Annotated in this window: 96 protein-coding genes, 1 tRNA gene and 1 pseudogene; 43 read left to right on the forward strand and 55 right to left on the reverse strand. The window is 71.2% G+C overall.

The window, feature by feature from the left end; all coding sequences use genetic code 11:
* Nucleotides 1–55 precede the first annotated feature (55 nt).
* The 4 genes from ACZ44S_RS32310 to ACZ44S_RS32325 are packed head-to-tail and all read right to left on the reverse strand — an operon-like array spanning nt 56 to nt 4,830.
* Nucleotides 56–1,189, reverse strand: coding sequence for an AAA family ATPase (locus ACZ44S_RS32310; RefSeq protein ID WP_466935451.1), 1,134 nt, complete (start codon nt 1,187–1,189; stop codon nt 56–58).
* The gene (locus ACZ44S_RS32315) at nt 1,186–2,787 is read right to left on the reverse strand and encodes a hypothetical protein (RefSeq protein WP_466935454.1); all 1,602 of its coding nucleotides are present in this window, start codon (nt 2,785–2,787) and stop codon (nt 1,186–1,188) included. Before ACZ44S_RS32315 ends, ACZ44S_RS32310 begins: the two co-directional genes overlap by 4 nt.
* Nucleotides 2,778–3,920: a hypothetical protein gene (locus ACZ44S_RS32320; protein WP_466935667.1), complete on the reverse strand. Its 1,143-nt coding sequence runs from the start codon at nt 3,918–3,920 to the stop codon at nt 2,778–2,780. The genes ACZ44S_RS32315 and ACZ44S_RS32320 overlap by 10 nt, the downstream gene beginning before the upstream one ends.
* Nucleotides 3,871–4,830: a phosphatase PAP2 family protein gene (locus tag ACZ44S_RS32325; RefSeq protein ID WP_466935457.1), complete on the reverse strand. Its 960-nt coding sequence runs from the start codon at nt 4,828–4,830 to the stop codon at nt 3,871–3,873. The genes ACZ44S_RS32320 and ACZ44S_RS32325 overlap by 50 nt, the downstream gene beginning before the upstream one ends.
* Before the next feature lie 184 nt (nt 4,831–5,014).
* On the opposite strand from ACZ44S_RS32325, the gene ACZ44S_RS32330 reads away from it, so the two are divergent.
* Entirely contained in the window at nt 5,015–5,611 is a 597-nt protein-coding gene (locus ACZ44S_RS32330; protein ID WP_466935459.1) for a histidine phosphatase family protein, read from the forward strand.
* Nucleotides 5,612–5,797: 186 nt separating this feature from the next.
* On the opposite strand, the gene ACZ44S_RS32335 is transcribed toward ACZ44S_RS32330, so the two are convergent.
* Nucleotides 5,798–7,246: a hypothetical protein gene (locus ACZ44S_RS32335; protein ID WP_466935462.1), complete on the reverse strand. Its 1,449-nt coding sequence runs from the start codon at nt 7,244–7,246 to the stop codon at nt 5,798–5,800.
* A 288-nt stretch (nt 7,247–7,534) separates the two neighbouring features.
* On the opposite strand from ACZ44S_RS32335, the gene ACZ44S_RS32340 reads away from it, so the two are divergent.
* On the forward strand, nt 7,535–7,921 hold the full coding sequence (locus ACZ44S_RS32340; protein ID WP_466935669.1) for a hypothetical protein: 387 nt from the start codon (nt 7,535–7,537) through the stop codon (nt 7,919–7,921).
* Between the two features lie 207 nt (nt 7,922–8,128).
* Nucleotides 8,129–9,001: a spermidine synthase gene (locus ACZ44S_RS32345; RefSeq protein ID WP_466935465.1), complete on the forward strand. Its 873-nt coding sequence runs from the start codon at nt 8,129–8,131 to the stop codon at nt 8,999–9,001.
* A 29-nt stretch (nt 9,002–9,030) separates the two neighbouring features.
* Here the strand turns inward: ACZ44S_RS32345 and ACZ44S_RS32350 are convergent, their stop codons facing one another.
* Nucleotides 9,031–9,573, reverse strand: coding sequence for a hypothetical protein (locus tag ACZ44S_RS32350; protein WP_466935467.1), 543 nt, complete (start codon nt 9,571–9,573; stop codon nt 9,031–9,033).
* 110 nt (nt 9,574–9,683) lie between these two features.
* Here ACZ44S_RS32350 and ACZ44S_RS32355 point away from each other — a divergent pair, with 110 nt between their 5' ends.
* The 3 genes from ACZ44S_RS32355 (at nt 9,684) to ACZ44S_RS32365 (ending at nt 13,372) form a co-directional block, all read left to right on the forward strand.
* Nucleotides 9,684–10,403, forward strand: coding sequence for a response regulator transcription factor (locus ACZ44S_RS32355; protein WP_361030415.1), 720 nt, complete (start codon nt 9,684–9,686; stop codon nt 10,401–10,403).
* Nucleotides 10,400–11,809, forward strand: coding sequence for a sensor histidine kinase (locus ACZ44S_RS32360; protein ID WP_466935472.1), 1,410 nt, complete (start codon nt 10,400–10,402; stop codon nt 11,807–11,809). The genes ACZ44S_RS32355 and ACZ44S_RS32360 overlap by 4 nt, the downstream gene beginning before the upstream one ends.
* Before the next feature lie 108 nt (nt 11,810–11,917).
* Nucleotides 11,918–13,372, forward strand: a complete 1,455-nt coding sequence (locus ACZ44S_RS32365; RefSeq protein ID WP_466935474.1) for a glycoside hydrolase family 18 protein — start codon at nt 11,918–11,920, stop codon at nt 13,370–13,372.
* A gap of 251 nt (nt 13,373–13,623) precedes the next feature.
* On the opposite strand, the gene ACZ44S_RS32370 is transcribed toward ACZ44S_RS32365, so the two are convergent.
* The 4 genes from ACZ44S_RS32370 to ACZ44S_RS32385 all read right to left on the reverse strand — a co-directional run bounded on the left by ACZ44S_RS32370 (nt 13,624) and on the right by ACZ44S_RS32385 (nt 18,466).
* On the reverse strand, nt 13,624–15,063 hold the full coding sequence (locus ACZ44S_RS32370) for a GH1 family beta-glucosidase (protein ID WP_466935477.1): 1,440 nt from the start codon (nt 15,061–15,063) through the stop codon (nt 13,624–13,626).
* Nucleotides 15,064–15,176: 113 nt separating this feature from the next.
* Entirely contained in the window at nt 15,177–16,079 is a 903-nt protein-coding gene (locus ACZ44S_RS32375; RefSeq protein WP_466935480.1) for a carbohydrate ABC transporter permease, read from the reverse strand.
* Between the two features lie 12 nt (nt 16,080–16,091).
* Entirely contained in the window at nt 16,092–17,102 is a 1,011-nt protein-coding gene (locus tag ACZ44S_RS32380) for a carbohydrate ABC transporter permease (protein ID WP_466935671.1), read from the reverse strand.
* Between the two features lie 5 nt (nt 17,103–17,107).
* Entirely contained in the window at nt 17,108–18,466 is a 1,359-nt protein-coding gene (locus ACZ44S_RS32385) for an ABC transporter substrate-binding protein (RefSeq protein WP_466935483.1), read from the reverse strand.
* Nucleotides 18,467–18,809: 343 nt separating this feature from the next.
* Between ACZ44S_RS32385 and ACZ44S_RS32390 the strand changes: the two genes are divergently transcribed.
* Nucleotides 18,810–19,865 (forward strand): LacI family DNA-binding transcriptional regulator, encoded by a 1,056-nt coding sequence (locus ACZ44S_RS32390; RefSeq protein WP_466935485.1) that lies wholly within the window; start codon nt 18,810–18,812, stop codon nt 19,863–19,865.
* 130 nt (nt 19,866–19,995) lie between these two features.
* Here ACZ44S_RS32390 and ACZ44S_RS32395 read toward each other — a convergent pair.
* The 4 genes from ACZ44S_RS32395 to ACZ44S_RS32410 all read right to left on the reverse strand — a co-directional run bounded on the left by ACZ44S_RS32395 (nt 19,996) and on the right by ACZ44S_RS32410 (nt 22,798).
* Nucleotides 19,996–20,068: transfer RNA gene (locus tag ACZ44S_RS32395), tRNA-His, on the reverse strand.
* A 119-nt stretch (nt 20,069–20,187) separates the two neighbouring features.
* Complete coding sequence (orn, locus tag ACZ44S_RS32400) at nt 20,188–20,790, reverse strand: oligoribonuclease (protein WP_466935488.1); 603 nt, start codon at nt 20,788–20,790, stop codon at nt 20,188–20,190.
* A 134-nt stretch (nt 20,791–20,924) separates the two neighbouring features.
* Entirely contained in the window at nt 20,925–22,157 is a 1,233-nt protein-coding gene (locus tag ACZ44S_RS32405) for a helix-turn-helix domain-containing protein (RefSeq protein WP_466935491.1), read from the reverse strand.
* 377 nt (nt 22,158–22,534) lie between these two features.
* Nucleotides 22,535–22,798 (reverse strand): hypothetical protein, encoded by a 264-nt coding sequence (locus ACZ44S_RS32410; RefSeq protein ID WP_466935493.1) that lies wholly within the window; start codon nt 22,796–22,798, stop codon nt 22,535–22,537.
* A 325-nt stretch (nt 22,799–23,123) separates the two neighbouring features.
* Between ACZ44S_RS32410 and ACZ44S_RS32415 the strand changes: the two genes are divergently transcribed.
* Nucleotides 23,124–23,651 (forward strand): universal stress protein, encoded by a 528-nt coding sequence (locus ACZ44S_RS32415; RefSeq protein WP_190164273.1) that lies wholly within the window; start codon nt 23,124–23,126, stop codon nt 23,649–23,651.
* Nucleotides 23,652–23,767: 116 nt separating this feature from the next.
* Here the strand turns inward: ACZ44S_RS32415 and glmS are convergent, their stop codons facing one another.
* The 3 genes from glmS to ACZ44S_RS32430 form a co-directional block, all read right to left on the reverse strand.
* Nucleotides 23,768–25,585: a glutamine--fructose-6-phosphate transaminase (isomerizing) gene (gene glmS / locus ACZ44S_RS32420; protein WP_466935496.1), complete on the reverse strand. Its 1,818-nt coding sequence runs from the start codon at nt 25,583–25,585 to the stop codon at nt 23,768–23,770.
* 12 nt (nt 25,586–25,597) lie between these two features.
* Nucleotides 25,598–25,855 carry a hypothetical protein gene (locus tag ACZ44S_RS32425; RefSeq protein ID WP_030217181.1) on the reverse strand — a complete coding sequence of 86 codons (258 nt, stop codon included), beginning with the start codon at nt 25,853–25,855 and terminating at the stop codon, nt 25,598–25,600.
* A 75-nt stretch (nt 25,856–25,930) separates the two neighbouring features.
* Nucleotides 25,931–26,812 (reverse strand): DUF4429 domain-containing protein, encoded by an 882-nt coding sequence (locus ACZ44S_RS32430; RefSeq protein ID WP_466935499.1) that lies wholly within the window; start codon nt 26,810–26,812, stop codon nt 25,931–25,933.
* Between the two features lie 123 nt (nt 26,813–26,935).
* Between ACZ44S_RS32430 and ACZ44S_RS32435 the strand changes: the two genes are divergently transcribed.
* A complete protein-coding gene (locus ACZ44S_RS32435; RefSeq protein WP_466935502.1) occupies nt 26,936–28,555 on the forward strand; it encodes a beta-N-acetylhexosaminidase in 1,620 nt (539 codons plus the stop codon).
* Between the two features lie 70 nt (nt 28,556–28,625).
* Here the strand turns inward: ACZ44S_RS32435 and ACZ44S_RS32440 are convergent, their stop codons facing one another.
* From ACZ44S_RS32440 to ACZ44S_RS32465, 6 genes are all read right to left on the reverse strand, one after another.
* Nucleotides 28,626–30,398 (reverse strand): IucA/IucC family protein, encoded by a 1,773-nt coding sequence (locus tag ACZ44S_RS32440; protein ID WP_466935505.1) that lies wholly within the window; start codon nt 30,396–30,398, stop codon nt 28,626–28,628.
* Nucleotides 30,395–30,943 (reverse strand): GNAT family N-acetyltransferase, encoded by a 549-nt coding sequence (locus ACZ44S_RS32445; protein ID WP_466935673.1) that lies wholly within the window; start codon nt 30,941–30,943, stop codon nt 30,395–30,397. Before ACZ44S_RS32445 ends, ACZ44S_RS32440 begins: the two co-directional genes overlap by 4 nt.
* Nucleotides 30,944–30,948: 5 nt before the next feature.
* Nucleotides 30,949–32,241 (reverse strand): lysine N(6)-hydroxylase/L-ornithine N(5)-oxygenase family protein, encoded by a 1,293-nt coding sequence (locus ACZ44S_RS32450; RefSeq protein ID WP_466935507.1) that lies wholly within the window; start codon nt 32,239–32,241, stop codon nt 30,949–30,951.
* Nucleotides 32,225–33,667: a lysine decarboxylase DesA gene (desA, locus tag ACZ44S_RS32455; protein ID WP_466935509.1), complete on the reverse strand. Its 1,443-nt coding sequence runs from the start codon at nt 33,665–33,667 to the stop codon at nt 32,225–32,227. The genes ACZ44S_RS32450 and desA overlap by 17 nt, the downstream gene beginning before the upstream one ends.
* Nucleotides 33,668–33,824: 157 nt before the next feature.
* A complete protein-coding gene (locus ACZ44S_RS32460) occupies nt 33,825–34,703 on the reverse strand; it encodes a siderophore-interacting protein (protein ID WP_466935512.1) in 879 nt (292 codons plus the stop codon).
* A 37-nt stretch (nt 34,704–34,740) separates the two neighbouring features.
* On the reverse strand, nt 34,741–35,784 hold the full coding sequence (locus ACZ44S_RS32465; protein WP_466935515.1) for an ABC transporter substrate-binding protein: 1,044 nt from the start codon (nt 35,782–35,784) through the stop codon (nt 34,741–34,743).
* Between the two features lie 161 nt (nt 35,785–35,945).
* Here ACZ44S_RS32465 and ACZ44S_RS32470 point away from each other — a divergent pair, with 161 nt between their 5' ends.
* On the forward strand, nt 35,946–36,287 hold the full coding sequence (locus tag ACZ44S_RS32470; RefSeq protein ID WP_466935517.1) for a hypothetical protein: 342 nt from the start codon (nt 35,946–35,948) through the stop codon (nt 36,285–36,287).
* A 51-nt stretch (nt 36,288–36,338) separates the two neighbouring features.
* Here ACZ44S_RS32470 and ACZ44S_RS32475 read toward each other — a convergent pair whose 3' ends face one another.
* From ACZ44S_RS32475 to ACZ44S_RS32490, 4 genes are read right to left on the reverse strand one after another with little or no spacing between them, the layout of a single operon-like run.
* On the reverse strand, nt 36,339–37,499 hold the full coding sequence (locus tag ACZ44S_RS32475) for an acyl-CoA dehydrogenase family protein (RefSeq protein WP_466935520.1): 1,161 nt from the start codon (nt 37,497–37,499) through the stop codon (nt 36,339–36,341).
* Nucleotides 37,500–37,505: 6 nt separating this feature from the next.
* A complete protein-coding gene (locus tag ACZ44S_RS32480; protein ID WP_466935522.1) occupies nt 37,506–38,453 on the reverse strand; it encodes a hydroxymethylglutaryl-CoA lyase in 948 nt (315 codons plus the stop codon).
* Nucleotides 38,450–40,459: an acetyl/propionyl/methylcrotonyl-CoA carboxylase subunit alpha gene (locus ACZ44S_RS32485; RefSeq protein WP_466935676.1), complete on the reverse strand. Its 2,010-nt coding sequence runs from the start codon at nt 40,457–40,459 to the stop codon at nt 38,450–38,452. The genes ACZ44S_RS32480 and ACZ44S_RS32485 overlap by 4 nt, the downstream gene beginning before the upstream one ends.
* A gap of 26 nt (nt 40,460–40,485) precedes the next feature.
* Nucleotides 40,486–42,102: a carboxyl transferase domain-containing protein gene (locus tag ACZ44S_RS32490; protein ID WP_466935525.1), complete on the reverse strand. Its 1,617-nt coding sequence runs from the start codon at nt 42,100–42,102 to the stop codon at nt 40,486–40,488.
* A gap of 87 nt (nt 42,103–42,189) precedes the next feature.
* On the opposite strand from ACZ44S_RS32490, the gene ACZ44S_RS32495 reads away from it, so the two are divergent.
* The 4 genes from ACZ44S_RS32495 (at nt 42,190) to ACZ44S_RS32510 (ending at nt 45,442) form a co-directional block, all read left to right on the forward strand.
* Nucleotides 42,190–42,786, forward strand: a complete 597-nt coding sequence (locus ACZ44S_RS32495; RefSeq protein ID WP_466935527.1) for an SACE_7040 family transcriptional regulator — start codon at nt 42,190–42,192, stop codon at nt 42,784–42,786.
* Nucleotides 42,787–42,914: 128 nt separating this feature from the next.
* Nucleotides 42,915–44,072: an acyl-CoA dehydrogenase family protein gene (locus ACZ44S_RS32500; RefSeq protein WP_466935530.1), complete on the forward strand. Its 1,158-nt coding sequence runs from the start codon at nt 42,915–42,917 to the stop codon at nt 44,070–44,072.
* 35 nt (nt 44,073–44,107) lie between these two features.
* Nucleotides 44,108–44,980, forward strand: a complete 873-nt coding sequence (gene tesB / locus ACZ44S_RS32505) for an acyl-CoA thioesterase II (protein ID WP_466935532.1) — start codon at nt 44,108–44,110, stop codon at nt 44,978–44,980.
* Between the two features lie 57 nt (nt 44,981–45,037).
* The gene (locus ACZ44S_RS32510; protein ID WP_466935535.1) at nt 45,038–45,442 is read left to right on the forward strand and encodes a hypothetical protein; all 405 of its coding nucleotides are present in this window, start codon (nt 45,038–45,040) and stop codon (nt 45,440–45,442) included.
* On the opposite strand, the gene ACZ44S_RS32515 is transcribed toward ACZ44S_RS32510, so the two are convergent.
* Entirely contained in the window at nt 45,385–46,200 is an 816-nt protein-coding gene (locus ACZ44S_RS32515) for a phosphatase (RefSeq protein ID WP_466935538.1), read from the reverse strand. The two genes, ACZ44S_RS32510 and ACZ44S_RS32515, sit on opposite strands and share 58 nt — an antisense overlap.
* Before the next feature lie 100 nt (nt 46,201–46,300).
* Nucleotides 46,301–47,821, reverse strand: coding sequence for a PucR family transcriptional regulator (locus ACZ44S_RS32520; RefSeq protein WP_466935540.1), 1,521 nt, complete (start codon nt 47,819–47,821; stop codon nt 46,301–46,303).
* A 125-nt stretch (nt 47,822–47,946) separates the two neighbouring features.
* On the opposite strand from ACZ44S_RS32520, the gene ACZ44S_RS32525 reads away from it, so the two are divergent.
* The 3 genes from ACZ44S_RS32525 to ACZ44S_RS32535 are packed head-to-tail and all read left to right on the forward strand — an operon-like array spanning nt 47,947 to nt 52,118.
* Complete coding sequence (locus ACZ44S_RS32525) at nt 47,947–49,413, forward strand: sodium:solute symporter family protein (protein ID WP_466935543.1); 1,467 nt, start codon at nt 47,947–47,949, stop codon at nt 49,411–49,413.
* 57 nt (nt 49,414–49,470) lie between these two features.
* The gene (speB, locus tag ACZ44S_RS32530) at nt 49,471–50,436 is read left to right on the forward strand and encodes an agmatinase (RefSeq protein ID WP_466935545.1); all 966 of its coding nucleotides are present in this window, start codon (nt 49,471–49,473) and stop codon (nt 50,434–50,436) included.
* A complete protein-coding gene (locus tag ACZ44S_RS32535) occupies nt 50,433–52,118 on the forward strand; it encodes a thiamine pyrophosphate-binding protein (protein WP_466935548.1) in 1,686 nt (561 codons plus the stop codon). The genes speB and ACZ44S_RS32535 overlap by 4 nt, the downstream gene beginning before the upstream one ends.
* Nucleotides 52,119–52,140: 22 nt before the next feature.
* On the opposite strand, the gene ACZ44S_RS32540 is transcribed toward ACZ44S_RS32535, so the two are convergent.
* Entirely contained in the window at nt 52,141–52,980 is an 840-nt protein-coding gene (locus ACZ44S_RS32540) for a helix-turn-helix transcriptional regulator (protein ID WP_466935550.1), read from the reverse strand.
* A 114-nt stretch (nt 52,981–53,094) separates the two neighbouring features.
* Between ACZ44S_RS32540 and ACZ44S_RS32545 the strand changes: the two genes are divergently transcribed.
* The 5 genes from ACZ44S_RS32545 to ACZ44S_RS32565 all read left to right on the forward strand — a co-directional run bounded on the left by ACZ44S_RS32545 (nt 53,095) and on the right by ACZ44S_RS32565 (nt 59,925).
* Entirely contained in the window at nt 53,095–53,691 is a 597-nt protein-coding gene (locus ACZ44S_RS32545) for an NADPH-dependent FMN reductase (RefSeq protein ID WP_167741829.1), read from the forward strand.
* Nucleotides 53,692–54,054: 363 nt separating this feature from the next.
* Nucleotides 54,055–55,332: an AAA family ATPase gene (locus ACZ44S_RS32550; RefSeq protein WP_466935554.1), complete on the forward strand. Its 1,278-nt coding sequence runs from the start codon at nt 54,055–54,057 to the stop codon at nt 55,330–55,332.
* A complete protein-coding gene (locus tag ACZ44S_RS32555; RefSeq protein WP_466935556.1) occupies nt 55,332–56,012 on the forward strand; it encodes an RloB family protein in 681 nt (226 codons plus the stop codon). The genes ACZ44S_RS32550 and ACZ44S_RS32555 overlap by 1 nt, the downstream gene beginning before the upstream one ends.
* Before the next feature lie 96 nt (nt 56,013–56,108).
* Entirely contained in the window at nt 56,109–58,727 is a 2,619-nt protein-coding gene (locus ACZ44S_RS32560) for a type I restriction-modification system subunit M (RefSeq protein ID WP_466935557.1), read from the forward strand.
* A complete protein-coding gene (locus ACZ44S_RS32565) occupies nt 58,720–59,925 on the forward strand; it encodes a restriction endonuclease subunit S (protein ID WP_466935560.1) in 1,206 nt (401 codons plus the stop codon). The genes ACZ44S_RS32560 and ACZ44S_RS32565 overlap by 8 nt, the downstream gene beginning before the upstream one ends.
* Before the next feature lie 61 nt (nt 59,926–59,986).
* On the opposite strand, the gene ACZ44S_RS32570 is transcribed toward ACZ44S_RS32565, so the two are convergent.
* Together ACZ44S_RS32570 and ACZ44S_RS32575 are read right to left on the reverse strand one after the other, a co-directional pair.
* The gene (locus tag ACZ44S_RS32570) at nt 59,987–60,208 is read right to left on the reverse strand and encodes a DUF397 domain-containing protein (protein WP_466935563.1); all 222 of its coding nucleotides are present in this window, start codon (nt 60,206–60,208) and stop codon (nt 59,987–59,989) included.
* Nucleotides 60,201–60,995: a helix-turn-helix domain-containing protein gene (locus ACZ44S_RS32575; RefSeq protein ID WP_466935565.1), complete on the reverse strand. Its 795-nt coding sequence runs from the start codon at nt 60,993–60,995 to the stop codon at nt 60,201–60,203. Before ACZ44S_RS32575 ends, ACZ44S_RS32570 begins: the two co-directional genes overlap by 8 nt.
* 194 nt (nt 60,996–61,189) lie before the next feature.
* Here ACZ44S_RS32575 and ACZ44S_RS32580 point away from each other — a divergent pair, with 194 nt between their 5' ends.
* The 4 genes from ACZ44S_RS32580 to ACZ44S_RS32595 all read left to right on the forward strand — a co-directional run bounded on the left by ACZ44S_RS32580 (nt 61,190) and on the right by ACZ44S_RS32595 (nt 66,439).
* Nucleotides 61,190–61,555, forward strand: a complete 366-nt coding sequence (locus ACZ44S_RS32580) for a hypothetical protein (protein WP_466935568.1) — start codon at nt 61,190–61,192, stop codon at nt 61,553–61,555.
* A complete protein-coding gene (locus tag ACZ44S_RS32585; RefSeq protein ID WP_466935570.1) occupies nt 61,552–61,920 on the forward strand; it encodes a hypothetical protein in 369 nt (122 codons plus the stop codon). The genes ACZ44S_RS32580 and ACZ44S_RS32585 overlap by 4 nt, the downstream gene beginning before the upstream one ends.
* 162 nt (nt 61,921–62,082) lie before the next feature.
* Nucleotides 62,083–65,655 carry a type I restriction endonuclease subunit R gene (locus ACZ44S_RS32590; RefSeq protein WP_466935572.1) on the forward strand — a complete coding sequence of 1,191 codons (3,573 nt, stop codon included), beginning with the start codon at nt 62,083–62,085 and terminating at the stop codon, nt 65,653–65,655.
* Between the two features lie 4 nt (nt 65,656–65,659).
* Complete coding sequence (locus tag ACZ44S_RS32595; protein ID WP_466935575.1) at nt 65,660–66,439, forward strand: M48 family metallopeptidase; 780 nt, start codon at nt 65,660–65,662, stop codon at nt 66,437–66,439.
* 51 nt (nt 66,440–66,490) lie between these two features.
* Here ACZ44S_RS32595 and ACZ44S_RS32600 read toward each other — a convergent pair whose 3' ends face one another.
* Entirely contained in the window at nt 66,491–67,300 is an 810-nt protein-coding gene (locus ACZ44S_RS32600) for an endonuclease I family protein (protein ID WP_466935578.1), read from the reverse strand.
* Nucleotides 67,301–67,514: 214 nt separating this feature from the next.
* On the opposite strand from ACZ44S_RS32600, the gene ACZ44S_RS32605 reads away from it, so the two are divergent.
* The 3 genes from ACZ44S_RS32605 to ACZ44S_RS32615 all read left to right on the forward strand — a co-directional run bounded on the left by ACZ44S_RS32605 (nt 67,515) and on the right by ACZ44S_RS32615 (nt 73,261).
* On the forward strand, nt 67,515–71,222 hold the full coding sequence (locus ACZ44S_RS32605; RefSeq protein WP_466935580.1) for an ABC transporter ATP-binding protein: 3,708 nt from the start codon (nt 67,515–67,517) through the stop codon (nt 71,220–71,222).
* Between the two features lie 121 nt (nt 71,223–71,343).
* Nucleotides 71,344–71,730 carry a hypothetical protein gene (locus ACZ44S_RS32610; RefSeq protein ID WP_466935583.1) on the forward strand — a complete coding sequence of 129 codons (387 nt, stop codon included), beginning with the start codon at nt 71,344–71,346 and terminating at the stop codon, nt 71,728–71,730.
* A 97-nt stretch (nt 71,731–71,827) separates the two neighbouring features.
* Nucleotides 71,828–73,261: a S28 family serine protease gene (locus tag ACZ44S_RS32615; protein ID WP_466935585.1), complete on the forward strand. Its 1,434-nt coding sequence runs from the start codon at nt 71,828–71,830 to the stop codon at nt 73,259–73,261.
* Nucleotides 73,262–73,274: 13 nt separating this feature from the next.
* On the opposite strand, the gene ACZ44S_RS32620 is transcribed toward ACZ44S_RS32615, so the two are convergent.
* From ACZ44S_RS32620 to ACZ44S_RS32630, 3 genes are all read right to left on the reverse strand, one after another.
* A complete protein-coding gene (locus ACZ44S_RS32620) occupies nt 73,275–73,907 on the reverse strand; it encodes a hypothetical protein (protein ID WP_466935678.1) in 633 nt (210 codons plus the stop codon).
* A gap of 158 nt (nt 73,908–74,065) precedes the next feature.
* On the reverse strand, nt 74,066–75,916 hold the full coding sequence (locus ACZ44S_RS32625) for a glycoside hydrolase family 3 protein (RefSeq protein ID WP_466935588.1): 1,851 nt from the start codon (nt 75,914–75,916) through the stop codon (nt 74,066–74,068).
* A gap of 618 nt (nt 75,917–76,534) precedes the next feature.
* Complete coding sequence (locus ACZ44S_RS32630) at nt 76,535–77,452, reverse strand: LysR family transcriptional regulator (protein ID WP_466935590.1); 918 nt, start codon at nt 77,450–77,452, stop codon at nt 76,535–76,537.
* Between the two features lie 93 nt (nt 77,453–77,545).
* Here ACZ44S_RS32630 and ACZ44S_RS32635 point away from each other — a divergent pair, with 93 nt between their 5' ends.
* Nucleotides 77,546–78,457: an EamA family transporter gene (locus ACZ44S_RS32635; RefSeq protein ID WP_466935592.1), complete on the forward strand. Its 912-nt coding sequence runs from the start codon at nt 77,546–77,548 to the stop codon at nt 78,455–78,457.
* An 81-nt stretch (nt 78,458–78,538) separates the two neighbouring features.
* Here the strand turns inward: ACZ44S_RS32635 and ACZ44S_RS32640 are convergent, their stop codons facing one another.
* Complete coding sequence (locus ACZ44S_RS32640; RefSeq protein WP_466935595.1) at nt 78,539–79,339, reverse strand: sugar phosphate isomerase/epimerase family protein; 801 nt, start codon at nt 79,337–79,339, stop codon at nt 78,539–78,541.
* Between the two features lie 413 nt (nt 79,340–79,752).
* Nucleotides 79,753–80,799, reverse strand: coding sequence for a LacI family DNA-binding transcriptional regulator (locus ACZ44S_RS32645; protein WP_190164305.1), 1,047 nt, complete (start codon nt 80,797–80,799; stop codon nt 79,753–79,755).
* A gap of 230 nt (nt 80,800–81,029) precedes the next feature.
* Here ACZ44S_RS32645 and ACZ44S_RS32650 point away from each other — a divergent pair, with 230 nt between their 5' ends.
* The 3 genes from ACZ44S_RS32650 to ACZ44S_RS32660 are packed head-to-tail and all read left to right on the forward strand — an operon-like array spanning nt 81,030 to nt 84,165.
* Complete coding sequence (locus ACZ44S_RS32650; RefSeq protein WP_466935597.1) at nt 81,030–82,181, forward strand: Gfo/Idh/MocA family protein; 1,152 nt, start codon at nt 81,030–81,032, stop codon at nt 82,179–82,181.
* Entirely contained in the window at nt 82,178–83,335 is a 1,158-nt protein-coding gene (locus tag ACZ44S_RS32655) for a dihydrodipicolinate synthase family protein (protein ID WP_466935600.1), read from the forward strand. The genes ACZ44S_RS32650 and ACZ44S_RS32655 overlap by 4 nt, the downstream gene beginning before the upstream one ends.
* Nucleotides 83,332–84,165, forward strand: a complete 834-nt coding sequence (locus ACZ44S_RS32660; RefSeq protein WP_466935602.1) for a sugar phosphate isomerase/epimerase family protein — start codon at nt 83,332–83,334, stop codon at nt 84,163–84,165. The genes ACZ44S_RS32655 and ACZ44S_RS32660 overlap by 4 nt, the downstream gene beginning before the upstream one ends.
* A 222-nt stretch (nt 84,166–84,387) precedes the next feature.
* Here ACZ44S_RS32660 and ACZ44S_RS32665 read toward each other — a convergent pair whose 3' ends face one another.
* The 8 genes from ACZ44S_RS32665 to ACZ44S_RS32700 form a co-directional block, all read right to left on the reverse strand.
* Nucleotides 84,388–85,359 (reverse strand): AraC-like ligand-binding domain-containing protein, encoded by a 972-nt coding sequence (locus ACZ44S_RS32665; RefSeq protein ID WP_466935681.1) that lies wholly within the window; start codon nt 85,357–85,359, stop codon nt 84,388–84,390.
* A gap of 261 nt (nt 85,360–85,620) precedes the next feature.
* On the reverse strand, nt 85,621–86,010 hold the full coding sequence (gene rbsD / locus ACZ44S_RS32670) for a D-ribose pyranase (RefSeq protein ID WP_466935604.1): 390 nt from the start codon (nt 86,008–86,010) through the stop codon (nt 85,621–85,623).
* A complete protein-coding gene (locus ACZ44S_RS32675; protein ID WP_466935606.1) occupies nt 86,007–86,912 on the reverse strand; it encodes a ribokinase in 906 nt (301 codons plus the stop codon). The genes rbsD and ACZ44S_RS32675 overlap by 4 nt, the downstream gene beginning before the upstream one ends.
* 29 nt (nt 86,913–86,941) lie before the next feature.
* Nucleotides 86,942–88,900, reverse strand: coding sequence for an ABC transporter permease/substrate-binding protein (locus tag ACZ44S_RS32680; RefSeq protein WP_466935609.1), 1,959 nt, complete (start codon nt 88,898–88,900; stop codon nt 86,942–86,944).
* Nucleotides 88,890–90,419, reverse strand: coding sequence for a sugar ABC transporter ATP-binding protein (locus ACZ44S_RS32685; RefSeq protein ID WP_466935612.1), 1,530 nt, complete (start codon nt 90,417–90,419; stop codon nt 88,890–88,892). Before ACZ44S_RS32685 ends, ACZ44S_RS32680 begins: the two co-directional genes overlap by 11 nt.
* Nucleotides 90,416–91,450: a LacI family DNA-binding transcriptional regulator gene (locus tag ACZ44S_RS32690; protein ID WP_466935614.1), complete on the reverse strand. Its 1,035-nt coding sequence runs from the start codon at nt 91,448–91,450 to the stop codon at nt 90,416–90,418. The genes ACZ44S_RS32685 and ACZ44S_RS32690 overlap by 4 nt, the downstream gene beginning before the upstream one ends.
* Before the next feature lie 119 nt (nt 91,451–91,569).
* Entirely contained in the window at nt 91,570–92,361 is a 792-nt protein-coding gene (locus tag ACZ44S_RS32695) for an N-acyl homoserine lactonase family protein (protein ID WP_466935617.1), read from the reverse strand.
* Between the two features lie 91 nt (nt 92,362–92,452).
* Entirely contained in the window at nt 92,453–92,863 is a 411-nt protein-coding gene (locus ACZ44S_RS32700) for an ATP-binding protein (protein ID WP_466935619.1), read from the reverse strand.
* Between the two features lie 222 nt (nt 92,864–93,085).
* On the opposite strand from ACZ44S_RS32700, the gene ACZ44S_RS32705 reads away from it, so the two are divergent.
* Both ACZ44S_RS32705 and ACZ44S_RS32710 read left to right on the forward strand, forming a co-directional pair.
* Nucleotides 93,086–93,922, forward strand: coding sequence for a helix-turn-helix domain-containing protein (locus ACZ44S_RS32705; RefSeq protein WP_466935622.1), 837 nt, complete (start codon nt 93,086–93,088; stop codon nt 93,920–93,922).
* A gap of 7 nt (nt 93,923–93,929) precedes the next feature.
* The gene (locus ACZ44S_RS32710; protein ID WP_466935625.1) at nt 93,930–94,118 is read left to right on the forward strand and encodes a DUF397 domain-containing protein; all 189 of its coding nucleotides are present in this window, start codon (nt 93,930–93,932) and stop codon (nt 94,116–94,118) included.
* A 33-nt stretch (nt 94,119–94,151) separates the two neighbouring features.
* On the opposite strand, the gene ACZ44S_RS32715 is transcribed toward ACZ44S_RS32710, so the two are convergent.
* From ACZ44S_RS32715 to ACZ44S_RS32725, 3 genes are all read right to left on the reverse strand, one after another.
* Nucleotides 94,152–95,510 (reverse strand): ankyrin repeat domain-containing protein, encoded by a 1,359-nt coding sequence (locus ACZ44S_RS32715; protein ID WP_466935627.1) that lies wholly within the window; start codon nt 95,508–95,510, stop codon nt 94,152–94,154.
* Nucleotides 95,497–96,117, reverse strand: coding sequence for a hypothetical protein (locus ACZ44S_RS32720; protein WP_466935630.1), 621 nt, complete (start codon nt 96,115–96,117; stop codon nt 95,497–95,499). The genes ACZ44S_RS32715 and ACZ44S_RS32720 overlap by 14 nt, the downstream gene beginning before the upstream one ends.
* Before the next feature lie 155 nt (nt 96,118–96,272).
* Nucleotides 96,273–97,325, reverse strand: a complete 1,053-nt coding sequence (locus ACZ44S_RS32725) for an aldo/keto reductase (protein WP_466935633.1) — start codon at nt 97,323–97,325, stop codon at nt 96,273–96,275.
* Between the two features lie 105 nt (nt 97,326–97,430).
* Between ACZ44S_RS32725 and ACZ44S_RS32730 the strand changes: the two genes are divergently transcribed.
* Both ACZ44S_RS32730 and ACZ44S_RS32735 read left to right on the forward strand, forming a co-directional pair.
* A complete protein-coding gene (locus tag ACZ44S_RS32730) occupies nt 97,431–98,054 on the forward strand; it encodes a TetR/AcrR family transcriptional regulator (RefSeq protein ID WP_466935636.1) in 624 nt (207 codons plus the stop codon).
* 95 nt (nt 98,055–98,149) lie between these two features.
* Complete coding sequence (locus ACZ44S_RS32735) at nt 98,150–98,692, forward strand: DapH/DapD/GlmU-related protein (protein WP_466935638.1); 543 nt, start codon at nt 98,150–98,152, stop codon at nt 98,690–98,692.
* A gap of 195 nt (nt 98,693–98,887) precedes the next feature.
* Here ACZ44S_RS32735 and ACZ44S_RS32740 read toward each other — a convergent pair whose 3' ends face one another.
* Nucleotides 98,888–99,460, reverse strand: a complete 573-nt coding sequence (locus ACZ44S_RS32740) for a Uma2 family endonuclease (RefSeq protein WP_466935641.1) — start codon at nt 99,458–99,460, stop codon at nt 98,888–98,890.
* Between the two features lie 67 nt (nt 99,461–99,527).
* On the opposite strand from ACZ44S_RS32740, the gene recD2 reads away from it, so the two are divergent.
* Both recD2 and ACZ44S_RS32750 read left to right on the forward strand, forming a co-directional pair.
* Nucleotides 99,528–101,852, forward strand: coding sequence for an SF1B family DNA helicase RecD2 (gene recD2 / locus ACZ44S_RS32745; RefSeq protein ID WP_466935644.1), 2,325 nt, complete (start codon nt 99,528–99,530; stop codon nt 101,850–101,852).
* Between the two features lie 178 nt (nt 101,853–102,030).
* Complete coding sequence (locus ACZ44S_RS32750; protein ID WP_466935646.1) at nt 102,031–103,320, forward strand: citrate synthase; 1,290 nt, start codon at nt 102,031–102,033, stop codon at nt 103,318–103,320.
* Between the two features lie 671 nt (nt 103,321–103,991).
* Here the strand turns inward: ACZ44S_RS32750 and ACZ44S_RS32755 are convergent.
* The 3 genes from ACZ44S_RS32755 to ACZ44S_RS32765 all read right to left on the reverse strand — a co-directional run bounded on the left by ACZ44S_RS32755 (nt 103,992) and on the right by ACZ44S_RS32765 (nt 107,334).
* The gene (locus ACZ44S_RS32755) at nt 103,992–106,244 is read right to left on the reverse strand and encodes a heavy metal translocating P-type ATPase (RefSeq protein ID WP_466935648.1); all 2,253 of its coding nucleotides are present in this window, start codon (nt 106,242–106,244) and stop codon (nt 103,992–103,994) included.
* Nucleotides 106,245–106,356: 112 nt separating this feature from the next.
* Entirely contained in the window at nt 106,357–106,596 is a 240-nt protein-coding gene (locus tag ACZ44S_RS32760; RefSeq protein ID WP_466935651.1) for a heavy-metal-associated domain-containing protein, read from the reverse strand.
* Nucleotides 106,597–106,668: 72 nt separating this feature from the next.
* The gene (locus ACZ44S_RS32765; protein WP_466935653.1) at nt 106,669–107,334 is read right to left on the reverse strand and encodes a TetR/AcrR family transcriptional regulator; all 666 of its coding nucleotides are present in this window, start codon (nt 107,332–107,334) and stop codon (nt 106,669–106,671) included.
* A 221-nt stretch (nt 107,335–107,555) separates the two neighbouring features.
* On the opposite strand from ACZ44S_RS32765, the gene ACZ44S_RS32770 reads away from it, so the two are divergent.
* Nucleotides 107,556–109,832: an MMPL family transporter gene (locus ACZ44S_RS32770; RefSeq protein ID WP_466935655.1), complete on the forward strand. Its 2,277-nt coding sequence runs from the start codon at nt 107,556–107,558 to the stop codon at nt 109,830–109,832.
* A 43-nt stretch (nt 109,833–109,875) separates the two neighbouring features.
* Nucleotides 109,876–110,919 carry a zinc-dependent alcohol dehydrogenase family protein gene (locus ACZ44S_RS32775; protein WP_466935658.1) on the forward strand — a complete coding sequence of 348 codons (1,044 nt, stop codon included), beginning with the start codon at nt 109,876–109,878 and terminating at the stop codon, nt 110,917–110,919.
* A 175-nt stretch (nt 110,920–111,094) separates the two neighbouring features.
* Here the strand turns inward: ACZ44S_RS32775 and ACZ44S_RS32780 are convergent, their stop codons facing one another.
* A complete protein-coding gene (locus ACZ44S_RS32780) occupies nt 111,095–111,295 on the reverse strand; it encodes a helix-turn-helix transcriptional regulator (RefSeq protein ID WP_190164332.1) in 201 nt (66 codons plus the stop codon).
* A gap of 297 nt (nt 111,296–111,592) precedes the next feature.
* Nucleotides 111,593–112,129 carry a hypothetical protein gene (locus ACZ44S_RS32785; RefSeq protein ID WP_466935660.1) on the reverse strand — a complete coding sequence of 179 codons (537 nt, stop codon included), beginning with the start codon at nt 112,127–112,129 and terminating at the stop codon, nt 111,593–111,595.
* Nucleotides 112,130–112,396: 267 nt separating this feature from the next.
* Between ACZ44S_RS32785 and ACZ44S_RS32790 the strand changes: the two are divergent.
* Both ACZ44S_RS32790 and mmsA read left to right on the forward strand, forming a co-directional pair.
* Nucleotides 112,397–112,489 (forward strand): annotated as a pseudogene (locus ACZ44S_RS32790) (5-deoxy-glucuronate isomerase); the annotation flags it as partial.
* Nucleotides 112,490–112,686: 197 nt separating this feature from the next.
* A complete protein-coding gene (mmsA, locus tag ACZ44S_RS32795) occupies nt 112,687–114,189 on the forward strand; it encodes a CoA-acylating methylmalonate-semialdehyde dehydrogenase (RefSeq protein ID WP_466935662.1) in 1,503 nt (500 codons plus the stop codon).
* Nucleotides 114,190–114,316 lie beyond the last annotated feature (127 nt).

A 114,316-nucleotide genomic window follows, 5' to 3' on the forward strand; every position in this document is an offset into this window, starting at 1 on the left:
CGTCGAACCGGCGCCACCGTGACAGCCATACCCAGAGCCCCTGGGCCCTCTGATCTTACGAATGACCAGAGCAACCACCCTTGAAAGGTAGGACCACCGTGACGTCGTACTCGCGGCCCTGGAGGCGGTTGGCCGTGTCTACCGTCACGTCGGTCACGCCGAGGTCCGCCAGCGCCGCGCGGATCGCGGACGCCTGGTCCCGGTGGGCCGTGCCCACGGCGATGCGGTCCGCGGTGAGGGGGGTGGGGTCGGGGGAGCGTTCGGAGGTTGACTCGCCGCCTCGGTCCAGGAGGCGGCGGACGGTCAGGGCCACCGCCCCGACCGCCTCCGGGTCCGTGCGCGGGGTGTGGCGGGCGGGCAGTTCCAGCAGGCCCCAGCCGGATGCCGCCGCCTCGTCGATCACGCGGTCGGGGCCCGAGCCGTCGGAGGGGACGGAGAGGGTGAGGCCGCGGTCGCCGTGGGCCGTGCCGCTGCGGAACGGGGTGTACGGGTAGAAGGCGTCCGAGACCAGGGGCGCGGCGGAGGCGGGGAGGCGCCAGGACACCGGCAGGCGGTGCTGGGGGAGGTCGGGGTTGTGGGCGAGCAGGGTGGTCACCGCCGAACCCGAGGGGTCGTACGACAGGCCCGCCCACTGTTCCGCGCCCACGATGGAGAACGGGTCGAGCTGGCCCGGGTCGCCCACGAACAACGCCCGATCGAAGAGGCCGGCCACCGCCAGGAGTGCGTCCGAGCGCATCTGGTACGCCTCGTCCACGATGGCGTGCTGCCACGGTTCCACGCCCTTGACGTGCGCCCACTTCGCCGCCGTGGAGATCACCACCGGCAGTCCGGCCAGATCGGCCGCCTTCGCCGATTTGCGTACGTGGTCCAGCGCGTCGAGCGCCTTGTCGTACGGGTCGGTGTCGCTGCTGTGCAGACGGCCGACAGGGAGGTCCGGGTTCTTCTCGGCCAGGCGCAGGACCAGGTCGTCGACCTGCGCGTTCGTCTGCGCCACCACCATCAGCGGGCGGCCCGCCTCCGCCAGTTCCAGCGCCGCACGGACGACGAGGGTGGACTTGCCGGCGCCGGGCGGGGAGTCGACGACGACGCCGCGCGCGGTGCCGTGCAGGGTGTCGTGGAGGATCGCGTCGGTGGCCCGGGTCGCTGCCGCGCCGGGGTCGAAGACGGCCTGCGGGGCAGGGGTGGTCACAGGATGTCCTCCTCGGTCACCTGGTCGGCGGGCTCCGGTGCGGGCTCCTCGCCGGGCGGGCCGCCGTGGGTCCACGGGGTCTCCTCCGGGTCGGGGAGTTTCGCCCCGCCGCGCGGTTCGTGCTCGAAGAGGGTGAAGCAGACGCGGTCGCCCTTCTCGGGGACCGAGCCCACCTCCGGCTCCTTGCCCCGGCCCATCTTGTCCAGGACGCGGAGCACCAGCAGAGTGCCCTCCGGTCCGTCCTCGTGGCCCACGAACTCCGCGGTCTGCGGCTTGCCGGCCAGTGAGCGGTACACCTTCACGCGCTCGCCGAGGTACGGGCTGTCCTCCGTGCGCACGGTGACCAGAGGACGCGGGCTCGGACGCTTGCTCTCGCTGTACGCCATCACCACGTCCACCACCTCGCCCGCGAACGCCTCCCCGGACAACCGCCGGGCCGCCATCACCAGCGGGTCGTCGAGGGCTTCCTGCGCCTCCAGGCGGGACTGTTCGCGCTCGCGCGCGGCGAGCTTGTTCGCCGCCGTCACCGCGTCGTCGCGGCGCGGCTGGGGCGGTTCGCCGGACACCACACGGTCCCTGTGGCTGGTGAAGGACCAGCGGTCGCGCGTCCAGCGTTCCTCGACGCGCGATCCCTCCGGGAGCCGGCGGAGGAGGTCGAGGCCTTGCCACACCGCCTCCCACGTGGGCAGCGTGCGGCTTTCCACCAGCTCGCGGATCTGCCGCTCGGCTGTGGTCAGGGCGGTCAGGCGGTCCTCTGCCTCCAGACCGTCCTCCGCCGCCGCCAGCGCCGTACGGGCGCGGTCGTAGCGTTCGACGGCCGGGGCGAGGAGCTTGTTGTCGAAGGCCGGGTCGGTCGCCGGGCCCGCGGGCGGGCACAGCAGCTGGCCGTCGGAGTCGCGCGCGAGCTCCGCCTCCTGCGCGGCCTCGGCGCCCGAGCGGCCCTCGGGCGGGGCGATCCACGCGAGCAGCGCGCCCAGGTGCTGGTCCTCCAGCGTGGACTGGCCCGTCGCCCAGTGCCGGCCCAGGACGTCCGTCATGGCCAGCATGAGCGACGAGCCGGGGACGCGGGCCCGCTCGCCGAAGTGCGTCAGCCACCGGCCGAGCAGGGGGACCCGGGGTGGCGCGGGGAACGGGGCCTCCGGGTCCTGCTCCGCCGTCCGCCGGAAGCGCATCGAGCGGCCGAGCAGCCGTACGAGGTCGATGCCCGCCCGGCTCGGCACGATCAGCTGGGGCGCGTCCGCGCACAGCTCGACCTCGACCTTCACCCGCTTTCCCGTCTCCGGGTCGGTCTCGGAGCGCTCGGCGGCCTCCACGGCGTCCGCGAACGAGTCCACGTACGGCAGCACCACATCGGCCAGCTCGGCCAGGAACGCGAACCTCAGCTCGCGGTCGCGCGGCTGCGGGACGACCAGGAGGCGGGGGGCGTCCCGGTCCGTGCCCACCAGTGCGCCGAGCGGGGCGCCCGCCTCACCCGCGGTGATGAGCGGGACGAGCACCAGGGGGCGGTCGGAGAGGTGCCGGTGCCGGACGGTGGCGGCGGGCTGGGCGCGGCCGGTGCTGACGGCCTCGAGGCGGGCGAGGGTGGCGATCAGGGACAAGGGGCCACCTCCGGGGTGGCGGTCGTGCCCAGCGCCTCCGCGCGCAGGGCCGCCGCCCTGCGCAGTGCCGCCACCGCCGGATCGTCCGGGTCACCGGCTTCCCCGCGCGCCGCGGTCAGCACGTCCTCGACCGTCGTCAGACCGCCCAGCTCCGCCCGCACCGGACGGCCCAGGGAGGTCACCGCGCCCTCCGCGCGGGAGCGGTCCCGGCAGTGGAAGGCCAGCTCGCACGCGGACAGGCACTCGGGCGCATACGTCGCGGGGACCGACTCGACGGCCTCCGTCAGCCGCTCGGCGGGCAGCTCCGGCGAGAAGCACGTGCCCTCGGGAAGCGCGTCGGCGATCTCCTCGATACGGGTGAGCCGCGCCAGCTGGCGGGCGGTCACCGCGCGCTGCTTGCGCACGTCCACGCCGGACGCGGTCGGCAGGTTGGAGAAGTCCTTCGGGCACACCAGCAGGATGCGGTGCCGCACGCGCGGGGCGGGGTCGAGCCGGGCGGCGACCTGCTCCAGGGCCAGCACGTACACCGCCGCCTGGCGCGCCGCCGCGCCGACCTTCGCCGGGTCCGCGGCGCCGTCCAGCATCGGGAAGGACTTGATCTCCACGACCGTCCAGCTGCCGTCCGGGTGCACCACCACCGCGTCCGGCTCCAGGAAGGCGGGGGAGCCGGCGACGTCCAGGGCGAGCATCGGGTGGTCGAGCAGCGTCCAGGTGCCGGGCGCCTCGGCGGCCTCGCGCAGCGCCAGCTCCGTACGGGCCGTGCGGCCCTGGGGGCCCTGCGCGGTCAGATCGGGCACGCGCGCGCCGGCGGGCGGTTCGGCCGCGCGGTCCAGCTTCTCGTGGGCGAGGCGCAGCAGCTCCGTACCGCCGTCCGCCTTGACCTTCGCCTCGAACGCGTTGCCCCGGACGAACGCGAACTGCGACTGGCCGAAGACCGACGGGGAGCCCAGCGCGCTCGCCAGCGCCGCCTTGTTCACCCCGGCGCCGTCGAGGATGGCGCGCCGTCTGCAGCCCGGGTTGGCGGCGAGGGCGGCCAGGGCGCGCGCGTCCAGCGCCTTGGCCGGGATCTCCGGGCCGCGCAGCTCAGCGAGCCGGTGCCGGAGCGCTTTCTCCCGCCTCCGAGGGGGAGGCACCCGGTTCGGCTTCTGCTCCGTACCGCGACTCGGGGTGCCGCTGCCGTGGAATTCGCTCACCCGCGGAAGTCTGGCATCCGGCACTGACAATCGGGGAATGTGCGGCGGAGGTGTCCGCCGGGGCGGGTGCGACGCGGGGCAGGAAACGGGCCTTCGCCACGTCCGCGTACCGCATGACGAGGGGGGCGAGCAGCAGGCCCGCGCCCATGACGGCGGCGCCCGCGGCCGCGTCGAGGAAGTAGTGGTTGGCGGTGCCCATCACCACGATCGTGGTCACCAGCGGATAGATGACCGCGGCCGCCTTCGTCCAGCGCGTGCGGCCGTACTTCCACAGCATCACGCCGCACCACAGCGCCCAGCCCACGTGCAGGCTCGGCATCGCCGCGTACTGGTTGGTCATGCCGCCGAGCCCGCGCGGGGCGCTGGCCTCGCCGCCCCACCAGCCCCACGAGCTGTAGTACGCCATCGTGTCCACGAAGCCGTGGCTCGCGTCGAGCAGCCGGGGCGGGCAGGTGGGCAGCAGGGTGAAACCGATCAGGCCGATGAACGTCGACGCCATCAGCCAGGTGCGGGCCGCGCGGTAGTGCACCGCGCGGGACCGGAACAGCCAGACGAGGATCGCCGGGGTCACCAGGTAGTGCAGCGACGCGTACCAGAAGTCGGCGGGTATGCCTATCCACGGTTCCCGGGTGAAGAGACGGTTCAGCGGATGCTCGGCGTTGAGGAACAGCGCCTTCTCGATGCGCAGGATCGCCAGGCCGTGGTCGACGGCGTCGGTGACGTCACCCCGGACGACCAGCCGCCCCGCCGAGTAGCAGGCGTACACCAGGAGGATGAGCGGCAGCTCCGTCCACCAGCGCAGCCGGGTCGCCGGGACCGCCTCGGTGCCCGGTGTCTCGGTGTGCGGCATCCGATCGCTCCCCCTTCGTCCTCGCGCGCCGCTTGTCGGCGGCCAGTCACTCTACGGTGTGTGCGCGTCCCCCCGTGAGACGCCCTCGGCCCAGATAGACGCAAAGATCTCCCACCGGGTTGCCCACGACCAGGGTGAGCGATGATGGGGACCTCTCGCCTGCGAATTTCACGGAAGGTACTCCATGGCACCGCGCATCCTGCTGGCCCGGCACGGACAGACGGCGTGGTCGCTGTCCGGCAAGCACACCGGCAGGACGGACGTGCCGCTCCTCGAGGAGGGGCGGCGGGGCGCCAAGCTGCTGGGCGAGCGGCTGCACCGGGCGCCGTACGACGGGCTGGAGGGTGTCGAGGTGCGCACCAGTCCGCTGGTGCGGGCGCGGGAGACCTGTGAGCTGGCGGGGTTCGGGGAGCGGGCCGTGATCTGGGACACGCTCATGGAGTGGGACTACGGGGCGTACGAGGGGATGACGCCGGCGGAGATACAGGCGGCCCGGCCCGGGTGGCTGATCTGGCGGGACGGGGTGCCCGGGGGCGAGAGCCTGGGTGAGGTGGCGGCGCGGGCGGACGAGGTCGTGGAGTGGGCGCGCTCCGGGGACCGTGACGTGCTGGTCTTCGCCCACGGGCACATACTGCGGTCGATCGGGGCCCGGTGGCTGGGGCTGCCGCTGGAGTTCGCGGCGCGTATCCGTTTGAACCCGACGTCGCTGTCGGTGCTGGGGTGGGCCTACGGCGAGCCGGCGATCGAGTCCTGGAACGAGCAGGGGCACCTGGCTGCGTGACGCCGGCGCCGGGGCTCGGTACTCGGTGCTGGGGTTGGGCGGGTGGTGTTGCGCAGCCCGGCGATGGCGGGGTGCCTCCCCCACTCTCGGCTTCGCTCGAGCGGGGGGACCCCCATCGCCCACCCGTGCCGCCCCAGCGGCACGACTGCCCGCAGCTGCGCGGCAGGACTTCCCGCGGCTGCGCGGTCAGACTGATCGGGGGAGGGAGGCGTGGCGGTCCAGGAAGGCTGAGACGCCCGATGCGTGGCGGTGGGGGAGGAGGACGCGGGACGTGCCCGCCAGCATCGTGCGGACCCGGGAGGACTGGACCTCGTTCAGCAGGTCCAGCACCCGCATCCCGGCCGCCGCCGCCTCGTCCGGGCGGCCGCCGCGGGCCAGGTCGTCCGCCAGCTCCGCCGTGTACAGCGCGATGTTGCGCGTGAAGTGCGGGTCCTGAAGTTCCGCCGCGCGCCGCGCGTGCCGCGCCGCCCGCGGCCAGTCGCCCAGCGTCGACCAGCACTGGGCCTCAAGGCCCTCCAGCTCCGCCTCCCCGTAGAAGGTCATCCACTCGGGGTCCGCCTCCGAGGACCCGCGCTCGAAGTACGCCCCCGCGCGGGCCAGCGCCTGCTCGCACCCCGTGCGGTCGGCGAGCCCCGCCCAGCCGCCCGCCTCGCGCAGTGCCAGCAGCGACATCAGCCGGGGCGAGCCCAGCGTCCGCGCCACCCGCTGGGCCGCCTGCGCCGCCCGCACCGCCTCCCGGGGCCTGCCCGCGTCCCGCGCGAGGAACGCCGTGTTGCAGAAGGCGTGCGCCTCAAGACCCGGATCCCCGGTCACCCGCGCGGTCGCCAGAGCCTCCGCGTAGTGCGAGCGCGCGTCGTCGAAGCGGCCCGAGTCGTGCGCCAGCCAGCCCACCGAGATGGCCAGTTCCCCGGCGCCCGAGTACAGGCGGTCCGCGGTCCGCTGCCGGATCGCCCCCGCGTCCAGCAGCGCGTACGCGGCACGCAGGGGCGCCGCCGCGCGGCGGTAGAGCCCGTCCGCCCCGTGCCGGTCGTCCAGCAGCCGGATCCGGCGGACGGCCTCCTCCAGGGCGCCCGCGTCGCTCGCCCCCGCGCGGCGCACGGCGCGCTGCGCCGCCGAGGCGTCGGTGGCGAACCCGTAAGGGCTCAGCGAGGCGGCGGCCACCGTGGCGCCCCCGCCGGTCATGAATGCGCGACGCAGCACGTCGCTCTCCTCGTGGTCGTGCGGGTCGTACGTGTCGTACCTGTCCTGCGTCTCATACGGCTCGTACGCCCCGCTGTTCTCACCCGTGGCGTTCGCCGGGTTGCCGGTCCGGGCCGATGGTGCGTCCCCCGCGGCCCGCGCCCGGCGCCCGCGGACCGACGAGCGGGGCGCGAAGCCCAGGTCGGTCAGCGTGCGGCCGGGAAACATGTGCAGGAACACCCGTTCATAGGCGTAGTTGGGGCAGCGGATCTCGCCCGCTTCCACCCGGTGCACATACCGCGCGTCACAGCTGACCCGCTCACCGATCTCGCGGGCGGCCCGCCGTACCGCCGCGGCGAACTCGGCCGGCGAGCGCGCTCCGCGCAGTTGCCGGAAGACGAGATTCGGCCGCGGTGGCCGAGGGGGCGTGGACGAGGGCACCGTTGACGACGCCATGGCCGGGTCCTCTCTGCGAACCGTCGAACCATGCCGGAACCGGGCGAGTTGTCCGTGTGCCGCCCTGTTTCCGGCGGGCATGAACGTACCCGCTGTGACGGAGTCACCACGCGGAGTTTGGCTACAAAACGGATATGTCATGCGCGATCTGCCATGAAGTGCCATCCTTTGCGGCGGACTTCCGCCGTAGCCGTTGACGGACCGGCTCGTTGAGCTCTGTGGACCGGGAGCCCCCCGACTCCCGACCCGCTCGTCCAAACGGGGATTCGTGTGGTGGAGGCCGGGATGATGACGACCAGCCGGAGCGACGATCCGTTAGAACCGCCGTGCGCGGACTGTGATGTGGTCACGGTGCCCGCCCGGCAGGGTCTCGAGGCGGTCGACATTCTCCGGCGCGGAGCAGGCGACGCGGTGGGCCCGGTGCTGCACGACGGCGGCGGCGCCACGCTCGGCTTCCTGGTGCCGCCGGGGACGGCCGCCGCCTGGGACGTACCGGGCAGCACCTGCACGGAGACCGACGGCCGCGGGCTGCGGCTGACCCCCGAGCCGCCGGTGGAGGGCTCGGACTGGCTGCTGCCCCCCGGAGAGGCGGACCTGGCGACGGACCCCGCCGTCCTGCGCGAAGCACTCGGCGAGGCCCAGCGGCTGATCGAGGCGGCGGACGGCTGCAGCTGACTCCCGCAGGGGCTTTGCCGCCCTCTCCCGCGAGGACTCCGCGCCGCCCTCTCCTGCGAGGGCTCCGTGCCGCCCTGTCCTGCGGGTGCTCCGCGCCGCCCTCTCCCGCGGGGGCTCCGCCGCCCCCCCCGCGAGGGCTCCGCGCCGCCCTCGTCCGTCGGGAGGCCGGGAGAGCGGTCGGTCGCGCGTGCCTGGGAGAATGGCGGCATGGGCAGGGCCAGGAGCGGTGGACGTGGACAGGGTGGCGGCGCGGAAGCCGTCACCGAGAACGTCGACGGCGGACTCGCCCAGCTCATCCCCGACCGGGACCGGTCGCGGGCCTGGACGCTGCTGATCGACGGTGCCCCGCAGTCGCACGTCGACCTCGACGACCCGTCGTATCTCTCCTTCGAGTACCAGCGCCGGTTCGGGCACGTCGTCGATCTCGCGGCCCCGCCCGGCAAGCCCCTGCAGGCCGTGCACCTCGGCGGGGGCGCCTTCACCCTGGCCCGGTACGTCGCGGCCACCCGCCCCCGCTCCACCCAGCAGGTCGTCGAACGGGACGCGGCCCTGGTGCAACTGGTCCGGCGGGAGCTGCCGTTGGACACCAGGGCCCGGATCCGGGTGCGTTCCGTGGACGCCCGGGAAGGGCTTGCCAAGGTGCCGGACGGCTGGGCCGGTCTCGTCGTCGCCGATGTGTTCAGCGGGGCCCGCACCCCGGCCCATCTGACCTCGACCGAGTTCCTCGACGACGTCCGCAGGGCCCTCGCCCCCGGCGGGGTCTACGCCGCCAACCTCGCCGACGGGCCCCCGCTCGCGCATCTGCGCGGTCAGATCGCCACCGCCGCCGCCCGGTTCGCCGAGCTCGCGCTGATCGCCGACCCCGCCGTGCTGCGCGGCAAACGCTTCGGCAACGCCGTCCTGGTCGCCTCCGACGCGCCCCTGCCGGTCGCCGAGCTGACCCGGCGGGCCGCCTCCGACCCGCACCCGGGCCGGGTCCAGCACGGCAGGGAACTGCTCGACTTCACCGGCGGGGCCGTACCCGTCACGGACCTCGCGGCGGTCGCGTCACCGACGCCACCCGCGTCCGTCTTCCGCTGAACCCTGCCGAACCCGGCGGCGGCAACGGCTCAGTACGTGCCGATCTCCACCCGCGGCGGGCCGTCGTGCCAGGTGCAGAACACCGACACCCGGTCCGCGCCCGCGGTGAACTCCACCCGGATCCACGACTCCGTCTTCCACACCTGCATCGACCAGCCGGCCCCCGGGGTCGCCGACACCAGCGAGGCGGACGCCTCACCGAGGTCGAAGACCGCCCGGCCGCCCTTGGTGTCATAGGCCTTGACCTCGCCCGAGGCGGCCGGAGGGGAAGGGGCGGGGGACGTCGCGGGCGGGCCGCTGCGGGACGGTTTCGGATCCGGCTTCCGGCTCGTCCTGTCGGGCCCGTCCGACGGCTCCGGCGAGGTGCCGGGGTCCTTCGAGGGCTTCGAGGACGGCCGCTGCGTCGACGACGACAGCGCCTCCGACCGCTCCTCGGCCGCCGCGATCGGCAGGGCCCGGGGCGGGTCGTAGGCGGTGCCCTCCATCACCGTGCTGACGCCCCACCACGACAGCGTGACCGCCGCGCCCGTGGCGAGCAGCCAGGCCAGTACGTGTACGAGTCCTCTGCGCATCGTCGGCCCATCTTGCCCCAGGAGCCCCACCGGTGTCGCGCCCGCGGAGGTATCCGGAGTTGTCCACAGGCCCCGGCGAGGCCCTCCCGGCATGGCGTACGGTGCCGCCCATGGCAAGTGTTCTCGTGGTCGAGGACGACCAGTTCGTCCGCTCGGCGCTGATCCGGCAGCTGACCGACGCCTCGCACACCGTGCGCAGCGTGGGCACGGCGCTGGAGGCGCTGCGCGAGGTCGCCCATTTCCGCTTCGACGTGGTCGTACTGGACCTCGGACTGCCCGATCTCGACGGCTCCGAGGCCCTGAAGATGCTGCGCGGCATCACCGACGTCCCCGTGATCGTCGCCACCGCCCGGGACGACGAGGCGGAGGTCGTCCGGCTGCTCAACGCCGGCGCGGACGACTACCTGACCAAGCCCTTCTCGGTGGAGCATCTCTCGGCCCGGATGGCGGCCGTGCTGCGCCGGGCCCGCTCCGGCGGCGGCGAGGCCGCGCCCTCACCCGTGATCAGGGTCGGCGGGCTCACCGTCGACCCGCTGCGCCGCCAGGCCGAACTGGACGGCGTACGACTCGACCTGACGCGGCGCGAGTTCGACCTGCTCGCCTTCCTCGCCGGCCGGCCCGGCGTGGTCGTCCCCCGCAAGGAACTGCTCGCCGAGGTGTGGCAGCAGTCCTACGGTGACGACCAGACCATCGACGTCCATCTGTCCTGGCTGCGCCGGAAGCTGGGGGAGACGGCCGCCCGGCCGCGGTATCTGCACACCCTGCGGGGCGTCGGCGTGAAACTGGAGCCGCCCGCCGCGCACCTGCCCGGAGCGGAGCCGCCGCGATGAGATGGGCCCTGGTGAAGGTGTCGCTGGCGGTGACCACGATGGTCGTGGTCGCCTTCGCGGTGCCGCTCGGTCTGGTCATCCGGGAGATGGCCCGCGACCGCGCCTTCTCCAACGCCGAGCGGGAGGCGGCCGCCGTCGCCCCCGCCCTGTCCATCACCACCGACCGCGACCAGCTCGAACGCGTCGTCGCCTCCGCCGGCTCCGACGCCGCGATGGCCGTGCACATCCCGGCGAGCGACGGCGGCGAGGCCCTCGACCTCGGCGAGCGGCGGGCCTCCGCGGAGGACATCGCCGCGGTGCGGACGCTGGGGCGCGCCTCCACCTCCCCCGTGTCCGGCGGCTCGACGCTGCTTCAGCCGGTGGCGCTGAGCACCGGTGAGATCGCCGTGGTCGAGGTGTTCGTCCCCGAGTCCGAGGTCACCAACGGCGTCGGCACGGCCTGGGCGGTGCTCGCCGGGGTCGGCGTCGCGCTGATCCTCGGCTCGGTCGCCGTCGCCGACCGGCTGGGCGTACGGATGGTGCGGCCCGCACAGCGGCTGGTCGAAGGGGCGCACGAGCTGGGGGAGGGCAAGCTGGGCGCCCGGGTCCGGGAGGAGGGGCCGACCGAACTGCGGCTGGCGGCCGTGGCGTTCAACTCCATGGCGGACCAGGTCGTCCAGCTCCTGGCCAACGAGAGGGAGCTGGCCGCCGACCTGTCCCACCGGCTGCGTACGCCGCTGACCGTGCTGCGGCTCAACGCCGCCTCCCTCGGCGACGGCCCGGCCGCCGAGCAGACCCGGGCGGCGGTCGAGCAGCTGGAGCGCGAGGTGGACACCATCATCCGCACCGCCCGGGACGCCAAACCGCAGACCGCCGCCGCCGGTCCCGGCGCCGGCTGCGACGCGGCCGAAGTGGTGCGGGAACGCATGGCGTTCTGGTCGGCGCTGGCCGAGGACGAGGGCCGCAAGTGGCGGATGGCCGGGGCCGACCGGCCGGTGCGCATACCCGTGGCCCGCGCCGATCTGGCCGCCGCCCTCGACGCGCTGCTCGGCAACGTCTTCCGGCACACCGCCGAGGGCACCGCGTTCGCGGTCGACGTGCACAACGGCGAGGACGCGGTGATCGTGCTCGTCTCCGACGCGGGCCCCGGCATAGCCGACCCCGAGGCGGCGATGGCCCGCGGCCGGGGCTCCGGCAGTGACGGCTCCACCGGGCTCGGCCTGGACATCGTGCGCCGGCTCGCGGAGGGCACCGGCGGGGACGTACGGATCGGCTCGTCGGTGCTCGGCGGCACGGAGGTGCGGATCTGGATCCAGCTCGACGGACGCGAGCGCGCACCCCGCAGACGCGGGCACCGGGGGGCCGTACGACGGCGCAGACCGGGCCGCCAGGGCGCCTCCTTTAACCGGTCCCGATCCCTTCCTTAAGCGCACCCTAAGATCACCGACGGCCTCCCGGAACAGGAACTTTGTCCGAATCCGGATCGCTAGCGTGCTGCCGCACACCCCCCGAACGGCAACGAAGGCAGGCACGCGATGAGCACGCACCGGCGCAGGATCAGCGGCAGGAACAAGGCGATCGGCGCGGTGGTCGCGGCGGCCGTGGCCGGCGGCGGCGCGTTCCTGTTCACCAGCACCGCCCAGGCGGCCGGCGTCGGCGCGGCGTACACGAGGACCAGCGACTGGTCGACCGGCTACACCGCCCAGTACGTGGTGACCAACAACAGCGGCGAGCGGAACCAGGACTGGAAACTGGAGTTCGACCTGCCCGCCGGCACCGAACTCGGCTCGCTGTGGAACGCCGAGGCCGGCGTGAGCGGCCGGCGCGTGACCGTGACGCCCGCCAAGTGGGACACCGACGGCCTGGCCGCCGGCGAGTCCGTCACCGTCGGCTTCGTCGCCAAGGGGATCGGCGACCCGACCGGCTGTCTGGTCGACGGCGCCGCGTGCGGCACGGACAGCGCCCCCACGCCCGAACCCAGCGGCCGTCCCACCGACGCCCCCACCCCCACCACCCAGCCGTCCCCCACCGAGGAGCCGACGGAGAGCGAGGAGCCGACCGCCGAGCCCACCGAGAGCACCGGCACCGGGACGGGCACCAACGCCGGGTTCGCGCCGTACGTCGACACCTCCCTCTTCCCCGCCTTCGACCTGGTGGCGAGCGCCGAGGCGACCGGCGTGAAGAACTACAACCTCGCCTTCATCACCGACGGCGGCGGCTGCACCCCCAAGTGGGGCGGCGTCAGCGACCTCGGCGGCAACGCCGTGGCCGGGCAGATCGGCGCGCTGCGCGCCCAGGGCGGTGACGTCCGTGTCTCCTTCGGCGGCGCGGCCGGCTCGGAACTGGGCACCACCTGCACCTCGGTCGACGCGCTCGCCGCCGCTTACACCAAGGTCGTCGACACCTACGAGCTCACCAAGGTCGACTTCGACGTCGAGGGCGGCGCCCTGCCCAACGCGGCCGCCAACACCCGCCGTGCGCAGGCCATCGCCAAGCTGCAGAAGGCCAACCCGGATCTGGACGTCTCGTTCACCCTCCCGGTGATGCCGGAAGGCCTCACGCAGGACGGCGTCAGCCTCCTCGCCGACGCCAAGAAGAACGGCGTGCGGATCGACGCCGTCAACATCATGGCCATGGACTACGGCCCCGCCTACAGCGACGACATGGGCACCTACGCCGAACAGGCCGCCACCGCCACCCAGGCCCAGATCAAGGGCGTCCTCGGACTGAGCGACAGCGAGGCGTGGAAGACGGTCGCCGTCACCCCGATGATCGGCGTCAACGACGTCGTCACCGAGATCTTCAAGGTCGAGGACGCCACCCAGCTGGTGAACTTCGCCAAGTCCAAGGGCCTGGGCCGGCTGTCGATGTGGTCCGGGACCCGGGACCAGCAGTGCCCCGGCGGCACCAAGCCGTCCGCAGACGCCACGTGCAGCTCGATCCTCCAGGACAAGTTCGCCTTCTCCAAGGCGTTCGCCGCCTACAACTGAGCGTCCGTCACGACTGAGCGGTCCCGCCACCACCGAGCGGCCCGACAACAAGTCCTCACGGACCAACGGGGAAGCGCGTGCCCCGGCCGGCTCACCCCCCACCCGGCCGGGGCACCCGCACGTCCGGTGGCAGCCGGACACACGAACGGGGCGCGGCACTCCCCTAGGGCACCGCGCCCCGCCCCCCGTACCCCGCGTCCCCCGTTCCCCGGGCCCGTGAGCAGGTCAGGTGCTCCGGACCCGGGAGCAGGTCAGATGCCCTCGGGCTCCGGGAGCACTCCCGACGTGGCCGCACGCGCGTACCACAGGGCGCTGGACTTCGGCGTGCGCTGCTGGGTGACGTAGTCGACGTACACCGCGCCGAAGCGCTTCTCGTAGCCGTACGCCCACTCGAAGTTGTCCAGCAGCGACCACAGGAAGTAGCCGCGCACGTCCGCGCCGTCCGCGATGGCCCGGCGCACCGCCGAGAGGTGGCCGTGCAGATAGGCGACGCGCTCCGGGTCGTGCACCTTGCCGTCGGCGTCGGGCTTGTCGTCGTAGGCGGCGCCGTTCTCGGTGATGTACAGCGGCAGTCCGGGCGCCTCCCGGTGGTAGCGCATGATCAGCTCGTGCAGGCCGGTCGGGTCGACGGACCAGCCCATCTCGGTCTGCTCGCCCGGCGACTGGTGGAAGGCGACGTCGTCCGCGGCGGGCCACGGCGAGTGCGCGCTCGCCCCGTGACCGTCGGCCCGCGGGCCCTTGGCCCTCGGGTCGGCCGCCGACACCAGCGTGGGCGTGTAGTAGTTGAGGCCGAGCGCGTCCAGCGGCTGGTGGATCAGATCCAGGTCGCCGTCCTCGATGCACGACCAGTCCGTGACCGAGGAGGTCGCCTCCAGCAGCGTCTCCGGGTAGGCGCCGTGCAGGATCGGGCCGTGGAAGACACCGCCCGACAGGTCGTCGATCTTGCGCGCCGCCGCCACGTCCGCCGGGTCGCTCGGCGAAAGGGGACGGATCACGCCCGTGTTGAGGCTGAGCGACACCTGGTTGCGGGCCGGCATCACCGAGCGCAGCGCCTTGGTGCCCAGACCGTGGGCCAGGTTCAGGTGGTGGGCGGCCCTCAGCGCGGCCGCCGGGTCGGTACGGCCGGGCGCGTGCACGCCGGACGCGTAGCCCAGGAAGGCGCTGCACCAGGGCTCGTTGAGCGTGATCCACTGCTCCACGCGGTCGCCGAGCGCCTCGGCCACGATCTGCGCGTACTCCGCGAAGCGGTACGCGGTGTCCCGCTCCGGCCAGCCGCCCGCGTCCTCCAGCTCCTGCGGCAGGTCCCAGTGGTAGAGGGTGACGGCCGGCTTGATGCCCTTCGCCAGCAGCTCGTCGACCAGCCGGCGGTAGAAGTCCAGGCCGCGCTGCACGGCCGGGCCGCGGCCGGTCGGCTGCACCCGCGACCAGGAGACGGAGAAGCGGTAGGCGCCCAGGCCCAGGTCCGCCATCAGCGCCACGTCGTCGCGGTAGCGGTGGTAGTGGTCGACAGCGATGTCACCGTGGTCGCCGCCGGCCGTCTTGCCCGGTGTGTGGCTGAAGGTGTCCCAGATGGAAGGGGTACGTCCGTCCTCCCGCACCGCCCCCTCGATCTGGTACGCGGAGGTCGCGGCGCCCCAGAGGAAGGCGGGAGGAAAGGTCACCGGGGTCGCCGGCGTTGCGGAGTCAGACATGGAAGCGCTCCCATTGGAGGTCGTGGAAGACCGACGAGTACGGAAAGACAGGGGAGAGTGCAGGGGCCGAGGCGGCGGTGACCCGGCCCCCAGGAGTACGAGACGGACGGGCGTCAGCCCTTGACGGCGCCCTGCATGATGCCGCCCACGATCTGCTTGCCGAAGATCGCGAAGACCAGCAGCAGGGGGAGCGTCCCCAGCAGCGCACCCGCCATGATCAAGGACTGGTCCGGGGTGAAACCGCGCCCCAGGCCCGCGACCGCGACCTGCACGGTCGGGTTACCGGTCTGGGTGAGCACCAGGAACGGCCACAGGAAGTCGTTCCAGGCCTGCACGAACATCAGCATGCCGAGCACGGCCATCGCCGGCCGCGCGGCGGGGAACACCACGTGCCACACCACGCGCCAGCTGCCCGCGCCGTCGACCCGGGCGGCCTCGATCACCTCGTCCGGCAGTGCTTGGAGCAGGTACTGCCGCATGAAGAACACGCCGAACGCGCTCACCAGCGACGGGAAGATGACCGCCTGCAACTGGTCGGTCCAGTCCAGCTTGGCGACCATCATGTACAGCGGGATGATGCTGAGCTGCGGCGGGATCATCATCGTGCCGATGACCAGCAGCATCAGCGCGTTACGGCCCTTGAAGCGCAGCTTGGCGAAGGCGAACCCGGCGACCGTCGACAGCACCACGATGGTCACCGCGGAGACGCCCGCCACGATCGTGGTGTTGAGGAAGGCCTCGCCGAGGTTGGCGTCGGTCCAGGCGATCTCCAGGTTCTTGAACAGGTTGGAGCCGAACCAGAACGGCGGCGGCGTCTGCGCCAGGCGCTGGTTGTCCCGGGAGGCGGCGATCGCCGTCCAGACCAGCGGGAAGAGCGACACCAGCGTGAACACGATCAGGATCGCGTACGCGATCGGACCGCCGTGCAGCGTGCCGCCCGCCCGCGCGGACTTCGGCAGTCGCGAGCGCTTCTGCTTGGCGGGCGGTGTCTCGGGGGGCGTCACAGTCGTCGTCACGGCCACCACTCCTTAACTGCTGGCGCGCAGCCGGCGCGAGATGACGTGGTTGATGATGCCGATGACGATCAGGATCGCGAACATCGTCCAGGCGATCGCCGAGGCCCGGCCCAGGTGCTGGTTCACCCAGCCCTGCTCGTACAGGTACAGGCCGAGCGTCTGGAACTGGTGCTCCCCGCCGCCCGACGCGCTCTTGTTGGGGTCGAACAGCAGCGGCTCGCCGAAGACCTGGCTGGCGCCGATCGTCGAGACGACGACGGTGAACAGGATCGTCGGACGCAGCGAGGGCAGCGTCACATGGAGGAACTGCTTCCAGCGGCTGGCGCCGTCCAGCGCCGCCGACTCGTACAGGTCCTGCGGGATCGCCTGCATCGCGGCCAGGTAGATCAGCGCGTTGTAGCCGGTCCAGCGCCAGATGATGATCGTGGAGACGGCGAACTGACCGGCCCACTTGTCGTCCTGCCAGGCGATCGGGTCGACCCCGACGAAGTCCAGCGCCCAGTTGATCATGCCGTAGTCACGGCCGTAGAGCAGCACGAACACCAGCGTGGCGGCGGCGATCGAGGTGGCGTACGGAGCGAGCATCGCGACCCGGTAGAAGGTCGAACCGCGCAGCTTGTAGTTGAGGATGTGGGCGATGCCCATCGCCATCATGAGCTGCGGAACGGTCGAGATGATGCCGATCGTGAGGGTGTTCTGCGCCGCGTTCCAGAAGAAGTCGTCGTCGAAGATCCGGGTGTAGTTCCGCAGTCCGACCCAGTTCATGTCGGTCGGCGCGGTCAGCTCCACCTGGTGCAGCGAGGCCCAGCCGGTGTAGAGCAGCGGGAACAGTCCGAAGGCGGCGAACAGCAGGAAGAACGGCGAGACGAACGCGTACGGGCTCCAGCGCGCGTCGCGCTGCCAGCGGCGGGACAGCTTGGCCCGGCGCCGCTCGTCCTTGTCCGCCGAGGAGCCTGCGGGCGGACGGCCCGGGGCCGCGCCCCCCTTGACGGGGAGCGCGGCGGTGTCGTGACGGGTGGCCATTCGGGTCACTTGTCCAGGTTGTTGTCGATGGTCTTGGTGGCCGTCTCCCAGGCCTCCGCGGGCGACTTGCCCTTGGCCACCAGGATCACGCCGTTGTCACCCAGGCCCTGTCCGATGATCTGGTCCTTCGGGCCGATGATCTGGACCGGGATCTGCTTGGCGGCCTCGGCGAAGATCTCGCCGATCGGGGCGTCACCGGTCATGTCGTTCTTCGCCCCGGTGACCGCCTTGTCCTCGTACGCGGCCTGCGCGCTCGGGAAGCTGCCCTGCACCTCGAACAGCTTGACCTGCTGCTCCGGCGCGGTCAGCCAGGCCACCAGCTTCTTGGCCTCTTCGACGTTCTTGCCGCTCTTCGGCACGGTCAGGAACGAACCGCCCCAGTTGCCGGCCTTGGGCGGCACCGCGACGTCCCACTTGCCGGCGGCGTCCGGCTGCGACTTGCCCTTGATGTAGCCGAGCATCCACGGCGGGCAGGACATCGCGGCGAACTTGTTGTTGGCGATCGTCTGGTCCCAGGCGGGCTGGAACTGCGTCTGGGCGCCGACCAGTCCGTCCTCGGCGGCCTTCGCGGCCAGGTCGAAGGCGTTCTTGACCGCGGGGTTGGTCTTGTAGACGACCTCGCCGTCGGCGTCGTAGAAGCGCTCCTCCTCACTGCTCAGGATGGCGTTGAGCAGACCGCCGGGGGAGTCCATGAAGGTGGTGCCCTTGGGGGCCTTCTTCTTGTACTGCTCGCCGACCTCGACCAGCTTGGCCCAGTCGCCGGCCCACAGCTTGGCGACCTCTTCACGGTCGGTGGGCAGGCCCGCCTTCTCGAACAGGTCCTTGCGGTAGCAGATGGCCATCGGACCGATGTCGGTGCCCAGGCCGATGGTCTGGCCGTCCTTGGTGGTGGCCTGCTGCCACTTCCACTCGAGCCAGTCCGCCTTGTTCACGCCCGGCGCCTTGGAGAGGTCCTCCAGCTTGGCGGACTGGGTGGCGACGATCTCGGCGATGTTGCCGACTTCGACGGCCTGGACGTCCTGCAGACCGCTGTTGGTGGTCAGGTGGTTGAGCAGAGCGGGGTAGTAGTTCTCGTTCCGCTCGACGACGTTCTCTTCGATGTTGATGTCGGGGTTGAGCTTCTCGTACTCGTCGTAGAGTCCGGCTTCCTTGAAGCCCATGGTGCCGAAGAGACCCAAAGTGATCGTCGTCTTGCCCTCGCCGCCGCCCGACGAGGAATCGGAGTCGTCTCCGCCGTCGTCGGCACAGCCGGCCAGCAGCCCGGTGCCCAGCGACACCACGGCCGCGATGGCCAGCGCCTTGTGGGCGATGGGCTTCCCCCCGCCCGAGCGCTGCCGGGAGAGGGGGAGGGTACGTGCTCGCATTGCGTCCTCCTGTTGCCCTGACGTGCCGACCCCCCGGCCAACGGCGTTGTTGACCCGTATTCTGCGCGTTGCGGCTCGGGCGGGGAACGTGCGGGTTGTGTATGTGTCAGGTACTGTGGGAGCGCTCCCACATGTGATGTGTTGAAGAGTCCCGGCTCCGGGCGGGGGTGTCAAGGGAACAGACGCGGCAAAGTGCGTTCAGTTATCTGCCTGTTAACTTGCCGCCGGGGTCACGCCTTACGGAATCACGGAGTCCGCCCGCTGTCCTCCTGGCGGTGGTCAACGCCACTGAAGGGGCTGTTACATTCCAGGCCAGCGTGACACACGAAGGAAGGCGGAGCCGATGGCAAGCCACGGAGCGCGGGGCCGCAGCGGCGGCCGGCCCACCCTCGAAGAGGTGGCCGCGCGCGCCGGTGTCGGCCGCGGCACCGTCTCCCGGGTGATCAACGGATCGCCCCGGGTGAGCGACGCCACACGCGCCGCCGTGGAGGCGGCGGTCGCCGAGCTGGGGTACGTCCCCAACACGGCAGCCCGCGCGCTGGCCGCCAACCGCACGGACGCCATCGCCCTGGTCGTTCCCGAGCCGGAGACCCGGTTCTTCTCCGAGCCCTACTTCTCCGACATGCTCCGGGGTGTCGGCGCGGCGCTCTCCGACACCGAGATGCAGCTGCTGCTGATCTTCGCGGGCAGTGACCGGGAGCGGCAGCGGCTCGCCCAGTACCTCGCCGCCCACCGCGTGGACGGCGTCCTGCTGGTCTCCGTGCACGCCGACGACCCGCTGCCCGACATGCTGTCCCAGCTGGAGATCCCGGCGGTGATCAGCGGTCCCCGTTCGGCCGGGGAGACGCTCACCTCGGTGGACTCCGACAACTACGGCGGCGCCCGGCAGGCCGTCGAGCACCTCATCGGCCGCGGTCGGCGCACCATCGCCCACATCACCGGCCGCCTCGACGTCTACGGTGCCCAGCGGCGTATAGACGGCTACCGCGACGCCCTGCGGGACGCCGGCCACGAGGCGGACGACCTGCTGATCGAGCCGGGTGACTTCTCCGAGGACGGCGGCCGGCGCGCGATGGCGGCCCTGCTGGAGCGCCGTCCCGACCTGGACGCCGTCTTCGCCGCCTCCGACGTCACCGCGGCGGGTGCCCGTCAGGCCCTGCGTGAGGCGGGCCGCCGCATCCCCGACGACGTGGCGCTGGTCGGCTACGACGACTCCGCCATCGCCCGCCACATGGAACCGCCGCTGACCAGCGTGCGCCAGCCGATCGAGGAGATGGGCCGCGCGATGATCGACCTCCTTCTCGCCGAGGTCGCCGACCGCCGCCCGTCCGTCTCACGGGGCCTGGACCGGCGCCAGATGGTGCTGGCCACGGAGCTGGTGACCCGCGCCTCGTCGTGACACCGCGCGGGACCGGCCCGGTCCCGCGCGCCGGCCGCGGCTTCGCGGCTTTCGGGCTTTCGGGCTTTCGGGCTTTCGGGAAAGAGTTCAGCCGGTGACCTCCGTGCGAGGTCACCGGCTGACTGGTGAGGGTGAGTGACGGGACTTGAACCCGCGACTTCCTGGACCACAACCAGGTGCTCTACCAGCTGAGCTACACCCACCATGGCCTTGTCGGTTGAGGTCAGTGACTTCCCCGACCGGCCGAGAAAAAGTGTACATGCTCCGAAGGGGTGCTCGCGCACGCCTTTCCCCGGGGGCCTTCCCGGCCCCCTCGGCGCCCCTACTCAGCAGGCAGGACGTGCTTGGCGGCGATCTTCTTCGCGGTCTCCGAGTCGGGCCCCGGCTGCGGTACGAACACGGCCTCGCGGTAGTAGCGCAGTTCCGCGATGGACTCGCGGATGTCGGCGAGGGCCCGGTGGTTGCCGTTCTTCTCCGGGCTGTTGAAGTACGCCCTCGGGTACCAGCGGCGGGCCAGTTCCTTGACGCTGGACACGTCCACGATGCGGTAGTGCAGGTAGTCCTCCAGGGTCGGCATGTCCCGCAGCAGGAAGCCACGGTCGGTGCCGACGGAGTTGCCGCACAGGGGGGCCTTGCCCGGCTCCTTGACGTGCTCGCGCACATAGTCGAGGACCCGCTGCTCGGCGTCCTCGAGCGTCGTGCCGCCCTCCAGCTCGGCGAGCAGCCCGGACGCGGTGTGCATCTCGCGCACCACCTCCGGCATCGTCTCCAGGGCCCGCTCCGGCGGGCGGATGACGATGTCCACGCCCTCGCCGAGCACGTTCAGCTCGGAGTCGGTGACGAGGGCGGCCACTTCGATGAGCGCGTCGTCCGACAGCGAGAGGCCGGTCATCTCGCAGTCGATCCACACCATGCGATCGTTCATATGTCTAACCTTACGGCCCGGTAGGCCGTGCGGACCCCGATGGTCGTACCGACGGTGTCGCTGTGAACATCACAGGGCCCGGGCATGCCGACGGGCCGGGAGCCGGGCCCGGCCCGTCGAGTGCGGGTGTCACCTCAGTGCCCGCTGCGCTGCCCCGGTACGCCCGGTGCCGAGGCCGTCAGGGACGGGCCCAGCGCTCCGGCCGCCGCCGTGCGGCGGGACTGGTGCGGCAGCGGGGTGTCCGGGTGCAGCGCGGGCGGCATCGAGTGGCCCGGGTGCCCCGGCGGGCCGGACGGGATGGTCCCCTGCGTGGCCGGAGCGGTGTCGCCGTCCTGGTTCCGGTCGGCCTGCGGGCGCCGCGCGCGGTACGCGGCCCGGTAGGCGGCCGGGGACGAGCCCAGCTGGCGCCGGAAGTGGCCGCGCAGGGCGACCGGCGAGCGGAAGCCGCAACGGCCGGCGACCTCGTCCACCGAGTAGTCCGACGTCTCCAGCAGGCGCTGCGCCTGGAGCACCCGCTGCGTGATCAGCCACTGCAGCGGCGCACTGCCGGTCAGCGAGCGGAACCGGCGGTCGAACGTACGACGGCTCATGTACGCGCGTGCCGCCAGCGTCTCCACGTCGAACTGTTCGTGGAGGTGCTCCAGCGCCCAGGCGACGACCTCCGCGAGCGGGTCGGCGCCGATCTCCTCCGGTAAAGACCGGTCGAGGTAGCGCTCCTGACCGCCGCTGCGGCGCGGCGGGACCACCAGGCGCCGGGCGAGCGCGCCGGCCGCCTCGTTGCCGTGGTCCGTGCGCACGATGTGCAGGCACAGGTCGATCCCGGCCGCGGTGCCGGCCGAGGTCAGCACGTCGCCGTCGTCCACGAAGAGTTCCCGCGGGTCGACGTGCACCGACGGATAGCGTTTGGCCAGCGTCGGCGCGTACATCCAGTGCGTGGTCGCGGGCCGGCCGTCCAGCAGTCCCGCCGCCGCGAGCACGAAGGCGCCGGTGCACAGTCCGACGATGCGGGCGCCCTCCTCATGGGCCCGGCGCAGTGCGTCGAGCGCCTCCTCCGGTGGCGGGGAGGTGATCGAACGCCAGGCCGGCACGACGACGGTGCCCGCCCGGGATATGGCCTCCAGGCCATGTGGTGCGGTGAGTTCCAGGCCCCCTGTGGTCCGCAGCGGGCCGTCCTCGCCTCCGCACACCAGCAGGCGGTAGCGCGGTACGCCGGCGTCCTGGCGGTCAACCCCGAACACCGACAGCGGTATGGAACTCTCGAAGATGGGGCCGCCGCTGAACAGCAGCACCGCGACGATCTCCTTGCGGCGTCGCCCGGAGAGTTTCCGGGCCGCGGTCTCCGGCGCGGCAGTGGAGTCGTGGCTCATACTGCTAAGCCCCCCTCGGTGGTCGCGGCTCCTCGGTTGTGTCGCTCCTGCACGTTTCCCCTCGGTCCTGCACGAGTCCCCCGCCGTACGACGTCAAGATCGAATCTACTGTGTCCCGTTGCGCGCGGGTGGCCAGTTCGTCACCCGGCACATTGTCGACTTGGCAACTTGGCGTGAAGCATTCGATCACGAAGGGTTGCACTCGTGGGGCGTGCAGGGAAGTGCGCCTTGTCGCAGTGGCCAATCCCCGTAGGGTGCGCAGGGCCCGCTGGACCCTTTCCGTGCAGGTCGAACGGGGATTGGGGGGTGGTCACGGCAGGGGAAGCACACCGGCCGGAAGTTGGCTGAAAAGATACGGGCCGGGGCGCGGAAACCGGTCAACCGACCGGTGTATCCCCGCCGTCGTGCGGCGGCCGTGCGGCGAGCCGCTGGGAACGGCGCATCAGCAGCCGGCAGACGCCGGTGACGGCCGCCAGGCCGAACGCGGCACCGGCGGCCCCCGCGAGCGAGGAGCCGCACCACACCAGGATCACCGGGACGAGCAGACAGCTGAACGCCGCCCAGCGGACCACGTCGGTCACCGGGTCCCGGGAGGGCGGTGCCGAACGGTCCCGCTCGGGGGTGGGACCCGGTCCGGACATGAGGTGCTCCCTGTGGCGTGGCTCACGGGGTTCAACGCACGGCCGGCCCCTCGGTCACTGCGAGCCCGGGGCGGACGACCCGGAAGGCCCCACCCCTGCCGTCCGGTGAATCCCGCGCAAACCACCTGTACAGGGCAGCAACCGTTGCGTGACGGGCGGCCCCTCGTGCATGCTCCGGGGAACCCGCCTGCCGGTACGCGCCGGGTCTGGGCTCAGGAGGCGTGCCGCCGTACCCTTGGGGGTATGGGGTTGGGAAGACCATTCCCGGACACAGCTCCGCCGCACACTGTCGTCCCCATAGAAGGATCACCACCCCGAGACAGCCATGGCCGGTCATGAATTCTTCGAACCCGCGGACCGCAAGCGGCCGGTCGCCGATCCCACGGCGGCCGAACCCCTGGCGGCGGAGGAGTCACGTCATCCCTGCGACCCCGCGTTCCGGCACGGCGTGGTGGTCGGTTTCGACGGCTCCACCTCCAGCGAGCGGGCCCTCGCCTACGCCATCGGCATGGCGCGGCGCTTCGGCTCGGGCCTGATCATCGTCCACGTCGCCAACCGGCTGCCCACCACGGTGTGGGCGGGCTGCGAGCCCCCTGTCTTCGTCGACGTCCCGGACCACCGCACGGAGGTGCTCGGACTCGAGCTCGCCTGTGCGGACTATCTGGCCGAGGTGCCGTGGATCCTGGTCGAGCGTGGCGGGGACATCTGCCATGAACTCGAAGAGGTGGGGCGGGAGTACGAAGCCGACGCGATTGTCGTGGGTTCCACCCACGGGCTCGTGGGGCGGCTTTTCGGGTCCGTCGCCGGGAGGTTGGCGAAGCGGGCGCAGCGGCCGGTCGTGGTCATTCCGTGAGTTGGGAACGGGCCCCCGCGTGTTGACTGGCAACATGTGGGGGCCCGTTCCGTTTCGCCGGCCTGTGCGAGTGAGTGGGGGCTTGTCGCGCAGTTCCCCGCGCCCCTTTGCGTGTCCTACTCCACCGTCACCGACTTGGCGAGGTTGCGGGGCTTGTCGATGTCCCGGCCGAGGGCCAGGGCCGTGTGGTAGGCGAGGAGTTGGAGGGGGATGCCCATCAGGATGGGGTCCAGCTCGTCCTCGTTCTTGGGGACGACCAGCGTGTGGTCGGCCTTCTCCTGCTCCTGGTGGGCGACCGCGACGATCCGGCCGCTGCGGGCCTTGATCTCCTCCATGGCCGCGCGGTTCTTCTCCAGCAGGTCGTCGTCCGGGACGATCGCGACCGTGGGGAGGGCCGGCTCGATCAGGGCCAGCGGACCGTGCTTGAGCTCGGAGGCCGGGTAGGCCTCGGCGTGGATGTACGAGACCTCCTTGAGCTTCAGGGAGGCCTCACGGGCCACCGGGTAGCCCCGGACGCGGCCGATGAAGAGCATCGAGCGGGCCTCGGCGTACTCCAGGGCCAGCTTCTTGATCTCCTCCTCCTGCTCCATGATCTCGGCGATCTGGGCGGGGAGGCGGCGCAGGCCCTCGATGATCCGCTTGCCGTCGCGCACCGACAGGTCACGGGTGCGGCCCAGGTGCAGGGCGAGCAGGGCGAAGGCGACCGTGGTGTTGGTGAAGCACTTGGTGGACACCACGCACACCTCGGGGCCGGCGTGCACGTAGACGCCGCCGTCCGCCTCGCGGGCGATCGCGGAGCCGACGACGTTGACCACGCCCAGCACCCGCGCGCCCTTGCGCTTCAGCTCCTGCACGGCGGCCAGTACGTCGTACGTCTCACCGGACTGGGAGACCGCGATGTACAGGGTGTCGGGGTCCACGACCGCGTTGCGGTAGCGGAACTCGGAGGCCGGCTCGGCGTCGGCGGGGATGCGGGCCAGCTCCTCGATCATCTGCGCGCCGATCATGCCGGCGTGGTACGAGGTGCCGCAGCCGAGGATCTTCACCCGGCGGATCCGGCGCGCCTCACGGGCGTCCAGGTTGAGGCCGCCGAGGTGCACGGTGGAGAAGCGGTCGTCGATCCGGCCGCGCAGCACGCGGTCCACGGCCTCGGCCTGCTCGTGGATCTCCTTGTGCATGTACGTGTCGTGGCCGCCCATGTCGTAGGAGGCGGCCTCCCACTCCACGGTGGTGGGCTCGGCGGTGGTGCGCGTGCCCTCCGTGGTGTAGGTGCGGAAGTCGTCGGCCTTCAGCGTCGCCATCTCGCCGTCGTCCAGCGTCACGATCTGCCGGGTGTGGGCGACCAGCGCGGCGATGTCGGAGGCGACGAACATCTCCTTCTCGCCGATGCCGAGGACGACCGGGGAGCCGTTGCGGGCGACGACGATGCGGTCCGGGAAGTCGGCGTGCAGCACGGCGATGCCGTAGGTGCCCTCGATGAGGCGCACGGTCTCGCGGACCTTGTCCTCCAGCTTCTCGGCCGTCGAGCGGGCGATCAGGTGGACGAGGACCTCGGTGTCCGTCTCGGAGAGGAACTCGACGCCGTCGGCCTCCAGCTTGCGGCGCAGGTCGGCGGCGTTGTCGATGATGCCGTTGTGGACGACGGCGACCTTGCCCTCGGCGTCCAGGTGCGGGTGGGCGTTCACGTCGGAGGGGGCGCCGTGGGTGGCCCAGCGGGTGTGGGCTATGCCGGTGGTGCCCTTGAAGCGCGCCGGGACCTTCGCCTCCAGGTCGCGCACCCGGCCCTTGGCCTTGACCATCTTCAGGCCGGCCGTCTTCGGGGACGTGACGACGATGCCCGCCGAGTCGTAGCCGCGGTACTCCAGGCGCTGCAGGCCCTCGAGCAGCAGGGGAGCGACCTCACGCCTGCCGATGTATCCGACGATTCCGCACATGTACGTAGGTTCCTAGCCGTAGACGATGCGGCGCAGCTGCCGGAGCGAGAGCTCCGGTGGTGCCACCGCTCGGTATCTGAGGTCCGCCTCGATCCGTTCGAAGATCGTCGCGTTCACCAGGCCCTGGGCCTGGAGCTCGCGGTGGCGACGACGGACGTACTCCTCGGTCGTCTCGTCGAAGTAGGCGAGCACGTCCTGGACCACACGCAGCGCCTCGCCCCGGCTGAGGGGCGTGGACCGCGTCAAGTGATCAACAAGTTCGTCGTGCACCCGATGATCCTGAAGTACCGGAGGCGGTTTCGCAAGAATCGTGCCCGATATCGGGCAGGCGGCCGTGGGTGGACGTTACATGCGCTTGAGGATCGCCTGTTTGGCGAGGGTGAACTCCTCGTCGGTGAGCACCCCTGACCGGTGCAGCTCGCCCAGCTCCCGCAGCCGGCGCAGCAGGGCGTCGTGGTCGTCCTCGGCCGTGGTGGGCGCCGGCTGCCGGTCGGCCTCGGGCTCCCGCGGCCGGTCGTCGGCGGGCGCCGCGGGATGCGGCAGACGGGCCTGGACGGCGGCGGCGACGAGCGCCATCAGGGGGTCCTTCTTGAAACCCCACAGCTCCACCGAGTTGGGGTCGTACTTGGCCGGGGCCTTGGTGGGGGCGTTCCGCACGAGGAACCGCAGATGTCCGTTCTCCAGACCGGCGGCCGGCTGCCACTCCACGCCCGTCAGGTCCGTCACCGCGAGGGTGCGGGTGCCGGCGGCGGCCTTGGCGTCCTCCGTCTTCCAGTTCCACTCCAGCCGGATCCGCTCGCCGTCGAAGCTCACCGTCCCGTCCCCGGCGGACACCGACAGCGGCACCGGCGGACCGGGCAGCAGATACTCGGTGACCGGGTCGGAGGGGACCTGGTCCAGCAGCAGGGCGGTGCGGACCTCCTCCGTGAAGTACTCGGCGACGCCGTAACGGTCGGAGTCGACGATCAGCTGGTAGGGGTCGTGCGGCTCGGTGAGCCGGCCGCCGGACGCGTGCAGCAGCGGGTCGGCGCCGTCCCGCAGCCGCAGCCTGAGCCGCCCCGCCTTCTTGCCCTGCTCGAACGATATCCCCGCCAACGCGTGCAGGGGCAGCACCAGTTCACCCAGGGTCCTGCGCAGCAGACCGACGTTCTTGTCCCGTCCGGGAGTCAGTCGCAGGGCCTCCCCGTCGAACGTCCACGTACCGTCCTTCTGGATGATTTCCGCCATGGGGTGATTGTTTCACCGGATCTGCGGGAGAGTGGTCTATACCCTGTCCGGCTTCCCTTGCGGAGCCCCGGAGTTGAGTCACGGCTCCACCCGCGGAGCCACGAGGTTGAGAAGGGAGCGCGTGTGAGACGGCAACGACGGCACCACGGAACGACTCCCCGTACCACCCGACTGCTCGGATCCCTGCTGCTGGTCGTGGCGGCCGGGGCCGTCATGGTGGGAGCGGCCCCCGCGCAGAACGACCGGCCCGCCCGGGGCACGACCCCCGTCCCGCTGGACCGGGTGATCCCGGCGCCCGTCTCGGTGGCGCCGGGCGGCGCGCCGTACCGCATCACCGGGAGCACCCGGATCCGGGTCGACGGCTCCCGCGAGGCCCGCCGCGTCGGCGAGTACCTCGCGCAGGTGCTGCGGCCCTCCACCGGCTACCCGCTGCCGGTCAGCGACCACGGCAAGGCCGGCATCCACCTGCGGATCGCCGAGGGCCCCTACGGCAGCGAGGGCTACCGGCTGCACAGCGGCCGCTCGGGCGTCACCCTCACCGCCGCCGGGCCGGCCGGGCTCTTCCACGGCGTGCAGACCCTGCGTCAGCTGCTCCCCGCGGCCGTCGAGAAGGACACCGAACAGCCCGGACCCTGGCTGGTGGCGGGCGGCACCGTCACCGACACCCCGCGCTTCGGCTGGCGCGGCGCCATGCTCGACGTCTCCCGGCACTTCTTCTCCGTCGACGAGGTCAAGCGCTACATCGACCAGATCGTCCTGTACAAGATCAACAAACTGCATCTGCACCTCAGCGACGACCAGGGCTGGCGCATCGCCGTCGACTCCTGGCCGCGGCTGGCCACCTACGGCGGCTTCACCGAGGTCGGCGGCGGCCCCGGCGGCTTCTACACCAAGGACGACTACCGGGAGATCGTCCGCCACGCCGCCTCCCGTCACCTCGAGGTGATCCCCGAGATCGACATGCCGGGCCACACCAACGCGGCCCTCGCCTCCTACGCCGACCTGAACTGCGACGGCGTGGCGCCCCCGCTCTACACCGGGACCGAGGTCGGCTTCAGCTCGCTGTGCGTCGGCAAGGAGATCACGTACGACTTCGTCGACGACGTGGTGCGCGAGATCGCCGCCCTCACGCCCGGCCGCTACCTCCACATCGGCGGTGACGAGGCGCACTCCACCCCGCACGAGGACTTCGTGGCGTTCATGAAGCGGGTGCAGCCGATCGTCGCCCAGTACGGCAAGACCGTGATCGGCTGGCACCAGCTGACCGCGGCGGACCCGGCGAAGGGGGCGCTCGCCCAGTACTGGGGCCTGGACCGCACGAGCGGTGAGGAGAAGGAGCAGGTCGCCGAGGCCGCGCGGAACGGCACCGGGCTGATCCTCTCCCCGGCCGACCGGGCGTATCTCGACATGAAGTACGACAAGAACACACCGCTCGGGCTGTCCTGGGCCGGATACGTCGAGGTGCAGCGGTCCTACGACTGGGACCCGGGGGCGTATCTGCCGGGTGTCCCGGAGTCCGCGGTGCGCGGCGTCGAGGCGCCGCTGTGGACGGAGACACTGTCCGAGCCCGGCCACCTGGAGTACATGGCCTTCCCGCGCCTGCCCGGCATCGCCGAACTCGGCTGGTCCCCGGCGGCCACCCACGACTGGGAGGACTACCGGCAACGGCTCGCCGCGCAGGCCCCGCGCTGGGAGGCGCTGGGCATGGGCTACTACAGGTCGCCGCAGGTGCCGTGGTCGTGAGCCCCTGACCCGCGCATGCTGACGAGCGCCCCGGAGGACCGTACTCCGGGGCGCTCGTCCGTTCGGGGCGTCAGAAGGCCGCGAGGGGGTTCTTCAGGGTGCCGATCAGCTGGAGGGCGCCGGACGGGTCCGCCAGGTCGACCATCTGCCTGTTGTTGCGGAGCTGGAGACGGTTGAGGCAGGACAGGGCGAACTCGGGGACGAACATGTCGTACCGGGCGAACTTGTCGGCGAGTTCCGGCACCGACGCCTGGTACGCGCGGGTGACCTCCGCGACCGTGCGCCAGAAGGCGTCCTCGTCGAGGATCCCCTCCTCGGCGAGGTTCGCGGCGAGGAAGCGGAAGAAGCAGTCGAAGACGTCCGTGAAGACCGACAGGAGTCTGGTGTCGTCCGGGACCTCGACCCGGATGCGGGAGACCTCCGGCGGCAGCACCGCGTCCGGGTCCATCACCGCGATCTCCTCGGCGATGTCCTTGTAGATCGCGCGCTGCACCACCCCGTCCGCCAGCACCAGGATCACGTTCTCCCCGTGCGGCATGTACACCAGGTCGTAGGCGTAGAAGCTGTGCAGCAGCGGGACGTAGTAGGCGCGCAGGTAGCGGCGCAGCCACTCGGCCGGGTCGAGGCCCGAGCGTGCGATCAGCGCCCCCGCGAAGGACTTCCCCTCGTGGTCGACGTGGACGAGCGAGGCCATGGTGGCGAGGGACTCGCCGTCCTCGAGGGACGGCACCGGACTCTCCCGCCAGAGCGCGGCCAGCATCTTGCGGTACGGCGAGTGGCGGTCCGTGGCCTGCTCGTACTCCAGGTGCCGGTAGCCCACGGCGGCCCGCTCCCGGATGATCGACAGTCCCGTCGCCCGCAGCACCGGGTCGTTGTCGATCAGGCGGGCCAGCCAGTCGTTGATCGCCGGGGTCGCCTCCATGTAGGCGGCGGACAGCCCGCGCATGAAGCCCATGTTGAGGACGGACAGCGCCGTCTTCACGTAGTGCTTCTCCGGGTGCGACCGGTTGAAGAAGGTGCGGATGGACTGCTGGGCGAGGTACTCGTCGTCGCCCTCGCCCAGGCAGACCAGGTGCCGGCGGGCGACCTCGGCGGCGAAGGTGACGGACAGCTTGTTCCACCACTGCCAGGGGTGGACGGGGATCAGCAGGTAGTCGGCGGGGTCCAGGTCCTGTGCGCGCAGGACGGCGTGGAAGCCCTCGACGGTCTCCTCGCCCAGCTCCTGGCGGACGAACGACTCGTACTCGATGCCGACGCCCGCCGTGAACGCGGCGCGCGAGCGGTGCGCGGCCAGCCACACCAGCCGGACCGGGTTCGCCGTCTCCGGCGCGTAGGACCGGTACTCGTGGACGCCGAAGCCGAGCCGTCCGTTGTTGGCGACGAAGCAGGGGTGCCCCTCGATCATACCGGTCTCGACCGCCTGGAAGCCGGCGTCGGCCAGCTCCGCGACGGGGACCTGAGGCTTGGTGAGCTTGTAGCAGGTGCCGGAGAGGGTGGAGGAGATCTCCTCCAGGTACACCGGCAGGATCTCGTCGCTCAGGCCCAGGGACTTCTGCAGTTCGATGAAGAAGTCCAGAGCCGCGAGGTCGAGTTCGGCGTCGTCCCGGTGGCGGGTGATCGAGTCGGCGTCGATCACCCAGTGGTCCAGGGCGCGGCGCGTCGCCGTGAAGGTGTACCGGGTCAGGCCGTCGTCGCTGCGGACGACGTACACACCGTCGCCGGTGGCCTCCGGTGTGATGAGCCGCTCGTGGGCGAACTCGGCGAGTGCCTTGCGGATCAGCAGGCGGTTGGCCCGCGCCCAGCGGTGGGGGGACAGATGCGCCACGGCGTCGGACAGGGTCATACGGTCACTCCTCGGGCGGCCTCGAACTGCGCGCGTGTGCAGAAACTCAGCAGCGCGCGCTTCTCCGGCTTGTCGATCTCCCGCTCGGGCACGAAGCCCACGGCCTCGTTGAGCGCGTGCACGGCCTTGTTGCTCACATCCGGCTCGACCACCACCCGCCGGGTGTCCGGGTCGGCGAACAGCTCCCCCATCACGGCGGTGATGACGGCCCGGGTGAAGCCGTGGATCGGCCGGTCGGTCGGCGCGACCAGGAAGTGCATGCCGACGTCGCCGGGCTCGGGGTCGTACAGGCCGGTCAGCTCGACGTACCGGGGGTCGTACTGCTCCATCAGGAAGGCCGGTTCGCCGTCGTGCAGGCCCAGGAAGGCGTGGTGGTGCTCGTGCGCGGCGATGCGCATGTACTCGCGTTCGACGTCCTGGAGCTTCGCGTCCTGCATCATCCAGAACGCCGCCTTGGGGTGGGTGACCCAGCGGTGCAGCAGCTCGGCGTCGTCGAGCGGGTCCAGGGGGCGGACGGTGAAGGTGCCGATGTCCGTGTTGTCCATGCTGCTCATACCGCGAACTCCTGGAACGCGACGGTCTTCTCGACCGGGTAGTACTCGGTGCCGAGCAGCTCACGGATGATGGACGCGTTCCGGTACGGGCCCATGCCCAGGTCCGGGCTGGTGATGCTGTGGGTGTGGACGCCGGCGTTCTGCAGGAAGATGCCGCGGCCGGTGACGTCGATCGCGTAGTTGCGGGCGACGTCGAAACGGCCGTGTCCGTCGAAGCGGATCCGGTCGCGCACCGGGTCGAGAAAGGCCGGGGGCTCGTAGTGGTAGCCGGTGGCCAGCACCAGGCCCTCGGTGCGGATCTCGAAGTCCTTGTCCTGCTCGTCCTGGTGGAAGCCGAGCGTGTAGCCGCCGTCCTCGTACCGGGCGGCGGTGAGCGAGGAGTTGGTGAGCAGCCGGGTGGGGACGCCGCGGCCGCCGCTCTCGACGTTCTTCTGGTACAGCAGGTCGAAGATCGCGTCGATCAGCTCCGAGTTGATGCCCTTGAACAGGCCCTTCTGCTGCTTCTCCAGCCGGTAGCGGGTGTCCTCGGGCAGCGCGCGGAAGTAGTCGATGTAGTCCGGGGAGGTCATCTCCAGCGTCAACTTGGTGTACTCCAGCGGGAAGAACCGCGGGGAGCGCGTGACCCAGTTCAGCTGATAGCCGTGGACGTCGATCTCGGAGAGCAGCTCGTAGTAGATCTCGGCGGCGCTCTGCCCGCTGCCGACGACCGTGACCGACTTCTTCCGCGCCAGCTCCGCCTTGCGGTGCATGTACTGCGCGTTGTGGAAGAGGTCCCCGTCCAGCCCGCGGCACGGCTCCGGCAGATACGGCACGGTGCCGGTGCCGAGCACCAGGTGCCGGGCGCGGTACGTCCCGCCGGCCTCGGTCGCCACGGTGTACAGCCCGGCGCCCTCGTCGTACGTCACCTCGGTGACCGTGGTGCCGAAGCGGATGCTGCTCAGCTTCTCCGCGGCCCAGCGGCAGTAGTCGTCGTACTCCACTCGCAGCGGGTAGAAGTTCTCCCGTATGTAGAACGAGTACAGCCGTCCCTTCTCCTTCAGGTAGTTGAGGAAGGAGTACGGGGAGGTCGGGTCGGCGAGGGTGACCAGGTCCGACATGAACGGGGTCTGCAGGTGGGCGCCGTCGAGGAACATCCCGGCGTGCCAGGCGAAGTCCGGCTTGGACTCCAGGAAGACGCCGGTCAGTTCGTCGATGGGCTCGGTGAGGCAGGCCAGGCCGAGGTTGAAGGGGCCCAGTCCGATCCCCACGAAGTCGTAGGTGGTTTCCGGGGCTTCAGGAAGCGCGGTCAAGGGACTCTCCCAGGTACTGCTCGGCGTGGCCGGCGATCAGGTCGAGGACGGCGGTGATGTCGGCCGTCGTGGTCTCGGGGTTCAGCAGGGTGAACTTCAGGTAGTGGCGACCCGCCACCTTGGTGCCCGCGACCACCGCGTCACCGGAGGCGAACAGGGCCTTGCGGGCGTAGAGGTTGGCCCGGTCGATCTCCGCGGGGTCGGTGACGGCGGCCGGGATGCAGCGGAAGACCAGGGTGGACAGGCTCGGCTCGACCACCACGTCGAAGCGGGGGTCGGCGGCCAGCAGCTTCCAGCCCTCCGCGGCCAGGTCGCACACCTCGTCGAAGAGCCGGCCGATGCCGTCGGCGCCCATCACGCGCAGCGTCATCCACAGCTTCAGGGCGTCGAAGCGGCGCGTGGTCTGCAGGGACTTGTCCACCTGGTTGGGGATGCGCTCGGTCACCATGCGCCGCGGGTTGAGGTACTCGGCGTGGTAGGTGGCGTGCCGCAGCGTCGCCGCGTCGCGGACCAGCAGGGCCGAGGAACTGACGGGCTGGAAGAAGGACTTGTGGTAGTCGACGGTGACGGAGTCGGCGCGTTCGATGCCGTCGATCCGGTCCCGGTGCTTCAGCGAGGCGAGCAGTCCGCAGCCGTAGGCGGCGTCGACGTGCATCCAGGTGCCGTACTGCTCGCACAGCCGGGCGATCCCGGGCAGCGGGTCGATGGAGCCGAAGTCGGTGGTGCCGGCGGTGGCGACGACGGCCATGGGGACCAGGCCCGCCTCGGCGGCGCGCGCCAGCTCGTGGGCGAGGGCGACGGTCTGCATCCGCTTGTCGTGGTCGACGGGTATGGGCACCACGGCGTCCGGGCCGAGGCCGAGCAGTTTCGCGGACTTCTGCACGCTGAAGTGGCTGACCTCGGAGGCGAAGACGCGCAGTCGCGCCAGGTCGTCGGTCTTGGCCTCCTCGCGGGCCAGCAGCAGCGCCTGGAGGTTGGACTGGGTGCCGCCGGAGGTGAACACGCCGTCGGCGGCCGGGCCGAGGCCGATGCGGCCGGTCGTCCAGTCGATGAGTTTCCGCTCGATGAGGGTGCCGCCGGCCGACTGGTCCCAGGTGTCCAGGGAGGAGTTGACGGCGGAGAGGACCGCCTCGCCGAGCACGGCCGGGATGACGACCGGGCAGTTGAGGTGGGCGAGGTAGCGGGGGTGGTGGAAGTAGACCGCGTCCCGGAGGTAGACGTCCTCCAGTTCGTCCAGCACCGCGGTGGTGTCGTGCAGCGGCCGGTCCAGGTCGATCGCGTCGATGCGCGGGGCGAGGGCGTCGACCGTGATGCCGGTGAACGGCCGCTCGGTGGTGGCGAGTTTGGCGGCCACCCGCTCGACTCCTTGGGTCACGGAGCGTCGGTAGTGCTCCGCGGTGGTGTCGTTGAGCAGGTGCGAGCGCATGTGGGGGTCCTCCGGTGGGGACGGTCCGGTGCGGAGAGCGGGTTCCGCGGTGCGTTACTTAGGTCAGCCTAACCTAAGTAACGGGGGTCTCGGTCGTGACTGTGATCACTCCTGCATCGGGAGTGATCAGGCGTCAACTGTGGTGCCGGGCCAGGGTTTACGCCTCGTCGCGCAGCTGCTCCTCCGTCAGCCCGCGGCGCCAGTAGCCCACGAACGTCACTCGCCGGCGGTCGATGCCGCGCTCGCCGACGAAGTGCCGCCGCAACTGCTTCACCCGGCCCGCCTCTCCGGCGATCCAGACGTACGGCCGCCGGGCGGTGGGAAGTTCGACGGCGCGCAGCTCGTCCAGTGCCATGGGGGAGTCCCGGCCCGGTGCGGCGGACCGCTCCCGGACGAACCAGGTGATCTCCGCGTCGGCGTCGGTCGCCAGGTCCTGGACGTCCCCGGCGTGCGGCACCTCCAGCCACACCCGGACCCTGGTGCCGGCCGGGAGGGCCTCCAGGACGGCGGCGGTGGCGGGCAGGGCCGTCTCGTCGGCCCAGAGCAGCACCAGGTCGGTGTCCTCGGGCGGACGGAAGCGGATGGCGCGGTTGTCGGCGATCGCCGGGCCGAGCAGCAGCACCCGGTCACCGGCGGCGGCGCGGGCGGCCCACCGGGAGGCCGGGCCCGCCTCGGCAAGGACGCCGGCCTCCTCGGAAACACCGTGCAGGACGAAGTCGATGTCGATCTCGGTGGTGCGCCCCTCGGCGTCCGCGCGAAGTCCCCGCAGCGTGTACGAGCGCATCACCGCCCGCACGTCGTCGGGCAGTTCGCGCCAGCCCTGCCACCAGCCGTCGCCGAGCTCAAGAGGGACGACGGGCGCGTCCTGTCCCGGGTGCGGCAGGAACAGCGACAGGGACTGGTCGCGTCCGTCGGAGCGGAAGTGGCGCAGCTCGGGACCGGCGAAGGTGACCCGGACCAGGGAAGGGCCGAGCCGCCTCGTCGTCACGACCTGAAGGGCGAAGAAACGGAACGGGGCGGCTACGGCGGTGGTCACGTACGGCTCCGGGACGGGAGGGTGCTGTCGGGGACGGTCAGCCGACCTTCTTGGCCTTCTCGATGGCCTCGGCCAGGTTCTCCACCAGCGGGGCGCACTTGTCGTAGGACAGGATCGGCTCGGCGGAACGCGGGATGACCTGGCCGGCCTTGACCGCGGGGAGCTTCTTCCAGGTCCCCTCGGTGATGTCCGCGGGCTGGATGGCCGAGGAGCGGTCGTCCATCATGATGATGTCGGCCTTGTACTTGTCGACGTTCTCCCAGCTGAGGCTCTCGAACCAGCCGCCGCCCTGGCTCTTGGCCTCCTCGGGCGGCTCGACGAAGTTCACGCCGAGAGCCTTGAAGTACTCCAGGTCCACCGAGAGGTTGGTGCCGGAGACGTAGAACAGCTCCGGGCTCGCGGAACCGGCCATCACCTTGATGCCGGGGTTGGCCTTGACGGCTTTGCGCAGCCGCTCCGAGGCCTCCTCGAACCGCTTCTTGGCCTCGGTGGCCTTGGCCGCCTTCATGTCGCCGCCGAGGGACTCGGCCAGCTCCCACATCCGCTGCAGCGGGGCGGTGAGCTGACGGTCGTACACGGAGATGCCGACGCTCGGGGCGAGCTTGGCGATCTTGTCCTTGGACGCCTCGGGGACGTACCAGAGGGTGCCGGCGTCGTCGAACATCGTGGAGATCAGGACGTCCGGCGCGAGCGTCGCGTACTTCTCGACGTTGAACTGGTCCCAGACGTTGCCGAGGATGGTCACCTTGCTGATGTCCATGTCGCCGGCCTGGACATCGGCCTTGCCGTCCTTGGTCTCCGTCGGACCGAAGACGCCCTTGACCTGGACGCCGTAGTCGTACAGCGCGGCGGCCACACCGGTGAACGCCACGATGTTCGCCGGCTTCTTGTCGAGCTTCACCGTGGTGCCCCGGTCGTCCTTGAAGGACCACGGACCGGACGTGGCGTCGCCACCGCCCTTCGAGCCGCCGCTCTTCGCGTCCTCGTCCCCGCAGGCGGCGAGCACGGCGCCGAGTCCGAGGGCGCCGCCGGCGGCGAGCAGTCCCCGACGGGAGAAGCGGGCGGTTCTGGCGTTCGACATGGGTGGGTCTGCTTTCGTGCGTGCGGAGCCGGCCTTGGCTGAATGAGGCTTAGGTTAGCCTAACCTCATGATCTGTCCAGGGGGTGCCCGGTGTGCATCCCCTCACGGACCGCCGGATTGCGACCCTGTACCGTGATCACCTTCACGCAAGGGGGCGCACCATGGACGCGGTCCGACGCTGGGGCCCGTCCGTGGCCGTCAACCTGATCCTCGGCATCGTGGCCGTCGTGCCGCTCTGGCTGTCGATGATGTTCCTGTCGAACTACCCGCTGGCGGCACTGGGACTGACCTCCCGAGAGCCCACCGACAATGACGGCGTGCTCCCCTGGGCGGTGATCCTCGGCGGCGCATGGGCGGTGTTCCTGGCCCTGTGGCTTCCCCTCGGCGGCCTCGCGCGCCCGGGGGCGGGGGTGGCGGGCCGCCGCTACTGGACCGTCAGCTCGGCACTGGTGCTGACGCCCTTCGCCGCCCTGACGGTGCTGTTCGTCCTCGTCGACGGATGAGCGCGGCGGCACACCGGTCCGCGCCCCGACGGCGCGGACCGGCGCGGGCGTTCAGCCCGCCAGTCCCAACTCGCGGGCGATCAGCATGCGCTGCACCTCGCTCGTGCCCTCGCCGATCTCCAGGATCTTCGAGTCGCGCCACATACGGGCCACCGGGTACTCGTTCATGAAACCGTAGCCGCCGTGGATCTGGGTGGCCTCACGGGCGTTGTCCACCGCGACCGTGGAGGAGTACAGCTTCGCCAGCGCCGCCTCCTTCTTGAACGGCTCGCCCGCCACCAGACGGCTCGCCGCGTCCCGCCACGCGAGACGGGCCGTGTGCGCCTTCATCTCCATGTCGGCGATCTTGAACTGGATCGCCTGGTTGGCGCCGATCGGACGCCCGAAGGCGTGCCGCTCCTTGGCGTACTTCACCGACTCGTCCACACAGCCCTGCGCAAGACCCGTGCCCAGCGCCGCGATGGCGATGCGGCCCTCGTCCAGGATCCGCAGGAACTGGGCGTAGCCGCGGCCCTCCTCGCCCAGGAGGTTGGCGGCCGGGACCCGCACGTCCTGGAAGGACAGCTCACGCGTGTCCGAGGCGTTCCAGCCGACCTTCGAGTACGGCGCCGCCACCGTGAAGCCCGGCGTGCCGGACGGGACGATGATCGACGAGATCAGCGGCTTGCCGTCCGGCTTGCGCCCGGTGACCGCGGTCACCGTGACCAGGCCCGTGATGTCCGTGCCCGAGTTGGTGATGAAGCACTTGGTGCCGTTGATCACCCACTCGTTCGCCGACTCGTCCAGCCGGGCCGTCGTACGGGTCGCGCCCGCGTCGCTGCCGCCGTCCGGCTCCGTCAGACCGAACGCGCCCAGCATCTCGCCGGAGCAGAGACGGGGCAGCCACTGGCGCTTCTGCTCCTCGGTGCCGAAGAGGTGCAGCGGCATCGCGCCGAGCGAGACGCCCGCCTCCAGGGTGATGGCCACCGAGGAGTCCACCCGGGCCAGTTCCTCCAGGGCGACGCCGAGCGCGAAGTAGTCGCCGCCCATGCCGCCGTACTCCTCCGGGAACGGCAGGCCGAACAGGCCCATGCGGCCCATCTCCCGCACGATCTCGTACGGGAACTCGTGCCGCTCGTAGAAGTCACCGATCTTCGGCGCCACCACGTCGTGCGCGAACTCCTCGACCGTACGGCGGAGTTCTTCCAGTTCGGGGGAGAGCTTGTGGTCCATGGTCGTTCACTGCTCCTGGTGGGAGAGGGCTCGTACGGTGCGGGACGGGCTGGGTCGGCCCAGGTGGGCGGCCATCCAGACGCTTGTGGCGACGAGACGGCCGAGGTCGACCCCGGTGTCGATGCCGAGACCCTGCAGCATCCACACGAGGTCTTCGGTGGCGAGATTGCCGGTGGCGGACTTCGCGTACGGGCAGCCGCCCAGTCCGCCGGCGGACGCGTCGACCGTGGCGACGCCCCGCTGGAGCGCGGCCAGCGTGTTGGACAGCGCCTGGCCGTAGGTGTCGTGGAAGTGCACGGCCAGCGCGGACACCGGGACGTCCGCCTCGCCGAGCGCGGTGAGCAGGGCCGTCACATGGCCCGGGGTCGCCACGCCGATGGTGTCGCCCAGGCTCAGCTCGTCGCAGCCCATGTCCAGCAGGGCCCGGCACACCCGCACCACCTGGGCGAGGGGGACCGCGCCCTCCCACGGATCCCCGAAGCACATCGAGAGATAGCCGCGGACGTGCACGTCCTGCGCCTTCGCCCGCCGCACCACCGGCTCGAACATGGCCAGCGACTCGTCCACCGTGCGGTTGAGGTTGGCCTTGGCGAAGGACTCCGTGGCGCTGGCGAACACCGCCACCCGCCGGGCGCCCAGCGCCAGCGCGCGGTCCAGGCCGCGCTCGTTCGGCACCAGGACCGGCAGCGACACCGGCAGATCGGACACCGCCGGGTACAGCTCCTCGGCGTCCGCCAGCTGGGGCACCCAGGTCGGGTGGACGAAGCTGGTCGCCTCGATCGTGGTCAGACCGGTACCGGCCAGGCGGCGGACGAACTCCGCCTTGACGGCCGTCGGGACGGTCGCCTTCTCGTTCTGCAGGCCGTCGCGTGCGCCCACCTCGTGGATCCGCACCCGCGCGGGCAGCCCCTCGGCCGGTACGGCCATGGGCAGGCCCAGTTCCGAGGCGTTCATTCCGTCTCCTCCTCCACGGGGGCGATCACGGCCAGCACCTGGTCCATGGCGACCGTCGTGCCCGGGGACACGTCCAGCTCGGTCACCGTGCCGGCGTGCGGGGCGGAGATGACGTGCTCCATCTTCATCGCCTCCACCACCAGCAGGCTCTGGCCCGCGCTCACCTCGTCGCCGACGGCGACCTTCACCACCGTCACCGTGCCCGGCATCGGCGCGGTCAGCGAGTCGGCGCCCGCCTGACCCGCCCGGGTGAGGGACGCGGCGACCGGGTCGTGGTCGCGCACGTGCCAGGCGTCGCCGTCCCGGCCCAGCCAGGTGCCGTCCGGCAGGGCGGCGAAGGTGTGGGCGACGCCGTCGAGCGTGCAGGTGAGCCGGTGCCCGTCCACCGGGCCCGCGGACCCCCGCACCGGGGTGCCGGCGCCCGGCAGCAGCAGTTCCGTCCCGCCGTCCGCCGTGCCGCGCACGCGCACGGTCACCGGGTCGTGGCCCGGCACCCGCAGGTGGTGCACCGTCCACGCCCGCTCGCCGCCCATCCGCCAGCCGTCGGCGGCGGCGAACGGGTCGGCCCAGCCGGATCCGTCGGCGCTCCGACGGAGGGAGGCCTGGCGCAGCAGTGCCGCCGCCGCGTACGCCGCCGCCGGCACCTCGTCCGCCACGAGCCCGGCCACGTCGCGCTCGACCAGCCCCGTGTCCAGCTCCCCCGAGACCACCGCCGGATGGGCCAGCAGCCGCCGCAGGAACCCCGCGTTGGTCTGCACGCCCAGCGTCACCGTCTCCGCCAGCGCCGCGCGGAGCCTGCGCAGCGCGGTCGCGCGGTCGGGGCCGTACGCGATCACCTTGGACAGCATCGGGTCGTAGAGGCTGCCGACCTCCGTGCCCTCGCTCAGCCCGGAGTCGGTACGCACCCCGTCGCCCTGCGGCTCGCGCAGCCCGAGCACCGTGCCGCCGGAGGGGAGGAAGCCGCGCGCCGGGTCCTCCGCGCAGATACGGGCCTCGACCGCGTGGCCGGTGAGCCGGATGTCGTCCTGCCCGAACGGCAGCGGCTCGCCCGCCGCCACCCGCAGCTGCCACTCCACCAGGTCGAGCCCCGTGATCAGCTCGGTGACCGGGTGCTCCACCTGGAGGCGGGTGTTCATCTCCATGAAGTAGTACGACGACGGGTCGTCGCCCGGGACGATGAACTCCACCGTGCCCGCGCCCCGGTAGCCGCAGGAGCGGGCCGCCTGGACGGCCGCCTCACCCATCGCCGCCCGGGTCTCCTCGTCGAGGAGCACACTGGGCGCCTCCTCGATGATCTTCTGGTGGCGGCGCTGGAGGGAGCACTCGCGCTCACCCAGATGGACCACGCCCCCGTGGCCGTCGGCCAGGACCTGGATCTCGATGTGCCGGGGGCGGTCGATCCACCGCTCGACCAGCAGCGTGTCGTCCCCGAAGGACGCGCGGGCCTCGCGCCGCGCGGCGGCGATCTCGTCGGCCAGCACCGAGACGTCCCGCACCAGCCGCATGCCCTTGCCGCCGCCGCCCGCCGACGGCTTCAGCAGCACCGGCACGCCGATCTCCCGGGCCGCGTCCGCGAGCTGCTCGTCCGTCAGCCCGCTGCCGCTGGAGCCGGGCACGACCGGCACTCCGGCCGCCCGCACCGTCTCCTTCGCGCGGATCTTGTCCCCCATGAGGGAGATCGCGTCCGCCGGGGGTCCGATGAACACCAGCCCCGCCGCCTCGCACGCCCGCGCGAAGCCGGCGTTCTCGGCGAGGAAGCCGTATCCCGGGTGCACCGCCTGGGCGCCGGTGCGGGCGGCCGCCTCCAGCAGCCGCTCCACCGACAGATAGCTCTCCGCGGCCGGCGCCGGCCCGATCCGCACCGCCGTGTCGGCCTCCCGGACGTGCCGGGCGTCGGCGTCCGCGTCGGAGTACACCGCCACCGAGCGCACGCCCAGGGACCGCAGCGTGCGGATGACGCGGACCGCGATCTCCCCCCGGTTGGCCACCAGCACCGTCTCGAACATCTGCTCAGTCATCGTCAGGGGTCCCCTCACATCCGGAAGACGCCGAACTGAGGGTCACTCAGTGGCGCGTTGGCGCACGCGGTCAGGGCCAGGCCCAGGACCTGCCGGGTCTCCATCGGGTCGATCACGCCGTCGTCCCAGAGGCGGGCCGTCGCGTAGTAGGCGTTCCCCTGGTGCTCGTACTGCGCACGGATCGGGGCCTTGAAGGCGTCCTCGTCCTTTGCCGGCCACTCCTCGCCGCGCGCCTGAAGCTGGTCCCGCTTGACGGTCGCGAGGACGGAGGCCGCCTGCTCGCCGCCCATCACCGAGATCTTGGCGCCCGGCCACATCCACAGGAAGCGGGGGGAGTACGCCCTGCCGCACATCGAGTAGTTGCCCGCCCCGTACGACCCGCCGACCACCACGGTCAGCTTCGGCACGCGCGTGCAGGCGACCGCGGTGACCATCTTGGCGCCGTGCTTGGCGATGCCGCCCGCCTCGTAGTCCCGGCCCACCATGAAGCCCGAGATGTTCTGCAGGAACACCAGCGGGATGCCGCGCTGGTCGCACAGCTCGATGAAGTGGGCGCCCTTCTGGGCGGACTCGGAGAACAGGATGCCGTTGTTGGCGACGATGCCCACCGGGTGGCCGTGGATCCGGGCGAAGCCGGTGACCAGGGTCTGCCCGAACTCCGACTTGAACTCCTGGAAACGGGAGCTGTCGGTGATCCGCGCGATGATCTCCCGGACGTCGTACGGGGTGCGCGAGTCGACCGGCACCGCCCCGTACAGCCCGGCGGGGTCCACCTTGGGCTCGACCGCCTGCTCCACCTTCCAGGGCAGGGCTCCCCGCGCGGGGAGCGTGGAGACGATGTTCCGCACGATCCGCAGCGCGTGCGCGTCGTCCTCCGCGAGGTGGTCGGTCACGCCGGACACCCGCGCATGGACCTCGCCGCCGCCCAGCTCCTCCGCCGTGACCACCTCACCGGTGGCCGCCTTCACCAGCGGCGGGCCGCCGAGGAAGATCGTGCCCTGGTTCCTGACGATCACCGCCTCGTCGCTCATCGCCGGGACGTAGGCCCCGCCCGCCGTGCAGGAGCCGAGCACCGCCGCGATCTGCGGGATGCCGGCGCCGGACATCCGGGCCTGGTTGTAGAAGATCCGCCCGAAGTGGTCCCGGTCCGGGAACACCTCGTCCTGCATCGGCAGGAAGGCGCCGCCGGAGTCCACCAGGTAGACGCAGGGGAGCCGGTTGTCGAGGGCCACCTCCTGCGCGCGCAGGTGCTTCTTCACCGTCATCGGGTAGTACGTGCCGCCCTTGACGGTGGCGTCGTTGGCCACGACCACGCACTCCCGGCCGCTCACCCGCCCGATCCCGGCGATCACGCCGGCCGCCGGGGCCTGCCCCTCGTACATCCCGTCGGCCGCCAGCGGGGCCAGCTCCAGGAAGGGCGAGCCGGGGTCGAGGAGCGTGTCCACGCGCTCGCGCGGGAGCAGCTTCCCGCGCGCGGTGTGCCGTGCCCGCGCCCGCTCGCCGCCGCCGAGCGCCACCGCGGCCAGCTTGCCGCGCAGCTCCCCGACGAGCGCGCGGTGCGCCTCCTCGTTGGCCCGAAAGGCCTCCGACGCGGGATCGGCCGCGCTGTGAAGCTCCGGTGCCTCATGCATCCTGCGGGTCCCCTCACCTTGTTAATGAGCGTTAACGCATTTCCTTCAGGTTAACGAGCGCTAACGTCCCTGTCTAGAATCGTCTTCATGGCCACCAGAACCGACGCCCCCACCCGCCGTGAGCAGATCCTCAAGGAGGCCGCCCGGCTCTTCGCCGAACGCGGCTTCCACGGTGTCGGGGTCGACGAGATAGGTGCCGCGGTCGGCATCAGCGGACCCGGGCTCTACCGGCACTTCGCGGGCAAGGACGCGATGCTCGCGGAGCTGCTGGTCGGGATCAGCGGCTCGCTGCTGACCGGCGCGAAGCAGCGCCTGAAGGAGGCCGACGGCGTGGCCCCCGAGGCGGTCCTCGACTCGCTGATCGAGGGGCACATCGACTTCGCGCTCGACGACCGCCCCCTCATCACCCTGCACGACCGGGAGCTGGACCGCCTCCGGGACACCGACCGCAAGCTGGTCCGCCAGCTCCAGCGGCAGTACGTCGAGCTGTGGGTGGAGGTGGTGCGCCGGCTCTACCCGGAGCTGGCCGAACCGGCCGCCCGCTCGGCCGTCCACTCGGTGTTCGGCCTGCTCAACTCCACCCCGCACCTGGCCCGCCCGGGCTCGCTCCCGGGGCGCGCGACGACGGCCGCGCTGCTGCACCGGATGGCGCGGGGGGCGTTCGAGGCGGCGGGCGCGCGATGACCCCGGCGGAGCGACCTGCGGAGTGACGAGCATTACGGACCGTCCGGTCTGGACGGCTGTGGATACTCGCCGGTACCTTTGATCTGAGCAAGCGCTTAGACATGCCCTGGTACTGGAGGTGGCGGACAGTGCGCCGTACGGTTTTCAACGAGGATCACGAGGCGTTCCGGGAGACCATCCGCGCCTTCATCGAGGCCGAGGTCGTGCCCGTCTACGACGAGTGGTTCGCGGCGGGCCAGGCGCCCCGCGACTTCTACTACAAGCTCGGTGAGCTGGGCATCTTCGGGATCAGCGTGCCCGAGGAGTTCGGCGGCGCCGGCATGGACACCCACAAGTTCGAGGCCGTCCTCTACGAGGAGACCGCCCGCGCGGGCGTCCAGTTCGGCGGCTCCGGCGTGCACGTGCTGCTCGCCCTGCCCTACCTCAAGATGCTCGCCACCGACGAGCAGAAGAAGCGTTTCCTGCCGAAGTTCGTCACCGGCGAGGAGATGTGGGCCATCGCGATGACCGAGCCGGGCACCGGCTCCGACCTCGCGGGCATGAAGACCACCGCCAAGCTGAGCGAGGACGGCTCGCACTACGTCCTCAACGGCGCCAAGACCTTCATCACCGGCGGCGTCCACGCCGACAAGGTGATCGTCTGCGCCCGCACCGCCGCCCCGACGGCCGAGGACCGCCGCCACGGCATCTCCCTGTTCGCCGTCGACACCAAGTCCGAGGGCTACTCCGTCGGCCGCAAGCTCGACAAGCTCGGCCTGAAGACCTCCGACACCGCCGAGCTGGCGTTCGTCGACGTCAAGGTCCCCGTCGAGGACCTCCTCGGCGAGGAGAACAAGGGCTTCTCCTACCTCGGCCACAACCTGGCCTCCGAGCGCTGGGGCATCGCCTTCGGCGCCTACGCCCAGGCCAAGGCCGCCGTCCGGTTCGCCAAGCAGTACGTGCAGGAGCGCACCGTCTTCGGCAAGCCGGTCGCCCACTTCCAGAACACCAAGTTCGAGCTGGCCGCCTGCCAGGCCGAGGTGGACGCCGCCGAGGCCGTCGCCGACCGCGCCACCGAGGCCCTGGACGCCGGCGAGCTCACCCCCGCCGAGGCCGCCAGCGCCAAGCTGTTCTGCACCGAGGTCGCCCACCGCGTCATCGACCGCTGCCTCCAGCTCCACGGCGGCTACGGCTACATGAACGAGTACCCGATCGCCCGCCTGTACGCGGACAACCGGGTCAACCGCATCTACGGCGGCACCAGCGAGATCATGAAGTCGATCATCGCCAAGGACATGGGTCTGTAAGGCCCCGGACATCCCTGCCGTATACAACTGACCCCATGAGTCAGGCACTTCAGGAGCTCCTCGATCTGCTCGACCTCGAGCAGATCGAGGAGAACATCTTCCGCGGCCACTCCCGCCCCGCCGTCGTCCCCCGCGTCTTCGGCGGGCAGGTCGCCGCGCAGGCGCTCGTCGCCGCGGGGCGGACCGTCCCCGAGGACCGGCCCGCGCACTCCCTGCACGCGTACTTCCTGCGCCCCGGCGACCCCGGCGCGCCGATCGTCTACACCGTCGACCGGATCCGCGACGGCCGCTCCTTCACCACCCGGCGGGTGGTCGCGGTCCAGCACGGCAAGCCGATCTTCCACCTCTCGGCGTCCTTCCAGACCCACGAGGAGGGCCTGGACCACCAGGAGCCGATGCCGCCGTCCCCCGACCCGGACGCGCTGCCCACCTCGGAGGAACGCCTGCGCGGCTACGCCCACCTCTCCCCCGAGGTCGTGGACCGCTTCCTCGAGGCACGCGCCGCCGTCGACCTGCGCTACGTGGACGAGCCGCCCTACGGCCGCTTCGGCGAGCCCCGCGCACCGCACTCCCAGGTGTGGTTCCGCACCAACGGCAAGCTCGCCGACGACCCCCTGCTGCACGTCGTCCTGGCCACCTACGTCTCCGACATGACGCTGCTCGACTCCGTCCTCCTCGCCCACGGGCGCGGCGGCTGGGCCGTCGGCGACGTCGTGGGCGCGTCCCTGGACCACGCCATGTGGTTCCACCGCCCGTTCCGCGCCGACGAGTGGCTGCTGTACGACCAGCAGTCCCCCTCGGCCCACGGCGGCCGGGGCCTCGGCCAGGCCCGCATCTACACCCAGGACGGCCGACTCGCGGTCTCGGTCATCCAGGAGGGCGTGGTCCGCGTCCCGCGCGAGGACTGACCGGCCCCGGCGGCGAAAACCCCGGTGACCTCACCGGCTGCGGCCTACGCTGCCCCGGTGAGGAGACACCTGCGTCTGCGCCGTCTCGTCGTCGACGGCACCGTCCTGCACTGGACCGTCCGGCAGCGGGTGCGGCCCGCGTACGACGACTGCCGCCTGACGCTGTCCTTCTTCACCGAGGGGTGGCGCGCCGGGACCGGGCGCAGACTGTCCCTGGTCTTCGCCCCGGGCGAGCACCGCATCGTCTCGAACAGCTACTTCGAGGCCGGCACCGTGATGCGCCTCCCGGACCGCGCCGATCTCAACCTCCACGAGCCGGGCGCGGCCCGCCGCCTCCTGGACGCCGCGGCGCCGTCCCTGGACCCGCGGCCGGCCGCCCGGGACGTCGAGGTCGACGGCTGGCCCTACTTCGACGCGGTCGTGGACTCCCCGGCTCCCAGCCCCGCCTCCGCCAGCAGATAGGCCGTCATCGGGTCGTAGTGGCGGGGGCTGGTCACATGGTCGTCGAGGGGGACGGTCACCTGGACCGTGCCCTCGGACTCGGCGAGGAACAGGGCCGGGTCGTTGCAGTCGGCGTACCCGACGGAGTCGACGCCGTACTGCCCGGCCGCGCCCGCCCAGCCGTGGTCGGCGACGACCAGGTCGGGCAGCGGGCGGCCCCCGCGCTCCAGCGCGGTCAGGATGGCCTTCATCGGCTCACCGGAATGCGTGTGCCACAGCGTGGCGCCGTGCTCCAGCATCGCCACGTCCGCGAACTGCATCACATAGCCCTCGTCCGTCGTCAGCCCGTCCGGGATGACGACGATCTCGCAGCCCGCCGCCCGCAGCGCCGCGGCCGTCGCGCGGTGCACGTCGAGCAGTCCGCCCGGGTGGCCGGTGGCGAACAGCACCCGCTGCTGCCCGTCCGCCGCCTTGCGCAGCCGTCCCGCCATCCGCTCCAGGCCGGCGACCGTCAGCTCCGGGTCGATGGTGTCCTGCCCGTAGCGGTATTCGGGATCGTCGTTGACGCCGACCCGTTCGGCCATCACCGCGAGCACGTCCTGCTCGTCGGTCCAGCGGTCACCGAGCTCCAGGCCGAGCCAGTAGTGGCGGTCGCCGTTCGCCAGTTTGCGGTAGTGGGAGAGGTTGTTCTCGCGCGGCGTGGCGACATCGCCCGCGATGCGGGTGGCGACCAGGTGTTCGACGAGTTCGGCGCGGCTGGGTGTCCCGGGTATCGGCATGCCCCCCATTGTGGAGCAGGGCCCCGTGGGCGTCTTTGGCGTATCGCGCGCTGGGATGTGCGTCACGTACTCAGACGGCTGCGCGCGGATACTCAGACCCTCAGGAGCGGCGCAGCGCGAACCACAGCTCCATCCGTACGTCCGGATCGTCCAGGTCCATCTCCAGCAGCGCCGCGCACCGCGCGATGCGCTGCCGCACGGTGTTGCGGTGCACGGAGAGCGCCACCGCCGTGCGGTCCCAGCTGCCGTGCAGCGAGATCCAGGTGCGCAGGGTGTCCGTGAGGGCAGGGGTCGCCGCTATCGGCGCGAGCAGCGCCCGCGCGTGGGCGTCCGCGTCCTGCGGCGGGACCAGGTCGGTGAGGGCGGGGCGGTCGTGGTGCCGGACCAGCGGGGTGCGGGTGGCGCGGGCGCGGGCCAGGGCGCGGGCGGCCTGGGTGTCGGCGGCGGGCCAGTCGGGCGGGGCGGCGGCCGCGCTGACGCCGAGGGTCCAGCCGGGGGGCGGGTCGACGGGGCGGTCGGCGGGGACGAGTACGCGGACGGTCCTGTCGGGCGACAGGTCCACCAGGGCCGATCCGAGGGCCGTGCCGAGGGCGGAGGCGGCCAGGGCGTCGGGGGCGGTGGGGGTGTCGGGTTGTGCGTGCACCACGCGGTGGCGCGTTCCGCCCAGGAGCGGTGCGACGTCCTCGGGCCGCGCGCCCAGCAGGAGACGCACCAGGGCGGAGGAGCGGTCGGTGGCGGTGCGGCTGTGCTGTTCTCCGGTGAGGAGGGAGAGGAGGACGGCGGCGACGGAGGCGATGGCGTGGTCGCCGGGGTCGCGGTGGGGCGCTGCCACGCCGAGGACGAAGCCGTGGCCGGCGGCGAGGGCGTAGGCGGCGAGATGGGTGCCGTCGACTGTGTCGCTGGCGGAGGCGGGGGCCGGGCGGGGGGTACCTCCCAGGTCCTTTCGGGCACTGGAGGAGGCGCGATCCCCCGCAGCCACGGCCGGCCGGACCAGTGCTGAGAGGTTGGTCAGGGCTTCTCTCGCGGCCGGGGGCGGGGGTGTGCCCGCGGCGGCGGTTTCGGTGGTGTCCGGGGCGTGGAGGACGGCCCAGCCGCCGATGCGCTGGGCCAGTTGATGGAGCACCGGCCGGACCGGGTCCGGCCGGGCCGCCGCCGTGGCGAGGCTCTGCTGGGCCTCCGTGACCCGGCGCAGCTCCGCCAGACGGGCCTGCGCCATCAACTGCCAGACCGCCCGCGCCACCCCCGAGAACGTGGTCCGCGGCGGCACCTCGAGCAGCGGCAGCCCGTGCATCTCGCAGGCCTCCACCAGCGCCCCCGGCACCGTGTCGTGCACCGGAGCCACGCCGAAGCCGAGCGCCGCCCCGCCCGCCGCCACGATCCGCGAGACGTACGCGTCGAAGTACCCCGCGCCCGCCCCCTCCGGGATGTGCACGCCCGCCGACAGCAGCAGCTCCCCGCCCAGCAGATAGGGGTAGGGGTCCGCCATCTCCGAGGTGTGCACCCAGTGGACGACGGCACCGGGGTCCTCGGGCCCCGCGATACGGCGCAGCCCGAGGTCCGCGCGAGCCAGCAGCGCGTCCAGGAACACCGGGGGCGTGGGCGGAACCGTAGGGTCTGGCATGGTGGACGTTTCCTCCATCGTGCGCAGCCAGTATGGATGAAACGTACACTTCGCAGTCGCTTTTCGGCCACCTAGGGTCGGGTCGACCAGGACACGCCACCGACAGTGCGCGAAGGAGGCCCCGCATGGCCGTCGACTATCTGGTCATCGTCGTCTATCTGGCCGGCATGCTGGCCATGGGCTGGTGGGGCATGCGCCGCGCCAAGTCCAAGAGCGAGTTCCTGGTGGCCGGCCGCCGCCTCGGCCCCGCGATGTACTCCGGCACCATGGCCGCCATCGTCCTCGGCGGCGCCTCCACCATCGGCGGCGTCGGCCTCGGCTACCAGTACGGCCTCTCCGGCGCCTGGATGGTCTTCACCATCGGCCTCGGACTGCTCGCCCTGAGCGTCTTCTTCTCCGCCCGCATCGCCCGGCTGAAGGTCTACACCGTCTCCGAGATGCTCGACCTGCGCTACGGCGGCCGGGCGGGTGTCATCTCCGGCGTCGTCATGTGGGCGTACACCCTGATGCTCGCCGTCACCTCGACCATCGCCTACGCCACGATCTTCGACGTCCTCTTCGACATCAACCGCACCCTGGCGATCATCCTCGGCGGCTCCATCGTCGTCGCGTACTCCACGCTCGGCGGCATGTGGTCCATCACGCTCACCGACATGGTGCAGTTCGTCGTGAAGACGATCGGCGTGCTGCTCCTGCTGCTGCCCATCGCCGTGGTCAAGGCCGGCGGCTTCGGCGAGATGAAGGCGCAGCTGCCCACCGAGTACTTCGACCCGCTGGGCATCGGCGGCGAGACCATCTTCACGTACGTGCTCATCTACACCTTCGGCATGCTGATCGGCCAGGACATCTGGCAGCGCGTGTTCACCGCCCGCAGCGACCGCACCGCTCGGTGGGGCGGCACCGTCGCCGGCACCTACTGCCTCGCCTACGCCCTCGCCGGCGCCGTCATCGGCACGGCCGCCAAGGTGCTCTACCCCGAGCTCGGCAGCCCCGACGACGCCTTCGCCACCATCGTCAAGGACGAACTGCCCATGGGTGTGCGCGGCCTCGTCCTGGCCGCCGCCCTCGCCGCCGTGATGTCGACCTCCTCCGGCGCGCTCATCGCCTGCGCCACCGTCGCCAACAACGACATCTGGTCCCGGCTGCGCGGCGTCGTGCGCCCCGAGGGCGAGCAGCGCGACGAGGTCAGGGGCAACCGCGCCTTCATCCTCCTCATGGGCCTCGCCGTGATCGGCACCGCCATCGCGCTGAACGACGTCGTCCAGGCGCTGACCGTCGCGTACAACCTGCTCGTCGGCGGGCTCCTCGTGCCCATCCTCGGCGGACTGCTGTGGAAGCGCGGCACCGCGCAGGGCGCCCTCGCCGCCGTCGCCGCGGGCGGTCTCGCCGTCGTCGGCCTCATGGCGGGCTACGGCATCCTCGCCAACGAGCCCGTCTACTACGGCCTGCTGTCCTCCCTCGCCGCCTACGTCGCCGTCTCCCTGGCGACCCGGCCCACCGACGCGGCCGTACTCGCCGCCTGGCGCGAACGCCTCGCCGGCCGCACCCCCGCACCCGAATCCGTGTCCGAACAGGTCCCCGCCGCCCAGTAGCATCATCAGGGCAGTCAGTACATACGCGACGAAGCGCAGAAAAGAGAGCAGTTCCCCATGAGCAACGAGACGCCGCGCGGCCCCGTCGACTCCTCCCGCGTCCCGCGGTACGCCGGCCCCGCGACCTTCGCCCGGCTGCCCCGCCTCGACGAGGTCGGCCGCGCCGACGTCGCCGTGGTGGGCGTGCCGTTCGACTCGGGCGTCTCCTACCGGCCGGGCGCCCGCTTCGGCGGCAACGCCATCCGCGAGGCGTCCCGGCTGCTGCGCCCCTACAACCCGGCCCAGGACGCCTCCCCCTTCGCCCTCGCCCAGGTCGCGGACGGCGGTGACATCGCCGTGAACCCGTTCAACATCAATGAGGCCGTGGAGACGGTCGAGGCGGCGGCCGACGACCTGCTCGGCACCGGCGCGCGCCTGATGACCCTCGGCGGCGACCACACCATCGCCCTGCCGCTGCTCCGCTCCGTCGCCAAGAAGCACGGCCCGGTCGCCCTGCTCCACTTCGACGCCCACCTGGACACCTGGGACACCTACTTCGGCGCCGAGTACACCCACGGCACCCCGTTCCGCCGCGCGGTGGAGGAGGGCATCCTCGACACCTCCGCCCTCTCCCACGTCGGCACCCGCGGCCCCCTCTACGGCAAGCAGGACCTCACCGACGACGAGAAGATGGGCTTCGGCATCGTCACCTCCGCCGACGTCTACCGCCGGGGCGCCGACGAGGTCGCCGACCAGTTGCGCCAGCGCATAGGCGCCCGCCCGCTGTACATCTCCATCGACATCGACTGCCTCGACCCCGCCCACGCGCCCGGCACCGGCACTCCCGAGGCAGGCGGCATGACCTCCCGCGAGCTGCTGGAGATCCTGCGGGGCCTGGCCTCCTGCAACCTGGTCTCGGCGGACGTCGTCGAGGTGGCGCCCGCGTACGACCACGCGGAGATCACCTCGGTCGCCGCGTCGCACACCGCCTACGAGCTGACCACGATCATGTCCCGCCAGATTGCAGAGGCCCGCGCGAAGTGACTCACGACCACGACCTGGTGCTCCGCCCGACGCCGGCCCAGACGGAGGCCGCGCTGAACCCGCCCCCCGGCCGCAACGGCGGAGACCTCGTCGTGGAGACCCTGGCCGGGCTCGGCGCGACCACCGTCTTCGGCCTGCCCGGCCAGCACGCCCTCGGCATGTTCGACGCCCTGCGCCGCTCCGACCTGCGGTACATCGGCCTGCGGGTGGAGAACAACGCCGGGTTCGCGGCGGACGCCTACGGCCGGATCACCGGCGAGGCGGCCCCGCTGCTGCTGTCGACCGGCCCGGGGGCACTGACCTCGCTGGCCGCGCTCCAGGAGGCGGCGGCCGCGTCCGCTCCCGTGCTGGCGATCAGCAGCCAGATCCCGACGGCCGGGCTCGGCGGCGGCCGCCACGGCTATCTGCACGAGCTCCCCGACCAGTCGGCCTCGTTCCGGGGCGTGGTCAAGTCCGTCCACACGGTGCGTACCGCGTCCCAGATCCCGTCGGCGGTCGCGGAGGCCTGGAAGTCGGCGCTGACGGTCCCGCACGGACCGGTGTGGGTGGAGATCCCGCAGGACGTCCTGCTCGCGGAGACGGCCCTGCCGGTGGTGACGGCGATGGACGCCACCCCGGACGAGCTGCCCCCGCGTCCCGAGCTGACCGCCCTCGCCGCCCATCTGCTGGCCACCGCGGAACGCCCCGCGATCATCGCGGGTGGGGGAGTGGTCCGCTCGGACGCCTCCGGCAAGCTGAAGCAGCTCGCCGAGCGGATCCAGGCCCCGGTCGTCACCACACCCGGCGGCAAGGGCGCCTTTCCCTGGACGCACCCGCTGTCGCTCCAGTCCTGGATGGAGGACCGCCACACCACCGACTTCCTTCAGGACGCGGACGTCCTGCTCGTCGTCGGCTCGGGCCTGGGAGAACTCTCCTCCAACTACCACACGTTCCGGCCGCGTGGCCGTGTCGTCCAGATCGAGGCCGACCTCGGCAAGCTGGAGTCCAACCATCCGGGCATCGGCATCCACGCGGACGCCCGCCTCGCCCTCCAGGCGCTGCTGGAAACGGTGGAACCGCGCGAGGACGCGACCGCTGCGGAGCGGGTGCGGGACCTGCTGGACCGGGTGCGCGCACGCATCGCCGCCCAGGAACTCACCCTGGAGCAGCAGGTGCTCGCGGCGGTCCGCCGAGCCCTTCCCACCAGTTCACCGTCGTTCTGGGACATGACCATCCTGGCCTACTGGGCCTGGTCCGCCTTCGACGCCATGGGCCCCAACCACCTGCACTCGGCGCAGGGCGCGGGCGGCCTCGGCTACGGCTTCCCGGCAGCTCTCGGCGCGGCGGTCGCCGACCCCACCCGCCCGGTGCTGGCGGTCTCCGGGGACGGCGGCGCCCTGTACTCCGTCGCCGAACTGGCCACGGCCCGCCAGTACGACCTGGACGTCACCTGGCTGATCGTCGACGACGGCGGCTACGGCATCCTGCGCGAGTACATGACCGACACCTTCGGCGAGCCCACGGCGACGGAACTGACCCGCCCCGACTACGTGGCCCTGGCCGAGTCCTTCGGCGTCCCGGGACTGCGCACCACCCCCGAGACCCTGGAGCAGGACCTCGCGAAGGCCCTGGCGACCCCGGGCCCCTCGGTCGTCGTCCTCCCGGCGGTCCTGCGCATGTTCGCGCCCACCCACCTGGACTGAGGCTGGACTGAGGCGCGAGCGCCTACGAGATCGCCCGCAGCCGTCCGCGCCCCTTCCGCTCGCCGAGGCGAGCCAGCGCCTGAGACGTCGCCTCGTCGTCAGGCAGGAGGACCAGCAGCAGCTGGGAGTCCGACGGGAGTTCGAGGAACTCGCGGCGCAGGCGCAGGTCACTCGCGTCGGGGTGGCGGAGGCGCAGCACGCCTCGCTCCGGGACCTTGTGGCGGTTCATCCGGCGGGTGAACTCCGGGCCGGCCGCGGGCGCTAGCTCCGCCGCCAGCCACTCCGCGTTCTCCGCCTTCGGACCCAGCCACAGGTCGAAGACCTGCTCGTCGGCGACCTCGTCCCAGTCGGGGAAGAACGACCGGGCGCGCGGGTCGGTGAACACGTACCGCGTGAGGTTCGGCCCGTCCCCGTCCAGCAGCCCCGTGCCGGCCGTGAGCGCCTCGTAGGCCGGGGTCCAGGCGAGGAGGTCGCCCAGCCGGTTGGTGACCACCGCGACGCCCGGCTCCAGCAGCCGCAGCGTCTCCCGCACCGACGCCCGCACGTCACGGCGGGCGGGCTCGCGTCCGAGGTGACCGGTGCACTCGTCACCGCTGATCTTCGCCAGGTACCGCACGTGCTCACGCTCCGCCGGGGTCAGCGCGAGCGCGTCGCACAGCGCGTGCAGCACGGCCACCGAGGGGTGGCGGTCGCGGCCCTGCTCGATCCGGGTCAGGTACTCGACGCTGACCCCGGCCCGCGTCGCCACGTCCGAGCGGCGCAGCCCGGGGGAGCGGCGGCGGCCGTGCTCCGGGAGCCCCAGCTGCTCAGGCTGGGTGCTGTCACGCTTGAGCCGCAGGAAGTCGCCCAGTGGTGTCCCCATGACCGCGAGGATAGGACGGTCGGCGCGCCCGCGCGGAGTGCTCAGCATGGCCCTGCGGGGGCCAGCCTGAGCGCGGTCTGGCTGCCGTCCCGGGCCGGTTCCAGGGTGGACGGCATGGACATCAACACGCACAAGCTCGTGGTCGTCGTCGGCAGCGTCCGTGAGGGACGGTTCGGTCCCGTGGTGGGCTCGTGGGTCGCGGAGCAGGCACGCGAGCACGGCGGATTCGACGTCGAGGTCGTCGACCTGGCCGAGCACGACATCCCCCTGGCCCTGCCGGACGCCTACCCGTCGGTGGCTGGCGCCTCCTACCCGCGCCCCGCCGCGATGGCCCCGCTCACGGCGGCGCTGGAGGGCGCGGACGCCTTCATCATGGTCACGCCGGAGTACAACCACAGCTACCCGGCCTCCCTCAAGGCCGCGATCGACTGGCACTACACCCAGTGGGCGGCCAAGCCCGTCGCGTTCGTCAGCTACGGCGGCGGGGCGGGCGGCCGGCACGCCGTCCTGCACCTGGAGAACGTCATGAGCGAACTGCACGCGGTGACCATCCGCGACGGTCTCGCCTTCCCGCTGAACCGGGTGGCGTGGGCGGACGGCCGCCCCCAGGACACCGAGTCCGCGGGCTACGCGAAGAAGCTGCTGGACCAGCTCTCCTGGTGGGCGGGCGCCCTCCGCACGGCCCGGGAGACGGTGCCGTACCCGGCGTGACGGTTCCTGAGGGTGGTGTGCGGGGCGTACGAAGCCCTGGCCCACCCCGTTGATCCGTCCGCTGAGGTCGTCCAGGACGCCCCGGCAGTGGTGTCGGGGCGGTTCCGTGCTCGCGACGGGTTGGCCGGACCCGCTTGGCTCGGCGGTGCGCTCCGTTGAACACCCTTCCCGCACGCGCGGAGCGCACGCCCACAGCACCGGCGCCCGGCCCTCAGCCTGCCCTTTCCGTTCCGGGGAGCGGCTTGTACACGATGTTGATCACACGATCGGCTGCGGAAGCGATATGTTCCAAGAGATCGCAGGCGTCCCGGCCAGGACGATGTCAGACGCGGCCATTAACGTGAGCCCGGAGAGGAGGACAGCGTGCTGCTGAGGTTCCGCGTCGCGAACGTACGGTCCATGCGAGACGAGCAGGAGCTGTCCTTCGTCACGCCCGGCGGCGAACCGCGCGGATCGGCGAACCCGGTGGATCTCGCAGGCGGCGGATCCGTCTCCGTCTTCCCGCTGATCGGCATCTTCGGAGCCAACGCCTCAGGCAAGTCGAACGTGCTGACCGCGATGACGGACATGCGTAACGCGGTGCTCAACTCCTATGCGCAGTGGGCCTCTTACGACGGCATCCCGCGTCAGGTCTTCTCCCTGGACCCCAAGAGCGAGAGTGAACCCTCCTTCTTCGAAGTTGACGTCGTCATCCAAGGGGTCCGCTGGACGTACGGCTTCGAGCTCGGAGCCACCCGCGTCGAGTCCGAATGGCTGCACAGCTACCCGCGCGGCCGCCGTCAGGAATGGCTCGACCGTGACGCCTCCCGTCCTGACGTCTTCAAGTGGCCCGGCGGACGCGTCAAGGACCGGGCTCAGCTCGTACGGCGTACGCGGCCGAACGCACTGCTGCTCTCCACGGCCGGCACGGACAATCACCCGCAGCTCTCCCCGCTGTTCCACTGGTTCCGCCGTAACTTCTGGATGATCAACCCGGAGGTCGAGCGGGACGAGCGCGCGCGCTACACCACGAAGGAACTGTCCGGCCCGAGGGCCACCAGGATCCAGGAGCTGCTGCGGGTCGCGGACCTCGGCATCACCGGAGCGACGGTCGTTAAGGAGAGCCCGGGCCGGGACACGGTGAAACTGACGCACCACTCGGCTGCCGGTGAGGTGTCCTTCGACTGGCAGGAGGAGTCCTACGGCACCCGGTCCTGGTTCGCCCTCCTCGGCCCTCTCCTCCTCGCCCTCGACGAAGGCGCGGTCCTCCTCGTCGACGAACTCGACGCCAGCTTGCACTCCCGCTTCGCGGCTGAGGTCGTCCGGCTCTTCCACGACCCGTACGCGAACCCCAAGGGCGCCCAGCTGGTCTTCACGTCGCACGACGCGACGGTGCTCACCACCCCGAGCGGCGAGCGACTCCTCGACCCGGCGCAGGTGTGGCTGACGGAGAAGGACAAGAACGGGGCGACCGAGCTGTATCCGCTCACCGACGCGGAGCCGGGCGAGGACGAGGACCTTACGCAGTCCTATCTCGCGGGGGCCTTCGGCGGGGTTCCGGCCCTCCTGGAGGGGCAGATCGCGCGGCGGCTGCTGGTGGCCCGCGAATCCGGCGTGTACGACGAGACAGGCGAGCAAGCGGACGGGGCGGGGCGCGACTGATGGGGCGGGCGCAGAAGGGCAAGGACTCGTGGGAGCGTCCGGCCCGGCGGGGCGGACAGCGCAAGCGCCAGGTGTACATCTTCACCGAGGGCAAGGTGACCGAGCCCTCGTATCTCGACATCCTCAAGGACCAGGGCGTCCCCCTCGCCGGCGAGGTTCCGGTGGAGATGCACATCGCAAACCGCAGAGCGGACAGTGGACGCAAGCCGCTCGACCTTGTCGAGCAGGCGATCAGGCTGAAGCGCGAAGAGGACCGCAAGGCGAAGCGGGCCAGGCTGGAAAAGAAGTACCTGCCGCAGGTCTGGTGCCTCTTCGACCACGACAACTACGCGTACGTCCGCGACGCTCTTGATCAGGCGGAGAAGGCGGGCATCGGTGTCGCCTTCTCGCATCCGTGCTTCGAGGTATGGCGGCTCGCCCACTACAAGCCGGTCAGTGGCTCGTTCGCCGGGGTGTGTGACGGGGCGGCCGTGCGGCTCCCGTTCCAGCGAGGTTCCCAGGACGCCAAGACTCCCAAGGTCGTCCTGCCGCACCAGATCCTGGGTCGCTACAAGACGGCGCGGAAGAACGCTGAGCGGATGAACAGCCAGCACCCGGCCCATGTGGGCGAGTGGGACAAGGACCCTTACACGGACGTGCACGAGTTCGTGGAGAAGGCGCTGCACATCGACAGCTACTGACCCTTCTCGGCCATGATCACGCGTTGATTTCGGGATGGCCCCGGCGGAGTCATAAGGTCTCTCCGTCATCTCAGGTCGGGTCATAGGGAGTCGTACGTGGCCAAGCTCACGCTCGCTCAGCTGGAACGGCATCTGTGGGCCGCCGCTGACATTCTGCGCGGCACGATGGACGCCTCCGAGTACAAGGACTACATCTTCGGGCTGCTCTTCCTGAAGCGGGCCAACGACGAGTTCGAGGCGGCCAGGGACAGGCTCAGGCAGTACGCCGTCGAGGAGCTGAAGCTCAGCGACGAGGACCTTCCCGGTTACCTGGAGCAGCCGGGCCCCTACCGCAAGCGCGATGTGCTGTATGTGCCGGAGGAGGCTCGCTGGGCCAAGGTCTCCGCCGCCACCCACAACATCAACGAGATGACCCTGCGTCCCGCCCTCCAAGCGCTTGAGGGGCAGAACAGCAAGCTCAAGGGTCTCTTCGACCACCTGGACTTCAACCGCATCGGCGGGTCGGGCGCCGCATCGGGCGCGGCCAAGCTCGCCGACCAGCGCCTGAAGCTCCTCATCGCGCACTTCGGGCGGATCCGGCTGCGTACGGAGGACTTCGAGTTCCCCGATCTGATCGGTGCCGCGTACGAGTACCTGATCAAGGAGTTCGCAGACTCGGCCGGGCGTAAGGGCGGCGAGTTCTACACCCCGCGTGCCGTGGTCCGCATGATGGTCGAACTCCTCGCCCCCACTGAGAACATGAGGATCTACGACCCGTGCGTCGGCTCGGGCGGCATGCTCATCCACGCGGCGGAGTACGTGGAGGAGCACGGCGGCGACACGTCGTCGATGTTCTTCGCCGGGCAGGACGCCAACTCCGGCTCCTGGATCATGTCGACGATGAACATGGTCCTGCACGGGGTGCGTCGCTTCGACCTGGCCACCGGGGACACGCTCTCCCAGCCGGCGCACGTGCCGCGCTCGGACGAGGACCGCTTCGACGGGGTGCTGAGCAATCCGCCGTTCTCCCTGGACTACTCCCTCGCGGACCTGGCGCACCCGGCCGAGCGTGCCCAGTACGGGGCGACGAGCGAGCGCGGCAAGGCCGACCTGATGTTCCTCCAGCACATGCTGTGGGAGGCGAAGCGGGAGGGTCCTCGCGGCGGCATGGTCATCACGGTCATGCCGCACGGGGTGCTGTTCCGCGGGGGTGGTGAGAAGGCCATCCGTACGGAGTTGTTGGAGAAGGATGCCATCGAGGCGGTCATCGGCCTCGCTCCGAACCTCTTCTACGGGACGGGTATCCCGGCCTGCATCCTGGTTCTGCGCCCGCCGAAGCGGAAGGACAAGGACCGGGAGCGGAAGGTGCTGTTCATCAACGCCGACCGCGAGTTCCACGCGGAGCGCGCGCAGAACATCCTGCTCCCCGAGCACGCCGAGAAGATCGTCTCCACGTTCCACGCGTACGAGGAGGTACCCGGCTTCTCGCGGATCGTGACTCGCGAGCAACTCGCCGCCAATGACGACAACCTCAACATCCGCCGCTACGTGGACAACACGCCGCCGCCTGAGCCGCAGGACGTGCGGGCGCACCTGGTGGGCGGGATGCCGCGCGCCGAGATCGAGGCGAAGAAGCCGCTGCTCGACTCGTACGGCATCGGGGTGACCGACCTGTTCGTGGAGCGGGAGCCGGCGGACCCGGCGTACGTCGACTTCCGGGACGAGGCGGCGGGCGGCCGTCCCGATCTGGGCGAGCTGGCCCGGCCCCGGGAGGAGGAGCTGCGGGCGGAGTTCGGCAAATGGTGGGAGGAGGAGGCCGCGCAACGGCTGGAGTCGGTGGCGGCCACGCCCGAAGCCCTCGCTTCGTCCACGTCCTCCGAGCGCAAGGCCGCGCTGATGGCGGTGCGGGGGCAGCTGATGAGGTCCTTCGGAGAACGGCTGGGGCGGGTCGGGCTGCTGGACCGGTACGCGTTGGCGGGGGCGGTCGCGGGCTGGTGGTGGGACGCCAAGTACGACCTGCTCGCGTTGTCGGAGAACGGGTTCGGAGGTGTCGTCGACGGGTGGGTCGAGAACGTCGACACGATGCTCTCGCCCGAACAGGACGCGCGGACGAAAAAGCTGCGTACGAGGACGGCTGCGGAGCGACGTCAGGCGTACGACCACAAGGTGGTCGCCGCGATCGCTCCGCGGTTCCTGGAGGAACTGGCGGAGGCGGACGCGCGCAAGGCGGAGGCGGACGCACGGTTCAAGGAACTGAGCGCGCGGCTCTCCGGGGGCGGGGAGGAATCGGAGGCCGACGGTGACCCGATCGACGGTGAGGCCGACTCGGAAAAAGTCGCTCTGAGCGTCGAGGAGTTGGCTCAGCTTACGACTGAGCTGGCGAAGGTGAAGAAGGCACGCACGAAGGCGGGCGCGGACATCAAACGCCTTGAGACGGACTTCCACCGGTATCCGTATCCGGGTGACTCGCCCACGCTGGGGGAGGAGCCGCCACGGTTGTTCCGGGCACGGGCGGAGCTTGACACGGAGGGGGAACGCCGGGTGGTGCTCAACCTGCTGCGGGACGACCTGGCGGCGAAGCTGGACGGGCATGTGGTGCGGTGGCAGCGGGAGCTGGCGGCTTCCTATGAGACGTGGGAGCAGAAGTACGCCGTCTCGTTGAGGGAGATTCGGGCGGGGCGGGAGCGGGCCGCGGACGCGCTGGATGGGTTCCTGAAGGAGCTGGGGTATGCGTGAGTTGCCCCCTGGGTGGACTTTGGGCAAGGTCGGCGACCTTTTTGACATGCAGCTTGGCAAAATGCTGAGTAAGGATGCATCGGCGGGACCTGAGCAGCGGCGGTATCTGACCAACAAGAACGTTCAGTGGAACAAAATCGATTTTGGAGCACTGAACTACATGAGCTTCAGTTCGACTGAGCGCGAAAGATTTCGATTGGTTCCAGGTGACCTGCTTGTTACTGAAGGGGGTGAGGTCGGGCGGACGGCGATTTGGGAGGGAGAGCGTGAAGATTGCTATTTTCAAAAGTCCCTGCATCGTTTGCGATCTCGCGGCCAGATCGACCCCCGGTACATGCTGCATTACATGAACTATGCAGCGCGCTGGCAGATGTTCACGGATTCGGTGGGGCAGACAAGCATCGCACACCTGCCGCAGGACAAGTTTGCTGAACATCTTGTCGCGCACCCAGTCGACTTGGCGGTGCAGCGGCGGATAGTGGCGGTAATCGATAGTCTGGCTGAGCTGGAGAGGGGAATCGAGAAATCGATCGCCAAACATCGTGCTAAACGATCGGGTATGCGGGAGAGTTTGCTGGCCCAGATGGATTGGGACTGCCCATTGTCAGAAGCCATTTCCGGGCCTCTTCGGAACGGGTTTTCGCCAGTGGAGAGTGTCCGATGGACTGGGGTGCAGATGCTCGGACTTGGATGCCTCACGCCGTGGGGGTTTTCCCCAGCTCAGTTGAAGAATGCCCCTTCGTCTGTATCATCTTCACATACGGCTATCCTGTCTGACGGTGACGTTCTGATGAGTCGCGCTAATACGCGCGAGTTGGTCGGTCTCGTGGGTGTCTATCAAGATGTGGGGACGCCGTGTATATATCCGGACCTCATGATGAGGATGCGGCCATCGAGCCGATGCTCTTCGCAATTCCTGGCTATCGCCTTGATGTCGGATCGGGCGCGACGAACGATTCGCTCGATGGCCCAAGGAACTTCGGACAGCATGGTTAAGATTTCGGCGGGCGCTGTGCGTGAACTCCGAATCCCCCTCCCGGATCTAAAGGATCAGGAGTATCTGCTCTCGACTCTCGACAGCGTGACCCACCAGTTGAGAAAAGAGAGTGCTGAGCTTGTCAAGCTTCGCCGTCTTAAACACGGGCTTGTGGACGACCTGCTGTCGGGGCGGGTTGCAGTATCTTCCATGACGGCTTGAACCAACGACGTCCGGCCCGCGCAAGCGCGGCGTGGGCCGGACAAATCATGGCGGGGAGCGGTCAGGCGGAGAAGCTTCTGTCCTTGACCGCTGCGACGAACGACGTCCAACCGACTGACGGGAAGACCAGTGCGGGTCCCTCAGGGGCCTTGGAGTCGCGGACGGGAACACCCGTGGGGTGGCCGTCCAGGACCTCAAGGCAGCTGCCGCCCTGATCATTGCTGTAGGAGGACTTCCGCCAGCCCTTCAGTGCCCCTGCGTTCGGTATCGTTCGGTCAGCCATGATGTTCGTAGTCCCTTGCTGTTGCCCTGAGTAGATCCAATGATTCCTTGAGCGGCAGCGCGTTGCCCAGTGCGAAATCGTAGCGATGTTGCAGCTCCTGAACCACGGACGGGCTGTCATGGATCTTCCCCATGTACAGGCCTTCGCCGTAGGCCACGGGTGGCTGATCCTCGAACCACATCAGCGTGAGCATGTTGCTCATGAGGGGATGCATGCCCAACGTGAACGGTAGAAGGTGCAGTTGGACTCGTTCGGCCTCGGCGAGTCTGATGAGGTGGTTGATCTGCTCCGCCATGACGTCCGGACCGCCGATCCGGCGTCGCAACACCGCCTCGTCCAGTAGCGCCCACACTACGGGTGACACTGGGTCGGCAAGGATCTTTGCGCGTTCCAGGCGTGTGACAAGGCGCCTGTCACGTTCCTGTTCACTCGCCGGAGGGAACGGCATGCTCAGAACCGCCCGTGCGTACCTTTCCGTCTGGAGGATGCCGGGGACGAACGACAGGGCGAACTCCCTGATCATCGTCGCCTGCTGTTCGAGCTGAAGGGCCGCCTCGAAGTAGCCCGCGACAGCGGTGTCGTCGTCCGGCAGGAAGCTGCTGAGTACATCGCCCGTGTTCAGCGCCCTGTCGAGGCGTCGCGCGTCCTCCTTCGACGGGGTGCGCCGGCCCGCTTCGATGTGTGCGATGTGCGAACGCGTCATGACGGCGGCCGTCGCCAGCTCCTGTTGCGTCAGCCCGGCCGCCTCTCGCTGCGCCTTCAACCACTCCCCATAGATGTTGCTCATCGTCAACTCCCGTGTGACAGATGCGTTGTCACATCCGACCCTCTGGCGAGCCTAGCCCGACCCGTCTCACTCTGTGAGTGGATCGCTACACAGCGACGTCCATGCATGTTGACCTGCCCTCGGGCACGGAAGACCCCCGCGACCGCTACCGACGGCCCGGGGGCATGGCCCTCAACCACACTGGAGTTGAAGACGTGTTGCACCGTATCGCCTACCTCCTCGAGCCGTTGTTCCGGCTCCTGTGGCCGGCCTCCGGGCGCCACCGGCACCAGAACCGGCACCGCGCCGGGGGAGCGGCCCGGCCCATCCCCGCGCCGGCGGCCCCCGTCACACCCGACCGTCGCCGCTCCCCGCACGAGGCATTCCTCCACGGCGAGGACTCCCGGCTCGTCCGCCCCTATCTCCTCGCCCACGAACGACGTGCGCAGGCCAGGCAGCAGCGCGCCCGGCGCCGGACCCTCTGGCTCGCCGTGCACGGCATCGACGTGGGGCCACGGCGCATCCACGGTGTCGATGTCGGCTCACGCCGAGTCCGGGGCGCCGAGGTGGCCGCCGCATGATCTACGAGAGCCACGACTCCGCCAGTCCCACAGCCACCCGGCCCCGCCTCCTCCCCTGGTCCACCCTCGACGGAAACCCCTGCTACCTCGTCACCGACGACACCGGAACCGGTCGCCTCTCGCGCCTCGCCGACGAGATCGAAGCCGTCCAGCTCGGCATGGCCGTCGTCCTTCTCGGCCACGCCGTCGACCTGCTGGGCGACACCAACGCCACCGCGCCCCAACTTCGTTATCTCGCGGCTCGCTTGACCGAGGCGCTCCACGACGTGCACCGCATTGCCCGCAGCAGGGGCGCGCGTCTCCCCGTGCCCCACGGCAATGAGGAGACCCCCGACTCCGTCCCCAAGGAGAGCCCCGGCGCCTGACCCGCCCGCCTCCGCCGCCGAGCGTGCGGATGTACTGGCTTGAAACTCCCGTACGTCCGCACGATCGGGCATCTCCCGCCCCTGCATCCCTTTCCTTCACCCCACCCCCGGGGCACAGAATGGATCTCCGGGTAACGGTGGATGTACGGAGAGGCGCGGGCTGTGGTGGTGCACGTCGAGCGGGACGAGGTGGAGCGGCCGTTAGTCGCGCAGTTGGAGGCCATGGGGTGGACGCACGTCCCGGGCGTGGAACTGGACACGCTCGACGCGGCCGTGCCGTTGCTCGTCGACCAGCTCGGACCGGCGCTGCGGCGGATCAACCTCCGGGGCGGTGACGGCCGGCCCTGGATGGGGGAGGACGACATCCGGCGGGCGGTCGGCGAGCTCGCCTCCCTCTCCCTCGGCCAGGGCGTCGTGCAGGCGAACCTCGCCGCCACCGACATGCTGCTTCACGGCTGGACGCTTCCCTCGCCCTCCGCCGCGCACGGCGGTCCGTCCGCCACCGTCCAGTACGTCGAGTGGCATCCGGACCTCGTCACGCGCAACACCTTCACCGTCGTCGACCAGCTCCGCGTGCGCAGCCGCTCCGGCGAGCTGTCGATACTCGATGTCGTCCTCTTCGTGAACGGCATCCCGCTCGTCGCCGTCGAGTGCAAGAGCCCCGATCTCGCCGAGCCCGTCCGCAGTGCCGTGCTCGATCTCCGGCATTACGCCGGGAACCCAGTTCCGGACCTCGACGCCACCGGTACTCCGGTCCCCGCCGGTGTGCCGGAACTGTTCCGGACCGTGCAGCTCTTTGTCGCCGCGACCGGCGAGACCGCCCACCTGGGCACCGTCACCTCCGAGCCCGAGCACTTCCACCCGTGGCGCAGCGTCGAACCGGAGGAAGAGAGCACGCTGCGGCGGGAGCTGCGTACCGCCGGCCTGCTCGCGGACGGCGCCGACCCGGACGCGCCCCCGCCGCTCGGCGAGCAGCAGAAGCTCGTCGGTGTGGTGCTGCGGCCGGCCGCCCTGCTCAACGTCGTGCGGCACTACGTGATCCCGATGGCCGTCGAGTCGGGGGCGGACGGCGGGGCCGTGCGGACCGTGAAGGCCGTCGCCCGGCACCAGCAGTACCGGGCCGCCGAGAAGGCCGTCCGCAGACTGCTGACCGGGCGGGCTCGTGCCGGGCGGGACACCGAGGACGAGCGCGGCGGTGTCATCTGGCACACGCAAGGCTCCGGCAAGTCGCTGACCATGACGTTCCTGGTGCGACGGGTGCACCTGCACCCTCGGCTCAGTGAGTTCATGGTGGTCGTGGTCACCGACCGCACCCAGTTGCAGACTCAGCTCTCGCGGACGCTGAAGCTCAGCGAGTCCGACGTTGAGACGGCGGAGACCCGGACGCAGATGGAGGGGCTGCTGCGGGACGGCGGGCGGCGCGTCGTCTTCGGGATGATCCAGAAGTACGGGACCGGGTTCACCTTCGCCGGGGACGCCGAAGGCAGTGGGGACGACCGGGACCTAACGGGAGAGGGAACAGACGGGAGCGAGGACGAAGGCCCCGGCCCCGTACCGGACTTCCCCGAGTGCAACACCTCACCGAACATCCTCGTCCTCGTCGACGAGGCACACCGTTCCCATACCAGCGTCCTGCACGCCGCCCTGCGCAAGGCGATCCCGAACGCCGCCAAGATCGGGTTCACGGGTACGCCGATCATCACCGGGCGTGAGGAGGATACGCGCCGGATCTTCGGGCGGGGCGACTCGCCGCGGGGCTTCCTCGACGAGTATCGGATGGAGGACGCCGAGCACGACGGTGTCGTCGTCCGTATCCGCTACGAGGGGCGGACGGGGGAGGGCGAGGTCCGTGACGGGGAGGTCCTCGACAAGGGTTTCGACGACCTCGTCCGGGACCGCACCCCCGAGGAGCGGGCCGCGCTGCTCAAGCGGTGGCCCACCGAGCGGGACGTCGCCGAGTCCGTTCCCATGATCGAGGCGAAGGCCGAGGACATGCTGGAGCACTGGGTGACCACCGTGCTCCCCGGCGGTTTCAAGGCACAGGTCGCTGCCGTTAGCCGGAAGGCGGCCGTGCAGTACCACCACGCCCTGCGCAAGGCCCGTGACGAACTGCTGGCGCAGCTGGCCGGGTTCGACCCGGAGTCGGTGACGGGGACACCGCTGGAGAAGCTTTCCCTCAGGCAGCGTTACCTCTACCAGGCCTACCAGTTCCGGGCGCTGCTGCGGCGGATCGACTTCGTTCCCGTCATCTCTCCGGGTTCCGGCCACAAGCGTGGGGAATGGAGGGAGTGGACCGACGCCGGTCGTCAGGCGGCGTACATCGAACGCTTCCAGAAGGCCTTCCCCGAGCTGCCGCCCGACTCGGAGTGGAGCGCCGTCACTTCTTTCAACCCACCGCAGGCACCGAAGCCCGGCAGTGATTCCACCGGCGGTCTGAACACCCCGTGGTCCGGGGCCGCGAACAGCGAACCGCCGCCGCTCCCCACCTCGGTGCCCGACCCCGTGCACCCCGACAGCCCTATCGCGTTCCTGATCGTGAAGTCCATGCTGCTCACGGGATTCGACGCGCCGCGTGAACAGGTCCTCTATCTGGACCGGCCGATCCGGGACGCCGAGCTGCTCCAAGCCGTGGCGCGTGTCAACCGCACCTCGCCCGGCAAGGAGGTCGGCTACGTCGTCGACTATTACGGCGTCTTCGAGCATCTCTCCAGTGCACTCGCCGGGTACCGGAACGCCGACGTCACCGACACCATGCGCGAGCTGTCCTACGAGGTGGGCAAGCTTGGCCCCGCTGCCCAGAAGGTCCGCGACTTCCTGCGGCACAACGGCATCGACGACGCGCAGCTCGACCAGCTCGCCAAGCTGGGCCCTGCGGCCCTCGCGCTGGAGCCCGAAGACCTGCGGTTCGACTTCGACGAGGTGCTGCACGCGTTTCTCGCCACCCTCGAACGCGTGCTCCCGCACGAGGATGCCCTGGACTACGTGGCGGACGCCCGGCGCTGGAGTTTGCTCCAGAAGCGGGTGCGGCGGCTGTGCCGGGACGCCGAGGGCGGCACCTTCACGCTGCGCCGGTACGGGCGCAAGGTCCGGGCGATGATCGCAGACCACCTCGAAGGGCCGGAGATCGACCAGGTCATCCCTCCGGTTTCACTCACGGCCCTCACCTTCGACGACGCCGTGCGACGGCTGCCGCCGCAGGAGGCGGCGGCGGAGATGGGCCACGCGCTCCGCTTCCATCTGGAGGAGCGGACGAAGCGGGAGGACCCCGCCAAGTATGAGCGGCTCTCCAAGCGCCTGGAGGAGATCCTGCGCACCATGCCGGGTCGCTTCGAGGAGCAGATCGAGGAGTTCGGCCCGCTGATCGAGGAGGCCAGGCAGGAGCAGGAGGAGTCCCCGGAACTCGCTGGTCTCACGCCGCTCGAACAGCGGGCGTACCGGCTCGTGGAACAGATCCTGGAGGACACACCCGGGATCAGCCTCGCCGACGGCGGGGACATCAGGCGACTCACGGGCAAGGTGTGTGACGTGGCCACCAGCGTCATGGCCAGGGCGTCGTACCAGGGGCAGCACCAGGACATCAACGCGCTGGCCGGAGACCTTCAGGACGTCCTGCTCAGTGGTCACGTCCGGCCCGTGAAGGGGGACTGGGAGTCGTTGGAGAACGCGGCTCAGCGCCTGGCGTCCTTCGCGCAGGACAACCTGCGGCAGTTCCGGAGCAGGGCGAGGGGAGAATAGGCGGGTGACCGCGCCGGCCGATCCTTCGACGTACCCCGCCCCCGACGCACTCCTCACCGTGGACGGGCTGTCCCTGCGGGTGCGTGCCAGCGCCCGAAGGAAACGGTTCGCGCTGACCGTCGAGACCGACGCGACCTTTACCCTGCACACCCCGGCCGGGCGCTCGACGGCCGAGGCGGAGCAGTTCGTCCGCGCGCACCGGGACTGGCTGCTGACCAAACGACGGGAGCGGGAGCGCACGCGCCCGCTCAGCCCCGTGAAGCGGCTCGTCGACGGAGAGGTCTTCCGCTATCTGGGGAGGACGTACCGGCTGGCCGTGTCCGGTGAGGAGAGGACGGGCGGAGGAGTCCGGCTGATCGCGGGGCGCCTCGTCATGGGCCCGGATCTGGCGGCGGATTCGCAGGCGGGCCGGGCGGCGCTGGTCGACTGGTACTGCCGGGCCGGCCGGAACTGGACGGGACAGCGGCTTCAGCCCTGGGCGGCTCGCATGGGGGTGACCGAGCCGGAACTCGACGTGCGGGACCTGGGGGACCGATGGGGTTCGTACCAGCCGCCGCGAGCCGGGGCGGGCGCCAGGGGTCTGATGAGTCTCGGGTGGCCGCTTTTCCAGCTGCCCATGCATCTGATCGACTACGTCATCGCCCATGAGCTGGCCCACGTGAAGGTGTCCGGGCACCGGGAGGACTTCTGGCGGCTGCTGCGGACCGCGCTGCCCGAGTACGAGGAGCGGCGCGCGGACCTCGACGAGCTGGGGCGGCGGCTCTGGATGGGCGATGTCCGGTAAGGCTGGCTGAACTCCCCCTGGCTGGCCGGAGGAGTTCAGCCAAGGGAACGCCTACCAGATCGCCTCGACCCACTCCGGGTGGTCGATGAACGGGTTGCGGTTGTGCTGGTAGGAGTCGTAGATGACCTGGTTGCGGCGCTGTTCGAAGGCATCCGGCGGGTCCTCGTCGTGCCAGGCCTTGAGGACGGCGAGCTTGCCGATGTACGGCGCGCTGCCGTTGTCCACCTGACCGTTGGGCTCCAGGTCGGGCCAGCCGTCGTTGCCCTCGTAGCGGACCGCCATGTAGAGGATCATGCGGGCCACGTCGCCCTTGACGGCGTCGCGGGGCTCGAAGGAGTCGGAGTCGGTGAGGCTGCCGCCGCTGTCGGTGAAGCCGCTGCCGCCGTTGTCGAAGTCCTTGTTGCCGCGGATCGAGTTGACCCGGACGTCCTCGGGGCGCAGATGGTGGATGTCGGTGCCGGGACCGGTGGAGGTGCCGAAGTCGCCGTGCGACTTGGCCCAGACGTGCTCGCGGTTCCAGTCGCCGGTGTCGCCGCCGTTGAGGGACTTGCTGCGGGAGATTCCCGAGTAGAGAAGGACCACGTTGCCGCTGTTGCCGGGGTCCTGGTCGGTGTCCTTCAGGGCGTCCCAGACGGCCGAGTAGGAGAGCTTCGTCTGGTCGCTGATGATCGTGTGCAGCGCGGCCTTGAGGTCGTCGCCGGTCTTGCCGACCGCGTCCTGGTAGTACGTGTCGTCGTAGGCGGTGGCCGCGGCGGTCGTGGCGGTTGCCGTGGGGGTGAGAGCGGGGGCGACGAGGCCGACGAGGGCCGCCGCCGTGGCGAGGGCCACCGCATTGCGGCGGCGTATGCGTATCGCGAGCATGTGAGGTGTCCGATCTACGCGGGTTGCACAGTGGGGATACCCGAGAGAGTGGCATGCACATGCAGTCAGGTGAGTGGAGGGAAGGTGGCGATTACGTGACGAGACCCCGTCCGTCCGCTCTCGGCGTACGCCGCCGATCGGCGCGGAGGGATGAAATCCGCCGCTCACCGCGTTGGTGCCTTGCGGAAGATCAGGACGATCGGAGGGCACCCGCGTGACACCGCAACGGGGATGGGCACGGCGACTGGCCGCATACGCGTGGCGGCACCCCAAGGACGTCGTGCTCGCCCTGGGCTCCTCCCTGGGCGGCATGGCGGTGATGGCGCTGGTCCCGCTGATCACCAAGGTGATCATCGACGACGTCATCGGCGACGAGACCAGGGACATGGCCACCTGGGCCGGGCTGCTCGTCGGCGCCGCGCTCGTCGTCTACGTCCTCACCTACATCCGCCGCTACTACGGCGGCCGGCTCGCGCTCGACGTCCAGCACGACCTGCGGACCGACATGTACGACACGATCACCCGGCTCGACGGCAGACGCCAGGACGAGCTGTCCACCGGGCAGGTCGTCGGACGCGCCACCAGCGACCTGCAGCTGATCCAGGGCCTGCTCTTCATGCTGCCGATGACCATCGGCAACCTGCTGCTGTTCCTGATCTCCCTCGTCATCATGACGTCGCTGTCCCTGCCGCTCACCGCCGTCGCGCTCGCCGTCGCCCCCGCCCTGTGGTGGATCGCCAAGCGCAGCCGCACCCGGCTGCACCCCTCCACCTGGTACGCGCAGGCGCAGGCCGGAGCGGTCGCCGGGGTCGTCGACGGCGCGGTCAGCGGCGTCCGCGTGGTGAAGGGCTTCGGGCAGGAGGAGCAGGAGACCGGCAAACTGCGCGAGGTCGGTCGGCGGCTGTACGCCGGGCGGCTGCGCACCATCCGGCTGAACTCCCGGTACACCCCGGCGCTCCAGGCCGTCCCCGCCCTCGGCCAGGTCGCGATGCTCGCCCTCGGCGGCTGGCTCGCGGTGGACGGGCGCATCACGCTGGGCACCTTCGTCGCCTTCTCCACCTACCTCGCCCAGCTCGTCGGCCCGGTCCGGATGCTCGCCGTGGTCCTCACCGTCGGCCAGCAGGCCCGCGCCGGCACCGAACGCGTCCTGGAGCTGATCGACACCGAGCCCTCCCTGACCGACGGCACCAGGGAACTTCCCGGCGACGCGCCCGCGACCGTCGAGTTCGACGACGTCTCCTTCGGCTACGACCCCGACCGGCCGGTGCTCGACGGGCTCTCCTTCGAGATCCGCCCCGGTGAGACCCTCGCCGTCGTCGGCGCCTCCGGCTCCGGCAAGTCGACCGTCTCCCTCCTCCTGCCGCGCTTCTACGACGTCACACGCGGCGCCGTCCTCGTCGGCGGGCACGATGTGCGGGAGCTGACCGCCGAGTCGCTGCGCGCCGCGATCGGACTGGTCCCGGAGGACTCCTTCCTCTTCTCCGACACCGTCCGCAACAACATCGCCTACGGCCGCCCCGACGCCACCGACGAGGAGATCACCGCCGCCGCCCGCGCCGCCCAGGCCGACGGCTTCATCCGCGAGCTGCCCGACGGCTACGACACCACCGTCGGCGAGCACGGTCTGACCCTCTCCGGCGGCCAGCGCCAGCGCGTCGCCCTGGCCCGCGCGATCCTCACCGACCCGCGCCTGCTGGTCCTGGACGACGCGACGTCCGCCGTGGACGCCCGCGTCGAGCACGAGATCCACGAGGCGCTCAAGAACGTCATGCGGGGCCGCACCACCCTGCTGATCGCCCACCGCCGCTCCACCCTCAACCTCGCCCACCGCATCGCCGTCCTCGACGGCGGCCGGCTCGCCGACATCGGTACCCACGACGAGCTCCAGCGGCGTTCCGCCCTCTACCGCCGGCTGCTCACCGACCCCGACGAGCTCGGCGCCGTCTCCCCGGGCCACACCCCGCCCGCCGGACCGCAGGAGGAGGACACCTCCGTCCGCGCGGAGCTGGACGCGGAGTTCGACGCCGAGCGCGGCGTCACCCCGCGGCTGTGGACGGGCGACCGGGAGCCCAAGGACACCGCCCTCGTCGAGGCCTCCGCCACCCCGGAGCTCCTCGCCCAGGTCGACGCGCTGCCCCCGGCGAACGACGTCCCCGACGTCGACGAGGCGCGCGCGGTCCGCGCGGAGGACTCCTACGGACTGCGTCGCCTGCTGCGCGGTTTCCGCACGCCCCTGCTCATCAGCCTCGGCCTGGTCGCCGTCGACGCCGGGATGGGCCTGCTGCTGCCGGTGCTGATCCGGCACGGCATCGACCAGGGCGTGACCCAGGCCGCCCTCGGCGCGGTCTGGGCGGCCTCCCTGCTCGCCCTGCTCACCGTGGCCGTCCAGTGGTCGGCGCAGATCGGCGAGACCCGGATGACCGGACGCACCGGCGAACGCGTCCTGTACACGCTGCGGCTGAAGATCTTCGCCCAGCTGCAGCGGCTCGGCCTCGACTACTACGAGCGCGAGCTCACCGGCCGGATCATGACCCGGATGACCACGGACGTCGACGCGCTGTCGACGTTCCTGCAGACGGGCCTGGTCACGGCGTTCGTCTCGGTGGTCACCTTCTTCGGCATCATGGTCGCCCTGCTGGTGCTCGACGTCGAGCTGGCCCTGGTCGTCTTCGCCACCCTGCCCCCGCTGATCGTCGGCACGTACTTCTTCCGCCGGGCCAGCGTGAAGGCGTACGAACTGGCCCGTGAACGGGTGTCGGCGGTCAACGCCGATCTGCAGGAGTCGGTGTCGGGGCTGCGGATCGTGCAGGCCTTCCGCCGCGAGCGGGACGGCGGCCGCCGGTTCGCGGAGCGCAGCGCGAGCTACCGCGCGGCACGCATCCGGGGCCAGTGGCTGATCTCGGTGTACTTCCCGTTCGTGCAATTCCTGTCGTCGGTCGCGGCCGTGGCCGTGCTGGTCGTGGGCGGCGCCCGGGTCCACGACGGGACGCTGGCGATCGGCTCGCTGGTGGCGTACCTGCTCTACATCGACCTGTTCTTCGCGCCGGTGCAGCAGCTCTCCCAGGTCTTCGACGGCTACCAGCAGGCGTCCGTCTCGCTGGGCCGCATCCAGGAACTGCTGCGGGAGCCGACCTCCACGCGGCAGCCGGACAAGCCGCTCGACGTGCCGTCCCTGCGCGGCGAGATCGCCTTCGAGAACGTGCACTTCGCCTACGGCGACGGCGAGGAGGCCCTCGACGGCATCGACCTCACCATCCCCGCCGGACAGACCGTCGCCTTCGTGGGCGAGACCGGCGCCGGAAAATCCACCCTGGTCAAACTGGTCGCCCGGTTCTACGACCCGACGGGCGGCCGGGTCACCGCCGACGGCACCGACCTCAGGGACCTCGACCTCACGGCCTACCGGCACCGGCTCGGCGTCGTACCGCAGGAGGCGTACCTCTTCCCGGGCACCGTCCGCGACGCGATCGCCTACGGCCGCCCGGACGCCACCGACGCCGAGGTCGAGGCCGCGGCCCGCGCGGTCGGCGCGCACGAGATGATCGCCACACTGGACGGCGGCTACCTCCACGAGGTCGCGGAGCGGGGCCGCAACCTCTCCGCCGGGCAGCGCCAGCTGATCGCCCTGGCCCGCGCCGAACTCGTCGACCCGGACGTGCTGTTGCTCGACGAGGCCACGGCCGCGCTCGACCTGGCCACCGAGGCACAGGTCAGCCAGGCGACGGACCGCCTGGCGGGACGCCGTACCACCCTCGTGGTGGCCCACCGTCTCACCACGGCCGCCCGGGCCGACCGGGTGATCGTCATGGACCACGGCCGGGTCGCGGAGGACGGCACGCACGAGGAACTGCTGCGGCTCGGCGGCACGTACGCCGCGCTGTGGCGGACGTTCGTCGGGGAGGACGTGCCGGCGCCGGCGTGAGGAGGGCGGTCGCCGGCCTGAGGAGGACGGCCTCCCGCACGCAACCATCCGGCGTACGTCATGCGTCCGTACACGCGTACGCCGCCTGACGCGGCAGGCGCGGTACGGGAGGACGACGACTGTGGGCAGTGGAGCCATACGCCGGCGCATCGCGCTGGGCCTTGCGGTGCTGACCGCCTCGGGGCTGCTCGCCGTGGCCGTGCCGGCCGAGGCACAGGCCGCCGCGCACTGCCCCGGACGCAAGGCACGCACCCTGCCGTTCTCGACGGGATCGGTGCTCGTGTACAAACGCGGCGGTTACGTCTGCGCCGTCACCGTCGCCAAGAAGCCGGGCACCAAGCGCAGGATGACGGTGAGCGTCCGGGCGCGCGGCGGCCGGCCGGTGGTCGACGAGGGCCGTTACAAGTACCACGCGGGGCCGGTGACGGTGCACGCCGGCCGCCGCTGCGTGTGGGTGAAGGGCACGGTCGGCGGCAAATCCGTCAGCTCCGGCTGGATCCTCTGCTGACCCGGCATCCGACCGAGGGATAACCCTATGTCCCCTGGTGCTGGGGGGAGTTGGTCGAGTAGCTTCCGGCGCACATCTGTCTCACAGGGGAGTGCGCATGCGCAAGGCGCTCAGATGGCTGCTGGCGCTCACGGTGCTCATAGGCACACTGAGTACGGCCGGGGCGGCCACCGCCGCCGAGCCGGAGGCCACCGGCACCACTGACATCAAGGAGAGGCTGCTCTCCATTCCGGGCATGAGCCTGATCGAGGAGAAGCCGTCCCCCGGGTACCGCTTCTTCGTCCTCAACTACACCCAGCCGGTCGACCACCGCAGGCCCTCCAAGGGCACGTTCCAGCAGCGGATCACCGTGCTGCACAAGGACACCGCGCGGCCGACGGTCTTCTACACGGGTGGCTACAGCGTCTCCACGACGCCCCGGCGCGCCGAGCCGACGCAGATCGTGGACGGCAACCAGGTCTCCATGGAGTACCGCTTCTTCACCCCGTCCCGTCCCGAGCCCGCGGACTGGTCGAAGCTGGACATCTGGCAGGCCGCCAGTGACCAGCACCGCATCTTCAAGGCGCTGAAGAAGATCTACTCCGAGAACTGGATCTCCACCGGCGGCTCCAAGGGCGGCATGACCGCCACCTACTACGAGCGCTTCTACCCGCGTGACATGGACGGCGTGGTCGCCTACGTCGCTCCCAACGACGTGGTGAACAAGGAGGACTCGGCCTACGACCGCTTCTTCCGCACCGTGGGCACCAAGGAGTGCCGTGACCGGCTGAACGCCGTGCAGCGCGAGGCGCTGGTGCGCCGGGCGCCGCTGACGGAGAAGTACCAGGCTGCTGCCGCCGAGAACGGCTACACCTTCGACACGATCGGCAGCCTGGACCGGGCGTTCGAGGCCGTCGTCCTCGACTACGTGTGGGGCTTCTGGCAGTACAGCACCGTCGCCGACTGCGAGGAGATCCCGGCGGACGCCAAGAACGCCACCGACGACGAGATCTGGACCTCGATCGACACGATCTCCGGGTTCTCGTTCTACACGGACCAGGGCCTGAGCCCGTACACGCCGTACTACTACCAGGCCGGTACGCAGCTGGGCGCGCCGACCATCCACTTCCCGCACATCGAGAAGAAGTACATCCGCTACGGCTACCAGCCGCCGCGCAACTTCGTGCCCCGTGCGATCGACATGAAGTTCGAGCCGTGGGCGATGCGCGACGTCGACAGCTGGGTCCGCCACAACGCCCGGCACATGCTGTTCGTGTACGGCGAGAACGACCCGTGGGGTGCCGAGCCGTTCCGGCTGGGCCGCGGCGCACGTGACGCGTACGTCTTCACCGCGCCCGGCATGAACCACGGCGCGAACGTGGCCGGACTGGTCGCGAAGGAGAAGGCGTTCGCCACGGCCCGCATTCTCGACTGGGCGGACGTCGCCCCGAACGCGGTGCAGGAGAACCCGGCGGCGGCGAAGCCGCTGGCGAAGTTCGACGCCAAGCTGGACAAGCGGGACGTCGAGCAGCGTCACACGCTGCGACCGTAAGGTCCCGGCGGGACTACACCGGGCGGGCACAGCCCACCGGTGTGGTCCCGCCGAGCCGGACGTAGAGGGCCGTGGACGCCGGGCAGTCGGACCGGGTGTCCACGGCCTTCGTCACCTCGAACTCCGGCTCGCGCTCGCCACCGCCGTCGCAGGCCGTCTCCCGGACCTTGCCGTCGCCCAGGTCGTAGACGCAGTCGCCGACGATGGTGCGCGGCCCGCCCCCGCCGCCCGGATCTCCGGGGTGCGGCGGCTGGAGGTTGCGCATACAGGCGTAGCCGCGCGGCACCGCCCCGTCGCCGTCCTCGTCGGAGGAGGGGCGCTGCTCGCTGATGTGCAGCACGAAGTCCGTGGTCGCCGGGCAGCGTGGACCGTCGCGCGCGGTGCCGTCGTGGCGGGCGACGACCCGCGCCGCCGCCCGCTCGCTCCTGCACGACACCTCGGTGAAGCTGGTGCGGCCGAAGGAGCTGCACTCGTCGACCGCGAGGAACACCGCCCCGTACCCGGACGGCCGGGCCGGTGCCGGTGACACCGTGGCCGCCTGCTCGCCCGGCCGGTCCTGCCCTCCGGCCCCGTCGCAGCCGGTGAGCAGCACCGCGCACACCGCCGTGAACGCGGCCGGCGCCCGCCACCTGTTTCCCACGTGCATCGCCATCCCCCGGACACCCCCGTCCAGCGTGACCCGGCGGGCCGGGTCACGCCAGCCATGTGGGCCGGTTTGCGCACGTTGGGTGCGGTGCGTCGGGTGTGTGACGTACGCGCGCTACGTCCGACGAGGTAGGAGGACCGCCCTGGGTCAGACACCCCCTAGTAGCGCAGCCCGTGCCCGACCGGGTAGAGCACCGTCGCCGGGTCGTCGGCCCGTTGCACCGGGACCGGCAGCGTCCCGCGCGGGTCGGCCTTGCCCGCGATGACCCGTGCCGCCGCCCGCAGTTCGACGTCGGTCCAGGAGTAGGCGGCCAGATACGCCGGCACGCCGGGCAGATGGGCCACGTCGTAGGGGTTGCGGATCGCGACCGCGACGAGCGGCTTCCCCGTCGCCAGCAGCTGCTCGACGAGCGTCTTCTGACTGCTGGTCGCGCTGACGTTGTACGTCCCGACGACCACCGCGTCCACGTCCTGGGCCGCCGCCACCGCCTTGGCGACGGTCGCGGCCGAGGGTGCCGTGCCCGTGGACAGGGCGGTGGCCGTGAAGCCCAGCTCGTTCAGCGCGCCGGCGAGCACCCCGGTCGGCGGTCCCGTCGTACCGGACGGGGACGCCGGGTCGGCGCCGACCACCAGCAGCTTCGGCCGGCTGCGCCGGGACAGCGGCAGCAGGCCGCCCTCGTTGACCAGCAGGGTCGTGGTGCGCTCGGCGATCCGGTCGGCGGCGGCCAGGTGCGCACGCGTGCCGACGGTGCGGTCGACACCGGCGTGGGAGACGTACGGGTCGTCGAACAGGCCCAGTTTCGCCTTCATCCGCAGCACCCGCAGGATCGACTCGTCGAGCCGGGACTCGGTCAGCTCCCCGTCCCGCACGGCGTTCAGGACCGCGTTCCAGGCCACCTCCAGGGAGGGCGGGTTGAGCAGCTGGTCCACGCCCGCCTTCAACGCCAGCACCGGCACCCGGTCGTCGCCGTACTTCGTGCGTACGCCCTCCATGCCGAGGGAGTCGGTGACCACCACCCCGTCGTAGCCCAGCTCCTCGCGCAGGATGCCGGTGAGGATCGGGCGGGAGAGGGTGGCCGGGTCCTCTGCGGGGTCGAGGGCCGGGACGACGATGTGCGCGGTCATGATCGAGTCGATGCCCGCGGCGACCGCCGCCCGGAACGGCGGCGCGTCGAGCTGCTCCCACTGCTCGCGGGTGTGGTGGATGTACGGCAGTTTGGCGTGGCTGTCGTCGACCGTGTCGCCGTGTCCCGGGAAGTGCTTGGCCGTGGCGGCGATGTGCGACGACTCGTAGCCCTTGACCTCCGCCGCGACGAGACCGGCGACGGCCTCCGGGTCGGAGCCGAAGGAGCGCACGCCGATGACGGGGTTGGCCGGGTTGACGTTGACGTCGGCCACCGGGGAGTAGTTCTGACGGATGCCCAGGGCGCGCAGTTCGCGGCCCGCGATCCGGCCGAGGCTGCGGGCGTCGGCGCGGGAGCCGCCCGCCCCGACGGCCATCGCCCCCGGGAACAGGGTGGCGGGCTCGCCCACGCGGGCGACGATGCCGTGTTCCTGGTCGGTGGAGATGAGCACGGGAAGCCCGCGCGACAGGCCGAGGGAGGCCTTCTGGATGCCGTTGGACAGGTCCGCGATCTGGTGCGGGGCACGGGTGTTGTGCGCCCAGGCGAAGTAGATGATGCCGCCGACCCGGTACTTGGCGAGCAGTTCGGCGGCCGTACGGACGCCGATCTCCTTGAGGTTGGCGTCGATGTCGGCCTGGTCCGGGTCGGTCGCGGAGTGGCCGTAGACCCGCATCACGAACAGCTGGCCGACCTTCTCCTCCAGGGTCATGCGGGAGATGAGGGCGCGCAGCTCTCTGTCGTGCCTGCCTCGGTCGGCGGAACCGGCGGCCGCGTGGGCGGTCCCGCCGGCCGCCAGGGCGGTGGTGACGCCCGCCGTCGCGGCGATGACGGCGCGTCTGGACGGACGTGCGGTGTTTCCCGGGCTTCCGCTGCTGCTGTCGGGCACGTGCGCTCCTTTTGGAAGTGATCCGCGGGGATCGGGGACCCGGGGATCCGCTGAAGGAAACTGCCAGAAGGTCACCAATATCCGGGAAGTTTCTGCCGGTCAAGGGAAAGCGCAGCAACGGGGAGGGGCCGTCATCGGCGCTAGGGAGGGGGGCGCGCCGATGACGGCGTGCTGCCGGCCGCGGCACGGCGGAGAGGGTGGGTCAGCGATCGCTGCCGGCAGCGAGGGCCGACACCGCACCACGGAGACTCTTCCGGCAACCTGCCCATGGGACGGACCGGGACGGCGACGGGTTCCCCCGCCGACTGAGATTCCGCCAAGTCGGTACCGGCGTTCCGGATGGGGCCGACGGGTCGCGTGGGCGGTCGCTGCGGGCCGGTGCGGCCGGGTGTGCCGGTCTCCGTCGGGTGCCGGGTGGTGGGGGTTGCGGCGGTCGGTCGGCGGGGCGTGTGGGCGGTCGCTGCGGTCGGTGTGGCCGGAGTGTGCCGGCTTCCGTGGGTGCCGGGTGGTGGGTCGCGGCGGTGGGGTCGGCGGGGTGTGGGGGTGGACGCCTCGGGTCGGTGTGGCCGGGTGTGCCGTTCTCCGTCGGGTGTCGGGTGGTGGGTCGCGGCGGTGGGGTCAGCGGGGTGTGTGCGCCGACACCTCGGGCCAGTGCTCGCCCAGCGTGCGCACGGTCTCCGCGATCGCCGGCCGGCGGGCCGCGCCGCTGCGCCACAGCGCGTACAGCCGCCGTACGGGCATGGGGTCGAGCGGCACCTCCACCACGCCCTCCGGCAGCGGGCCGCGCCCCAGCCGGGGAATCAGCGCGATGCCGAGCCCGGCCGCGACCAGGGCGACCAGGGTCGGGTTCTCGTCGGCCTGGTGGACGATCTCCGGCTCGTGCCCGGCCGCGCGCAGGGTGCGCACCAGCCACTCGTGGCAGACCCGCCCCGGCGGCTGGCAGATCCACCGCTCACCGCCCAGCTCCTCCCGCCGCACCGCCGTACGCCCCGCGAACGGATGCCCCTTAGGCACCAGCAGATCGCACAGGTCGTCCCCGATGACCGCCTGCTCCACGCCCGCCGGGGCGGGCAGCGGCGCGATGTCCCAGTCGTGCGCGATCACGAGGTCGACGGCGCCCTTGGCCACCAGGTCGACCGAGAGATGGGGGTCGATCTCGGTGAGCCGGGTGTCGAGCGCGGGGTGGCGGCGGGCCAGGTCGGCCAGGACGGGTGGCATCAGCCCGCGCGCCGCCGAGGCGAACGCGGCGATGGTCAGCCGCCCGGCCGGCACCCCGCGCCGCTCCTCCAGCTCCGTCTCCGCCCGCTCCACGATGGCGATCAGCTCCCGGGCGGCGCGCACCAGTTGATGCGCCTCGTCGGTCAGCCGTACGCCCCGCCCCTCGCGCTCCAGCAGCACGGTCCGGGTCTCCCGCTCCAGCTTGGCGATCTGCTGGGACACGGCGGACGAGGTGTACCCGAGCGCCACGGCGGCGGCGCCGACGGTGCCGTGCACCGAGACCGCGTGCAGGGCGCGCAGACGCTGGAGGTCGAGCATGACGGCGGCTCCCCGATCGATTAGCGGTGCTTCATCCAACCATGCAGGAATCATCGCTGGTGCTGAAGTATGACGGGCGGTGATCCTCGACGTATGCGACCTTCCCACGTGCTTCTCGCCGTCCTCGTCACCGCCGTGTGGGGCGTGAACTTCACCGTCATCGAGGTCGGCCTCGACCACTTCCCGCCGCTGCTCTTCTCCGCCCTGCGCTTCCTCGTGGCGGCGCTGCCCGCGGTGTTCCTCGTGGGGCGGCCCAAGGTGGCGTGGAAGTGGATCGTGGGCGTGGGCCTGGCGCTCGGCGTGGCCAAGTTCGGGCTGCTGTTCGTCGGCATGAACGCCGGGATGCCGGGCGGCCTGTCCTCCCTGGTGCTCCAGATCCAGGCGGTGTTCACGGCCCTGTTCGCCTTCGCGCTCCTCGGCGAACGCCCCTCCCGCATACGCCTGGTGGGGATGGCGGTGGCGCTGGCCGGCATCGGGGTGGCGGCGGTCGACGAGGGCACCTCGGGTCCGCTGCTCGGCTTCGCCCTGGTGGTCGCGGCGGCGGCCTGCTGGGGCGTCTCCAACATCCTCACCCGCAAGGCGGCACCCCCGGACGCCCTCAACTTCATGATCTGGGTGAGCACGGTTCCGGTCCTGCCGCTGCTCGCGCTCTCCCTGCTGCTGGAGGGCCCGGCGGCCGGCCTCGACGCGCTGCGCGGCCTGGACCTGCAGGGCGCGGGCACGGTGCTCTTCGTCGCCTGGGTCGCCACGGTTTTCGGCTTCGGCGCCTGGGGCTGGCTGCTGCGCCGTCACCCCGCGTCCACGGTCGCGCCCTTCTCCCTGCTGGTCCCGGTCTTCGGCATGTCGTCGGCCGCCCTGTTCCTGGGCGAGTCGGTCACCGCGCTGCGGTGGTGCGCGGCGGCACTCCTCGTGGGCGGGGTGGCGCTGGCGTCGGTGACGCCGTCCAGCCGGGGCCGGCTGGAACGGAGGGTGGCGGCCCGGACGCCGGTGGGTGAAGCACCCTAGGGGCGCGGGGAACTGCGCGAACAATCCCCCGCACCCGTACCCGCCACACGACTCAGGGACCCCAGGCTCGCGCGCGCGCCCTCACGCCGACTCGGACAGCAGCCGCGCCAGGTGCTCACGGCCCGGGCTGAGCAGACCGGGCAACGGCGCTGCCGCCTCGTACCAGCGCTTCTCGTACTCCCAGCACAGCCAGCCGTCCCAGTTGTGCCGGGAGAGGACCTCCACGACATCGGTGAGCGGAAGCACCCCCGCGCCGAGCGGGAGCGGAGTCGTGTCCTCGGCGGATGCGATGTCCTTGACCTGGACATAGCCGAGGTGTGGGGAGAGTGCCGCGAAGCTCTCCACGGGCTGTTCGCCGCCGAGCCAGGTGTGCATCACGTCCCACAGCGCGCCCACCCGGCGGTGGCCGACCAGACCGAGGACCCGCATCGCGTCGGCGCCCGTGCGGTGCGAGTCGTGGGTCTCCAGCAGGATGCGTACGCCCAGGTCGGCGGCGTGTTCGGCGGCTGTGCCCAGCCGCCGCGCGGCCGTGGCGTCGGCCTCCTCGGGGCTCTGCTCGGTGCCGCCGCCGGGGAAGACCCGGACGAAGGGGGCGCCGACGTCACGGGCGAGGTCCAGCAGGGCCCGGACCTCGGCGAGCACGGGCTCGTCCGCACCGGGAGCGGCCACCCGTGTATAGCCGGCGAGGCCCAGGATCTCGACACCGGCCGCCTTGAATTCGGCGGCCACATCCGCACGTTGCCCGGGAGTGAGACCCGGGTGGACGGGTTCCTCCGGGTGAGCGCGCAACTCGACGCCGTGATAGCCGTGCGCGGTCGCGAGCCCGAGCACATCGGTGAGGGGCAGACCAGGAACACCGAGGGTGGAGAACGCCAGCTTCATGAAACCGGACCCTACCCGTGACGGCCCCGGCCAACCTCTCTTGCTCACCCGGGTGTCGGCGCTCTCGGGCCGGGTGCGGGCCCGTCGTGGCTTGTCGCGCAGTTCCCCGTGCCCCTGGGGTGATACCCGCACCGCCGCCTCAACACGAAGCGCGACGAACTACGCCCCCGTACCGGCAGCCTTCTCGACGGGCGCGGGGATCAACCCCCCACGCTCCGGCAACCCCCTCCGGGGGCGCGGGGAACTGCGCGATCAACCCTCACGCTCCGGCACCGGACAACGCACGCGTCACCTCGTCCGGGGGCGCGGGGAACTGCGCGATCAACCCCCACGCTCCGGCACCGGGCAACGCACCCGTCACCCCGTCCAGGGGCGCGGGGAACTGCGCGAAACCCCCGCCAACCCCACCCCCCTCACCCCCGCGGCACCGCCGTGGACCCCCGCACCATCAACTCCCCCCGCACAGAGGCGACCCCGCCCAGCGGCGCCTCCTCCCGCCCCATCGCGATCCGCCCGGCCCGGGCCCCCGCCTCCGCCAACGGCAACCGCACCGTCGTCAGCGCCGGCACCGCGTCGATGCTGAACGGCAGATCGTCGAACCCCGCCACCGACACATCGTCCGGAATCCGCAGCCCCGAGTCCCGCAGTGCCGCACACGCCCCCAGCGCGACGGAGTCGTTCGCCGCGACCACGGCCGTCAACGACGGGTCACGGCGCAGGAGTTCCAGCGTCGCCTCGTATCCCGACCGCCGGTCGTACCGCCCGTGCACGGTCCACCGCGCATCCTCCTCGATCCCGTGCGCCGCCAGCGCGGCCCGGTGTCCCTCCAGCCGGTGGCGCGTGGTCGTCCGTTCCTCGGGACCCGCGATGTACCCCACCCGCCGGTGCCCCAGCCCGATCAGATGCTCGGTGAGTTCCTGCCCGCCGCCACGGTTGTCGAAGGTCAGCGCGATCGCCCCGGTCTCCGGCGCCTGCGGCCGCCCGCACAGCACCACGCGCGTCCCGGCGTCCGCCAGCTTCCGCAGTTTCGCGTCCATCGCCGCCTTGTGCTGCGCGTCCTCGATCGCACCGCCGGTCAGCACGACCGCCGCCGCCCGCTGCCGCTGGAGCAGGGTGAGATAGGTGAGTTCACGCTCGGGGGAGCCGCCCGTGTTGCACACGACCGCGAGTCTCTCCCCGCCGGCGCGCCCGCCCGGCCCCCCGATCTCCGACTGGATGGCGCCCGCCATGATCCCGAAGAACGGGTCGGCGATGTCGTTCACCAGGATGCCGACCAGGTCGGACGTGGCGGCGGCGAGGGCGCTCGCGGGCCCGTTGAGCACGTAGTCGAGTTCGTCCACGGCCTTCAGCACCCGCTCGCGGGTGGACGCGGCCACGGGGTAGTTCCCGTTGAGCACGCGCGACACCGTCGCGGGTGAGACCTGTGCGCGCGCCGCCACGTCCGCCAGGGTCACCGTCATGTCTCGTCCTCCGGTCGCGCGTCTCGTCGTGGTTCCGAGCAGACCCTACGGCTCCACGCCCGTTTGTTCGCCCCCTCGAACAAGTCGGCCGCGCGACGGTCTTGTCCGGAGCGCCGTTCAGAGGCTAACTTCTCCTTGTATAGAAAGCGCTTGCTGTGACGTTCACCAGTCACCCGTTCCGCGACGGGTGGGGCGTACGCGGCGCGCGGACCGCGTACGAAGGGAACGACGTGACACGCAAGACGGTGCGTATCGCCATGAACGGTGTGACCGGACGCATGGGCTACCGGCAGCACCTCGTCCGCTCCATCCTGGCCCTGCGCGAACAGGGCGGCCTCGACCTCGGCGACGGCACCGTGCTCTGGCCGGAGCCGGTCCTCGTCGGCCGCCGCGAGCACGCGCTGAAAGCGCTCGCCGAACGCCACGGCCTCGACCACGTCTCCACCGACCTGGACGCGGTCCTCGCCGACGACACCATTGACATCTACTTCGACGCCCAGGTCACCTCGGCCCGTGAGGACGCGCTCAAGAAGGCGATCGCCGCGGGCAAGCACCTCTACACCGAGAAGCCCACCGCCACCGGCCTCGACGGGGCCCTGGAACTCGCCCGCCTGGCCAACGCCGCCGGCATCAAGCACGGCGTCGTCCAGGACAAGCTCTTCCTCCCCGGCCTGCTCAAGCTGAAGCGCCTCATCGACGGCGGCTTCTTCGGCCGCATCCTGTCCGTGCGCGGCGAGTTCGGCTACTGGGTCTTCGAGGGCGACTGGCAGGAGGCCCAGCGCCCCTCCTGGAACTACCGCGCGGAGGACGGCGGCGGCATCGTCGTCGACATGTTCCCGCACTGGGAGTACGTGCTGCACGAGCTGTTCGGCCGCGTGAAGTCCGTCCAGGCCCTCACCGCCACCCACATCCCGCAGCGCTGGGACGAGAACGGCAAGCCCTACGACGCCACCGCCGACGACGCCGCCTACGGCGTCTTCGAGCTCGACGGCGGCGTGATCGCCCAGATCAACTCCTCCTGGGCGGTGCGCGTCAACCGCGACGAACTCGTCGAGTTCCAGGTCGACGGCACCGAGGGCTCCGCCGTCGCCGGTCTGCGCAACTGCCGCGTCCAGCACCGCTCCGCCACCCCCAAGCCGGTCTGGAACCCGGACATCCCCGCCACCGAGGTCTTCCGCGACCAGTGGCAGGAGGTCCCGGACAACGGCGAGTTCGACAACGGCTTCAAGGCCCAGTGGGAACTGTTCCTCCGCCACGTCTACGCCGACGCCCCCTACCACTGGGACCTGCTGGCCGGCGCCCGCGGCGTCCAGCTCGCCGAACTGGGCCTGCGGTCCTCGGCCGAGGGCCGCCGCCTCGACGTACCGGAGATCGCCCTGTGACCCTCCACCTGCCCGGCCCGGACGGCACCCTGCGCGCCTACGAACCCCGCACCGAGCCCCTCACGACGACCACCCCCGGCGTCCCCTTCACCTCCCGTACGGTCTTCTCCGCCGCGCACGTCGTCGCCGACCCGTACGCCGACACCACCCCCGACTCACCGGCGGCCGTCGACTGGGACGCCACCCTCGCCTTCCGCCGCCACCTGTGGTCGCACGGCCTGGGCGTCGCCGAGGCCATGGACACCGCCCAGCGCGGCATGGGCCTGGACTGGGCCGGCGCGGCCGAGCTGATCCGCCGCTCCGCCGCAGAGGCGAAGGCGGTGGGCGGCCGCATCGCCTGCGGCGTCGGCACCGACCAGCTCGCCGGCCCGGCGACCCTCGACGAGGTCCGCGCGGCCTACGAGGAACAGCTCGCGGTCGTCGAGGAGTCCGGCGCCCAGGCGATCCTGATGGCCTCCCGCGCCCTCGCCGCGACGGCCAAGGGTCCGGACGACTACCTGGAGGTCTACGGCCACCTCCTCCGCCAGGCCGCCGAGCCGGTGATCCTGCACTGGCTGGGCCCCATGTTCGACCCGGCCCTTGACGGCTACTGGGGCTCGTCCGACCTCGACACGGCCACCGGCACCTTCCTGGACGTCATCGCCGCCCACCCTGACAAGGTCGACGGCATCAAGGTCTCCCTCCTGGACGCCGGGCGCGAGGTGGCGCTGCGCCGCCGCCTTCCGCAGGGCGTGCGCTGCTACACCGGCGACGACTTCCACTACCCGGAGCTGATCGCGGGCGACGAGCAGGGCTTCAGCCACGCCCTGCTCGGCATCTTCGATCCGCTGGGCCCGCTCGCGGCGGAGGCGGTCCGCGTCCTCGACACCGGGAACACGGAGGGCTTCCGCGCCCTCCTCGACCCCACCGTCGAACTCTCCCGCCACCTCTTCCAGGCGCCCACCCGCTTCTACAAGACGGGCGTGGTGTTCCTCGCCTGGCTGGCCGGCCACCAGTCCCACTTCGCGATGGTCGGCGGCCTGCAGTCGGCGCGCTCCCTGCCGCACCTCGCCCGCGCCTACGAACTCGCCGACCGCCTCGGCCTGTTCCCCGACCCGAAACTCGCCGAGGACCGGATGAGGACCCTGCTGCACCTGTACGGAGTGACCCCATGACCGACGGCCTCGCCCGTTTCAGCATCAACCAGATGACGGTCAGGCAACTGTCCCTGCCGGACCTCGTCGACGCCTGCCGGGACCTGGGCGTACCGGGCGTGGGCCTGTGGCGGGAGCCCGTCCGGGCGTACGGGCTGGACGCGACCGCGAAGCTGGTCCGCGACGCGGGCCTGGCGGTGACGACCCTGTGCCGGGGCGGCTTCCTCACCGCGATCGATCCCGGCGAACGGGCCGCCGCCCTGGCCGACAACCGCCGTGCCGTCGACGAGGCGGCCACCCTGGGCACCGACACCCTGGTCCTGGTCTCGGGCGGCCTCCCGGCCGGCTCCAAGGACCTGCGCGGCGCCCGCGAGCGCATCGCCGACGCACTCGCCGAACTCGGCCCCTACGCCGAGGAGCACGGGGTGAGACTGGCCATCGAGCCCCTCCACCCCATGTTCGCCTCCGACCGGTGCGTGGTCTCGACGCTCACCCAGGCCCTGGACATCGCGGAACGCTTCCCGGCTCGCCAGGTCGGCGTCACGGTCGACACGTACCACATCTGGTGGGACGACCAGGCCCCCGCGCAGATCGCCCGCGCGGGCGCCCAGGGCCGTATCCACACCTTCCAGCTCGCCGACTGGACCACCCCGCTGCCCGAGGGCGTCCTCAACGGCCGCGGCCAGATCGGCGACGGCGCGGTCGACATGCGGGAGTGGAAGGGGTACGTGGACGCGGCCGGCTACACCGGCCCCATCGAGGTGGAACTCTTCAACGAAACCCTCTGGGCAAGAAACGGCCGAGAGGTCCTCACCGAAACGACAGCACGCTTCCTGAAGCACGCGGGTTGACACGGCGCACCCCGCCATTTCCAGGCTTGGGCGAGGCGCAAGCCGTGCGGTGCCGGATCGGACGCCGACGTTCGCCGGCACCGCACGTTGCTTCCCCCCTGCTCCCCGCAGTGCACAGCCCCCACTGTGCACAGGCACCAGCATGAGGGCACCCGACGCTTGAATCCTTGACGGTCCGTGCAGGGATCTTGTCGATTCCGGCAGAAGAAGCACCCCCGGGTGCTACTGGTTCGCCTGGTGGTGCCGGTGATCGGTCGGCGTCATGCCGTACGCGCGGCGGAAGACGCGGCTGAACGTGGCCGCGTCCGTGAACCCCCACCGCGCGGCGATGGAATGGACGGAGCGGCCCCGGAGCCGGGGGTCGGCCAGATCACGCCGACAGCGCTCCAGCCGGCGGTGCCGGATCCAGGCCGCCGGGGCGTCGCCCTCCGCGGCGAACAGCTGGTGCAGATGGCGCACCGAGATGCCGTGGGCCGCCGCGACGGTCGCCGGGGACAGGGACGGATCGCCCAGGTTCCGGTCGATGTAGTCCCGGATCCGGGTGTGCAGGGCGCGTCGGCGGGACTCCGGGGGGAGCGCGTCCTCCGCGCCCGCGCATCCGCCGAGCACGGAGGCGAGCAGGTCCGTGGTCACCGAGGCCAGCGTCGGCGCGTCCGCCTCGCCGAACTCGTCCATCCGCCGGGCGACGTCGGTCAGCCAGCGGTGCAGCGCGCCGCCCATGCCCCGGTCCACCGCGACCGGTACCGCCAGCAGCCGCCGTACGGCGCGCGGCGGCAGCGGGAGGCGAGCCCGGGGCAGGCTGACGACCACCGTCGTGGACCGCCGCGACGTCCGGTTGATGCGCGCGTCGTACGGGAGGCTGGTGTCGGCCATCACGAGGTGCCCCGGCCCGAACACCGCCTCGGTGCCGTCCTGCACCATTCCGCCGTCGCCGGACAGCTGGCAGTTGATCTGAAGCGCCTCGGGATCGAACCGCCGGATGGTGCGCGGTGTGCGCACGGTGTCCAGATGCGGCAGGTCCAGCTCGGCGATCTGCAGGTCCCCGAGCGACAGGACCCGCATCACGGCCAGGAAGTCCTCGCTGCGCTCACTGCGCAGCAGATTGGGCACATGCGTCCGGGTGGCGAAGTCCTGCCAGAGATCCCACCGTTCGGCGGGCGCGACCACGTCGGTCCGTAACTCCTGCACCAGCATCGCCATACGCCCCCAACGCGCACCGGACGGCCGATTTCTGCCCAGGGAGCCATGGTAAGGAACCCCGCCCCCATACGACGGACACGACATTCCTCCAGGACCGTACAACCCTCCCGCGACCTCGCGGGTCGTACTGGGTGTCAGGACTTCTGGGAGGGGACCCGGGGGGAATCTGGGGGGTTCTGACAGGGGAGGGAACCGAGGGGGCCCGGTCGACGGACCGGGCCCCCTCGATTTTTTTCCGTCGTGTCCCGCCCGCCTCTAGAAGAACACCCCGCAGCGCAGCAGCACGTTCGCGTACGGCCGTGCCTCACCGGTGCGCACCACGAGCCGGGCGCCGGCGGCCAGCTCCTTGAGCCGCTCGTGCGGCACCAGCGCGAGGCCGGGGAAGTGGCCCGCCAGCAGCCCGGCAGCCGCCGGATTGGCGGCCCGCACCTCGGCGGCGGCCGTCGCGCCCTCCACCACCAGCTCCGCCAGCAGCCCCTCCAGCACCTCGGCGAAGGACGGCACCCCGGCCCGGAAGGCCAGGTCCACCACGCGCGGCCCGTCGGGTATCGGCATCCCGGCGTCGCACACCAGCACCCCGTCGCCGTGCCCGAGTTCGGCCAGGGCGCCGGAGAGACGCCGGTTCAGGATCCCGTGCTTCTTCACAGCGCGGCGACCTCCGCCGCCGTCGGGAAGGACACCTGCGCCCCTTCCTTCGTGACCGTCGCCGCCCCCACCCGGGCCGCGTACGCCGCCGCCTCGGCGAGCGACTCGCCCGCGCCCAGCCGCCAGGCCAGCGCGGCGGTGAACGCGTCACCCGCACCGGTGGTGTCCACGGCGTGCACCTTGACGGACGGAACCCGGGCGACCCCGTTGCCGGTGGCCACGAGCGCGCCCTCGCCGCCCAGCGTCACCACCACCGAACGCGGGCCCTTCGCCAGCAGCAGCCGCGCCCAGTCCTCGGGCTCGTCACTCACCCCGGCGGCGTCACCCAGAATGACCTTCGCCTCGTGCTCGTTGACGATCAGCGGATCGCAGGCCGCCAGCACCTCGGCCGGCAGCGGACGCGGCGGGGACGGGTTCAGCACGAACCGGCTGCCCGGCGCCAGGCTGCGCACCGTCTCCACCACCGTCTCCAGCGGGATCTCCAACTGCGCGGAGACCACCCGGGAGGCGTGGAACAGGCTCGCGGCCGCCCGCACGTCCCCCGGGGTCAGCCGGCCGTTGGCGCCGGGGGAGACGACGATGCTGTTGTCCCCCGACGGGTCCACCGTGATCAGCGCGACCCCGGTGGGCGCCCCGCCCACCAGCACGCCCACCGTGTCCACCCCGGCCGCCCGCAGCGAGTCCAGCAGCAGCCGCCCGTGCCCGTCGTCGCCGACCCGCGCCAGCAGGGCCGTACGGGCATCGAGCCGGGCGGCCGCGACCGCCTGGTTCGCGCCCTTGCCGCCCGGGTGGACGGCCAGGTCGGAGCCGAGCACCGTCTCGCCGGCGCCCGGCCGGCGCTCGACACCGATCACCAGGTCGGCGTTGGCCGATCCGACGACCAGGAGGTCGTAGTCGTACATCAATTCGCTCCCCGATCTCGGCGCCCGCGTCAGCCCTCGAAGCCGGCGACGTTCTCCCCGGTGACCACCTTCACCGGAACCTTCACCATCTTCTCCACCTTCTCGCCCTCGGCGGCACGCAACGCGTTCCGCACGGCGATCCTGCCCAGCTCCTTCGGCTGCTGGGCGACGGAGGCGTACAGCGTGCCCGCCTCGACCGCCTTCAGCCCGTCCGGGGTGCCGTCGAAGCCGACCACCTGCACCGACTTTCCGGCCTTGGAACCGAGCGCCTTGATCGCGCCGAGCGCCATCTCGTCGTTCTCGGCGAAGACACCGTCGATGTCCGGGTGCGCCTGGAGCAGGTTCGTCATCACGTCCAGGCCCTTGGTGCGGTCGAAGTCCGCGGGCTGCTTGGCGACGACCCGGATGCCCGGGTACTCCTTCAGCCCGGCCGCGAAGCCCGCGCCGCGCTCGCGGCTGGCGGAGGTCCCCGCCTGGCCCTGAAGGATGACGATGGTGCCCTTGCCGCCCAGCTTCTCGGCGAGCGCCTTGGCACCCAGCTCACCGCCCTCGACGTTGTCGGAGGCGACCAGCGCGGCCGTGTCCGCCTTGTTGACGCCGCGGTCCACGGCGATGACGGGGATGTCCGCCTTGTTCGCGCCACTCACCGCGGGACCGGCGGCGTCGGAGTCCACCGGGTTGACGATGACGGAGGACAGCGAGCCGCTGGTGAAGTTCTGCAGCTGGTTGGCCTGCTGGGAGGCGTCGTTCTGCGCGTCGGTGACCGTCAGGTCGACGCCCAGCTTCTTCGCCTCCTCCTCGGCACCGGCGCGGATCTGCACGAAGAACGGGTTGTTGAGCGTCGACAGCGACAGTCCGATCTTCTGTGTCCTCGCCGCCGAGGACCCGTTGTGCAGCAGCGAGGTCGCGCCGACGACCGCGACGGCGACGGCGGCCGCGATCACGTACGTCAGTGCCTGCTTGCCCCGGTTCCCGCCCCCGGACGCCCCGGCGGCCGGCGTCGTGGCGCCCGCCTTGCGGCGCAGCGTGTCGAAGAGGACGGCCAGCGCGATGACGACACCGATGACGACCTGCTGCCAGAACGCGGACACGGACAGCAGGTTGAGCCCGTTGCGCAGCACCGCCAGGATCAGCGCGCCGATCAGCGTGCCCGACGCCTTGCCGGTGCCGCCCGCGAGGGAGGCGCCGCCGATGACGACGGCGGCGATCGCGTCCAGTTCGTAGCCCTGTGCCGCCTGCGGCTGCGCGGAAGCGAGCCGGGAGGCGAGCACGATGCCCGCGACGGCGGCGAACAGGCCGGAGAAGGCGTAGATGGCGAGCTTCTGCCGCTTCACCCGCAGACCCGACAGCCGCGCGGCCTCCTCGTTGCCGCCGATGGCGTACATGGAGCGGCCGATGTACGTCCGCCCGAGCACGAAGGCGGTCAGCAGCCCCATGACGATCATCACGAGCACCGGCACGGGCAGCCAGCCGCCCAGCGTGTCACCCAGGTGGGAGACCGAGTCGGGGAAGGCGATGGGCGAACCCTGCGAGATGACGAGCGACAGACCGCGCGCCACCGACAGCATGGCCAGCGTCGCGATGAACGACGGCAGTTTCCCGTAGGAGACGAGGAAGCCGTTCACGAGACCGCAGACGATGCCGGTGGCGACGGCGAGCAGCACCGCGAGCACGACCGGCACCCCGGCCTCGGTCGCGCTCCACGCCAGCACGGTCGCGGACAGCGCGGCGACCGAACCGACGGACAGGTCGATGCCCGCGGAGACGATCACGAAGGTGACGCCGAAGGCGAGGATCGCGGTCACGGCGGCCTGGACGCCGACGTTGAGGAGGTTGTCGGCGGTCAGGAAGTCCCCGGACAGCGCCGACATGGCGATGACGAGGACGATCAGCGCGGTCAGTGCGCCGTTGTCCAGGAGCAGGCGGCGCAGGCCGCCCGTGGCGCCGCCCTGCGCGCCCGGCTTGCTCTTGAGCGTGTCAGTGGCCACCGGTGGCCTCCGTTCCGTTGCTGTGGGGGGAACTGACGGCGAGCGCCATCACGGCGTCCTGGGTGGCCTGTTCGGCGGGCAGTTCGCCCGCCACGCGCCCCTGCGCCATGACGACGACCCGGTCGCTCATGCCGAGCACCTCGGGCAGATCGCTGGAGATCATGAGCACGGCGGCGCCGGCGGCCGTCAGTTCGTTGATGAGCTGGTAGATCTCGACCTTCGCGCCGACGTCGATGCCGCGCGTCGGCTCGTCGAGGATGAGCACCCTGGTGTTCGCCAGCAGCCACTTGCCGATGACGACCTTCTGCTGGTTGCCGCCGGACAGGGTCCGCACGTGCTGCCCGAGACCGGCCATCCGCACCCCGAGCCGCCCGGCGATCCGGGCCGCCGCGTCATGCTGCCCCTTGAGGTCGACGAGCCCCGCGCGGGAGGCGGACCGGAGGGTGACCAGGCCGAGGTTCTCCTCGACCGAGGCGTCGAGCACCAGCCCCTGCCCCTTGCGGTCCTCGGGCACCAGCCCGATCCCGGCCGCCATGGCGGCGTTCACGTCGTGGCGGCGCAGCGGGGCGCCCGCGACGTGCACGGTCCCGGCGTCGTACGGATCGGCCCCGAACACCGCCCGGACCACCTCCGTGCGTCCGGCGCCCACGAGCCCCGCGATGCCGACGACCTCACCGGCCCGCACCTCGAAACCCACGTCGTGGAAGACCCCGTCCCGGGTCAGCCCCTCCACCTTCAGCAGCGCGTCACCGGCGTCGGCACGCTCGCGCGGGTACTGCTGCTCGATGGACCGCCCGACCATGAGGCGTACCAGCTCGTCCTCGGGCGTGGAGGCGGGCACCTGCCCGACGCTCCGGCCGTCCCGGATGACGGTGACCCGGTCGCCGAGGGCGGCGATCTCCTCCAGATGGTGGGTGATGAAGACGATCCCGACCCCGTCCTCGCGCAGCCGCCGCACGATCGCGAACAGCTTCTCGACCTCCTCGGAGGTCAGCACGGCGGTCGGCTCGTCCATGATGAGCACCCGCGCGTCCAGGCTGAGCGCCTTGGCGATCTCGACCATCTGGAGCCGCGCGATACCGAGTTCCCGCACGCGCGCACGGGGAGAGACGCTGACCCCCACCCGTTCGAGCAGCACCTCGGCGTCCGCGTCCATCCTCTTCCGGTCGATCATGCCGAACCGGCGCGGCTGACGGCCGAGGAAGATGTTCTCGGCGACCGTCAGATCGGGAACGAGGTTGAACTCCTGGTAGATGGTGGCGATCCCGAGCCGCTCGGAGTCCTGCGCACCATGGACGCGCACCTCCTCACCGCCGACCACGATCCGGCCGGCGTCGGGCGTGCAGGCGCCGGAGAGCATCTTGATCAGCGTGCTCTTGCCCGCGCCGTTCTCGCCGAGGAGCACATGCACCTCGCCCCGGCGCAGGTCGAAGTCGACGCTGTCGAGCGCGACCACACCGGGGAAGGTCTTGCGGATGCCCTCGATGCGCAGCAACTCGTCCGGACTGCGGCTGCTCACGGCGTACTCCTTCGTACGGGGGACGGGGGTTCTGGGGCGGCCGGCTCACCGCAGGAGCGGCGGACGACCAGCCGTGCCGGGAGGGTGACGGACGCACCGGTCCGTCCCCCGATGCGGTCGACCAGCGCGCGCACGGCGGCCCGCCCCAGCTCGCCCGTCGGCTGGGCGATGGCGGTGACCGGCGGATCGGTGTGCACGAACCAGGGGATGTCGTCGAACGCGGCCAGCGCGATGTCGTCGGGGACCCGCATCCCCCGCGCGCGGATCGCGTCCAGGGCGCCGAGCGCCATGAGGTTGTCGGCGGCGAACACGGCCTCGGGCGGTTCCGCCAGGTCGAGGAAGCCCTCGGTGACCCGGCGGCCGCTGCCGGCCTGGAAGTCGCCCTGGCCGATGTAGGCCTCGGGCAGGGGAAGCCCGTACGCGCCGAGGGCCTCGCGGAAGGCGTCCACGCGCTCGCGGCCGGTCGTGGTGGCGGCGGGGCCTGCGATGATCGCGAGCCGCCGGTGCCCGAGCCCGTACAGGTGCGCGACCAGGTCCCGCACGGCGCCCCGCCCGTCGGATCTGACGACGGGCACGTCCACGCCGGGGATCCACCGGTCGACGAACACCATGGGCGTCCCGGCCCGCGCGGCCCCCAGCATGCCCGGCGACCCGCCGTCGGTGGGGGAGACGAGCAGCCCGTCGATACGGCGGTCCAGCAGCGTCGTCACATGGTGGTCCTGGAGGTCGGGCCGCTCGTCGGCGTTGCCGATGATCACGCTGTAGCCGAGCGCGCGGGCCTCCTCCTCGACGGCGCGGGCCAGCTCGGTGAAGTACGGGTTCATCACATCGCTGATGACCAGCCCGAGAGTGCGGGTCCGGTCGGTGCGCAGCGACCGGGCGACGGCGTTCGGCCGGTACCCCAGCCGCTCGACCGCGGCCGTCACCCGCCGACGGGCGTCCTCGCTGACCGACGGGTGCCCGTTGAGCACCCGCGACACCGTGGCCACGGACAGCCCCGCCTCGGCAGCGACGTCCTTGATGCCTGCCATCGCCGTTCCACCTCCTCGTGGAATCGATTACACGGGAGATTGGAAACGATTACACGGTCGCTCGGCAAGAGGGTGGACGATGGCCGAAACCGAATCGTGACCGCGGGGCGGGGGCCGGGTCAGTCCCAGACGTCGCCGTCGTGGGGCAGTGCGGCGAAGTGGTCCGGGTCGTGGGACAGGAAGACGCGGACACCGGCCCGGCCCAGGTGGCGGAGGTGTCCGTAGGTGAGCAGTTTCCGCTGGACGTTCCAGTCGCTGAGCATGGGCACGTCCTTGGCCAGCCCTTCCCGGAGGTGGGCGGAGTCCCCCATGAAGCCGATCCGGCCGTGGTGGTCGAGATCGAGGACGACGCCCTGATGCCCGGGCGTGTGCCCCGTGGTCCGCAGCACGGTCACACTCCCGTCCAGGAACAGGTCGGTGTCACCGTCGAGTTCGAGGAAGTCGAAGCCCCGGCAGTCCCGGTAGTCGTTGAAGGCATAGCCCCGGGCCGTCCAGCGGTCCGGCCACCAGGCGTGGCGCAGTTCGTCGTGCTGGGCCACGTGCACGGCGTGCGGGAAGTAGCTCATCCCGCCGGCGTGGTCCAGGTGCAGGTGGGAGTAGATGACGTACCGGACGTCGGCCGTGCGGTGGCCGAGGCGTACCAGCTGCGCGTCGATGGCGTGCTCCCGGGTGAACCCCTGGGCGCCGTAGGCCTCCCGGAGCCCGGGGCCCCAGTAGGCCTCGGCGGCCTCGGGGTCGGCCACGTGATGGTTGATGCCCGTGTCGAAGAGGATCAGCCCGTGCGTGGCGTGCTCGATGACGGCCACGGTGGAGGGCACGGTGATCATGCCCTCCGCCCCGTAGATGAGGTCGCCCCTCGGCATGGTGAAGGGCCCGGCGTCAACGGTCGTCACGCGCAGTCTGGCGGCCACAGGTGTGCTCCCCGGCGGTGCGGATGGTGAGGATCACGCCAACCCTGCCCCGCGAGGTACGGACGCCGAACGCGCCACGCCCGCCCTCGCCCTAAGCGGCCCCCAATTCGCACCACACGTACTTGCCCCGACTGCCGTCCCGCACCAGCGGCTGCCAGCCCCACACATCGGCACACGCCCGCACCAGCGCGAGGCCCCGCCCGTCCTCCCGCTCCACCGCCCGCTCGAACGGCTCCGGCGGCCGGGGCGGTTCGGGATCCGCGTCCCACGCCCCGATCCGCAACGTCCCCGGCGGCGACCAGCGCACGCGCAGGGCGGCGGGGCCCTTGGTGTGCCGTACGGCGTTGGAGACCAGCTCCGCCGCCAGCAGTTCGGCGACATCGACGAGGCCGATCAGCCCGTGCAGGGTCAGGATCAGACGCAGGGTACGGCGACTGACGGTGACGGCGCGGGGGTCGTTGGGGATGTGGAGGGAGTACTCCCAGGAGTCGTTTTCGAGCATGCGGAACTCCGATGTGCGTGGGGGAGGGTGAGGGCGGGCCCGGTGTCATTGCCGCAGCCGTCATGGCAGGACGGGGCGGTGCGCTTCCGGTGATTCGGTTTCGCACGGTGTGCGTCGCGTCACCGACGGTAGGGCTTACGTGTAATCCAAGGCAAGCCGATCGCGTAATCTGAACCCGAACGGGGAGTACAGGCAGGCACGTTGAATCCAGGGGAGCGGTTGATGGTCCTGAGGCGCGAACCAACCGCACGTCAGGTGCGCCTTGGCCTTGAGCTGCGCAGGCTCCGCGAAGCGGCAGGGCTCACCACCATCGAGGCGGCAGCGCTGCTCGGGGTGAATCGGGTGCAGATCAGCCAGATCGAAACCGGAGTCACAGGTGTGAGTGATCAGCGACTGCGCCGCCTTGCGTCCCACTATGCGTGCACGGATGCGGAGTTCGCCGCAGCCCTGACCGCTATGGCCACTGACCGGACCCAGGGCTGGTGGGAGGAGTACCGGGGCCACCTGCCCACCTCGTTCCTGGACCTCGCCGAACTGGAACACCACGCCATGTTCTTGCGGGAGGTGGCGATCCTGTACGTCCCAGGCCTACTTCAGACGGAGGATTACGCGCGGGCGGTCTTTTCTTCGAGGGTTCCTGAACTGACTCGCGAAGAACTCGATCTGCGCGTCGGGCACCGAATGAGGCGCCAAAGGATCACGACTCCCTACGAGTTGGTGATCCACGAGTCCGCCCTGCGTATCAGGGTCAGTGATCGTGCTGCGTCCCGGGATCAACTCGCCAAGATCTTGGAGCTCTCCGAAGCGGACCACATCACCGTGCGCGTCATCCCATTTGACCTGGACGGCTTCGCCAGAGCGGGCAGCACCATGACGTATGCGGGTGGCCCCGTGCGCAGGCTGGACACTGTGGTGCGGGACGTGCCGCACGGCTCGGCGTTCATCACTTCCGAAGCGCAGCTCGCTGCTTTTCGAACGCGTTTCCGTAAGGTGGAAGCCGTCTCGCTCGGCATCGAACGGTCGCGAGACTTCATCAACCGCCTGGCGAAAGAGCTGTGAGGCACCCATGGACATCTGGCGGAAGTCGTCCTACTCGGGCCCCGACGACGGCAACAACTGCGTCGAGATCGCGAACGCCCCCACCCACATAGCCGTCCGCGACTCCAAGGCCCCCGCCCGGGCCACCCTCACCTTCCCCGCCGAAGCCTTCGCTCCCTTCCTCGAAGCCCTGAAGGTGCCTACAAGGAAGCCGTGACGAGGCGCTCAGTGACCGCGTCGGCCAGGGACATCACCTGGTGACCGCGCGGCCGTTCCTCCACTGCCAGTCCCACAGCTTGCTCCACCGGTGGTCCTCCGCGAAGCCGATGTCGAGGTGCCTCACCCGCTCGTACGCCTCGGAGGTGCGCGGATCGTCGCGCAGGGCGAGGCCGTAGGCGGCCTCCAGGCAAATAAGCGGATCGTCCGCGTCCAGCAGGGCGACCAGGGCGTCGGCGACGGCAGGGGTACGGTCCCGGCAGGAGGCCAGGAGCGCCGTGGCCTCACCCTGCGGCCCGGCGTCCGGGCCCTCGGCCAGCGTGAGCAGTGCCCGCACGGCCGGTGTCAGGAGGGCGTCGTCGTTCACGGCCACCCTGCTGGCGAGGAGCCGTACCTCCGTGTCCTGGTCGGCGATGAGCGCGAGCAGCGCTGCCCGGGCCGGGGGCGTCAGGGAAGCGTCCTCGGGGGGACAGAAGAGCGCGGGCACCCGTTGGCGGACTCGGGCGTCGGGGTGAACGGCGTAGCGCAGCCCGGTGGCCTCCAGGCCGGGATGCTCGTACTCGGCGAAGGCTTCGAGCACCTTCGCGAGCATCTCGGCGTTCGTCTCCTCCGCCGCCCAGGTGTTGAGGAAGTCGCCCTCCTGTTCCACGTGCGGGTGGAAGTGGTCGAGGACTCCCCGGCACCGCAGGTACTCCGCGAGGAACCGGCGGTGCGCCGGATCGGGATGGTGGCGGTGGGAGGACACGGCCGACCAGGTCCCGGCGGCGCCGCGGCGCTCCAGGAGGACGGAGATCACCTCCCACCAGACCGGGTGGTCCTGGTCCGGCTCGACGGCGGCACGGGTGACCAGTTCGTCGACCGGGGTCGGAATGCGGAACTCCCGCTCCAGTACGGTCAGGACGCCGCCGTGTCCGTCCCGGACGACGAGACCACCGAGTGACAGCTGCTGGACATGGTGGAACGCGTCCGGGTCGTCCGGTACGCGGACCGTCTCCGCCGGCCCCTTGACACCCGTGCGGCGCCGCAACTCCTCGGCCGCGCCTGTCTCGTACCGGGTCCGGGCCAGGGAGAGCAGCCGCTCGCGCGCATGTTCGGACAGGCGCAGCGCCGGCTCGGCGCCGAGGACGGCCTTGCAGAGGGCCGGGGAGCCGCCGTCCACGGCCCGCCACAGCGGTGTGGTCCCGTCCGGCAGCACCCGGTCGGGATCGGCACCGCCCTGGACCAGCACATCGGCCACGACGACGTCATACGCGCCGATGGCGGCGCACAGCACCGGAAGCCCGTCCACGCCCGGCGTGTCCGGGTCGGCGCCCTCCTCCAGCAACTCCCGTACCGCGTCACCGTCTCCGGCCCGGACCGCCGTTATGAGGCGCCGGTCGTCACTTCCGCTCACGCGCTGCCCCTTCATCTTGGTCGGGCCATGTGGCCACGAGCGCCTGCCGATCCGGGAATCGAGGGCTGCCGAGCATCTCCTGGGTCGTCTCCCCGTTGACCCAGCACACCTGCTCGGGGCCGCCGTCGCCGGTGTCGAACAGGCAGGAGACTCCGCCACTGGCGGCCGCGAGGCCGGTGAACACCTCCCGGACGCGGGCCGACCGCGCGAACAGGCGGCTCATCCTCGAGGTCGCCGCCCAGAAATCCATGGACGCGTAATCAGGATGCAGCGAGGACCGGAACCGGACCGTCAGGTAGACGTACCCGATCTGGACGCGCCCGTCCTCACCGAACTCATGGCCGCACTCCTCCGCGTATTCGCGCACCGCGTCATCGGCGCCGAACATGATGGACGTGTCGAGGTCGAGCGTGTCGCTCGTGGAGCAGTCGACGGGCTCGCTCTCGAAGCGGGACGTGAACGGGAGGACGATCCGGTCACCGCCGGGCAGCGTGACCTCGAGCGGCGGCACGTCACGCGACGGTGGCGCCAACTCGGCCAGACGCAGAAGCGCTCCGGCTACCTTCCTGGGGGGCAGGTGGATGTCATATCCGTAGGTCAGACCCATGTTCTCCCCCTCTGCCGGGCCGAACGGCACTTTCTCATGGCCATCTCGCGGGGGCCTCCCATTTTCGGAGAGGGTGTACGGGTGCTGCCGGAGGGGTCCCCTCGGTGCGTCCGCGGGGAAGGTGCTGGTCCGATCACCCCGGACAGTGCTGGTCCTCACGCCGCGGGCGGGGGTGCGACGACGGGTGGGTTGAGGCGGGCGAAGCCTTCCTGGCGGTGGTACGGGAAGTACGGGTAGGGCGCCGTCCGGCCGCTCGCCGTGTCGAGTTTCGCCGTCTGGTCGGGCGTGAGCGTCCAGCCGATGGCACCGAGGTTCTGGCGAAGCTGGTTCTCGTCGCGGGCACCGATGATGACGGAGGAGACGGTCGGTCGCTGCAGCAGCCAGTTGATGGCGATCTGCGGAATGCTCCTGCCGGTCTCCTGCGCGACCTCGTCGAGTGCGTCCACCACACGGTAGAGATGCTCGTCCTCGACCGGCGGGCCGTATTCCGCGGTGTGGTGCAGTCGGCTGTTGGCCGGGAGCGGCCGGCCGCGGCGGATCTTGCCGGTGAGCCGTCCCCAGCCGAGCGGGCTCCAGACGAGGGCTCCGAGACCCTGATCGAGCCCGAGGGGCATCAGCTCCCATTCGTAGTCGCGGCCGATGAGCGAGTAGTAGACCTGGTGCGCGACATAGCGCGGACGGCCGTACTTCTCCGCACTCGCGAGGGACTTCATCGCCTGCCAGCCGGAGAAGTTGGAGATGCCGACGTAGCGGACCTTCCCCGCGCGTACGAGGTCGTCGAGCGCGGACAGGACTTCCTCGACCGGTGCGCCGGCGTCGTAGGCGTGCATCTGGAACAGGTCGATGTGGTCGGTGCCGAGCCGTCGCAGGGCGTCCTCGCACGCGGTGATCAGGCGTGAACGGGAGGTGCCCGCGTCGCCGGGGCCGTCGCCCATGGGCAGGCCGGTCTTGGTGGACACGATCACCTGGTCCCTGCGGCCCTTGATCGCTTCGCCCAGCACCTCCTCGGAGGCCCCGCCGGAGTAGACGTCGGCGGTGTCGAACATCGTGATGCCGGCGTCGAGGCAGATGTCCACGAGGCGTCGTGCTTCGCGTGCGTCCGTGTTGCCCCAGGCACCGAACAGCGGCCCCTGGCCGCCGAAGGTGCCGGCGCCGAAGCTCAGTGCCGGGACCTTGAGGCCGGATGCGCCCAGCCGCCTGTACTCCATGGCTGTTCCTCTCTCGCGACGCCACCTGGCTAACGGGTCTGTAGTTCCGTTAGTGTGTACCTCAACGTAGCAGGTGTGGGCAATTAATGGAACTGGAGTCCCGTTATGGGGTTTGAGAGTGTGAATCCCGGGACCGTCCGTCCTGGTGGGCGCACGGCGCGGGTGCGGGCGTCGGTGCTGCGAGCGGCCGGGGACGCCCTGGCGGAGCACGGCTTCGCCCACCTGGACCTCGCGGACGTCGCGCGCCGTGCCGAGGTGGGTAAGACCACCGTCTACCGTCGCTGGGGGTCGGTGACCGGCCTGGTGGCCGATCTGCTGCTGGACATGGCCGAGCAGTCGCTGCCGCGCACCGAGACCGGCTCGCTGCTCGGTGACCTGAAGGCCAACGCCCGGCTCGTGCAACGCACTTTGGCCGACCCTCGGCAGGGAGCCCTGTTCAAGGCGGTGATCGCCGCCGCCATCTGCGACGCGCAGACGGCCGAGGCCCTGCACCGCTTCTACGACATCCGCGTCAGGGAGTGGGCGCCCTGCGTCCACCAGGCCGTCGACCGGGGCGAGGTCCCCGAGGGCACTGACGCCCACGAGGTGATCCGCGCCGTCTCCGCCCCCCTCTACTACCGCCTGCTCACCACCGGCGCTCCCCTCGACGAAGCAGCCGCGGACCGGGCCGCCGAGGCTGCGGCGGCCGCAGCGCGCGCGGGAGCGTATGTCAGGGGCGGACGGCCGTGAGTGAGCTCATATGCTCGGCGCGGCGCTGGAGACGGGGCTCCGTGGCGAGCGGTTCTCCTTGTCCTTCCCGCCGGTACACAGAAAGGTTCGCGAGTATGTCCAGCGACCGTCTCATGCGCATCCGCAGTGCCGAGTTCCAGGCCATGGCCGAGAGGGTCCTGAGGGTCACGGAGCTCACCTCCCGTCTGAACGTCCTGCCGTTCGACGACGATGCGGGCAAGGCGGAACTGTTCGAGCGGATCCTCGGCAAGCCGCTGCCGCCGAGAGTCACGATCTACCCGCCCTTCTACACGGACCACGGCCTGCACCTCGACCTCGCCGAGCGCGTCTTCATCAACCAGAACTGCACGTTCCTGGACTACGCCGGTATCCGGATCGGCGAGCGCGTGATGATCGGACCGAAGGTCACGTTCATCACCAGTGGCCATCCGGTCGATCCCGAGGAGCGGCGGCTGTACCTCACCGGCGCACCCATCGACGTGGCGGAGAACGTGTGGATCGGTGCCGGTGCCACGATCCTGCCCGGCGTCAGCATCGGCCGCGACGCCGTGATCGCCGCCGGCGCGGTCGTGGCCGATGACGTCCCGCCGGCGAGCTTGGTGACCGGCAGCAAGGCAACCGTGCACCGAACGTGGTGAGACGGTGACCGGCCTGCTCACCACCGGCGCTTCCCTCGACGAAGCAGCCGCGGACCGGGCCGCCGAGGCTGCGGCGGCCGCAGCGCGCGCGGGAGCGTATGTGCGGGGCGGTGAAGCCCCCGCCTGAGTCACCCTGACCGTCCTGCCGGAGGCCTTCTCTCCCTTCCTCGAAGACCTCGCGTCACAGCCGCGCCGTCAACCGTCCCCGCCGTACCTGCGGAACTCCGACGTCTCCACCGTCCACGGCCCGAACGGCACCGAGTCGCCGAAGATGTACGGCTCCTTGTTGCTGTAGCGGCCCTTGCACGGCTCGGAGTGCACCTCGATCGTGCCGGTGCGCGGGTCGACGATCATGTAGTGCGGGATGCCCATGGCCGGATAGTCGGCCAACTTCTCGTCGTAGTCGTTGCTCGGGTTGGACGGCGAGACGATCTCGACAGCTGCCAGCACCTGCGTCGCGTCGACGGCCAGGCCCTCTTCGTCGAGGGTGGCCTCGGGGATCACGACGGCATCGGGTCGGCGCAGACGCCCGATGGCCGGGTGCTCGATCTCGGGTCCGTTTGCGCAGATGTGGCCGGGGTGGGTGCTGGGCAGTTGCGCGTCCAACTGCTTGCAGATGCGGCGAACAGTCCCCTCGTGACGCTTCGACGGGCGCATCATCGCCAGTACCGGACCGGACGGCCCGATCTCGACGCTCCACGACCCCTCGAGCTGCTCCGAGTAGGCCCCGAGCTCTGCGGCGATGGCGCGCATCTTGGCATAGTCCATGAGCCCAACGTACTGAGTTGACGACGCTCCCGCCCGCCCTGTCACACCCCACCGGTACCGTCGGATCATGTCCAACCAGTCCGCAGCCGCCGCCCCCGGTGAACGCCGGCTCGCCACGCTCGAGGGCGTGCTGGAGCGCATCACGTACGCCAACGAGGAGAACGGCTACACGGTAGCCCGGGTCGACACCGGCCGCGGCGCCGGTGATCTGCTCACCGTCGTCGGCGCGCTGCTCGGCGCCCAGGTCGGGGAGTCCCTGCGGATGGAGGGGCGTTGGGGGTCGCATCCGCAGTACGGGAAGCAGTTCCACGTCGAGAACTACACGACGGTGCTGCCGGCCACGGTCCAGGGCATCCGCCGCTACCTCGGGTCCGGGCTGGTCAAGGGCATCGGCCCGGTCTTCGCCGACCGCATCACCCAGCACTTCGGCATCGACACGCTGACCGTCATCGAGGAGGAGCCCAAGCGGCTCATCGAGGTCCCCGGTCTCGGCCCCAAGCGGACCAAGAAGATCGCCGACGCCTGGGAGGAGCAGAAGGCGATCAAGGAGGTGATGCTCTTCCTCCAGACCGTCGAGGTGTCCACCTCCATCGCCGTGCGCATCTACAAGAAGTACGGCGACGCCTCGATCTCCGTCGTGAAGAACCAGCCGTACCGGCTCGCCGCCGACGTCTGGGGCATCGGCTTCCTCACCGCCGACAAGATCGCCCAGTCGGTCGGGATCCCGCACGACAGCCCGGACCGGGTGAAGGCCGGACTGCAGTACGCGCTGTCCCAGGCCACCGACCAGGGGCACTGCTATCTCCCCGAGGAGAAGCTGATCGCCGACGCGGTCAAGCTGCTCCAGGTGGACACCGGGCTGGTCATCGAGTGCCTCGCCGAGCTCGCCGCCGAGCCCGAGGAGGGGGAGGACCCCGGTGTCGTCCGGGAGAAGGTGCCCGATCCGCAGGGCGGCGACCCCGTCACCGCCGTGTACCTCGTCCCCTTCCACCGCGCCGAGGTCGCCCTCTCCGGCCAGCTGCTGCGGCTGCTGCGCACGGACGAGGACCGGATGCCCGCCTTCCAGGACGTGGCCTGGGACAAGGCGCTCGGCTGGCTCGGGGCCCGTACCGGCACCGACCTCGCCCCCGAGCAGGAGGCGGCCGTCCGGCTCGCGCTCACCGAGAAGGTCGCCGTTCTCACCGGCGGGCCCGGCTGCGGCAAGTCGTTCACGGTCCGGTCGATCGTGGAGCTGGCCCGCGCCAAGAAGGCCAAGGTGGTGCTCGCCGCGCCGACCGGCCGCGCCGCCAAGCGGCTCGCCGAGCTGACCGGAGCCGAGGCCTCCACCGTGCACCGGCTGCTGGAGCTCAAGCCCGGGGGTGACGCCGCCTACGACCGGGACCGGCCGCTCGACGCCGACCTGGTGGTGGTCGACGAGGCGTCCATGCTGGACCTGCTGCTCGCGAACAAGCTGGTCAAGGCGGTACCGCCGGGCGCCCATCTGCTCTTCGTCGGTGACGTGGACCAGCTGCCCAGCGTCGGCGCGGGCGAGGTGCTCCGGGACCTGCTGGCTCCCGGAAGCCCCGTCCCCGCCGTGCGGCTCACCCGGGTCTTCCGGCAGGCCCAGCAGTCGGGCGTGGTGACCAACGCCCACCGGATCAACGCCGGGCAGCACCCCGTCACCGACGGCATGAAGGACTTCTTCCTCTTCGTCGAGGACGACACCGAGGAGGCCGGCCGGCTCACCGTGGACGTCGCGGCCCGGCGCATCCCGGCGAAGTTCGGCCTCGACCCGCGCCGGGACGTGCAGGTCCTCGCCCCCATGCACCGGGGACCGGCCGGCGCGGGCACGCTCAACGGGCTGCTCCAGCAGGCCGTCACCCCGGGCCGCCCCGATCTCGCCGAGAAGCGGTTCGGCGGGCGGGTCTTCCGCGTCGGCGACAAGGTCACCCAGATTCGCAACAATTACGAGAAGGGGGAGAACGGGGTCTTCAACGGCACCGTGGGCGTGGTCACCTCGCTCGACCCGGTCGACCAGCGTCTGACGGTGCTGACCGACGAGGACGAGGAGGTGCCGTACGACTTCGACGAGCTGGACGAACTGGCACACGCCTACGCGGTGACCATCCACCGTTCCCAGGGAAGCGAGTACCCGGCGGTCGTCATCCCGGTGACCACGGGCGCGTGGATGATGCTCCAGCGCAACCTGCTCTACACGGCGGTCACCCGGGCCAAGCAGCTGGTCGTGCTCGTCGGATCCCGCAAGGCGATCGGGCAGGCGGTGCGTACGGTGTCGGCGGGCCGCCGGTGCACGGCCCTGGACTTCCGCCTCGCCGGTTCCCGCCTCTCGGAGGTGCGGAGTGCCTCTGTGAGCGGTCCGTCATCAAAAAATGATCGATCAAATGAGTCATGAAGGTCACAGAGCTCTTCCGGATAAGGAACACAGGAGGCAGGATGGGCAAGTTGGCGGCACTGAGTGCCGCCGATAGGCCCGATGGTCGACCCCGAGTGCACTCTCCTGAGCCGAGTGGGGGATGGTAGAGACAGTCAGGGCACCTCGAAGATGAGGCACAACGTCGGTGAGGGAAGACGTGAGCGACAACTCTGTAGTACTGCGGTACAACGGCAGCGAGTACACCTACCCGGTGATCGACAGCACTGTCGGTGACAAGGGCTTCGACATCGGGAAGCTCCGCGCCCAGACCGGTCTGGTGACGCTGGACAGCGGCTACGGCAACACCGCGGCCTATAAATCCGGGGTCACCTATCTCGACGGCGAGGCCGGCATCCTCCGGTACCGCGGCTACCCGATCGAGCAGCTGGCCGAGCGCTCCACCTTCCTGGAGGTCGCCTACCTGCTGATCAACGGCGAGCTGCCGACCGTCGACGAGCTGACCTCGTTCCAGAACGAGATCACGCAGCACACCCTGCTGCACGAGGACGTCAAGAACTTCTACAAGGGCTTCCCGCGCGACGCCCACCCGATGGCCATGCTGTCGTCGGTGGTCTCCGCGCTGTCGACGTTCTACCAGGACAGCCACAACCCGTTCGACGAGCGTCAGCGCAACCTCTCCACGATCCGCCTGCTCGCCAAGCTTCCGACGATCGCGGCGTACGCGTACAAGAAGTCGATCGGCCACCCGTTCGTCTACCCGCGCAACGACCTCGGCTACGTCGAGAACTTCCTGCGCATGACCTTCTCCGTGCCCGCGCAGGACTACGAGCTCGACCCGGTCGTCGTCTCCGCGCTGGACAAGCTGCTGATCCTGCACGCGGACCACGAGCAGAACTGCTCGACCTCCACGGTGCGTCTGGTCGGCTCCTCGCAGGCGAACATGTTCGCCTCGATCTCCGCCGGCATCTCCGCCCTGTGGGGCCCGCTGCACGGCGGTGCCAACCAGTCGGTGCTGGAGATGCTGGAGGGCATCCGCGACTCCGGCGGTGACGTCGACTCCTTCATCCGCAAGGTGAAGAACAAGGAGGACGGCGTCCGCCTGATGGGCTTCGGCCACCGGGTCTACAAGAACTTCGACCCGCGCGCCAAGATCATCAAGGCCGCCGCGCACGACGTGCTGTCCGCCCTCGGCAAGTCCGACGAGCTGCTGGACATCGCGCTGAAGCTGGAGGAGCACGCGCTCTCCGACGACTACTTCGTCTCGCGCAGCCTCTACCCGAACGTCGACTTCTACACCGGCCTGATCTACCGGGCCATGGGCTTCCCGACCGAGATGTTCACGGTCCTGTTCGCCCTCGGCCGGCTGCCGGGCTGGATCGCCCAGTGGCACGAGATGATCAAGGAGCCGGGCTCCCGCATCGGCCGCCCGCGCCAGATCTACACGGGCATCGTCGAGCGGGACTTCGTTCCGGTCGAGGAGCGCTGACACCTGCCGGTGGGGTGCGCGGTGCACCCAGTAGCTCGTTGCTGAAGGGGTGTGGGCGGCTGCCGGCCGGTCTGTGGCCGGTCGCGCCCACGCGGCGGGGCCGCATGTCGATACGGCCCCGCGCCCCTTCAGGTGCGTCGAGCCGCCGCAAGCGTGATGTGGAAAGAGAGAAGGCGCCCCGGCCGCCGGTCCCCCCACGGGCCGACGAACCAGGGCGCCTTCCCATGTCCCGGTGCGGATTCCCCCCACGGGATCCGGCCGGGCGCCTGTGAAAACAGCGCCTGAATCGCTGTGTGAGCACGACGGACCTGAACCCGCCGCACTCGTCGGTGTGCGGTCTGCCGGGACAGCGCACGTTCGGGAGGGCCGCTCAAAGCTTCCCGCTGGTACGTGTCCCGGCAACGCAATCTCCGGGAAAGTCCCCCAAGACGATCCCAGTTGTCAGGAAGCGCCCCCCAAGACGCTGCCCGACATCGCCAACTTAGACCTTCGAACCCCTTCGATGGTTACGTTCAGATCACTGTGATCTGCGTCTCTTGCATAACTCCCTAAGCTCCGCAAGAGCCCGCAAACCTCTCACGGGACCCAAGCGTAAGGATGATGCGCGAGCCTTGTGAAGAGCTTATGTGAGGGTCGTACCGGACTCCAGAGGTACACCCCAACTTGAGACCTCAATGAAACGCCCGCAGCCGGAGGCTGTTCGTCACCACGAACACCGAGGAGAAGGCCATGGCGGCACCGGCGATCATCGGGTTCAGCAGCCCGGCCGCGGCCAGCGGCAGCGCGGCGACGTTGTAGCCGAAGGCCCACACGAGATTGCCCTTGATGGTGGCGAGGGTGCGGCGGGACAGTCGTATCGCGTCCGCCGCCACCCGCAGGTCGCCGCGCACCAGGGTCAGGTCGCCCGCCTCGATCGCCGCGTCCGTGCCCGTGCCCAGGGCGAGACCCAGATCAGCGACAGCCAGCGCGGCCGCGTCGTTGACGCCGTCGCCGACCATGGCGACGCTGCGCCCCTCCTCCTGGAGTCCGCGCACGACGTCGGCCTTGTCCTCGGGCAGCACCTCTGCGATCACCCGGTCGATGCCGACGGCCCGTGCCACCGCCTCGGCCACGGTCCGGTTGTCGCCGGTCAGCAGCACCGGAGTGAGCCCCAGCGCGCGCAGCTCGCGCACCGCCTCGGCGCTGGTCTCCTTCACCGCGTCCGCGACGACGAGGACACCGCGCGCCGCTCCGTCCCAGCCGGCCACCACGGCCGTACGCCCCGCCCGCTCGGCCTCCTCCCTGGCCTCGGCCAGCTCCGGCGGCAGCTCCCCGAAGAGTTCGAAGAGGCGTCCGACGGCGACCTCGTGGCCCTCCACGCGCCCGCGTACGCCCCTGCCGGGCACGTTCTCGAAGTGTTCGGCCTCCGGCAGCGCACCGGCGCGTTCCTCCGCTCCCGCGGCGATCGCCCGGGCGACGGGGTGCTCCGAGGCGTGCTCCAGGGCGCCCGCGAGCCGCAGCAGCTGCCGCTCGTCGGTGCCCTCGGCGACGTACACGTCCTGCAGGGACATCCGTCCGGTGGTGACGGTGCCGGTCTTGTCCAGGACGACGGTGTCGACGGCGCGGGTGGACTCCAGGACCTCGGGGCCCTTGATGAGGATGCCGAGCTGGGCGCCCCGCCCGGTGCCGACCATCAGCGCGGTCGGCGTGGCGAGCCCGAGGGCGCACGGGCAGGCGATGATCAGGACGGCGACGGCCGCGGTGAACGCGGCGACCATGTCGCCGGTGGCGCCGAGCCACCCGCCGAAGGTGGCGACCGCGATCAGCAGCACCGCGGGGACGAAGACCCCGGCGATCCGGTCGGCGAGCCGCTGCACCTGCGCCTTGCCGTTCTGCGCCTCCTCCACCAGCCGCGCCATCCGCGCGAGCTGGGTGTCGGCGCCGATCCGCGTGGCCTCGACGACCAGCCGCCCGCCCGCGTTGACCGTGGCGCCGGTGACGGTGTCGCCGCCGGCGACGTCCACCGGCACGGACTCGCCGGTCAGCATGGACGCGTCCACGGCGGAGACGCCCTCCACCACCGTGCCGTCGGTGGCGATCTTCTCCCCGGGGCGTACGACGAACCGGTCGCCCACGGCCAGCCGCTCCGCCGGAATCCGCACCTCCCGCCCGTCGCGGAGCACCGCCACGTCCTTGGCGCCCAGCTCCATCAGCGCCCGCAGGGCCGCTCCCGCGCGGCGCTTGGAACGGGCCTCCAGATAGCGGCCCAGCAGGATGAAGGCGGTGACGCCGGCGGCGACCTCCAGGTAGATCATCGAGGCGCCGTCGCCGCGCGAGACGGTGAGCTCGAAGGGGTGCCGCATGCCGGGCATGCCCGCGTCACCCAGGAACAGCGCCCACAGGGACCAGCCGAACGCGGCGAGCGTGCCGACGGAGACCAGCGTGTCCATGGTGGCGGTGCCGTGCCGGAGGTTGGTCCAGGCGGCCCGGTGGAAGGGCGCGGCGCCCCACACCACGACGGGCGCGGCGAGGGTGAGTGAGAGCCACTGCCAGTTGTCGAACTGCAGGGACGGGACCATCGCAAGGAGGACGACGGGCAGGGCGAGGAGCGCGGAGACGGCCAGCCGCCGGCGCAGGGCGACCAGCTCGGGGTCGTCCTCCGCGTCCGGGCCCTCCTCGGTCTCCTCCCGCACGGGTTCCTCGGCGGTGTAGCCGGTGCGGACCACCGTGGTGATCAGATCGGCGACCTCGACGCCCGGCGGGTAGGTGATCCGGGCCTTCTCGGTCGCGTAGTTCACCGTGGCGGTGACGCCGTCCATGCGGTTGAGCTTCTTCTCGACGCGGGCCGCGCAGGAGGCGCAGGTCATCCCGCCGATGAGCAGCTCGACCTCCGAGACCGCCGGCTGCTCGGCGACCGGTGCCTCGGCGGCGGTGGTGCTGGTCATGTCCGTACTCCAGGGACGTCCGGGATCCGGGGGGCGGGCGGCGCGCCGGGCCGCAGGGAAGGGGTGGCCGGTACGGCCCGGTTCACGCCGCGCGGGGTGTGCGGGTTCCGGATCAGACGGTGCCGGTCAGCTCGTAGCCGGCCTCGTCGACGGCGGCGCGCACGGCCGCCTCGTCGAGCGGGGCCGCGGAGACCACGGTCACCTCGCCGGAGGAGGCGACGGCCGTCACCGAGCTGACGCCGGGGATCGCGGAGATCTCGCCGGAGACCGCGCCCTCGCAGTGTCCGCAGCTCATCCCGCTCACCTTGTAGACGGTGGTGACGGAACCCTGGGTGTCGGTCTGGGAGGTCATGTCGTTACTCCTCGTCGGGCGTAGGGGATGTGACGGGTCGGTGGGGCCCGCGAGGGCGCCACACCATCCAGACTATACCCCTAGGGGGTATGAATCCGCGACGAGCGGGTCGAGGTAGCGGATGAGGACGTTCTTCAGCTCCTGGACGTACGCCTCGCGCTCGGCGCCCTCATGGGCGAGGACCAGTTCCAGGCCGGCCTTGTAGATGCCCACACAGACCTGGGCGACGCGGTTCACGTCGGCGGCGGGCGTGCCGGGCATGAACGGGGTGATCAGCGTCTCGACCCTGGTGATCAGGGTGGCGTGCAGGGCGTCGTGCTCCTGGGCGATGCGGCCGGGGATGTCCGGGCCGTGCATCAGTGCGAAGAAGACCGGGTTGCGGCAGTTGAAGTCGATGAAGCGGTCCACGGCCGCGGCGACGGCCTCCTCCAGCGGGGTGGCCGGATCGAGGGGTGCGAGGGCCTCGCCGTACGCCTCCCGCATCTCGTGCATGAGTCGGCTGCCCAGCTCGATGGCGATCGCTTCCTTGTTCGGGAAGAACTGGTACAGCGTGCCGGGCGAGACGCCGGCCTCCCGGGCGATGGCGTTGGTGCTGGCGGCCGTGTAGCCGGTGGTGCAGAAGACGGAGGCGGCGGCCTCCAGCAGTTGGCGGATGCGGCGTTCACCGCGCGCCTGCCTGCGGACGGGCCGTTCGTCGGCCGCCTGCTGCTTCCCGGGCTTCTCGGTCTTGTCGGGCACGCGTTATCCCCAGCTCTCGGCACGCGATTGACAAACGCGAGCGGTCACTCGCATTCTTGTGGAACGCGAGCGATCTCTCGTGTTTGCCAGTCTATGGCAATGGCACAGCCATGCCGCCTGCCCGCGTGCGTCCGGGGGCCGTTCGGGCCCGGGAAGGCACAGGACACTCGGGGGGACACGCGGGCGGACGGCATGGTTCACGGTGAACGGGACACCGCAGGATGACCGAAGTCAACGTTGCGCCGCGCGTGGGGGGCTGGACCCGGTTCGTGACCGCCCGGCCCCGGCTCGCCCTGCTGGCGGCGCTGGTGCTCACCGTGCTCGCCGTGCTGGCCGGCAGCGGCGTCGCCGACCGCATGGGCAGCGGCGGCTGGGAGGACCCGGACGCCGAGTCCAGCTATGCGACCGCGGCGCTCGAGCGCGAGTTCCCCGAGGCCCAGCCCAATGTCCTGCTGCTGGTCGACGCGGGGGACGCCGGGGTCGACGATCCGGCCGTCACCGCCGAGGCCCAGCGGCTCACCGAGCGTCTGGCCGGGGAGCGGGGCGTCACCGGCGTCGGCTCCTACTGGCAGTCGCGATCACCCGCCCTGCGCGCCGAGGACGGGCACGAGGCGCTGATCGCCGCCCGCCTCACGGGCGACGAGACCGCCATGGGGGAGACGCTGGAGCGCATCGCGCCGTCCTTCCGGGGCGAACAGGGCGTGGTGGAGGTGAGCGTCGGCGGCCCGGTCGCCGTGCGGCACGAGATGCAGACGATCATCCAGGAGGACCTGCTGAGGGCCGAGATGATCGCCCTGCCGGTGACACTGGTGCTGCTGGTGATGGTCTTCGGCAGCGCCGTCGCGGCCCTGCTGCCGCTCGGCATCGGCATCGTCGCGATCCTCGGCACCAACGCGGTGCTGCGCGGGCTCACCGAGTTCACCGACGTCTCGGTCTTCGCGATGAACCTCACCACCGCCCTGGGACTCGGCCTCGCGATCGACTACGCGCTCTTCATCGTCCGCCGCTTCCGCGAGGAACTGTCCACCGGCTCCGAGCCGCTCACGGCCGTCGGCACCACCCTGCGCACCGCCGGGCGCACGGTGCTGTTCTCCGCCCTCACGGTCGCGGTGTCCCTGGCGGCGATGCTGGTCTTCCCGCAGTACTTCCTGCGCTCCTTCGCCTACGCCGGGATCGCCGTGGTGCTGCTGGCCGCGGCGGCCGCCCTGATCCTGCTCCCCGCCGCCCTCGTGCTGCTGGGCCACCGGGTCAACTCCCTCGACCTGCGCACGCTGTTCCGGCGCGGCCGGCCGGCCGCGCGGCCCGCTCGCGAGGAGGGCGCCGCCTGGGGCCGCGCGGCGACGCTGGTGATGCGCCGGGCCCCGTTCTTCGCCCTCGGCACCACGGCCGTGCTGGTGCTGCTCGGACTGCCCTTCCTCGGCGTGAAGTTCGGCACGGCGGACGACCGCCAACTGCCCTCCACCGCCGAGTCGCACGTGGTGCAGCAGCACATCCGCGACGGCTTCCCGGGCAGTCCCGGCGGCGGCCTCGACGTCCTCGCGGAGGGCCGCGCGACCCCGGCGCAGTACGCCGCCTACAAGGAGCGCGTCGCCGCCCTGCCCGACGTGGTGCGGGTCGACGGACCGCTGGTGAAGGGCGACACGGCCTACTTCACCGTGCTGCCCGAGGGGGAGGCGGTCGACGATCCCGCCCAGCGGCTGGTGGGCGACCTCCGCGCGGTGGACGCCCCGTTCGACACCAGCGTGACCGGTGCGGCGGCCGTCCTGGTCGACTCCAAGGACGCCATCGGCGACCGCATACCGATGGCGGCCGTGTTCATCGTCGTCGTCACCCTGCTCCTGGTGTTCCTGCTCACCGGCAGCGTGCTGATACCGGTGCAGGCCGTGGTGCTCAACGCCCTCAGCCTCACCGCGATGTTCGGCGCCGTGGTCTGGGTCTTCCAGGACGGCCATCTCTCCGGCCTGCTCGGCTTCACCACCACCGGGTCGATCGAGACCACGCTGCCGGTCCTGATGTTCTGCGTGGCCTTCGGACTCTCCATGGACTACGGCGTCTTCCTGCTGTCCCGCATCAAGGAGGAGTACGACCACGCCGGCGATCACGAGCAGGCGGTGCGGCACGGGTTGCAGCGGACGGGCGGACTGATCACCGCGGCGGCGGTCATCCTCGCGGTGGTCATGGTCGCGATCGGCACCTCGCGCGTGACCAACACCAAGATGCTGGGCCTGGGCATCGCGCTGGCGGTACTGATGGACGCGATGATCGTCCGCAGTCTCCTGGTCCCGTCCGTCATGCGCCTCACCGGTCGCGCGACCTGGTGGGCCCCGGGCCCGCTGCGCCGGTTCCACGAACGGTTCGGCCTGAGCGAGGGGGAGCCGGCACGGACCCCGGCGGACCCCGCGGGCTCCGCGGACTCGGCAACCGTCCTCGCCGGCGGCCACGGGGAGGAGACGGAGGAGACGGAGGTCACCCGCGACAAGGCGGAGGCCCGGGGATAGCGTTCCGCCCGGAAGTGATGATCACCGGAAGGCGGGACGGGACATGCGGGCGGTGGTGTTCGAGCGGTACGGGGAACCGGCCGGGGTGCGGGAGGTCGCGGACCCGGAGCCCGCGGAGCACGGAGTCGTGGTCCGTGTCGAGGCCACCGGCCTGTGCCGCAGCGACTGGCACGGCTGGCAGGGCCATGACCCGGACATCACCCTCCCGCATGTCCCCGGCCATGAACTCGCCGGCGTCGTCGAAGCGGTCGGCGCCCGGGTCACCGGCTGGCGCGCCGGGGACCGCGTCACCGTCCCGTTCGTCTGCGCCTGCGGTTCCTGCCCCGCCTGCGCGGCCGGCGACCAGCAGGTGTGCGAGCGGCAGACCCAGCCGGGCTTCACGCACTGGGGTTCCTTCGCCCACTACGTGGCGCTGGACCACGCGGACGTGAACCTGGTCGCGGTCCCCGACGGGATGTCCTTCGCGACGGCCGCCTCCCTCGGCTGCCGCTTCGCCACGGCCTACCGGGCGGTGGTGCAGCAGGGCCGGGTGGCGGCGGGGGAGTGGGTCGCCGTGCACGGCTGCGGCGGGGTGGGACTGTCGGCGGTGATGATCGCGGCGGCGGCCGGCGCACGCGTCGTCGCCGTCGACGTGTCACCGGGGGCCCTCGACCTGGCGCGGCGGTTCGGCGCGGCACAGTGCGTGGACGCGTCGTCCGTGGACGACCCGGCCGAGGCGGTCCGCGAGCTCACCGGTGGCGGCGCCCACCTCTCCCTGGACGCGCTCGGCGCCCCCGCCACCTGCGCCTCCTCGGTGAACGGGCTGCGCCGCCGGGGCCGGCACGTCCAGGTGGGCCTGCTGCCCTCACCGACGGGCACCACCCCCGTCCCCATGGCCCGCGCCATCGCCCAGGAGCTGGAGATCCTCGGCAGCCACGGCATGGCCGCGCACACCTACCCCCCGATGCTGGAACTGGTCCGCGCGGGCGTCCTCCGGCCCGACCTGCTGGTGACGTCCACGATCGGTCTCGACGCGGTGCCCTCGGCCCTCGCGGCCATGGGAGCGGCTCCGGGCGCGGGCGTGACGGTCATCGAGCCGTGGAGCTGAGCGCGGCCCACTCCCGGTCGAGGATCGCCATGATCACCTCGTCGGTCCACTCGCCCTCGATCAGTGAACGGGCGCAGCACTTCCGGGAATCCGGTGAGGGTGGGTTCGACGGCGAAGCTCGTGGCACACAGCTGTGCCCCACCGGCCGGGCGGGGCACAGCTGCCTTCGCGGAGGTCAGTCGGCTCTGCGGCCCCGGTTGCCCGGGCGGGCGGCGACCCAGGTGCGGATGGTGTCGGCGTACCAGTAGGGCTTGCCGCCCTCCACGTGGTCGGGCGGAGGCAGCAGGCCGTGCTTGCGGTAGGAACGCACGGTGTCCGGCTGCACCTTGATGTGGGCCGCGATGTCCTTGTAGGACCACAGCCGTCGGTCGGTCATGGCGTTGCACCTCCCCGCGCGCACCGCGGCGGCGGCCGGGGGTGGCCGTCAGGGGGAGCCGGGCGCTGCGCTGGTGATCAGGCATGCGTTGTGCCCGGTGAACGAGGCCGGGCGCCGACAGGGCAGGGGCTGTGCGCCGGGTGTGACGGAAGGGCCGCGCGGGCGTGACACCCGTGACAGTACGGGCGTCTTTGTGACAGGAGTGACACACAGGCGCACTCCGGCTCACCGGCGGGGCGCGTTGACGTACGCGACCGCGAGTGAGATCGCGCGAGGACCCACGACGCCCCCGGGGTGTCACGCGGCGGCGCAGGACTCCCGTACGAGGGCGTCCAGCTCGGCCGCCGACTCCGGTGCCAGCCGGTAGATGCCGTGCACGCTCACCGCGCTGCGCAGCTCGCCGTCCACCACGTGCTTGATCTGCCGCTCGCCCCGCCGTGACCGGTAGGTGAGCCGGGCCAGCAGCTCGGGCGGTACGGGACGCTCGAAGGTGAGCGGGCTCCCGGGCGGCCCGACGACGACCTCGCTGACACAGCCCGCCTTCAGCGGTTTCCAGTGGATGAGCCGGAGGTAGTCCTCCATGGCCAGTTCCTCGCCCACGGTGTCGTAGTCCAGGACGCGCCCCACCTCCATCGCCCCGAGCACCCACAGCTGCCTGCGGAAGACCCGGACCGGATGGATGACGTCACCCGGGCGCACTCCGGCGCGTAGGAAACTCGGCAGCGACTGGTGCGGCCCGCCGAACATCACGGTCAGGCGCTCACCCGTATGGCCCTCGCGGGCAAGGGCCTTGCAGAGGTCGTTGGTCCACAGGGCGGTGTACGCGTTCGGCATGGCACCGCACGTTATCGGCGGCCACCGACAACGGGGCCCGGACAAGAGCTTCACGTTTTCGTCCGAATGTCCGGACAAAATATTGACAGGGCTTCGCACCCGGGGCTAGAAACCGGGGTGGGCCGTATGCGCCGCAGGGCCGGCGAGCCGTACGAAGGGAACGCGATGGCGTACGACGTGATCACCTCGGGGCGGATCGGAGTGGACCTCCACCCGCTCCGGACGGGTGTACCGCTGCCGCAGGTCACGTTCTTCGGCACCCCACCGATCGCCTCCGGCGCGGGAGACCGCCTCGCTTTGGCAGGAGCGAAGTGCGAGCGACGACTCCCCGCCCGCCGCGGCCCCGCGCCGGAGGTTCCGCCGAAGTCCCATGTGTCCACTCGGGGACCCGAACGGCCGACACTGTGTCGGTCCCGTCCGGGGGCCCCGGACTGGTGGGATGAGGACATGGCCCGGTCCGCGGCACCCGCGTCCGCGGCCGGCGCACACGAGCTGTACGAGCTGCACCCACGGCACGTCTCCACCCGACGCCGCCATCTGCGAAGGAGTTCTCGGTCATGACGAAGATCGTCAACCACTGGATCGGCGGCAAGACCGTCGAAGGCGCCTCGGGGAACCACGGCCCGGTGACGGACCCGGCGACCGGCGAGGTCACCACCAAGGTCGCCTTCGCCTCCGTCGAGGAGGTGGACGCCGCGGTCGCCGCCGCCAAGGAGGCGTACCTGACCTGGGGCCAGTCCTCCCTGGCCGCCCGCACCGCCGTCCTCTTCAAGTTCCGCGCGCTGCTGGACGCCCACCGCGACGAGATCGCCGAACTGATCACCGCCGAGCACGGCAAGGTGCACTCCGACGCCCTCGGCGAGGTCGCGCGCGGCCTGGAGATCGTCGACCTGGCCTGCGGAATCAGCGTGCAGCTCAAGGGCGAGCTGTCGACGCAGGTCGCCACCCGCGTCGACGTGTCGTCGATCCGCCAGCCGCTGGGCGTGGTCGCGGGCATCACGCCGTTCAACTTCCCGGCGATGGTGCCGATGTGGATGTTCCCCCTCGCCATCGCCTGCGGCAACACCTTCGTGCTGAAGCCGTCCGAGAAGGACCCGTCGGCCTCGGTCCGCCTCGCCGAACTCCTCTCCGAGGCGGGCCTGCCCGACGGCGTGTTCAACGTCGTGCACGGCGACAAGGTGGCCGTCGACCGCCTCCTGGAGCACCCCGACGTCAAGGCCGTCTCCTTCGTCGGCTCCACCCCCATCGCCCGCTACATCCACACCACCGCCTCCGCGAACGGCAAGCGCGTCCAGGCCCTGGGCGGTGCCAAGAACCACATGCTGGTCCTGCCCGACGCCGACCTCGACGCGGCGGCCGACGCGGCCGTCTCCGCGGCCTACGGCTCGGCGGGCGAACGCTGCATGGCCATCTCCGCGGTCGTCGCCGTCGGCGCGATCGGCGACGAGCTGGTGCAGAAGATCCGCGAGCGCGCCGAGAAGATCAAGATCGGCCCCGGCAACGACCCCACCTCCGAGATGGGCCCGCTGATCACCAGGGCCCACCGCGACAAGGTCGCCTCCTACGTGGCCGGTGCGGCGGACGAGGGCGCCGAGGTCGTCCTGGACGGCACCGGGTACACCGTGGACGGCCACGAGAACGGCCACTGGATCGGCATCTCCCTCCTCGACAAGGTGCCGACGGCCGCGAAGGCCTACCAGGACGAGATCTTCGGCCCCGTCCTGTGCGTCCTGCGTACGGAGACCTACGAGGAGGCCCTGGACCTCATCAACAGCTCCCCGTTCGGCAACGGCACCGCGATCTTCACCCGGGACGGCGGCGCCGCACGCCGCTTCCAGCTCGAGGTCGAGGCCGGCATGGTCGGCGTGAACGTCCCGATCCCGGTCCCCGTCGGCTACCACTCCTTCGGCGGCTGGAAGGACTCCCTCTTCGGAGACCACCACATCTACGGCAACGACGGCACGCACTTCTACACCCGCGGCAAGGTCGTCACCACCCGCTGGCCCGACCCGGCCGACGCCCCCACCGGAGTCGACCTGGGCTTCCCGCGCAACCACTGACCCGCGCGACCTGACCCGGCCCGGGGGGGGGGGGGGGGGAGGGGGGGGGGGGAGGGGGGGGGGGGGGGGGGGGGGGGGGGGGGGGGGGGGGGGGGGGGGGGGGGGGAGAGGAGGGGGGGCGAGGGGT

It is taken from the genome of Streptomyces malachitofuscus, assembly GCF_055571035.1.

Coding starts and splice junctions, on each gene's coding strand:
- ACZ44S_RS32325 (WP_466935457.1), bottom strand. CDS start 4,830: ATGCCGCACACCGAGACACCGGGCACCGAGGCGGTCCCGGCGACCCGG.
- ACZ44S_RS32330 (WP_466935459.1), top strand. CDS start 5,015: ATGGCACCGCGCATCCTGCTGGCCCGGCACGGACAGACGGCGTGGTCG.
- ACZ44S_RS32335 (WP_466935462.1), bottom strand. CDS start 7,246: ATGGCGTCGTCAACGGTGCCCTCGTCCACGCCCCCTCGGCCACCGCGG.
- ACZ44S_RS32340 (WP_466935669.1), top strand. CDS start 7,535: ATGACGACCAGCCGGAGCGACGATCCGTTAGAACCGCCGTGCGCGGAC.
- ACZ44S_RS32345 (WP_466935465.1), top strand. CDS start 8,129: ATGGGCAGGGCCAGGAGCGGTGGACGTGGACAGGGTGGCGGCGCGGAA.
- ACZ44S_RS32350 (WP_466935467.1), bottom strand. CDS start 9,573: ATGCGCAGAGGACTCGTACACGTACTGGCCTGGCTGCTCGCCACGGGC.
- ACZ44S_RS32355 (WP_361030415.1), top strand. CDS start 9,684: ATGGCAAGTGTTCTCGTGGTCGAGGACGACCAGTTCGTCCGCTCGGCG.
- ACZ44S_RS32360 (WP_466935472.1), top strand. CDS start 10,400: ATGAGATGGGCCCTGGTGAAGGTGTCGCTGGCGGTGACCACGATGGTC.
- ACZ44S_RS32365 (WP_466935474.1), top strand. CDS start 11,918: ATGAGCACGCACCGGCGCAGGATCAGCGGCAGGAACAAGGCGATCGGC.
- ACZ44S_RS32370 (WP_466935477.1), bottom strand. CDS start 15,063: ATGTCTGACTCCGCAACGCCGGCGACCCCGGTGACCTTTCCTCCCGCC.
- ACZ44S_RS32380 (WP_466935671.1), bottom strand. CDS start 17,102: ATGGCCACCCGTCACGACACCGCCGCGCTCCCCGTCAAGGGGGGCGCG.
- ACZ44S_RS32385 (WP_466935483.1), bottom strand. CDS start 18,466: ATGCGAGCACGTACCCTCCCCCTCTCCCGGCAGCGCTCGGGCGGGGGG.
- ACZ44S_RS32390 (WP_466935485.1), top strand. CDS start 18,810: ATGGCAAGCCACGGAGCGCGGGGCCGCAGCGGCGGCCGGCCCACCCTC.
- orn (WP_466935488.1), bottom strand. CDS start 20,790: ATGAACGATCGCATGGTGTGGATCGACTGCGAGATGACCGGCCTCTCG.
- ACZ44S_RS32405 (WP_466935491.1), bottom strand. CDS start 22,157: ATGAGCCACGACTCCACTGCCGCGCCGGAGACCGCGGCCCGGAAACTC.
- ACZ44S_RS32410 (WP_466935493.1), bottom strand. CDS start 22,798: ATGTCCGGACCGGGTCCCACCCCCGAGCGGGACCGTTCGGCACCGCCC.
- ACZ44S_RS32415 (WP_190164273.1), top strand. CDS start 23,124: ATGGCCGGTCATGAATTCTTCGAACCCGCGGACCGCAAGCGGCCGGTC.
- glmS (WP_466935496.1), bottom strand. CDS start 25,585: ATGTGCGGAATCGTCGGATACATCGGCAGGCGTGAGGTCGCTCCCCTG.
- ACZ44S_RS32430 (WP_466935499.1), bottom strand. CDS start 26,812: ATGGCGGAAATCATCCAGAAGGACGGTACGTGGACGTTCGACGGGGAG.
- ACZ44S_RS32440 (WP_466935505.1), bottom strand. CDS start 30,398: ATGACCCTGTCCGACGCCGTGGCGCATCTGTCCCCCCACCGCTGGGCG.
- ACZ44S_RS32445 (WP_466935673.1), bottom strand. CDS start 30,943: ATGGACAACACGGACATCGGCACCTTCACCGTCCGCCCCCTGGACCCG.
- desA (WP_466935509.1), bottom strand. CDS start 33,667: ATGCGCTCGCACCTGCTCAACGACACCACCGCGGAGCACTACCGACGC.
- ACZ44S_RS32465 (WP_466935515.1), bottom strand. CDS start 35,784: ATGTCGAACGCCAGAACCGCCCGCTTCTCCCGTCGGGGACTGCTCGCC.
- ACZ44S_RS32470 (WP_466935517.1), top strand. CDS start 35,946: ATGGACGCGGTCCGACGCTGGGGCCCGTCCGTGGCCGTCAACCTGATC.
- ACZ44S_RS32475 (WP_466935520.1), bottom strand. CDS start 37,499: ATGGACCACAAGCTCTCCCCCGAACTGGAAGAACTCCGCCGTACGGTC.
- ACZ44S_RS32480 (WP_466935522.1), bottom strand. CDS start 38,453: ATGAACGCCTCGGAACTGGGCCTGCCCATGGCCGTACCGGCCGAGGGG.
- ACZ44S_RS32485 (WP_466935676.1), bottom strand. CDS start 40,459: ATGTTCGAGACGGTGCTGGTGGCCAACCGGGGGGAGATCGCGGTCCGC.
- ACZ44S_RS32490 (WP_466935525.1), bottom strand. CDS start 42,102: ATGCATGAGGCACCGGAGCTTCACAGCGCGGCCGATCCCGCGTCGGAG.
- ACZ44S_RS32495 (WP_466935527.1), top strand. CDS start 42,190: ATGGCCACCAGAACCGACGCCCCCACCCGCCGTGAGCAGATCCTCAAG.
- tesB (WP_466935532.1), top strand. CDS start 44,108: ATGAGTCAGGCACTTCAGGAGCTCCTCGATCTGCTCGACCTCGAGCAG.
- ACZ44S_RS32515 (WP_466935538.1), bottom strand. CDS start 46,200: ATGCCGATACCCGGGACACCCAGCCGCGCCGAACTCGTCGAACACCTG.
- ACZ44S_RS32520 (WP_466935540.1), bottom strand. CDS start 47,821: ATGCCAGACCCTACGGTTCCGCCCACGCCCCCGGTGTTCCTGGACGCG.
- ACZ44S_RS32525 (WP_466935543.1), top strand. CDS start 47,947: ATGGCCGTCGACTATCTGGTCATCGTCGTCTATCTGGCCGGCATGCTG.
- speB (WP_466935545.1), top strand. CDS start 49,471: ATGAGCAACGAGACGCCGCGCGGCCCCGTCGACTCCTCCCGCGTCCCG.
- ACZ44S_RS32540 (WP_466935550.1), bottom strand. CDS start 52,980: ATGGGGACACCACTGGGCGACTTCCTGCGGCTCAAGCGTGACAGCACC.
- ACZ44S_RS32545 (WP_167741829.1), top strand. CDS start 53,095: ATGGACATCAACACGCACAAGCTCGTGGTCGTCGTCGGCAGCGTCCGT.
- ACZ44S_RS32555 (WP_466935556.1), top strand. CDS start 55,332: ATGGGGCGGGCGCAGAAGGGCAAGGACTCGTGGGAGCGTCCGGCCCGG.
- ACZ44S_RS32565 (WP_466935560.1), top strand. CDS start 58,720: ATGCGTGAGTTGCCCCCTGGGTGGACTTTGGGCAAGGTCGGCGACCTT.
- ACZ44S_RS32570 (WP_466935563.1), bottom strand. CDS start 60,208: ATGGCTGACCGAACGATACCGAACGCAGGGGCACTGAAGGGCTGGCGG.
- ACZ44S_RS32575 (WP_466935565.1), bottom strand. CDS start 60,995: ATGAGCAACATCTATGGGGAGTGGTTGAAGGCGCAGCGAGAGGCGGCC.
- ACZ44S_RS32585 (WP_466935570.1), top strand. CDS start 61,552: ATGATCTACGAGAGCCACGACTCCGCCAGTCCCACAGCCACCCGGCCC.
- ACZ44S_RS32600 (WP_466935578.1), bottom strand. CDS start 67,300: ATGCTCGCGATACGCATACGCCGCCGCAATGCGGTGGCCCTCGCCACG.
- ACZ44S_RS32615 (WP_466935585.1), top strand. CDS start 71,828: ATGCGCAAGGCGCTCAGATGGCTGCTGGCGCTCACGGTGCTCATAGGC.
- ACZ44S_RS32620 (WP_466935678.1), bottom strand. CDS start 73,907: ATGCACGTGGGAAACAGGTGGCGGGCGCCGGCCGCGTTCACGGCGGTG.
- ACZ44S_RS32630 (WP_466935590.1), bottom strand. CDS start 77,452: ATGCTCGACCTCCAGCGTCTGCGCGCCCTGCACGCGGTCTCGGTGCAC.
- ACZ44S_RS32635 (WP_466935592.1), top strand. CDS start 77,546: ATGCGACCTTCCCACGTGCTTCTCGCCGTCCTCGTCACCGCCGTGTGG.
- ACZ44S_RS32640 (WP_466935595.1), bottom strand. CDS start 79,339: ATGAAGCTGGCGTTCTCCACCCTCGGTGTTCCTGGTCTGCCCCTCACC.
- ACZ44S_RS32645 (WP_190164305.1), bottom strand. CDS start 80,799: ATGACGGTGACCCTGGCGGACGTGGCGGCGCGCGCACAGGTCTCACCC.
- ACZ44S_RS32660 (WP_466935602.1), top strand. CDS start 83,332: ATGACCGACGGCCTCGCCCGTTTCAGCATCAACCAGATGACGGTCAGG.
- ACZ44S_RS32665 (WP_466935681.1), bottom strand. CDS start 85,359: ATGCTGGTGCAGGAGTTACGGACCGACGTGGTCGCGCCCGCCGAACGG.
- ACZ44S_RS32675 (WP_466935606.1), bottom strand. CDS start 86,912: ATGTACGACTACGACCTCCTGGTCGTCGGATCGGCCAACGCCGACCTG.
- ACZ44S_RS32690 (WP_466935614.1), bottom strand. CDS start 91,450: ATGGCAGGCATCAAGGACGTCGCTGCCGAGGCGGGGCTGTCCGTGGCC.
- ACZ44S_RS32700 (WP_466935619.1), bottom strand. CDS start 92,863: ATGCTCGAAAACGACTCCTGGGAGTACTCCCTCCACATCCCCAACGAC.
- ACZ44S_RS32705 (WP_466935622.1), top strand. CDS start 93,086: ATGGTCCTGAGGCGCGAACCAACCGCACGTCAGGTGCGCCTTGGCCTT.
- ACZ44S_RS32710 (WP_466935625.1), top strand. CDS start 93,930: ATGGACATCTGGCGGAAGTCGTCCTACTCGGGCCCCGACGACGGCAAC.
- ACZ44S_RS32720 (WP_466935630.1), bottom strand. CDS start 96,117: ATGGGTCTGACCTACGGATATGACATCCACCTGCCCCCCAGGAAGGTA.
- ACZ44S_RS32725 (WP_466935633.1), bottom strand. CDS start 97,325: ATGGAGTACAGGCGGCTGGGCGCATCCGGCCTCAAGGTCCCGGCACTG.
- ACZ44S_RS32730 (WP_466935636.1), top strand. CDS start 97,431: ATGGGGTTTGAGAGTGTGAATCCCGGGACCGTCCGTCCTGGTGGGCGC.
- ACZ44S_RS32735 (WP_466935638.1), top strand. CDS start 98,150: ATGTCCAGCGACCGTCTCATGCGCATCCGCAGTGCCGAGTTCCAGGCC.
- ACZ44S_RS32740 (WP_466935641.1), bottom strand. CDS start 99,460: ATGGACTATGCCAAGATGCGCGCCATCGCCGCAGAGCTCGGGGCCTAC.
- recD2 (WP_466935644.1), top strand. CDS start 99,528: ATGTCCAACCAGTCCGCAGCCGCCGCCCCCGGTGAACGCCGGCTCGCC.
- ACZ44S_RS32755 (WP_466935648.1), bottom strand. CDS start 106,244: ATGACCAGCACCACCGCCGCCGAGGCACCGGTCGCCGAGCAGCCGGCG.
- ACZ44S_RS32760 (WP_466935651.1), bottom strand. CDS start 106,596: ATGACCTCCCAGACCGACACCCAGGGTTCCGTCACCACCGTCTACAAG.
- ACZ44S_RS32770 (WP_466935655.1), top strand. CDS start 107,556: ATGACCGAAGTCAACGTTGCGCCGCGCGTGGGGGGCTGGACCCGGTTC.
- ACZ44S_RS32775 (WP_466935658.1), top strand. CDS start 109,876: ATGCGGGCGGTGGTGTTCGAGCGGTACGGGGAACCGGCCGGGGTGCGG.
- ACZ44S_RS32780 (WP_190164332.1), bottom strand. CDS start 111,295: ATGACCGACCGACGGCTGTGGTCCTACAAGGACATCGCGGCCCACATC.
- ACZ44S_RS32785 (WP_466935660.1), bottom strand. CDS start 112,129: ATGCCGAACGCGTACACCGCCCTGTGGACCAACGACCTCTGCAAGGCC.
- mmsA (WP_466935662.1), top strand. CDS start 112,687: ATGACGAAGATCGTCAACCACTGGATCGGCGGCAAGACCGTCGAAGGC.